Below are 112,611 nucleotides of genomic sequence, written 5' to 3'. Positions count from 1 at the left end.
GCCGCATCGCGGTCTCGAAGGCGGCGTTGGCGAACTCGCATTCGCCGTTGGGCCGCACCACGGCCACCATCGTGGCCAGAGAGTCGAAGGCCGCAAAGGCGGCATACGCAGAGCTGTCGTCGTTCATCGCGTCGGGTGGCCTGCCCCAACACGGGCAGACTCAGGGGAGTTTGCTGAGCTCTCGCTTGAGAGCCTGGATATCGGCTTCCTGGCGCGCGATGCCGGCCTTGAGCTCGGCCACGCGGTCCAGATACTTCTGGTAGTTGCGCTCGTCGCCGCGGCGCTCGGGGTTGCCGCCCGCGTACTCGCGCTGCAGATTGGCCAGGCGCTCCTCGCTGTCGCGCAACTCGGTCTCCAGCACGCGCCGGCGCTCGTTGTCGCGGCCACGCTGCTGGCTGGGGTCGATGCGCGCATCAGGCCCTCCGCGCGAGGCGGCCCCTTCGGCAGGTTGGGCCGACGGTGCCGGCTTGGCCCGCGCCGGCGCCTGCAGCACCGTGATGGGCGTGCCCTCGATGGTGCGACAGCCCTTTTCCTGGGCCTCCTTGGCCGAGAGCGCGTCGGTGTAGAGCACCGGCGGCCCGGGGCAGCGGTACACCACGCCCTGGGCCTGCGCCCCGCCTGCCGCCAACAGGGCGCTGAGCAGCAGGAACTGGGCTTGCTTCTTGGGTCGCTGGATGTGCATCGGCCGAATCGTCGAGAGGAAGGAACCAGGCTCGCATTGTGGCCCATGACGGCGCAGCAACAAAAAAGGACGGCTCGCGCCGTCCCTCTCCTGCCCTGGCAGCCTGCGGCGCGCCGTGTTGCTTCTCAACACGCACGCCGCGCGCTCCCATCACAGCGAGTAGTACATGTCGTACTCGACCGGGTGGGTGGCCATGCGGAAGCGCGTCACTTCCTGCATCTTCAGCTCGATGTAGGCATCGAGGAAGCTGTCGGTGAACACGCCGCCCTTGGTCAGGAAGGCACGGTCCTTGTCCAGATAGTCCAGCGCCTGGTCCAGGCTGTGGCAGACGGTCGGGATCTTCGCGTCTTCTTCCGGCGGCAGGTGGTACAGATCCTTGGTGGCGGCTTCGCCCGGGTGGATCTTGTTCTCCACGCCGTCCAGACCGGCCATCATCAGTGCCGCGAAGCACAGATAGGGGTTGGCCGAAGGATCGGGGAAGCGCGCCTCGATGCGGCGGCCCTTGGGGTTGGCCACATAGGGGATGCGGATCGAGGCCGAGCGGTTCTTGGCCGAGTAGGCCAGCTTCACCGGGGCTTCGAAGCCGGGCACCAGACGCTTGTACGAGTTCGTACCGGGGTTGGTGATGGCGTTCAGCGCGCGTGCATGCTTGATGATGCCGCCGATGTAGTACAGCGCGAAGTCGCTCAGACCGGCATAGCCATCACCGGCGAACAGGTTCTTGCCGTCCTTCCAGATCGACTGGTGCACGTGCATGCCGGAGCCGTTGTCGCCAACGATGGGCTTGGGCATGAAGGTCGCGGTCTTGCCATAGGCATGGGCGACGTTCTGGATCACGTACTTCTGCAGTTGCAGCCAGTCGGCGCGCTTGGTCAGGGTGCTGAACTTGGTGCCGATTTCCATCTGGCCGGCGTTCGCCACTTCGTGGTGATGCACTTCGACCGGGATGCCCAGTTGTTCCAGAATCAGGCACATTTCCGAGCGCATGTCCTGGCCGGCGTCGACCGGGGGCACGGGGAAATAGCCGCCCTTGACGGTGGGACGGTAGCCGCTGTTGCCGTGCTCGTATTCCTTGCCGGTGTTCCAGGCGGCTTCTTCGGATTCGATCTTGAAGAAGCAGCCGGACATGTCATTGCCCCAGCGGATCGAGTCGAAGATGAAGAACTCGGGCTCGGGGCCGAAGTAGGCGGTGTCGCCCAGGCCGGAGGCCTTCAGATAGGCTTCGGCGCGCTTGGCCAGCGAACGCGGATCGCGCTCATAGGCCTTGCCGTCGGCCGGGTCGACCACGTCGCAGGACAGGATCAGGGTCGGCTCTTCGAAGAAGGGGTCGATATTGGCGGTGTCGGGATCCGGCATCAGCAGCATGTCGGAGGCTTCGATGCCCTTCCAGCCAGCGATCGACGAACCGTCAAAGGCATGACCGGAGGAGAACTTGTCCTCGTCGAAATGCGACACGGGCACGGAAACGTGCTGCTCTTTGCCACGGGTATCGGTGAAGCGGAAGTCGACGAACTTGACTTCGTTTTCCTTCACCATCTTCATCACGTCGGCGACGGTCTTGGCCATCAATCACTCCTAGCGGAACGGGGGTAGATCGGATCTGAGAATTCGGCGGGGGTCTGGGTCCATGCGGATGCACGGGGCCCGACTCATGCACCGTTTAAGTAAGCAGGTTGCGTGCCAACTTGAGACCAGCCGGCGCAGCCCGAGCGCCAGCGCGGTGCATGCCCGCTGGCCCGCGGATTATGCGCTTGTGGGGCTTGCGTCACCATGACGCCGCCAGGGCGGCCACCGAACCGCGCACCAATCAAGTGCCGCGGTCGGGCTCTTATCGCACCAACTCGGTGCCAATGCGCGCACCATATTGGGACAGCCCCTGCTTGAGCGCCGCATAGGCCGGCTCCAGACGATCGGCGTCGCCCTTCACGCCCAGCTCGATATGGCGGCCCCATTGCGGATGGTCGACGCTGGGCAGGCTGAAGACCTTGATGCCGGGGAAGTCGGCCTCGATGCGTTCCATCAGCGGCGCCAGCGTGGCCTCCAGTGCCCCCAGCACGATCAGCGACTTCTCGCGCGTACCCAGCGCCCGGTGCAGATCGGCATGGCGCTGGTCCAGCACCCACTCGATCATCGGATGGGCCATCACCGGGAAGCCCGGCACGAAGTAGACCGTGCCGACGAAGAAGCCCGGAATCTGGTTGTAGGGATTGGGGATGATGCCCGCGCCCGCCGGGAACTCGCCCATCTGGAAGCGGCGCTGCGCATCCGGCGAATCGATCGCGATCTCGCTGCCCTGCTCCGCCGCGATCTGCTGCACGCGCTGCCAGATCAGGGCCTTGGCCTGCGGGTGCAGGGTCAGGTCTTGCCCCAGCGCGGCGGCGGCGGCCTGGCGGGTGTGGTCGTCGGGCGTGGCGCCGATGCCGCCGCAGCTGAACACCAGGTCGCCGCTGGCAAAGGCGCGCGCGAGCTCGGCCGTGAGGCGCGCGCGCTCGTCGCCCAGGTACTGGGCCCAGCTGAGCGTGAGGCCGCGGGCGGCCAGCAGCTCGATCACCTTGGCCAGGTGCTTGTCCTGGCGTTTGCCCGAGAGGATCTCGTCGCCAATGATGATGAGGCCGATGTTCATGGCAGCAACGGCGGCGCGGCCGTGGTCTGGGCCTGCTCGGGCAAGGGATCAAGCACCTCCACCACCGGCCCGGCGGCGGCCTGGCGCAGCTCATGCAAGGCGGCCAGCGCGTAATGCGCGAACCACAGCGAGGTGAAGGCGAACACCAGGGTGTAGAGCCACACAGAGATCAGCACCAGAAAGGGCGCGAGCGCAATCGTCAGCACGCCAAAGGCCCAGATGGCGGCGGGCGCGGCGCCCAGATAGCCGGTCACCAGGCCGAGCGCCAGCAGCGGGCCCTTGTGCTCGCTGAGGATCCGGCGCCGCTCGGGCGCCGAGGCATGGTCGGCCAGCACATCGAAGGCAAACACGCGGTAGCCCAGCCAGCCCCAGATCAGCGGCGGGATGAAGAGCACCAGCGGCGGGATGAACCAGAAGGGCATGCTGACGACGATGGCCAGCAGGGCCAGCAGGGTGTGGCCCAGCGACCAGGCCGCGCTCAGCCAGACCGAGCCGCCGCGCTTGAGTTCCAGGCCCGGGAAGCGGCGCGCGGCCACCAGCTGCACCATCGCCGGCGTCATCAGCAGCGCCACCATCAGCAGGCTCAGCACCACCACCACCGGGATGCCAAGGGCCAGCACCACCAGCGGCGCCATCACGCTGCGAAAGCCGCTGGCGCCGACATAGTCCAGCCAGCCCAGCAGGCTGTCGATCAGCTTCCAGGATTCCAGCGTGGCGCGCACGCCGGCCACCGCGGGTTCCCAGAAGAAGTACATGAAGACGCCGGCCAGCACGGCCGATATCAGCAGCGGCAGCAGCGAGAGCGCGATCACGCGCGGATGCAGGCAATAGGCGGCGGCGCGCCAGAAGGCATCGGCGATACGGCCGGTGGCATGGATCATTTTTCGCTCATTCCTCCGCTTTGGAGAGGTCGAGCATATCAACGCCCGACCAATCTCCGCAGACCCAGCCATTGCTGGGCCCAGAAGCCGCGGCCATAGTCGCGCCCGCCCTCGCCTGGGAGCTGGTCGCGCACACCGGTGGCATCGAAACGCAGCTCGAAATTGGCGGTGCCGAACAGCATGTCCCAGACCGGGAACAGCACCGCGAAGTTGTGGCCGCCCAGCGTGCCACGCCCGCCCGACTCATGGCCGATGCCGATCGCGTGGTGCAGCCGGTGAAAGCGCGGGCTCACCAGCACGCGCTCCAGCAGCGGCCCGAACCACAGCCGCACATTGGCGTGCTGCAGGCTTTCCATCAGCTGCGAGAGCGCCACCAGGGCCACGAACTGGCCGGGCTCCACGCCGATGAAGCGCGCCAGCAGCGCGAACACCGCAGCGCGCAGCACATCGTCGAGCAGATGGTTGCGGTTGTCGCTCCACATCGTCATTTGGCGCTGGCTGTGGTGCAGCGCATGCAGGGCCCACCACCAGCCGAACTGGTGCTGGGCACGGTGCAGCCAGTAGTTCACCAGGTCGAACACCAGCAGGTAGAGCAGGAAGCTGGCCCAGGGCAGCTCGGCCAGGCCCAGCAGCGCGTCGAGCTGCCAGGTCGGCAGGCCCAGCAAGCGCATCTGACCCGAGGCGCCGTCCAGCACCAGATCGAGGCTGAAGAACATCGCCAGGCGGAACAGCCCCAGCCGGTGGATCAGGGTGTAAAGCATGTCCACCCGCACCGCGGCGCGGTCGCTGAGCGGCTCCACCGGGCGCCAGCGTTCCAGCGTGCGTATCAGCAGCAGCATTACCGCGATCTGCAGCAGGCCCACCAGCAGCCAGCCGGTTGCGTCGTAGGCGTCCTCGAGCAGATTGCCCAGACCGATGCCGAACACCAGGGGCTGGACCAGGGTCTCGAACAGCTGTTGCCGGGCGAGCTCGAAGCTCTCGCTGAACCAGTCCATCATGGCTTGCGCACCGCGTTCTTGTCCGAGGGCCCGGCACCGACGCCCCGCATCAGCTGCGCATAGCGCGGATGCTCACGCAGCGGTGCAAAACACATGCCCTTCTCCTTCAATCCCTTCAGCAGGGGTTCCAGCACGGCGGGTGCCCAGGCGTCCTGGCGCTGCCAGATGCCCAGGTGGGCCATCAGGATATCGCCCGGCCGGATATCGCGCAGCGCACGCGCCAGCAGCTGCTCGTTGGGGTATTTGTCGCTGGGCAGTTCGTCGCCCAGAAAGCCCGCCGCGCTCCAGCCCACATGGCTGAAGCCGCAGGCCTTGGCCACCGCCAGCAGGGCCGGCGAACTGCGCCCCGCCGGGGCACGGAAGATCGGGCTCATGGCCTGGCCGGTCATCTCGGCAAAGCGCTGCGCGGGCTTCTTCAGGCCCTCGCAATACTGCTCGGCGCTCAGCTCGCGGATGCGCATCGGCTCGATGCCGGCCTGGGTGCGCACCTTGAAGCGGGCCTCGCCGTTGACGGGCGGCAGGTCCTCCAGCCAGGTGTCGTGCTCCCAGGTGTGCGAGCCGAAGTCGTGCCCCTCGGCGGCACGCGCGCGCCACCAGGGCGCCCATTGCTCGTCCAGGGTGTGGCCGTAGTTCAGCGTGGGCTCCCAGGCCAGGAAGAAGGTGGCCTTGGCCTCGTACTTCTTCAGCAGCTCGGCCACCAGCGGCGCCACGCCCATATGGCCGGTGTCGAAGGTCAGGAAGACCGGCTTCTGCCCGGGCTGGCAGGCCTGCGCCCACAGGGCGCCGGGCATCGCACCGAACAGCGCGCTGGTGAGCGCCAGCGCCGCGCGAGCCTGCTTCACTGGCGCGACGCGTGGTCCAGCGTCCACACGCCATGGGGCGACTTGCCCACCACCACCTGCTTGAGGACCTTCTTGCTCTGCAGATCCAGCATCGTCAGCTTGCGCGCCCAGCGCGAGGTGAAGATCAGGGTCTTGCCATCGGGCAGCACTTCCATGTCGTCGGGCCCGCCCGGTGCCGCGAAGGTCTCGGCCACGGTGAAGCTCTGCAGATCGATCTTGCTGATGCTGTTGCCGGCGCGGTTGCTCACCAGCACATGGCGCTTGTCGCCCAGCGAGCGGAAGCTGTGCGCGCCGTCGCCAGTGGGCAGGCGCTTGACCAGCTTGGGTGCGGCGCCCGAGACGTCGTAGACCTCCACCAGCTTGTCGCCGGTCAGCGCCACCAGGATGTGCTTGTCGTCGGCGGTGAGGAAGATGTCGGCCGGCATCTTGCCCACCGGGATCTTCCAGCGTGGCGCCTGGGCGGCCAGGTCCACGCACAGCAGCTCGTCGCTGTCCTGCAGGCTCACGTAGAGCAGCGTGCTCTTGCTGTCGATGTAGAGATGGCTGGGCGTCTTGGGCGCCGGGATGCGCTTGAGCAGCTCCAGCGGCTTGTCCGCCTGCTGCGGCTGCCAGCGGTACAGGGCCACATGGTCGAGGCGGTTGCCGGCCGTCACGAACCACTTCATGTCGGGCGAGAAGCGCAGGTGGTAGGGGTCGGTGATGCCGTTCAGCACGCGCTGCACATTGGCCGTGACCGGGTCGATGAAGGTGAGCGAGTCGCCCAGCGCGTTCGCCACCACCATGGACTTCTCGTCCGGCGTCAGGTAGAGGTGGTGCGGCTCCTTGCCGGTGGGAATGCGCTTCACCTGCTTGAAGCTCACCGGATCGACCACGCTGATGTCGGCGTCCAGCGAATTGAGCACGAAGATGGGGTGGCCGGCATGAGCCGCGCAAGCGCTGACGGCCAGGGCGACAGCGGCGCTGAAACGGGACAACATCGAGTAGGAATCCTTGGAGCGGGACGAGGAACGACAGGCTCCAGTGTAGAGGGCCGGCTCACGCCGGCCCTTGACGCGACGCACTATTCGACTACTCGTCGTCGCCGCCCAGGATCCCGCCCAGCAGGCCGCCGGCGCCGAAGCCGCCCAGCACCGAGCCCTCTTCCTTGGAGCCGCCACGCTGCGGCGCGGCCGCGAAGATGCGCGAGGCCAGGCGCGAGAACGGCAGGCTTTGCAGCCAGACCTCGCCCGGGCCAGTCAGCTTGGCCAGGAACAGGCCCTCGCCGCCGAACAGCGCGGTCTTGATCTTGCCCACGTACTGGATCTCGAAGTCAACGCTGGGCGTGTAGGCCACCACGCAGCCGGTATCCACCAGCAGGGTCTGGCCGGGCTGCAGGGTGCGGCGCACCACCGTGCCGCCGGCGTGCACGAAGGCCAGGCCGTCGCCATCGAGCTTCTGCATGATGAAGCCCTCGCCGCCGAAGAAGCCGGTGCTGAGCTTCTGCTGCACGGCAATGCCCAGCGAGACGCCGCGCGCCGCGCACAGGAAGGCATCCTTCTGGCAGATCAGCGTGCCGCCCAGCTGGCGCAGATCCATGGGCAGGATCTTGCCGGGGTAAGGCGCGGCAAAGGCCACGCGCAGCTTGCCCGCGCCCTGGTTGGTGTAGATGGTGGTGAACAGCGACTCGCCGGTGATGAGGCGCTTGCCGGCGCCCAGCAGCTTGCCCAGGAAACCGCTCTGCTGCGCCGAGCCATCGCCAAAAATCGTGTCCATGCTGATGCCGGCATCCATGAACATCATGCTGCCGGCCTCGCCGATGGCGGCCTCGCCCGGGTCGAGCTCGACCTCGACGAACTGCATTTCGGCGCCCTTGATCTCGTAGTCGACGACGTCCATGGCCATGATCTGTATCCCTCCAGCAAATTGAAACCGGCCGCGATATTAGCCACATTTGCGCCTGCCTATACTGCGACGCATGTCCGAGCCCCTTGAATCCACGCTGAAGCCCGGCGACAGCTATGTGCAGTCCTTCGCGCGCGGGCTCTCGGTGATACGCGCCTTCAGCGCCGAGGCGCCGCGCCAGACCCTCACCGAGGTGGCCAAGCGCTGCGGCCTCACGCGCGCCGGCGCGCGCCGCATCCTGCTGACGCTCGAAACCCTGGGCTATGTGAAGGCCGATGGCCGGCTGTTTGCCCTCACGCCCAAGATCCTGGACCTGGGCTTTGCCTACCTCAGCTCGCAGCCGCTGTGGCAGTTTGCCGAGCCGGTGATGCAGCAGCTCGCCGGCGAGCTCAAGGAGAGCTGCTCGGCCGCGGTGCTGGAGGGTGGCGACATCGTCTACGTGCTGCGCGTGCCGGCGCGCAAGATCATGAGCATCAACCTGGGCGTCGGCAGCCGCCTGCCGGCCTGGTGCACCTCGATGGGTCGGGTGCTGCTGGCCGGCCTGCCGCCGGCCGAGCTGGAGGAGCAGTTGGCGCGCGTGCAGTTCCACTCGCATACCGCGCGCACCGCGCGCAATCTGGACGAGCTGCGCACCCGCATCGCCCAGGTGCGCAGCCAGGGCTGGTGCCTGATCAACCAGGAGCTGGAAGAAGGCCTGGTCTCGCTGGCCGCACCGATCGTGGACCGCAACGGCCAGACCATCGCGGCGCTCAACGTCGGCGCGCAGGTGAATCGCACGCCGCCCGAGGCGCTGCTGGAGCAATGCCTGCCGCGCCTGCTGGAGGCGGCGCAGAGCATCTCCAGGCTGCTGCAGATCAAGTCCTGAGCGGCAAGAAAAAAGGCACCCGAAGGTGCCTCTGTTGCCGCGCGCCAGGCGCTGGCTCACCCCATGTGCAATCCGCCATTGCAGGAGAAATCGGCACCGGTGGTGAAGCCCGAATCCTCGCCCGCCAGCCAGGCCACGATGGCCGCGATTTCCTCGGGGGTGCCGAGGCGCTTGATGGGGATGGTGGCGACGATCTTGTCCAGCACGTCCTGGCGGATTGCCTTGACCATGTCGGTGCCGATATAGCCCGGGCTCACGGTGTTGACCGTCACGCCCTTGCTGGCCACCTCCTGCGCCAGCGCCATCGTGAAGCCGTGCATGCCGGCCTTGGCGGCGGAGTAGTTGGTCTGGCCGAACTGACCCTTCTCGCCGTTCACCGAGGAGATGTTGATGATGCGGCCCCAGCCCCGGTCCAGCATGTCCTCGATCACCTGCTTGGTGACGTTGAACATGGAGTTTAGGTTGGTGTCGATCACCGCGTCCCAGTCGGCGCGGCTCATCTTGCGGAACATGCCGTCGCGCGTGATGCCGGCGTTGTTCACCAGCACGTCGATGGGGCCATGCTCGGCCTTGACCTTGGCAAAGGCGGCCACGGTGGAATCCCAGTCGGCCACATTGCCCACCGAGACGTGGAAGGTGTAGCCCAGCGCGGCCTGCTCGCTGATCCATTTGTCGAAGTCACGGCTGGGGCCACAGCCGGCGATGACCTTGAAGCCTTCCTTGTGCAGGCGCTGGCACATCGCGGTGCCGATGCCACCCATACCGCCGGTCACGTATGCAATCTTCTGGCTCATAGTGTCTCCTTGCCTCCATGGCATTGATCGGGGCCGCACCGGCGCCGCGTCCTACGCGCTGGCCGGTCCCATGCTTTGTTCGGTAGCCAAAGACGCGTTCAAAGCGTCCCGCAAGGCCCGGGTGGGGTCAAGCGGGGTTGGCCCTAGTGGGGTTTGTTGGGTGCGCCGCTCAGCGTTCCACGGTCAGCGCCACACCCATGCCACCGCCGATGCACAGCGAGGCAATGCCCTTCTTGGCGCCGCGGCGCTGCATCTCGTGCAGCAGCGTCACCAGGATGCGCGCGCCCGAGGCACCGATCGGGTGGCCCAGCGCGATGGCGCCGCCGTTGACGTTGACCTTGCTGAGGTCCCAGCCCATTTCCTGGTGCACCGCGCAGGCCTGGGCCGCAAAGGCCTCGTTGATTTCCAGCAGGTCAAGATCCTGCGGCTTCCAGCCGGCGCGCTCCAGCGCCTTGCGCGCCGCGGGCACCGGGCCCATGCCCATGGTGGCCGGGTCCAGGCCGGCGCTGGCATAGGAGGCGATGCGCGCCAGCGGCGTGAGGCCCAGGGCTGCGGCCTTGGCGGCGCTCATCAGTACCAGGCCGGCGGCGCCGTCGTTGAGGCCGGAGGCATTGCCGGCGGTGACGCTGCCGGCCTTGTCGAAGGCGGGGCGCAGGCCGGCCAGGGCCTCGGCATTGCTCTTGCGGTTGATGAACTCGTCGGCGTCGAAGACGATCGCGTCGCCCTTCTTCTGCGCAATGCTCACCGCGGCGATCTCGTCCTTGAAGCGGCCCGCGTCCTGCGCGGCGGCGGCCTTCTGCTGCGAACCCAGGGCCAGCGCGTCCTGTGCCTCGCGGCTGATGCTGTATTGCTTGGCCACGTTCTCGGCCGTGATGCCCATGTGGTACTGGTTGTAGACGTCCCAGAGGCCGTCCACGATCATGGTGTCGACGAGCTTCCAGTCGCCCATGCGCTGGCCATCGCGCGAGCCGGGCAGCACATGGGGCGCCAGGCTCATGTTCTCCTGGCCGCCGGCGATGACGATCTCGGAGTCGCCGTCGCGGATGGCCTGGGCAGCCAGCATCACCGCCTTCAGGCCCGAGCCGCAGACCTTGTTGATGGTCATGGCCGGCACGGTATTGGGTAGGCCCGCCTTGATGACGGTCTGGCGTGCCGGGTTCTGGCCCGAGCCGGCGGTCAGCACTTGGCCGAGGATCAGCTCGCCGATCTGGCCGGCCTCCAGGCCGCTGCGGCGCAGCAGCTCCTTCACCACCACGGCGCCCAGCTCGGGGGCCGGGGTCTTGGCGAGCGTGCCGCCGAACTTGCCGATGGCGGTGCGCGCTGCGGCGACGATGACGATGTCGGTGCTCATGTTTGTCTGCTCCAGTGTGAGATGCGTAAGCAGGCCCTGCTCAGGCCTTTTGTTTGACGTAGCGGCCCGGTGCCGGCTCGATCGCCTTGTAGCTGCGATGGCCCGGCGCCTTGGGCGCGGGCTTCATGGCGCCGGCATGCGAGGCCAGCCAGGCGGACCAATCGGTCCACCAACTGCCGGGATGCTCGACCGCGCTTTCCAGCCACTCATTGGCGCTGGCAGGCAGGGCCGCCGTCTTGCCGATCCAGTGGCTGCGCTTGCCTTTGGCGGGCGGGTTGATGACGCCGGCGATATGGCCCGAGGCGCCCAGCACGAAGCGCTTCTTGCCGCTGAACACCTGGGTGCTGCGGTAGGCGCTGTCCCAGGGCACGATGTGGTCCTCGCGCGAGCCGTAGATATAGACCGGCGCCTTGATCTTGCCGAGGTCGATGGCCTCGCCGCAGACCGTCAGCCGGCCCGGGATCCGCAGTTCGTTCTGCAGATAGGTGTGGCGCAGGTACCAGCAGTACATCGGGCCGGGCAGATTGGTGGAATCGCCGTTCCAGTACAGCAGGTCGAAGGCCGGCGGCGCCTCGCCCTTGAGGTAGTTGCCCACCACATAGTTCCACACCAGATCGTTGGGGCGCAGGAAGCTGAAGGTGGTGGCCAGCTCCTGGCCCTTCAGCAGGCCCGGGCCCTTGGGCGCATCGGGGCCCAGCGTCATTTCGCGCAGCTTCACCGAGGCCTCGTCGACAAACAGGTCGAGGATGCCGTTGCTGGAGAAGTCGATCAGCGTGGTCAGCAGGGTCAGGCTCTCCACCGGCTGCTGGCCGCGCGCCGCCAGCACCGCCAGCGCGGTGGCGAGTATCGTGCCGCCGACGCAGAAGCCCAGCGCATTGATGGTCTTGGCGCCGCTGATGGCCTGCACCACCTCGATCGCCTTGATGGGCGCATGCTCGATGTAGTCGTCCCAGGTCCAGGCCTTGCAGCTCTCGTCCGGGTTGCGCCAGCTCATCACGAAGGTGCGATGGCCCTGCTCCACGGCATAACGGATCAAGGAGTTGTCCGGCTGCAGATCCAGGATGTAGAACTTATTGATGCAGGGCGGCACCAGCAGGAAGGGCCGCTCATGCACTTCCTTGGTGAGCGGCTTGTATTCGATGAGCTGGAAGAACTCGTTCTCGAACACGATGTCGCCGGCGGTGGTGGCCACATTGCGGCCCACCTCGAAGGCGTTCTCGTCGGTCTGCGAGACATGGCCGCGCTGCACATCGGCCCACAGCAGCTGCATGCCCTTGGCAATGCTCTCGCCCTGCGTCTGCAGCGCCAGGCTCTGCGCCTCGGGATTCAGCGCCAGGAAGTTGCTGGGCGCCGAGGCATCGACGAACTGCTGCACCGCGAAGCGGATGCGCGCCCGCGTCTTCGCATCGCCCTCCACCTGCTCGGCCATGCGCTGCAGGGTCTGCGCGTTGAGCAGATAGAGCTGGGCCATGAAGCTGGAGGCCGGGTTGGCGCTCCAGGCCTCGGCGGCGAAGCGTCGATCGCCCAGCTTGGGCTTGGCTGCCGCCTTTTCAGGGGACACGGAGTTGTTCCAAAGCGCCGTTGCCTGCTTCAGATAGTCGGCCTGCAGCTGTGCCAGGCTCTGCATCGGGATCTGCAGGCCGGCCAGGGTCTTCATGGTCTCGCCCAGGCCAGCGGCCATCTCGGCGGCGGCGCCCAGCGACAAGGGATCAGCCTTGCCACCGGCATCTTTGTTGCTCTTCTTCGACGTCATGTGTCTCCTCGGGCTGGTGCTTGCTTGCTGCGATCGCTGGCTCACATCAAGAGCCAGGCAAGAAGCTTGCCACAGATGCTGTTGTACCCTTGGAAACTTACCTTCTTATGACGATTGGTTTTCGATGTACCTGGTTGCAATTGCCTGGATCTACGTGGCGCTGATGATGGCGCTGGCCGAGGCCACCAGCAGCCAGGGCTCGGTGCTGGGAGCGATCGTCACCTTCGCGCTCTACGGCGTGCTGCCGGTGAGCATCGTGCTCTATCTGCTGGGCACGCCGGCGCGACGTGCCGCGCGGCGGCGTGCCGAGGCCGCCGCGGACCCGGCCCCGTCAAATCAGGCTGATGGCAGCGGCCATGCGCCCGGCGAGCCGCTCGTGGCGGAAGGAAAAGAACCTTGAGGGCTCGCTGAGCGTGCACCAGTGCCCGCCGCCGATGTGGCGCAGGCCGGCCGCGCGAAGCCGCGCACGCGCCAGCGCCGGCAGATCGGCCAGCCAGCGCGGCTCGCCCGCGGCATTGGCGCGGTAGACGAAGAAGCGCGCATCCGGCGCCGCCGGATCGCTGCCGAAGGCCTGCAGCACCTCGGCCCCGACCTCGAAACGCTGCGGCCCGATGCAGGGGCCCAGCCAGGCATGCAGCTCATCGGGGGCGCTGCCGCTGGCCTCGCAGAGCGCCGCCACCGTGTGCTCCAGCACCCCGGCCGCCAGCCCGCGCCAGCCCGCATGGGCGCCGCCCACGCCGCCGCGCGCGGCGAACAGCACCGGCAGGCAGTCCGCCACCTGGATGGCGCAACCCAGCCCCAGGCTGGTGCTGATGGCGGCATCGAAGCGCGGGCGCTCACCATCCAGGTGCGTGCCGTCCAGTTTCAGCACATCGGCGCCATGCACCTGGTGCAGAAACACCGCCGGCGCCCCCAGGGCGCGCGCCAGCAGCGCCCGGTTGGCGGCCACCGCGGCGGGCTCGTCCTCGACCGCGCGGCCCAGATTCATGCTGGCGTGCAGGCCTTGGCTGACACCGCCGGCCCTGGTGGTCGCGAAGGCGCGGATGCGAGGCCAGTGGGACGGCAGCTGCCAGTCGGGCAGCAACCAGTCCGGGTGGATCAGCGCCTCACTCGGCATCGGGGCAGGCGGAGGGCTGGGTCTTGATGAAGGCATCGAGCTGCATGCAGGCCTCGAACACCTGCATCAGGCGCGGCACATGGTCGAGCCGGCAGTTGAAGCGCTGGGCGTTGAAGATCTGCGGCACCAGCACGCATTCGGCCAGGCCGGGCGCGTCGCCGAAACAGAAGCGGCCCGCATGGCCCTCCTTGCCGAGGCGCTGCTCCACCACCTCCAGCCCGGTCTCGACCCAATGGCGGTACCAGCGGTCCTTGGCCTCTTCGGCAAGGCCCAGATCGCGCGTCAGGTAGCGCAGCACGCGCAGGTTGTTGAGCGGGTGGATCTCGCAGGCGATGTCCTGCGCCAGGCCGCGAACATAGGCGCGCTCCAGCGCCGTCCTGGGCAGCAGCGGCGGCTCGGGGTGGGTTTCGTCCAGGTACTCGATGATGGCCATCGACTGCGTGATCACCGCCTCGCCATCGCGCAGCAGCGGCACCAGGCGCGAGGCCGACACCGCGGCATAGGACTCGTTGAACTGCTCGTTCTTGGCCAGGTGCACCGGCTTGTAGTCGTACTCCAGGCCCTTCAGGGCCAGCGCGATGCGCACGCGGAAGGACGCGGAGGAGCGGTAGTAATTGAAGAGTTCCATGATGGTCTGAGCCTCGGGTCTTGGAGCAAGATCATGCCATGCAGCCGATACACTGGCCCCATGTTCCTGACTCGCCGATTCAAGCATTGCCCCAGCTGCGGCAGCCCCGTGGAGTACCGCGTGCCGGCCGATGACAACCGCGAGCGCGCCACTTGCACCGCCTGTGCCAGCGTGCACTACGAGAACCCCATCAATGTGGTGGGCACCCTGCCGGTGTGGGGCGATCAGGTGCTGCTGTGCAAGCGCGCCATCGAGCCGCGCTACGGCCTCTGGACCCTGCCGGCGGGCTTTCTGGAACTGGGTGAAACGAGCGCCGAGGGCGCACTGCGCGAGACCGACGAAGAGGCCGGCGCGCAGATCGAGCTGCAGAACCTCTACTGCGTGCTGAACGTCGTCAAGGTCGGGCAGATCCACATGTACTACCGCGCCCGGCTGCTCTCCGACCGCTTCGACCCCGGCCCCGAATCACTCGAGGCCCGGCTGTTCAGCGAGCATGAGATCCCCTGGGACGAACTCGCCTTCCGCACCGTGCGCGAGACCCTGCAACGCTTCTTCGAGGACCGGCGCCTGGGCCGCGAGTACCTGCTGCATTGCGCGGATATCGGCTGAGCGGCTGCTGGCGGCCAGGAGCGGAAGTTCGCCCATCCGATGCAGGAGACAGTTCTAGGCTGACTTGAGTCGTTAGCGGTGAGGACCTGAGCGACAGCTCCCGCCAACACAGGTCACTGAGCGCAGGTTGCCATCGGCTGCGCATAACACTTGCTGCGTGAGCAGCATTAGTCACCGGCCTACCCGCTTACACCGCCGTTACGATTGACGTCGGGACGGGAGAAGAACGTGCGTAAACAGATGAAGTCAGCGCTGGGCACCCCGGGCGACATGCTGCGGATAGGCGCTGGCGTACTCGGCTTGGCCGTGTTGCTCTGCATCGGTGTCGCCGCATGGGACGTCTCCAGCGCTTGGCTCGCCAAGAAGCGCTTTGAAGACGAGCGTGCATCCATCCCCGCTAGCGCCTCCGTCACTGGTTCGCTGCTGGCAAGCGCCGCCAAGGCCTGCATCGTGTTCTCTGTCACCACGCTAGAGCAATGCGCCGCGGTCAAGGGCGAGCTGCCTCAGGAGCTGATCGCGCCCGTGATGGCGAAGACTGCCATCGACAGCCGCACGGAGTACTACGCTAAATGCATGCGGCATCGCGAGCCGCCAGACTGCCAGAACCTGCTGAACCGGGCAGTTCAGATTGCGACGAGGTCATCGGCGGGTCAATAGGCCAGGATTTCGCGCGACCGGGTACCGAAAGGAGATCTATCAGGCCTCAGCTCGCCGAAGGCACGCCGGCGACACACAGGTCACACGGTCTAGGTCATATCACTGCGGCCAGCCAACTGCATCCCCAACGCCGGTCATTCCTGCTGGCCCGGTGATGGTTGAGCAGACGGCCTCTTCTTGGCTGGAACCGTGAAGCTGGCTACTTGCAGCGGATGACAGCACCCGCTGCAACGCTGACAGTCTAAAGGTTAGGTCCGTCTTGGGCTGAACAGCGTCAGTCACGGTTGGCGGCCCGAGCGAACGCTGTGATCGTCAAGTGACATTCGCCAGCGCGAGTCGGATGACGACTGCGCAGCCGAGACTGCGTACTTGATCTGAGTCGACCGCATGCCGGTCTTCAACGACTAGCGGCGCGCGACACGAACTTGCGTTGCCGACAGGTTGGGGGCAGCGACCGACGACCAACATACAAAGCCTGGAGGCAGGTGGTGGCACGAAGCCCATCGGCCTGGACCGAACAGGATGCATTCGGTGAAGCAGTTAGCATGCGGCTCCAAGAATCGTCAGCGAAAGCCAACCAGTGCCGGAAGCTATCTCGCCCTCAACAAGCCCGCGCGTAGCCATCAATGTCCTTACGTTTAGTGATGGAACACAAGTCCACCTGTCGCCGAGAGACGTTGTCATGGTCGTTGGTCCAAACAACGCCGGCAAGAGCGCAACACTGCGTGCAATTCGCGACAAGCTTCAGAACCAGGCTCATCAGAGCCCGGTGCTCAGAAGCGTTGAGATTCAAAAGTTTGGCACCATAAGCGACTTCGCTGAATGGCTGACTGGTTGGGCGGTCGTTCAAAAGGAATCTTCGCCAGAGAATCCCGTTTTCCAGGCACTCGGGATGGGCGTGCATCAAAGCCAACTGCAATCGGACTGGCAGCGAGGTGATAGCGTTCTCCAGACCCTCGCGCGATGGTTCTGCCACCTGCTTTCGGCGGACGAACGCCTGCACATTTGCAATCCACCGAGCAACATTGCGCTGTCTAGGGACAATCCCAGCCACCCTATCCACTTCATGCTGAGGGACGATGGCCTGGAGCTGAAGTTGAGCGCAAAGTTCCGCAAGGCATTTGGAGTTGATCTAGTTGTTCATCGGAACGCCGGCAACCAAGTCCCCCTGCATGTTGGCGATAGGCCCAAGGTGAACGCGAACGAAGACCGCGTGAGCATCGGCTACATCGAGCGCCTTGAGAAGCTACCTACGCTTCATACGCAGGGGGACGGCATGCGCAGCTTCGCAGGGGTATTGCTTGCAACATCCGTCGGGCGGGAAAGCATCTTGCTCATCGATGAGCCCGAGGCCTTCTTGCATCCGCCACAAGCCCGACTGCTTGGAACGACTCTGGTTCAGGATCGCCATCGAGAACGGCAGTTGTTCATCGCGACACACAGCACAGACATACTTCGGGGCGTTCTTGACGCGGAAAGTTCAGATGTTCGAGTGATCAGAATTCGGCGCAATGGTGAAGCAAACTCCGTGCGCCTTCTAGACAACGAAAGAATCAAGCAGCTTTGGAGTGATCCGCTTCTGCGCTATTCCAACATATTGGACGGGCTGTTCCACGAGGCCGTGGTTGTTTGCGAGGCAGACTCGGATTGCCGTTTCTATTCCGCAATCTTGGACGCATCGCATGCCACGTCAGTGGATGAAACCAAGCGGCCCGATCTGATGTTCACGCACTGCGGCGGCAAGGCGCGCCTTCCTGTTGTTATTCGCGCATTGAGGGAAGTGGACGTTCCTGTACGCGCCGTCGCGGACTTCGATGTTCTGTCCGAAGAGGAGCCACTCAAAAGTATCGTCGAGTCTCTGGGGATGTCGTGGGCGGAGATTCAAAGCGACTGGCGCACGGTCAGGTCGGCCATTGACGCCAAGAAGCCTGACCTCAGCACCGCAGAGGTTAAGTCGGCCATCGGCGATGTGCTTGCAGCTGTCAATTCACCAGTCTTCTCGGCAAAAGCCAAGAATGAAATCCAGGGGGTTCTGAAGCGCGCATCAGCCTGGGCCCACGCCAAAGCCGTAGGCAAGACGTTCGTTCCGAGTGGGGATGCATCGAAGGCCTGCGAACGCCTTCTGGCGGCCCTCCGGGCGGGTGGCCTGCACGTCGTCGAAGTTGGTGAACTCGAGGGATTCGTGCGCACAGAGGGGGGCCATGGCCCCAAATGGGTAAACACCGTACTTAGCCGTTCGCTCGCGACCGATCCCGAGCTAGAGGAAGCGAGGCGCTTCGTGCGAGAACTGATGGCCCCTAGGTAGGTCGCCGGCAGCGCGTCGAGAGGCCCCAGCCGGATCGCTTCCTGCGGCGGCTTGGCGACCAGGCAAGCCATGCAAATTCTTTCGCTTGGCTACTTCTGCTTAGTGACGGACGGCGGACGCTAGAGCGCGCCGACGGAACGTCAGCAACCGCTGCGAAGCGGTCGTGGAGCTTGCCAGGCCAACCGACTGCAATGGGTCGATTGCGTACATACAGCGAACCAGGGCGAGCGCCAGTCTGGGGCAAAGGCCGCTCGACCCTGCCGCTCACTCAAGGCATCAGCTCCCTGCGCTCACCCGCGCCTCAGGGCTTGATCAGCTGCCCCGTCGCCCAGGGCCCGGTCACGCCGTCGATCTCGCAGTCCCACAGCGCCTGCACGTCCAGCGCGTCGCGCACGCCCTCGGCATAGACCTTGAGCGTGAGGCTGCGCAGCATGATGACCATGCCGCGCACGAAGGCGGCGCGCGCCGCGTCGCCCGAGACGCCGCTGACCACCGAGCTGTCCAGCTTCACATAGTCGAGCCCGGCCTGGTAGAGCCGCTCCACCTGGGCCAGGCCGGCACCGGCATGCTCCAGGCCCAGCCGCACGCCCAGCGGGCGCAGCTGCCGACCGAGCTCGTGCAGCAGGTCGAAATGCTGCGTCGCGGCCGATTCGGCCAGCTCCAGGCCGAGGCGGCGCGCGGCCTGCGGCGCGTGGAACACCAGCTCGCGCACGCGCGCCACAAAGCCGCCGTCCAGCAGCGAGGCCGGCGCCACGTTGACGCAGCGCCATTGCTCGTCATGGCCGTTCGCCTCCAGCGCCAGCGCAATCGCGCACAGGTCGACCTCGGCGGTGAGTCGATTGCGCACCGCCAGCGGCAGCCAGCGCGCCGCGTTCTCGAACTCGGCCTGCTCGTCCAGGCGCAGCTGCAGCGGGCATTCCAGGTGCACCAGGCGGCGCTCGCGGTCGATCACCGGGAACTCCAGCAAGCGCGCGCGGCGCGCCTGCAGCGCCTCGCTGATCTGCAAACGCCAGGCGCGCTCGCCCTGCAGATAGCGCTCGTGCTCGGGCGTGACAAGGGCCTGCACCACCACGCCGGTGCCGGCCTCGGCGCGCGCCAGCGCCACGTCGGCCTGGGCGAACCAATGGCTGGCGGCGCGCTCGCGCGGCAGCTCGATGGCACCCAGCGCCACCTGGATGCCGGGCCCGAAGGCGGGCAGGCTGGCGCGCAAGGCCTCGGCCAGGGCCTCGGCGGTCTCGGCCGCGACGCGCGGGGCCGGCAGCCAGAGCGCGAAGTCCGCGCCGTTCAGGCGGCCGGCCAGGCAGCCATGCACGCGCTCGGGGTAGACCTGGATCGCGCGCGCCATCGCCAGCAGCACCTGGTCGGTGGCGACATGGCCCAGGCTCTGGTTCAGGCCCGCCAGATCGCGCAGGCGCAGCAGCACCAGGCCGGCATGGCTGGGGCCCTCGTCGCGTGCCAGCGCCGACTCCAGCTCGGCGAGGAAATGCTTGCGGTGGCTCATGCCGGTGAGCGCGTCGCAATGCGCCTGCTGGCGCAGCACCTGGAGCTGCTCGGCCTGGGCCTCGAACATGCTCTTCACGCGCATCACCATGCTGTTCATCGCGCCGGTCAGGCGCTGCAGCTCGGGCACCTTGGATTCGTCGACCGTGCTGAACTCGCCGCGCACCACCGCATTGGCCTGCGCCACCGCGTTGTCCAGCGGCTTGCGGATGCGGCGCAGCACCGCCAGCGCGGCCAGCCCCGCCAGGCTGCCCAGCGCCAGCAGCAGCAGGGCGCTGCGCAGGGTGCTGCTCCACAGCGCGTCATGCGCATAGGCGGACTGGCTCCGCACCTCCACCGAGCCCGCCGCGTTCCAGCCGTTCGACACCTTGGCGACGCCGGCCTGGGTCTGGATCGGCGTCAGGCCGCGGAACCAGCCGGGCGCCTTGGACACCAGCGGCGGCGCATGGCGCTCGAAGGCGACGCTGCCGTCATTGCGCTTCCACACCACGCTCTCGTAGGCGCCGGTGTCGAACTGGGCCGAGATCAGCAGCGACATCAGCTCGGCATCGCCGCCCTGCTGCGACATCGCCAGCGCCAGCGCGGTGGCGTTGTCGCTGTTCTTGAGCTGCAGCTGGGTCTGCATCAGCTGGCGCAGCGAGCCGGTGGACACCGCCACGCTGCCCAGCAGCGACAGCAGCACCACGCTCAGCACCAGGAGCCAGATTTGACGTATCAGCGACATGGGCTGCATTCTCCTTGTTGCATGGTTCGCATCAGAATCCCTCCGCCTTCACCTTGGCCAGCAAGTCGCGCCATTGCGACAGCCGCGCCAGCGGGTTGCCGGCGCTGGCGCTGCCCACGCCCTGCCACAGGCCCTCGCTGTTGAAGCTGAACACCGGCTGCAGATCGACGCGCGCCGAGGCCGGGCGCAGCTCGGGCACCAGGTTGTCCAGGATCAGGGGCTCGGCCTGCGGCTGCGCATAGTAGGCCAACACCATATGCGCCTGGCTGCGCCCGCGGAACTGCGCGCGCACATAGACCATGCGCAGCTTGGCCTCGGGCACGCCGGCGGCCACCAGGCTGAAGTACTTGGCGATCGAGTAGTCCTCGCAATCGCCCTGGCCTTTTTCCAGCGTCTCGAGCGGGCTGGCCCAGTAGTCCGCCTGGCCCCAGACCTCGATATCGTCGCGGAAGGCGATGCGCTGGTTGAAGAACTGGTTCAGCGCCTGCAGGCGCTGCTCCTCGTCCTGCGTGCTGACGCGCTCCACCAGCTGCTGCAAGGCCTTGGCCGCCACCAGGGTGCGCGGGCTGCGGTGCGCGGCGGCGTCCAGAAAGCTCGGCACGTCCCAGGCCCGCCCGCCGCCCGCCCAGCCCAGCAGCAGGGCAAGGCCGATGCCGGCGCGCAGCTGCTGGAAAAAAAGGCGTGGACCGGACATCGGGGCATCGGGGCATTGGCAGGGGCTTGCGGCACTGTACAGGCTGGGTCGGAGCGCGCCGCCGACGCGCCGCGCGCGGCCCCCGGTTTCGGGCAATTTGCCGCAGTCGCCGGCCGGGCCGCGACGCTGGGGCACGCCATAATCCGCCCGACCCTCCAAGACCGCCATGAAATCCCAAGCAGTACGCCAAGAGCTGGATCAGGCCCGCGCCACCGGCCCGCTCAAGCAGATCAAGATCCCGCCCTGCCCCGAGCTGCTGACGCGTCTGCGCGAAGCCATGGCCCAGGCCCAGCCCGATCTCACCGAGGTCGCACGCATCGCCGCCAGCGATGTGGCCATGTCGGCCACCCTGCTGCGCCAGGCCAACAGCCCGCTGCACCTGGCCGACGGCATGCCCTGCGGCACCGTGGGCCAGGCGATGACGCGGCTGGGGCTGGACGAGACCGCGGCGGTGATGACGGGCTTTCTGCTCAAGCACAGCATCCCGGTCAACAGCCCGCAGCTGGCGCGCTTCTGGGAGCGCTCCACCAAGCGGGCGCTGGCGATGGCCTTCATCGCGCGCCAGCTGCCGGGGCTCTCGCCCGACCTGGCCCATACCTACGGCCTGTTCTGCCATGTCGGCATGCCGGTGCTGCTGCAGAGTGTGCGCGGCTATGGTGCCACCATGGTGGAGGCGGCAGCGCGCATCGACCGCCCCTACATCGCCACCGAGAACGCCAACCACCGCACCGACCACGCGGTGGTGGGCGCGCTGGTGGCGCGGGTCTGGAACCTGCCGGCCGCGCTGATGACCGCGATCCGCCTGCACCACGACCTGCGCTCGCTGGGCGACGCCGGCATCGAGCCCGAGATCCATACCCTGGTGGCCGCCGGCCTGATCGCCGAGCACCTGATGCGCCTGCACGAGGTGCTGCCCGAGGATGCCGACTGGGCCGACCACCATGGCGCGGCGATGGCCTGGCTGCACATCGGGCCGGACGACGTCGATCAATGGGACGAGGCGCTCCGGCCCATCCTCGACGAGGCCTGAAGCCCTCGTTCTTGCCCCAGGTCATGGGCGGCGGCGGCGCGGCTCGCTAGCATCGCCGCCAGCATGACGAACACCGCACCGACGATCCTGGCCCGCGCGCGCGCCGAGCAGCGCCACACCCTGACCGAGGCCGAAGGCCTGCAGATCCTGGCCGAGGCCGGCGTGCGCGTGCCGCAGCAGGTGCTGCTGGACGGGCCCGCGGCGCTGCGCGCCGAACACCTGCCGCCCGGCACCAAGGTGGTGGTCAAGGTGGTGGCGCACGACATCCTGCACAAGACCGAGCTGGGCGGCGTGAAGATCGTCGACAACCGCCTGGAGGCCGTGGCCGAGGTGCTGGCCGACATGCATGCGCGGCTGGCCCCGCATTACGCGGTGAGCGGCTACAGCCTCAACGAATGCATCGAGTACGAGCGCGCCTTCGGCCATGAGTTTCTGGTCGGGCTGCGCTGGACCGAGGATTTCGGCGCCACCCTGAGCCTGGCCTGCGGCGGCGTGGCGGCCGAGTACCTGGCCGGCCAGCTCAGGCCGGGCCGCGAGCTGTCGGTGTTCTCGCCCGAGCTGACGGCCGAGTTCGACCTTGCCAGCAATGCGGTGGCGCAATTCGCCACCCAACCCTGGCGCCAGCAGCCCGCCCTGCTGCCCGAGGCCAGGCTGCGTGCGCTGCTGGACAAGCTGCTGACGCTGGCGCGGCAGCGCATGCCGGCCGAGCTGATCGAGATCGAGATCAACCCGCTGGTGATCTCAAGCGCCGGCGAGCTGATCGCGCTGGACAGCGTGGTGCGCCTGCCCGAGCGCCCCTACCTGACCGAGCCGCCGCAGCGCCCGCTGCACAAGCTGGCAAAGCTGCTGGCGCCCGCCAGCATGGCCGTCATGGGCGTGTCCGAGAAAGGCGGCCCGGGCCGCACCATCCTGCAAAACATCCTCGCCCAGGGCTTCGACCCCGCGGCGCTCACCGTCATCAAGCCGGGCCTGGCGACGCTGGACGGTGTGGCCTGCGTGGCCGATGTGAGCGCCCTGCCCGCGCCGGTGGATCTGCTGGTGCTGATCGTGCCCGCCGCCCAGGTGCCCGGGGTGCTGGGCGAGGTGATCACGCAGGGCAAGGCGCAGGCGGTGATCGTGATCCCCGGCGGGCTGGAGGAAAAGGCCGGCACCGAGCAGCTGGTGGCGCGCATGCAGCAAGCGCTGCTGGCGGCGCGCGCCTCCCCCGACCAGGGCCCGCTGATCAACGGCGGCAACTGCCTGGGCGTGCGCTCGCTGCCGGGCCGCTACAACACCCTCTTCATCCCCGGCGAGAAGCTGCCCTTCTCGGCCGGGCCTGAATCGCCGCTGGCCCTCATCAGCCAGAGCGGCGCCTTCGCCATCACCCGGCTCAACCAGTTCCACCATGTCAACCCGCGCTACTGCATCACGCTGGGCAACCAGAGCGATCTGACGGTGGGTGACTACCTCAGCCAACTGCAGCACGACCCGGCGATCGAGGTCTTTGCCGTCTATGTGGAGGGCTTCAAGGAGCTCGACGGGCTGAAGTTCCTGCGCGCCGCCCGCGCCATCACCGCCAGCGGCCGCAAGGTCATCCTCTACCGCGCCGGCCGCACCCAGGAGGGCGCCCAGGCCAGCAGCAGCCATACCGCCTCGATCGCCGGCAATGCGGCGGTGACGCGCGAGCTGGCGCGCGGCTGCGGCGTCATGCTGGCCGAGACCATCACCGATTTCGAGGCGCTGATCGGCCTGCATCTGGCGCTGGGCCGGCGCGCGCTGCGCGGCCGGCGCCTGGCGGCGGTCAGCAATGCCGGCTTTGAATGCGTGTCGATGGCCGACAACCTCGGCCCCTTCCAGCTGGCGCACTTCGGCGCGGCCACCGAGGCGCGCCTGAAGCAGGTGTTCGCCAGCGAGCGCCTCACCGAGCTGGTGGACGTGGGCAACCCGCTGGACCTCACCCCGATGTGCGGCGACGCCGGCTACGAGGCGGTGATCGCCGCCGTGCTGGCCGACCCCGGCGTGGACCTGGCCCTGGTGGGCGTGGTGCCGCTCACGCCCGCGCTCAAGACCCTGGGCGCGGCGGCGCTGGAGCCCGACGCCATCGCGACGCGCTGGATCCGCCTGCTGCAGGGCCAGCCCAAGCCCTGCATCGCGGTGATCGACGGCGGCTCCATCTACGACGAGCTGGCGCGCCTGCTGGAGGCCGGCGGCGTGCCCACCTTCCGGCGTGCCGACCGCGCGCTGCGCGCGCTCCGGCTCAGCGTCTAAGCCCGGGCCATGCCGCTGCGCTGACAATGCGCGGCATGCAGCAGATCAACCCCGGCTATCTCGGCCGCCGCCCGCGCTCGCCGCTCTGGGCGGCGCTGTGGATGACGCCGCCCCTGCTGCTGGCGCTCTGGTGGCTGTTCGGCCCCAGCGGCGTGCCGGTGCGGATCGAGCAGCAGCGCTGGCGCCTGGTGATCGAGATCGAAACCCTGGTGGCCGAAAGCGCCTCCGGCTGGTGCGACGAGATGCCCGCCGGCGCGCGCGAAATCGGCCGGCGCCTGCTGCCCGACCCGAGCGGCCAGCGCAGCGCGCCGGCCGAGCATTGCCGCTACAGCGTGCCGGCATGGCGCGCGCTGCACAGCGCGCAGGCCGAGGGCGATGCGCCCGGCCCGCCGCATTGGCCCGTGCCGGCGCTGAACCGCCTGGCGCCCGAACAGCTGGGCGCGGAACGCGCGGGCAAGCGGCACGAGTTCTTCGAGCTGCTGCTGCGCGCCGCCGATGGCCGCGCCTGGACCTGCCGGCTGGCGCAGCCGCAGTGGCAGACCTACCGCCAGGGCCAGCGCCTGCGCCTGCAGGTGGACCGCTTCGGCACCGCCGATTGCGGCCGCCTGCCATCGCTCACTTGAGCAGCGGCCTGATGCGCTCGTAGCCGGCGCGGCTCACCGGCACCTTGCGGCCGCCGCGCAGCACCGCCAGCAACTGGTCCTTGCCCTGGCGCTCCAGCTGCAGCAGCTGGTCCAGATTGATCAGCCAGGAGCGGTGCACGCGCACGAAGCGTTGGGGGTCCAGGCCGGCCTCGAACTCGGCCAGGGTCTGCGTCTTCAGCAGGCTGCGCTCGGGCGTGTGGATGCACACATAGTCGTCCTGCGCCTCCACGCACAGCACCTGCTCGGGGCTCAGCACATGCAGCTGCTGGCGGTCGCGCACCAGGATGCGCTGCGGATTGCCGGCGGCCACCAGTTGCTGCAGGCCCGGCGTGGCGAGCGGCAGCAGCTTGCGCGCCTGCGCCAGCGCGCGGTCGAAGCGCGCCTGCGAAAAGGGCTTGAGCAGATAGTCCACCGCGTGCAGCTCGAAGGCGCGCAGCGCATGCGCCTCATGCGCGGTGGTGAAGATCACGCCATGCTCGCGGCCGCTTAAGCCCAGCACCTCCAGGCCGCTGAGGCCCGGCATCTGGATGTCCAGGAACAGCAGATCGGGCGTCAGCGCCTCGATGGCGGCCAGCGCCGCCTCGCCATCGGCACATTCGCCGACGATCTCGATCTCGGGGTGGGCCTTCAGGAACTCGCGCAGCAAGCGCCGCGCCAGCGCCTCGTCGTCCACCAGCAGGGCCGTCAGCCTCTTTGCATCCGGGGCACTCATGGCTCGCTTCTCCAGGGCAGGGTGATCTCGGCCACGAACTGCCCGGCCTCGCTGCGCAGGCGCAGATTGGCCCGGCCGGCAAACAGGCTTAGCAGCCGCTGGCGCACATTGTGCAGCCCGGTGCCGGTGCCGAGCTCGTGGGGGTTGGTGGCGGCGGCCAGGGCAAGCGGGTTGGCGAGCGGGTTGGCGAGCTGCAGGTGCAGCCAGTCGCCCTGCCGCAACGCGCGCAGGCTCAGCGTGCCACCCTCGCTGCGCGCGGCGATGCCATGCTTGACGGCGTTCTCCACCAGCGGCTGCAGCAGCATGGGCGGCAGCAGCGCGGCGCCGACCCCGTCGGCCAGCTCGCAGTCGAAGCGCAGGCGCTCTTCACCAAAGCGCACCTGCTCGATCTCCACATAGCCGCGGCAATGCATCAGCTCCTCGTCCAGGGTGATCCAGTCGCGCTGCGTCAGCGCCAGGGTCTGGCGGAAGTACTGGGCCAGCGCCAGCGTCATGCGGCGCGCCGCCGCGGCGTCGAAGCTGGTGAGCGCGCTGATCGAGTTCAGGCAGTTGAAGAGGAAATGCGGATTCACCTGGTTGCGCAGCATCAGCAGCTCGGCCTCCACGGCGCGCGCCTGCGCCTGCTCGGCGCGATGTTCCGCATCGCGCAGGCCGGCCCAGGCCTGCAGGGCATCGGCGGCCAGCAGTGCCAGCAGATAGCCGCCGCTGGCAAGCGCGAACAGGCTCGCCGCCAGCGGCGCGGCCGGCTCCAGCCAGACCCAGGCCAGCAGCAGGCACAAGCCGCCCACCAGCAGCGCGGCCACCGCATAGCGCGCCAGCCCCAGCCAGGCGCGGCCGCGCGCCAGCGGCAGTGCGCGGCTGAGCTCCCAGGCCGAGGGCAGCAGCAGCGCATAGAGCAGCACCAGCGGCATGGCCGCGCCCAGTGCCGCGGCCCAGCCCCAGCCGGCCAGCCAGACCAGCGCGCCCGCCAGCAAACTGCCCAGCAGCGCGCAGGCGGCCAGCAGGCCCAGCAGCGCGGCCGGCCGGAGCAGCAGCAGATAGACCGAGCGCATCGCCGCTCAGTTGCGCAGTTCGATGCCGCCCAGGATCACCTCGCCGTGGATCACCAGGCGCTTGCTGCTCAGGAGCGGCGGCACGGTCTTGTCCTCAATCGCGCCAAGCACCGGATGGCCGTTCACGGTCACGGCCCAATCGTTCGGCACCTTCAGCTCCAGGCCCCCCATCAGCACGAACACATCCAGCCGGGCCGTGCCCTCCACCGAGGCCTGGCGCAGATCCAGCTGCGCACCGCCCAGCACCACGGTGACCTTGCCGCCGCTGAACTGCGGGCTGCTGACGCGCGACTGGTTGCCGCCCAGCACCGCCGTCAGGTCGATGCGGTCGGTGTTCAGCTGCTCGACCGGCTGCCCCTCGGCGGTGCGCCAGCCCGCGCCGATGCGGCCCTTGAACATCACCAGCAGGCCCAGCGCGATCAGCAGCAGCGGCCACCAGTCGCGCCAGCGAAAGTCGAACAGGCCCAGATGGCGCAGCGTCAGCACGCTGCCCACCACGATCAGCGCCGCGCCGAAGCCGCGGCCCGGGCCCTGCGGCGACTGCGTGAACTTGAGCACGCCCAGCGCGATCAGCACCAGCGGCCAGAAGGGCAGGATGCGCCGCACGTCGAAGACGTGGAAGTTGTCCAGCAGGAACAGCAGGCCCAGCAGCGCCAGCACCAGGCCCAGCAGCAGTTGCTGGCGCGGGTCGCGATGGTTGTTGCTCATGGCTGGCCCTCCCCGTCGCGTCGCGCCGCGTCGCCGCGCCCACGCAGCAGGCCAAAGCCGCCCATCAGGATCTTGCCCAGGCCCAGGGCCAGCAGCAGCAGCGGCCAGCTGTTGTGATAGCTCAGGCCCAGGTAACTGGTCTCGCAGGCATAGAGCCAGGCCGACAGCAGCAGCAGGAAACAGGCACTGCCGAGTTGGCGCGCACTGCGCGCCGTCACCAGGCGCAGCAGGCCCAGCACGGTGATCGCCAGCGGCCAATGCGTCCAGAGAAAGTCCAGCACGCCATAGCCCTGCTTTTCAAGCAGTGCGGCGCTGCCGATCACGATCAGCACCAGGCCGGTGAAGAGATGGTCGTGCGGCCGGCGCCGCTCGCAGTCGCGAGATCGATGGGACATGGTGGAAAAGCTCCCTGAGTGAATGGCCGCGACGATAGCGAAGCCGGCGGCGCTTGTCGCGCGGATTTCGGCGAATGAACAGCCGCGCCCGGTGAATGACGCGCCGGGCCGACGCATGGCGAGGGCGGGCCAACTCGCTCTAAGATTCGCCGCCCCCTAACCAGAAAGCCCAAGCCTTGTCCACGACCTCACAGCGCCTCGCTCGCATCCCGCCCGGCTCGGGCGTGCTGTTCTTCGTCCAGATGTTCTCCACGCTGGGCTATGCCGTGCTGTACTCCAGCCTGGTGCTGTATGCCACCGAGCATCTGCGCTTCAGCGCCGAGCATGCCTCGCTGGTGATGGGGGTGTTCGGCGCCTTCAATTACGGCCTGCACCTGTTCGGCGGCTATCTGGGCGGCCGGTTTCTCAGCAACCGCAATCTCTTCGTCGGCGGCATGCTGCTGCAGGTGTTCGGCTGTGCCGCCATCGCCGGCGGCACCGAGGCCTTGCTGTACTGGGGGCTGGCGCTGTTCCTGACCGGCAGCGGCCTCAACGTCACCTGCCTCAACATGATGCTGACGCAGCGCTTCGCGCCCGAGGACGACCGCCGCGAGGGCGCCTTCCTGTGGAACTACGCGGGCATGAACGTGGGCTTCTTCATCGGTTTCACGGTGGCCGGCCATTTCCAGCTGAGCCAGAGCTACAGCAGCCTGTTCTGGTTCGCCACCGTCGGCAACATCCTCGCCATCGTGCTCGCGCTGGCCTTCTGGAAGGTGCTTGCCGATTTGGACACGCCGCTGATGAAGGTCGGCGCGGCGCAGTTCCGCGCCCGCTTTGCCGCCGGCACGGCCATCCTGATCGGCCTGGTGCCCCTGCTGTGGTGGCTGCTGCAGCATCCCGAGGGCACCGAGTCGCTGGTCAAGCTGATCAGCGCCGCGGTAGCCCTGGCCCTGATCGTGCTGACGCTGCGCCACCGCGACGTGCCGGAGCGCAAGCGCATGTGGGCCTATCTGGTGCTGACGCTGGGCTCGCTGATGTTCTGGTCGCTCTACCAGATGGCGCCCAGCGGCCTGCAGCTGTTCGCGGTGGGCAATGTGAAGCTGGAGCTGTGGGGCGTGACGATCGCGCCGCAATGGGTGCAGAACATCAACACCGTGGTGATCGTGCTGGGCGGGCCGCTGCTGTCGGCCTGGTTCGTGCGCCTGCGCGCGCGCGGCTGGCCGCTGGACGTGCCGCAGCAGTTTGCCGCCTCGCTGCTGCTGATGGGCCTGGGTTTTCTGGCCCTGCCGCTGGGCATCCACTTCGCCAACGCGCAGGGCCAGGTGGCCTTCGTCTGGCTGTTCGCCAGCTATGTGCTGCAGTCGCTAGGCGAGCTGCTGATCTCGCCGGTGGGCTACGCCATGATTGGCCGGCTGGCACCGCGCCAGTACCAGGGCGTGATGATGGGCAGCTGGATGCTGGTGACCGGCCTGGCCTCGCTGTTCGCTGCCGACTTCTCCGGCATGGTGGCGCAGCCGGCCGGCAGCACCGCGCTCACGAGCAACCCGGCCTATGCCGCGCTGTTCACCCAGCTGGGGCTGGGCAGCGTGGTGGTGGGCATCGCCCTGATGGCGCTGATCCCCTGGCTGCGCCGCCTCATCACGGACGAGACGCACAATAGCGGCCAGCGCGGCAGCGCGCCCACCTGAGCGCGCCGTCCGGGCACTCACCCGTTTACAGCTCACTTCTCCCCATGCTGCAAAGAAACGAATCCCTCTCCCAAGTCGCCGCCGCCGTCGGCCCCGTGGTGCTGATCGTGATGGACGGCTACGGCCTCTCGAAGACGGACGCCGGCAGCGCCATCGCGGCCGCCAACAAGCCGACCCTGGACAAGCTGTTCGCACAGCACCCGAACATCCGCCTGCGCGCCCATGGCACCGCGGTGGGCATGCCCTCCGATGAGGACATGGGCAACTCCGAGGTCGGCCACAACGCGCTCGGCGCCGGCCAGGTCTATGCCCAGGGCGCCGCCCTGGTGGCCGACTCGATCGCCTCGGGCGAGATCTGGCAGGGCCAGGCCTGGCAGGAGATCGTTGCCGCCGCCAAGGCCGGCAGCGCCGGCAAAGCGGGGCGGCTGCACTGCATCGGCCTGCTGTCCGACGGCAATGTGCACAGCCATATCGACCACCTCAAGGCCCTGGTGCGGCAGGCCAAGGCCGAGGGCCTGCGCTCGGTGCGCGTGCACGCGCTGATCGATGGCCGCGATGTGCCCGAGACCAGCGCGCTGGGCTATGTGCTGCCCTTCGAGGCCTTCCTGGCCGAGCTGAGCGACGCCGATTTCGACGCCCGCATCGCCTCCGGTGGCGGCCGCCAGTGCATCACCATGGACCGCTACGACGCCAACTGGCCCATGGTCGAGCGCGGTTGGAAGACCCATGTGCTCGGCCAGGGCCCGCAGTTCCCCAACGCCGGCGCCGCCATCGAGGGCCTGCGCCAGCAGCACCCCGGCGTGATCGACCAGGACCTGCCCGAGTTCGTGATCGCCGAGCACGGCCAGCCCATCGGCACCATCGAGGACGGCGATGCGGTGGTGCTGTTCAACTTCCGCGGCGACCGGGCGATCGAGATCACCCGCGCCTTCGAGGAAGGTGCAGCCTTCGACAAGTTCGACCGCGTGCGGGCCCCCAAGGTCACCTATGCCGGCATGCTGCAGTACGACGGCGACCTGAAGCTGCCGGCGCGCTTTCTGGTGGCGCCGCCGGCGATCCGCAACACCTCGGGCGAATGGTTCAGCAAGCTCGGCGTGACGCAATTCGCCTGCTCGGAAACGCAGAAGTTCGGCCATGTCACCTACTTCTGGAACGGCAACCGCTCCAGCAAGTTCGAGGGCGAGACCTATCTCGAGGTGCCCAGCGACGTGGTGCCCTTCGAACAGCGCCCCTGGATGAAGTCTGCCGAGATTGCCGACGCGATGATCGCCGCGCTGCAGAGCGGCCAGCACAAGATCCTGCGCTGCAATTTCGCCAACGGCGATATGGTGGGCCACACCGGCAACTTCCACGCGGCCATGATGTCCATCGAGGCGGTGGACCTGGCGCTGGGCCGCCTGCTCAAGGCCGTGGACGCGGCCGGCGGCGTGGCCCTGATCACCGCCGACCATGGCAATGCCGATGAGATGTACGAGTTGGACAAGAAGACCGGCCAGCCCTCACTCAACAAGGACGGCAGCTTCAAGGCCAAGACCGCGCACACGCTCAACCCGGTGCCGCTGATCCTGTATCACAGCATCCCCGGCCTGCACATCAGCCTGAAGCAGACGGCCACGGCCGGCCTGTCCAATGTAGCCGCCACCACGGCCGCGCTGCTGGGCTACGACAAGCACGCGGATTGGGATGAGAGCCTGCTGACCCTGGCTTGATCATTGGCGGACGAACAGCTTGTGAACACTCGAATCGCCGCGGTGCGGCGCTGCGCCAGGATCGACGCAGGCCTGACGCTCACGGTCTTGCTGGCTGCCCTGGCCGGCTGCGCCAGCGCGCCACCGAGCCAACCGGCATCGCCGGTTCCGCGCGCCGCGGCAGTGCTGGCACCAGCCGCCCCTGCTCAGGCAACCTCCGCCAGCCTCACCCCCGAGATGAGCGCCGAGGAACTGCAGGCACGCTGCCTCGCCTGGGCGCAGGCCTTCCGCCCCGAGGCGCGCGCCGCGGGCATCAGCGAGGCGGTGCTCGACGCCGCCTTCGGGCCGCTGCAATGCATGCCAAAGGTGCTGACGCTGGATCGCAGCCAGCCCGAGTTCACGCGGCCGATCTGGGCCTATCTGGACAGCGCCGTGTCCGCCTCGCGGGTCAAGCAGGGGCTCACGCGGCTGGCCGAGCCGGCGGTACGTGCCGCGCTGGAACAGGCCAGCGCTAGCCATGGCATCCCCGTGCCGCTGCTCGCCGCGTTCTGGGGCCTGGAGAGCGATTTCGGTCGCGACCAAGGCAGCGTGCCGGTGATCGATGCGCTGGTCACGCTGGCGGTGGACGGCCGACGCGAAGCGATGGCGCGGCGCGAGCTGCTGGCGGCGCTGCGCATCCTGCAAGCAGGCGACACCGACCGGGCCCGCCTGCTCGGCTCCTGGGCCGGGGCCATGGGCCAGACCCAGTTCATGCCCAGCAGTTTCCTGAGCGATGCGCAGGACGCCGATGGCGACGGCCGGCGCGACATCTGGGCCAGCCTGCCCGATGTGATGGCCTCGACGGCGAACTACCTGCGCCGGCGCGGCTGGCGGGCCGAGGAGCCCTGGGGCCAGGAAGTGCTGCTGCCACCGGGCTTTGACCCGTTGCGCGCCGACGCCACGCTGAAGCAGACCAGTGCTGCCTGGGCCGCCGAGGGCCTGCGGCCTGCTGATCCTCAGGCCGAGAGGCTGGCCCCGATGGGCGATGCCTGGGTGCTGCTGCCGGCGGGCAGCCGTGGGCCGGCCTTTCTGGTCGCACACAACTGGCAGGTGATCCGGCGCTACAACGCCTCGGACAGCTATGCGCTGGCCATCGGCCTGCTGAGCGACCGGCTGGCGGGCCGCAACGAGGGCGTGCGTGCCGCCTGGCCGCGCGAGCTGCTGCCGCTCAGCCGCACGCAGCTGCAGGCCATGCAACGTGCACTGGCCGAGCAGGGTTTCGCCCCGGGCAGCGCGGACGGCGTGTTCGGCCCGGCCACCCGCGCCGCACTGCGGGCCTGGCAGCAACGCGAGGGGCTGCCGGCCGATGGCTATCCGAGCCAGGCGCTGCTAGCACTGCTGCTACCCAAAGAGGAGGCGGGCGCTCCATCGCCTTGAGCGCGGCCCGGCGACGACTCCGCGCCGCACTACCTGCAGCTGGACGACGGCGAGGGCGGCCAGCGCAGCGACTACAGCTAGCAGCGCCATGGCGACTGGGTGCGCAGCGCACTCGATCAACTGAAGCTGCAGGACATCGCCCTGGTCTGCCAGCACGGGCGCGGCTTGATCGGGCTGCGCCTGGTGGGCGAGCAGCCCGAGCGCTTTGCGCGCATGCTGGCCGCCAACACCATGCTGCCCACCGGCGACCATGCGCCGGGCGAGGCCTAGCGGGTCGTCGTACGGTTGATGCCGATGGCTGCATTCGGCACGAAGCAGTCACTGGAATACCGAGGGGGTTATGCCAAGGTGAGGCGGGCGGCAAAGCCCTGGGCGGGTGGCCGCTGCGGCCCGGATGCGCAGGCCCTCGCGCAGCTCGGGCTCCCCTGCGGTGCTCGGCCCTTGCGGCCTGGCGCACAACTCACTTCGCTCACCTGCGGCTCGCTGCGTTCAGACAAAGTGCGCCAATCCAGCGCTTGAGGCGCGCGAGTACGCGCGCGGCCGCAAGGCCCTGTGCTCCTCGGCAGCGCAAGAGGGCCGCCGCAACCACCCGCCCAGGGCTTTGCCAACACCGATGGTTGTGCGCGCCCCTCGTGCCATGCGCGGGATCCGAGCGGCCCAGGCCGGTAGGTGCGAGGCCCCATTGGCGGTGCCGAGTAGCGCAGCCAAACCGGGTTGCGCATCGCTGCGGGCGATGCGTCGAGCGCACCTTGTTTGAGCTGGAGCACAGGCGGGTGCCACTGGCACACGCCGGCCCGAAGGGGTGCGACGGCGAGTTGTGCGCGAGTCCCGGTTTGGCGAGCAGCGAGGGAAGCCTGAACGCAGTGAAGGCCTCCGCCTCTGGAGCCGAGTGCCTGCCGGCCTGGGCCGCGGCGCGTGCAATGAACTTCCGCTTTGTGCCGGCTGCTGCCCCCAGCCATTGATCCAAGAACGAGAAAAGCCCGGAACGTTACCGATCCGGGCTTTCAGAACAACAGAATCCGCCGCGCTTACTTCCGTGCCGGCGGCACGTCCGTGCAGCTGCCATGCGCGATTTCGGCGGCCATGCCGATGCTTTCGCCCAAGGTCGGATGCGGATGGATGGTCTTGCCGATGTCCACCGCGTCGGCGCCCATCTCGATGGCCAGGGCGATCTCGCCGATCATGTCGCCGGCATGGGTGCCGACGATGCCGCCGCCGAGGATCTTGCCGTGGCCATGGGCTTCGGGCGAGTCATCGAACAAGAGCTTGGTATAGCCCTCGTCGCGGCCGTTGGCGATGGCACGGCCCGAGGCCGTCCAGGGGAACAGGCCCTTCTTGACCTTGATGCCCTGCGCCTTGGCCTGGTCCTCGGTGAGGCCCACCCAGGCCACCTCGGGGTCGGTGTAGGCCACACTCGGAATCACGCGGGCGTCGAACTGGCTGCGGGCCAGCTTCTCGTCGCCCAGCAGTTCGCCGGCGATGACTTCGGCCGCCACATGGGCCTCGTGCACCGCCTTGTGCGCCAGCATGGGCTGACCCACCACATCGCCGATGGCGAAGATGTTGGCGACGTTGGTGCGCATCTGCACATCGACGTTGATGAAGCCACGGTCCGTCACCGCCACGCCGGCCTTGTCGGCGGCGATCTTCTTGCCATTGGGCGTGCGGCCCACCGCCTGCAGCACCAGGTCGTAAATGCCTTCGCTCTTGGCGCCGTCCAGCGATTCGAACTGCACCTTGATGCCCTCGGGCGTGGCCTCGGCGCCGACGGTCTTGGTCTTCAACATGATGTTGTCGAAGCGCTTGGCATTCAGCTTCTGCCAGACCTTGACCAGGTCGCGGTCGGCGCCCTGCATCAGGCCGTCCAGCATTTCCACCACGTCCAGGCGCGCACCCAGGGTGCTGTAGACCGTGCCCATCTCCAGGCCGATGATGCCGCCGCCGATGATCAACATCTTCTTGGGCGTGCCCTTGAGGGCCAGCGCGCCGGTCGAGTCGACGATGCGCTCGTCGTCGGGCAGGAAGGGCAGGCGCACCGCCTGCGAGCCGGCGGCGATGATGGCCTTCTTGAAGTGGATGGTCTTGGTGGCGCCGGTCTTCTCCTGCGCGCCTCCGGTGGTCTCTTCCACCTGCACATGGTTGGGGTCCACAAAGGCACCGTAGCCGCGCACGATCGTGACCTTGCGCATCTTGGCCATCGCCGCCAGGCCGCCGGTCAATTTGCCGATGACCTTTTCCTTGTGGCCGCGCAGCTTGTCCACGTTGACCGAGGGCGCACCGAAGTCCACCCCCAGATCGGCCATGTGCGAGACCTCGTCCATCACCGCCGCCACATGCAGCAACGCCTTGGAGGGGATGCAACCCACGTTCAGGCAGACGCCGCCCAGCGTGGCATAACGCTCCACCAGCACGACCTTGAGGCCGAGGTCAGCGGCACGGAAGGCGGCCGAGTAGCCGCCGGGGCCGGCGCCCAGCACCAGCACGTCGCAGTCCAGGTCGGCGCTGCCGGTGTAGGCAGCAGCGACGGGTGCCACCACCGGTGCCGCCACGGGCGCGGCCGTGGGAGCAGCAGCCAACGTCGGTGCTGCCACTGACGCGGCGTCCGACTCAAGCAGCAAGAGCACCGTGCCCTGGTTGACCTTGTCGCCCAGCGAGACCTTGAGCTCCTTCACCACGCCCGCATGCGAGCTGGGGATCTCCATCGAGGCCTTGTCGCTCTCCACCGTGATCAGGCTCTGCTCGGCCTTGATCGCGTCGCCGGGTTTGACCAGCAACTCGATGATGGCCACGTCCTTGAAGTCGCCGATGTCGGGAACTTGAACTTCGATCAATGCCATTTGACGCTCCCGATTACAGAACGATGCGGCGGAAGTCCGCCAGCAGCGATGCGAAGTAGACGTTGAAGCGGGCGGCCGCGGCGCCGTCGATGACGCGGTGGTCCCAGCTCAGCGAGAGCGGCAGCATCAGGCGCGGTTGAAAAGCCTTGCCGTCCCAGACCGGCTCGATCTGGCTCTTGCACACGCCCATGATGGCCACCTCGGGCGCATTGATGATGGGCGTGAAATAGCGCCCGCCGATGCCGCCCAGCGAGGAGATGGTGAAGCAGCCGCCGGCCATGTCGGCCGGGCCGAGCTTGCCGTCGCGCGCCTTCTTGGCGAGTTCGCCCATCTCCTGGCTGATCTCGAAGATGCCCTTCTTGTCGGCGTCCTTGATCACCGGCACCACCAGGCCATTGGGCGTGTCCGCCGCAAAGCCGATGTGGAAATACTTCTTCAGCACCAGCTTCTGGGCATCGCCCTCGCCTTCCAGCGAGGCGTTGAATTCGGGGAACTTCTTCAGCGCCGCCACGGCCGCCTTGATCATGAAGGCCAGCATGGTGACCTTGATGCCCGACTTCTCGTTCTCCTTGTTGGTTTGCACGCGGAAGGCCTCGAGTTCGGTGATGTCGGCATCGTCGTGGTTGGTGACATGCGGGATCACCACCCAGTTGCGATGCAGATTGGCACCCGAGATCTTCTTGATGCGCGAGAGTTCCTTGCGCTCGATGGCGCCGAACTTCTCGAAGTCGACCTTGGGCCAAGGCAGCAGGCCCGGCAACGCAGCACCACCGGAGGCCGCAGCCGCCGCGGGTGCCGCGGCCTTCTGGGCCAGGGTCTGCACCGCACCGGCCATCACCGACTTGACGAAGCCCTGCAGATCGGATTCCTGGATGCGGCCCTTGGGGCCCGTGCCCTTGACCTCGTCCAGCGGCACGCCGAGTTCGCGCGCCTGACGGCGGATGCTGGGGCTGGCATGCGGCAGGCGGCCGGTGGGCGTGCTGGGCTCATGGGCCGGCAGCGCCGCGGTGGGCGCGATGCGCTCCACCGGCGCGGCGGGGGCGGCCGCCACCACGGTGTTGGCGCTCGAAGCGGCCGCGGCCGCCACAGGCGCGGCCGTTGCAGCCACCGCAGCAGCCCCCTGCACTTCCACGATCGCCAGCAGGCTGCCCTTGGCGACCTTGTCGCCCAGCTTGACCTTGAGTTCCTTGACCACGCCGGCATGCGAGGACGGGATCTCCATCGAGGCCTTGTCGCTCTCCACCGTGACGAGGCTCTGCTCGAGCTTGATGGTGTCGCCGGGCTTGACGAAGACCTCGATCACTGCGACCGATTCGAAGTCGCCGATGTCCGGGACGAACACCTCCACCAGCGAACTGGCGGCGGGGGCTGCTGCGGCGACGGCGGGGGCTGCCACCGGCGCGGGCGCCGCCACGGGCGCCGCTGCCAACGCCGGTACCGGCGCATCCGCGCCGGCCGTGCCCTCGGCTTCGAGCAGCAGCACCAGGCTGCCCTCGTTGACCTTGTCGCCCACGGCGACCTTGATCTCCTTCACCACGCCCGCATGCGAGCTGGGGATCTCCATCGAGGCCTTGTCGCTCTCCACGGTGATCAGGCTCTGCTCCAGCTTGATGCTGTCGCCCACCTTCACCAGCAGCTCGATCACGGCCACGTCCTTGACATCACCGATGTCCGGAACCTTGACTTCTACCAATGCCATTTCGTGTCTCCGATCGCCGCCGAATCAGGCGTACAGCGGGTTGATCTTGTTGACGTTGATGCCGTACTTGGCGATCGCCTCGGCCACCTTGGCGGCTGGCAGCTTGCCCTCGTCGGCCAGGCTCTTGAGCGCGGCCACGACGATGTAGTGACGGTTCACCTCGAAGTGCTCACGCAGCTTGGAGCGGAAGTCCGAGCGGCCGAAGCCGTCGGTGCCCAGCACCTTGTAGGAGCGTCCCGCCGGGATGAAGGCGCGGATCTGCTCGGCGTAGTTCTTCATGTAGTCGGTGGAGGCGATCACCGGGCCGCTGGTGCGGCTGAGCTGCTGGGTCACGAAGGGCACGCAGGCCAGCTCGGTGGGGTGCAGCAGGTTCCAGCGCTCGGCGTTCTGGCCGTCGCGCGCCAGCTCGTTGAAGCTCGGGCAGCTCCAGACATTGGCGCTCACGCCCCAGTCCTGCTCCAGCAGGCCCTTGGCGGCCTGGCTCTCGCGCAGGATGGTGCCCGAGCCCAGCAGGTTCACGCTCAGGGGGCCGGGGGCGGCCTCTTCCAGCAGATACATGCCCTTGATGATCTGCTCCTCGGTGCCGGCCTTCAGGCCCGGCATCGGGTAGTTCTCGTTCAAGAGGGTGATGTAGAAGTAGACATTCTCCTGGTCCTGCACCATGCGCTTCAGGCCATGCTGCATGATCACCGCCACCTCGTGCGCGAAGGTGGGGTCGTAGCTGACGCAGTTGGGGATGGTGCCGGCCAGGATGTGGCTGTGGCCGTCCTCATGCTGCAGGCCTTCGCCGTTCAGCGTGGTGCGGCCCGAGGTGCCGCCCAGCAGGAAGCCGCGCGCCTGCATGTCGCCGGCGGCCCAGGCCAGGTCGCCGATGCGCTGGAAGCCGAACATCGAGTAGTAGACGAAGAAGGGGATCATGACCCGGTTGTTCGTCGAGTACGAGGTCGCCGCGGCGATCCAGCTGGCCATGCCGCCGGCCTCGTTGATGCCTTCCTGCAGGATCTGGCCGGCCTTGTCCTCGCGGTAGTACATCACCTGGTCCTTGTCGACCGGGGTGTAGAGCTGGCCCGCAGGGTTGTAGATGCCGATCTGGCGGAACAGGCCTTCCATGCCGAAGGTGCGTGCCTCGTCCACCAGGATGGGCACGGTGCGCGGGCCCAGATCCTTGTCGCGCAGCAGCTGGGTCAGGAAGCGCACATAGGCTTGCGTGGTGGAGATCTCGCGGCCCTCGGCGGTGGGCTCGAGGATGGCCTGGAAGGTGTCAAGACCTGGCACCGCGAGATGCTCGTCCGAACGCGGGCGGCGCTTGGGCAGGTAGCCGCCCAGTTGCTGGCGGCGCTCGTGCAGATAGCGCGCCTCGGGCGTGTGCTCGGCCGGCCTGAAGAAGGGGATCTTGGGCAGGTCGGCGTCGGCGATCGGGATGCCGAAGCGGTCGCGCATCGACTTGATGTCGTCGTCGGTGAGCTTCTTGGTCTGGTGCGCGGTGTTCTTGCCCTCGCCGCTCTTGCCCATGCCATAGCCCTTGACGGTCTTGACCAGCAGCACCGAGGGCTGGCCCACGGTATTGACCGCCTTGTGGTACGCGGCATAGACCTTTTGCGGGTCGTGGCCGCCACGGTTCAGGCGCCAGATGTCGTCGTCGCTCATCTTGGCCACCATCTCCAGCAGCTTGGGGTGCTTGCCGAAGAAGTTCTTGCGCACGAAGGCGCCGTCATTGGCCTTCATGGCCTGGTAGTCGCCGTCCACCGTGTCCATCATGACCTTGCGCAGCAGGCCTTCCTTGTCGCGCGCCAAGAGCGGATCCCAGTAGCCGCCCCAGATCAGCTTGATGACGTTCCAGCCGGCGCCGCGGAACTCGCCCTCCAGCTCCTGGATGATCTTGCCGTTGCCGCGCACCGGGCCGTCCAGGCGCTGCAGATTGCAGTTCACCACGAAGATCAGGTTGTCCAGCTTCTCGCGTGCGGCCAGGCCGATCGCGCCCAGCGATTCCGGCTCGTCCATCTCGCCGTCGCCCAGGAACACCCAGACCTTGCGCTTGGAGGTGTCGGCAATGCCGCGCGCGTGCAGGTACTTGAGGAAGCGCGCCTGGTAGATCGCCATCAAGGGGCCCAGACCCATCGAGACGGTGGGGAACTGCCAGAACTCGGGCATCAGCTTGGGGTGCGGGTAGCTGGAGAGGCCCTTGCCGTCCACCTCCTGGCGGAAGGACAGCAGCTGCTCCTCGCTGATGCGGCCTTCCAGGAAGGCGCGCGCATAGATGCCGGGCGCGCTGTGGCCCTGGATATAGAGCAGGTCGCCGCCATGCGCGCCATCGTCGGCATGCCAGAAATGGTTGAAGCCGCAGCCCAGCATGGTGGCCAGCGAGGCGAAGCTGGAGATGTGGCCGCCCAGGTCGCCACCGTCGTCGGGGTTCAGGCGATTCGCGCGCACCACCATCGCCATCGCGTTCCAGCGCATATAGGCGCGCAGGCGCTCCTCGATGTCGATGTCGCCGGGGAAGCGCTCTTCCTGGTCGGTGGGGATGGTGTTGACGTAGGCCGTGTGGGCCGAGAAGGGCACGTCGATGCCGGCCTGGCGGGCATGGTCGATGAGGGTCTCGAGCAGGAAGTGAGCGCGCTCGCCCCCTTCCTCACCAATCACGGCGGACAGGGCGTCCAGCCATTCCTTGGTTTCGAGAGCGTCGGTGTCATTGGCGGCGGCGCCGAGAAAAGACTGAGGCTGCGCGGACATGTTGTCTCCTAAATCCTGCGTCGAAATTTTCCGGCGCGAGTTTCTCACAAGCTTTCTGAAATTCCAAATCGTGCGAGTCAGTTTCACATAATGAAATCAAAGGGATTGCTCGCTGGGCCGGCGGCGCGCGCCGGGATAATCGGGCCATGCTTTCCCGTTTCGATTTCAAGGGCGCCCTGCGCCGCACGCTCACGCCGCTGCAACGCCTGGCCGCCACCTGGTGGCGGCGCCAGTCGCCCTCGCGCCAGGACCGCTTTGCCACCCTGGGCCCGCTGGTCTCGGTGATGCTGTTCCTGGCGGCCATCATCTTGGCCTTCTGGTACCTGCGCAACGAGGAAATCGAACGCGAGGCCGAGGCCGTCAAGCGCGATACCGAGATCGCCCAGCAGCAGATCCGCGTGCGCCTGAACGAGAACCAGGAAAAACTGGTGGTGATCGCGCGCGACATCGTCACGCGCGCCATCGACCCGCAGGAATTCGGCGTGCAGGCGCGCGCCTTCGCACGCGAACGCCCCGAGGTCACCCATGTGACCTGGCTGACGAACCGGCGCGACCGCCGCGCCAGCGTCAGCGGCGCCGGCTTCCAGGCCGAGAACCTGATGGTGCTGGACGGCGGCGACCCCTCCATGCCCAGCGGCAACCCCGGCACCGCCCCCGAGATCGCCTTCCAGGCCGCCAAGGAACGGCGCCAGGTGGTCTATTCCCAGCCCTTCACCGACAACAACAGCAGCTCGGTGTTCCAGGTGCAGGTGCCGCTGATCGACCGCAACGGCTTTGCCGGCGTGCTGATCGCCGAATACTCGATCGAGGCCCTGCTGCGCTACTACGTGCCCACCGAGGTGGCGGGCCGCCATGCGGTCTCGGTGCTGGACGCGCGCGAGCAGGTGATGGCCTCCACCGTCACCCCCATGCCGGGCCAGCGCATCAAGCGCGCCTCCATCGTCTCCGAGGTGCCGCTGGCGCCGGCGCTCAACGGCCTGGTGCTGCGCGGCCAGGGCTACCGCACCTCGATCGGCCTGATCAGCAACACCTTGTTCTGGATGGTGGTGGCGCTCTCGGTGCTGACGGTGTGGATGCTGCTGGGCACCTGGAAGCACATGCGCCGGCGCATGCAGTTCCAGACCGCGCTGGCCAACGAGACGAATTTCCGCCGCGCCATGGAGAACTCCATGCTCACCGGCATGCGCGCCATGGACATGGACTCGCGCATCTCCTATGTGAACCCGGCCTTCTGCGCCATGACCGGCTTCTCCGAGGCCGAGCTGATCGGCCGCAAGCCGCCCTTCCCCTACTGGCCGCCGGACCGCTTCGAGGAGAACGCGCGCCTCTTGCAGCAGGAGATCCACGGCCGCAGCCCGGCCGGCGGCGCCGAGGTCAAGGTGATGCGCAAGGACGGCACCATCTTCGACGCCCGCATGTATGTCTCGCCCCTGATCGACCCCAAGGGCAAGCAGAGCGGCTGGATGACCTCGATGACCAATATCACCGAGGCCAAGCGCGTGCGCGACCAGCTCAGCGCCTCGCACGAGCGCTTCACCACCGTGCTGGAGGGGCTGGACGCGGCGGTCTCGGTGCTGTCCGTCCAGCAGGGCGAGCTGCTGTTCGCGAACCGCAGCTACCGGCTCTGGTTCGGCGCCGACCCCAAGGGCCATGCCATGCTGGCCGGCAGCCAGCTGAGCCGCAGCAAGGACGATCCCGACGCCGACGACGAGGTGGACGACTATTCCGGCCTGCCGGCCCAGCATCTCACCGAGGTGGGCTCGGACCCGCGCGAGGTCTATATCGAGGGCCTGGAGATGTGGTTCGACGTGCGCGCCCGCTACCTGCAGTGGACCGACGGCCGCCTCGCGCAGATGCTGATCGCCACCGACATCACCGCGCGCCGCCGCGCCGAGGAGCAGGCCGCCCAGCAGGCCGAGAAGGCCCAGGTCACCAGCCGCCTGATGACCATGGGCGAGATGGCCTCCAGCGTGGCGCATGAGCTGAACCAGCCGCTCACCGCCATCACCAACTACTGCAACGGCATGGTCTCGCGCGTGCGCAACGACGCGATCCAGAAGGACGATCTGCTGGCCGCGCTGGAGAAGACCGCCAAGCAGGCGCAGCGCGCCGGCCAGATCATCCACCGCATCCGCAACTTCGTGAAGCGCAGCGAACCGCAGCGCCAGGCCTCCAGCGCGCATGCCATCGTCGAGGACGCGGTGGAGCTGGCCGGCATCGAGCTGCGCCGCCGCAACGTGGCCATCCACACCTATGTGGCGCAGCGCCTGCCCACCCTGATGGTGGACCCGATCCTGATCGAGCAGGTGCTGATGAACCTGCTGAAGAACGCCGCCGAGGCAATCGACAACGCCGCGCTGCCGGTCTCGCGCCGCCATATCGAGCTGCGCGTGGTGCCCAAGCACACGGCCGAGTTGGGCGGCAATATCGAGTTCTCGGTCACCGACATGGGGCCGGGTTTGCCCGATGAGGTGATCGAGCGCATGTACGAGGCCTTTTTCTCCACCAAGTCCGATGGCATGGGCATTGGCTTAGGGTTATGCCGGTCTATCGTGGAGTCCCACCACGGCCGGATCCGTGCCGAGAACCTCTACAATGGCGCCTCCATCGTGGGGTGCAGGTTCGCCTTCACCATCCCCGTCGAACTATCCCGTCCCGAACCCTCGGGACCCGCCCTGAACACTGCTGCGACACCATGAGCCTGATTCCTAAGAAGGGCAACGTCTACGTTGTCGATGATGACGAAGCCGTGCGCGATTCCCTGCAATGGCTGCTGGAGGGCAAGGACTACCGCGTCAAGTGCTTTGACTCCGCCGAGTCGTTCCTGAGCCGTTACGACCCGCGCGAAGTGGCCTGCCTGATTGCCGACATCCGCATGGAAGGCATGAGCGGCCTGGAGCTGCAGGACCGCCTGCTGGAACGCCGCAGCCCGCTGCCGGTGGTCTTCATCACCGGCCATGGCGATGTGCCGATGGCGGTGCAGACCATGAAGAAGGGCGCGATGGACTTCATCGAGAAGCCCTTCAAGGAAGACGAGCTGCTGGCCCTGGTGGAGCGCATGCTCGACCAGGCGCGCGACGCCTTCTCCAGCCACCAGGAAGCCGCCAGCCGCGACGCCCTGCTCTCGCGCCTCACCACCCGTGAAGCGCAGGTGCTGGAGCGCATCGTCGCCGGCCGCCTCAACAAGCAGATCGCCGACGATCTGGGCATCAGCATCAAGACGGTGGAGGCGCATCGCGCCAACATCATGGAGAAGCTGAACGCCAACACCGTGGCCGACCTGCTCAAGATTGCCTTGGGCGCACCCGCCAAGGCCTGACAAGACCTGCCCCCACCCGAGGCCGCTGATTGTTCAGCGGCCTTTTGCATTCCAAGGAGTCCTCACCATGACCGCCCAACTGATCGACGGCAACGCCCTCTCCAAGCAACTCCGCGCCGAGGTGGCGCAGCGCGCCGCGGCGCTGACGGCCAAGGGGCTCAAGCCCGGCCTGGCGGTGGTGCTGGTGGGCGACAACCAGGCCAGCCAGGTCTATGTGCGCAACAAGGTCAAGGCCTGCGAGGACGCCGGCCTGCACTCGGTGCTGGAGAAGTACGAGGCAACGATGAGCGAGGCCGAGCTGCTGGCGCGCGTCGAGGCGCTCAACAATGACCCCAGCATCCACGGCATCCTGGTGCAGCTGCCGCTGCCCAAGCACATCGACGACCACAAGGTCATCGAGGCGATCTCGCCCGAGAAGGACGTGGACGGCTTCCACGTCGCCAGCGCCGGCGCGCTGATGGTGGGCGAGCAAGGCTTCAAGGCCTGCACCCCTTATGGCTGCATGAAGATGCTGGAGAGCATCGGCATGAAGGACCTGCGCGGCAAGCATGCGGTGGTGATCGGCCGCAGCAATATCGTCGGCAAGCCCATGGCGATGATGCTGCTGCAAGCGAACGCCACCGTGACCATCTGCCACAGCGGCACCGCCGACCTGGGCGCGATGACGCGCCAGGCCGACGTGGTCGTGGCCGCGGTGGGCAAGCGCAATGTGCTGACCAAGGACATGGTCAAGCCCGGCGCGGTGGTGATCGACGTGGGCATGAACCGCAACGACGAAGGCAAGCTCTGCGGCGACGTGGACTTCGAGGGTGTGAAGCAGGTGGCCGGCTGGATCACCCCGGTGCCGGGCGGGGTCGGCCCCATGACCATCACCATGCTGCTGGTCAACACGCTAGAGTCGGCCGAACGCTGCGCCGCTGCGAATCGCTGAGCCCATGAGCAACCCTCTTCTCGCCAACACCGCCCTGCCGCCATTCGCGCAGATCCGCCCCGAGCACATCCAGCCGGCCATCTCCGCCTTGCTGGAGCAGGCCCAGCAGGCCCTCGCCACGGCCACCGCCGACGCCACGCCGGCCGACTACGACGCGCTGGAAGCCGTGCTGAGCGTGGCCACCGAGCGGCTCTCGCATGCCTGGGGCGCGGTGGGCCATCTCAACGCCGTGGCCAACACGCCCGAGCTGCGCGAGGCCTACAACGCCATGCTGCCGGCGGTGACCGAGTTCTATACCAGCCTGGGCGCCGACGAAAAGCTCTTTGCCAAGTACAAGGCCATCCACGCCAATGCGGCCGGCTTGAACCCGGCGCGCCAGCGCGCGCTGACGCTGTGGATACGCGACTTCGTGCTGTCCGGCGCCGAGCTGCAGGGCGAGGCCAAGGCGCGCTTTGCCGCCATCCAGGAGCGCAGCGCCGAGCTGGGCCAGCAGTTCTCCGAGCATGTGATGGACGCCACCGATGGCTTCGCCTATTACGCCACGGCCGATGAGCTGGAGGGCGTGCCGGCCGATGTGGTGGCGAACGCGCGCGCCGCGGCCGAAGCCGAGGGCAAGGACGGCCACAAGATCACCCTGCACTTCCCCTGCTATCTGCCGGTGATGCAGTACTGCAGCAACCGGGCGCTGCGCGAGACCGTCTACCGCGCCTATGTCACGCGTGCCAGCGAACTCGGCGCCAAGCCCGAGCTGGACAACAGCGCGCTGATGCGGGAGCTGCTGGCGCTGCGCCAGGAAGAGGCGCAGCTGCTGGGCTACGCGAGCTTTGCCGATGCCTCGCTGGTGGCCAAGATGGCCGACTCGCCCGCCCAGGTGCTGGAGTTTTTGCGCGAGCTGGCCGCCAAGGCCAGGCCGTTTGCGCAGCAGGACCTGGCCGAGCTGCGCCAGTTCGCCATCGACCAGGGATGCACCGACATGCAGGCCTGGGACCATGCCTATTACGGCGAGAAGCTGAAGGAGGCGCGCTACGCCTTCAGCGACCAGGAGGTGCGCCAATACCTCACCGCCCCGCGCGTGCTGCAGGGCCTGTTCGACATCATCGAGCGCGTCTTCAATGTGCGCATCGTCGAGGACAGCGCCGAGGTCTGGCACGAGAGCGTCAAGTTCTACCGCCTGGAACGCGCGCAGCAGACCATCGGCCAGTTCTACCTGGACCTGTACGCGCGCCCGGGCAAGCGCCCCGGCGCCTGGATGGACGAGGTGCGCAGCCGCTGGGCCCGCCCAGATCGGGAGGGTCCAGGCCGGCAACAACTGCCGGTGGCCCAGCTGGTGTGCAACTTCGCATCACCGTCTGGCGACAAACCTGCACTGCTCACGCATGACGATGTGACGACGCTGTTCCACGAGTTCGGCCACGGCCTGCACCACCTGCTCACCCAGGTGAACGAGCTGGGCGTGTCGGGCATCTCGGGCGTGGAATGGGATGCGGTGGAGCTGCCCAGCCAGTTCATGGAGAACTTCTGCTGGGAATGGGAGGTGCTGCAGCAGCTCTCCGCCCATGTGGACAGCGGCGCGCCGCTGCCGCGCGCCCTGTTCGACAAGATGACGGCGGCCAAGAACTTCCAGTCCGGCCTGCAGACCCTGCGCCAGATCGAGTTCTCGCTGTTCGACATGCGCCTGCACGCCGAGCCGGGAAGCGAAGGCCAGATCCAGCTGCTGCTGGACGAGGTGCGCGCCGAGGTGGCGGTGAACCCGCCGCCGGCCTTCAACCGCTTCCAGCACAGCTTCTCGCACATCTTCGCGGGCGGCTACTCGGCGGGTTATTACAGCTACAAATGGGCCGAGGTGCTGAGCGCCGACGCCTGGAGCGCCTTCGAGGTGGAGGGCGTGTTCAACGCCGCCACCGGCGAGCGCTACCTGAAGAACGTGCTGGAGATGGGTGGCGCGCGCAGCGCGATGGAAAACTTCAAGGCCTTCCGCGGCCGCGAGCCGCAGATCGACGCCCTGCTGCGCCACCAGGGCATGGCTTAAGGCTTCTTGTCAAAGTCGCCGGCGGTGCTGATCACGAAGCCCTCGGGCTTCACCAGCCGGCGCCAGGCGGCGTTCACCTGCGCCAGCGTCGCCGCCTGCAGGCGCGCCTCCTCCTCCTGCTCGGCCAGCCAGCTGCGGCCATCCTCGCCCAGCGCGTTCAGCTGGGCGGCCAGCTGGCCCTCGTTGGCGCGCGCCTGCAGCGCGGCCTGCAGCAGCGCCGTCTTGGCGCGTGCCAGCTCGGCGGCGCTGACGCCATCGCGCGTCATGCGCGCCAGCTCCTCGTGCACCAGCGCCAGCACGCGCTCGCGGTTCTGCGGCGCGAAACTGCCGCTGATCACCAGCCCGCCCTCCTGGCCCCAGTAGCTGCTTTCCAGCGCGGCGCCCACGCCATAGCTGAGCCCCTCCTTCTGGCGCACCCGCTCCGACAAGCGACTCTCGATGCCGCCGCCACCGAAGATGTGCACGGCCAGCAGCATGGGCAGGTAGTCGGCATCCTTCTGGTTCAGCGCGAAGCGCTGGTCCATGCGCAGGCTGGCATTCGCCTTGTCGCGCACGCTCACGTCGAAACGCGCCGCAGGAATCGCCACATGGCTGGAGAAATGGCGCACGAAGCGCGGCGCCTGCGGCTTCTTCCAGCCGCCGAAAAGACGCTCCAGCGCCTCGTCCAGGCCCGCGGGCAGCGCGCCCACCACCGCCACCTGGGCCTCGTTGGCCGACCAGAACTCGGTGTGGAAGGCGCGCACCTCGTCCAGCGTGATGGCCTGCAGGCGCGCGAGCCGGTCATCCACGCTGGGCAGGTAGTCGGCGTCGCCGAAGCCCACGCCGCGCGCCTGGTTGTAGTGCAGCCTGGTGGCCTCCTGGCGCTTGGTTTCCAGCTCCTCGCGCGAGCCGCGCAGCGCGGCCAGGCCGGCCTGCCGGATGCGCTCGAAGGCATCCGCGGGCAGGGCCGGATGCTGCAGCACATCAGCGGCCAGCTGCAGCGCCTCCAACAAGGTGTCGCGCTCGGCGCTCAGGTAGAGCGTGGCGCCCTGCGCGCCGCCGACCACGCGCAGGCCCGCCTTCAGGCGCACCAACTCGTCGCGCAGCTTCTGCTTGTCCAGCGTCGCGCTGCCCTCGGTGAGCAGGTCGTCCACCAGATCGCCGCCGCGCAGCGGCTTCATGGCCTGGCGCTCGCCCCAGCGCAGCTGCAGCTGCAGCAGCACGGTATTGCCGCGCGTGCGCTTGTTGAGAACCTGCAGCCGCATGCCGCTGGGCAGCTGGCGGCGCTCGGTGCGTGCCTCCAGCAGCGCCGGCGTGGGGTCGAATCGCTCGCCCTCCTCGAGCTTGGGCGGGCCCTGCAGATGCGCCAGGCGCTCGTCCAGCGCCGGTGCGGCGGGGATCTCGACGCGCTCGACCTGCTTGGCCGGCAGATAGCGCCCCAGCGTGCGGTTGGCCGGGCGCAGATAGGCGCGACGCACCCGCTCCACATCGTCCAGCGTGACGCGCGGCAGGTCCTCCATGAGCTGGAACAGCAGGCGCCAGTCGCCCGCGCCGAGCAGGGACGAGATCTGCTGGATCAGGGCCTCGGGCCGCTTCATCTGCTCGCGGTAGGAGAGCAGCGCCAGCTCGCGCACGCGCTGCAGCTCCGCCTCGTCGAAGGGCTTGCCGGCACGCCCCTCCAACAGCTCCAGCAGGCGCTGCTCCACCTTGGCCGCATCGGCATCCGGCGCCAGCGCCACGAAGGCACGCACCGCGCCGGGCCCCTGCCCGCCCATGCCGCCCAGGCCGGCGGCCAGCGCCAGCTTGCTTTCCACCAGCTCCTTGTAGAGCAGGCCGCTGGGTTGCAGCGACATCAGCATGCCCAGCACCATCAGCGGCGCCGAATCCGCATGCGCCGCGGCCGGCACGTGGTACTGCACCATCAGCATCGGCTGCCCGCCCACGCGGCGCACCACCACGCTGCGCTCGCCATCCTGGGCCGGCTCCACCGTGTAGGGCTCACGCAGCGGCGCGGCCGGGCGCGGCAAGGGCCCGTAGATGCCGGCGATGCGCTGCAGCACCGCCTCCGGCTCGAAGCGCCCGGCCACCAGCAGGGTGGCGTTGTCGGGCCGGTAATAGCGCCGGTAGAAGGCCTGCAGGTTCTCGATCGGCACGTTCTCGATGTCGCTCTTCGGGCCGATGGTCGAGTGGCCATAGGCATGCCAGTCATAGGCCACCGCCTGCACGCGCTGGAACAGCACCTGGTTGGGGTTGTTCTCGCCGCGCTCGAACTCGTTGCGCACCACGCTCATCTCCTTGTCGAGATCGGCCTTGGCGATGAAGGCGTTGAGCATGCGGTCGGCCTCCAACCGCAGCATGAAGTCCAGCGTCGGCTCGCTGGCATTGAAGGACGCGAAGTAGTTGGTGCGGTCGGTGGTGGTGCTGCCGTTGAAGCGCACGCCGCGCGCGGCCAGCTCGCCGGCGATGTCCTGGTGCGCGGGCGTGCCCTTGAACACCATGTGCTCGAGCAGATGCGCCATGCCGTACTCGCCCTGCGATTCATGCCGGCTGCCGACCCGGTAGGTGATGTTGACGGTGGTGGTGCTCTGCGCCTCGTCGGGGAAGAGCAGGATCTGCAGTCCGTTGGGCAGGCGGTATTCCGAAATGCCGCCGAGCTCGCGCACGAACTCGGCGCGTGGTGATGGCAGCGGCGTGGCACTGCGCTTGGCGGGCTGTTTGGCCGTGCTGACGGCTGGCACCGCCGGCTTGGCAGCGGCCCAGGCAGGCGGAACGGGCGCCAGCAAGGCAAGGGCCAGACCGGCGGCCACCCAGGCCGCCGGCCCTGCGAACTTCAATGTCATTGGAAACAATCCTTGTTAATCAGAAACCACCCAGGCGCTGCTGGATCTGCTGCACGCGCTCGGCCGACCAGGCCGCGGCCTCGCTGCACTGGCCCTGGGCATCGCAGCGCGTGCCGTTGCGCGCCGCCTGCAACAGCACCGGCCTGGGCTTGCGCGGCTTGCCGAGCGCCGGCGCCTTGCTGCTGTAGGGGGCGCTGGCGCCGTCATCAATGGCAGGTTCTGGCTCGGCCGCCAGCGGCTCCACCGCCACCGCGCCGCTGCTCACATGCACGGCGGTGGCCAGGTCCCCGGCCACCTCGACGCTGAATTCCGTGCCGCGCACCGCCGTCACCGCGGTGGGCGTGCGCACGCGCCAGCTGCCGCCGGCGGCCGGCTTGACCTGCTGGCCGATCAGGCCCAGCTGCAGCAGCAGGGCGGCCTCGCGCGGCTGGCCCGGCCCCTGCACGAAGCGCTCGATGCGCAGCTGGCTGCGATCCGCCAGCACCAGGGTGGAGCCATCGACGAAACGCAGCCGCACGCGCGCCTGCGGCCCGCTGCGCAGCTCGGCGCCGGGCTCCAGGCGTTCGCCGGCGCGCAGGCTGCGCGTGCCGGCCGCATCCTGCACCTGGACCTCACCCACCAGGGCCGCCACCTCGCACACCGGCTCGGCCAGGGCGGCCCCGCCCAGCAGGCTCAGGATCAACAACAAGCTGCGCATTTTTGCTCCTTGGCTGGACCGATGGCTTCAGTCTAAGCCCGCACAAGCGCGCCGCAGGCCGCAGAATCAGCTAACTGCTCGCGGAGATCCACCGATGCCCAGCTTCCGGAACGCAGCACTGTTGCTGGCCCTCCTGCCACCCGGCGGCTGGGCGCAGGAATCCGTCACCCAGGCCCTGGACGGCTGCATTGCCGAGCAGCAGCGCGCCGCCAGCGTCAAGGGGGCCGCGCTCGGCGCCCTGGGCAAGCTGGGCTCGGCCCTGCTGTCGCGCCGCCAGGAGCCACGTGAAGAACGCCGCAGCGAAGGCCGCCAGTTGACGCTCAGCGTCGGCGGCGGTGCCAGCATGGGCCTGGCCAGCGCCTGGTTCAAGGCCGCCGGCGCCTGCTACGAGCAGCATCCCGACTGGATCCCCGCCTCGCAGCTGCAGCGCGGCGCCGACTATGCGCGCGCCATCGCCGAGACCGGCTACCGGCCCGAGACGGGCCCGCTGCTGCTGCTGCGCGCGCTGGACATGCCGAGCCGCGTGCGCGCCGGCGAGAGCCTGGAAATCCGCAGCGCCTTCGTGCTGCTGACCCCGCAGGGCGACGAGGCCGAGGTGCTGATCGAACGCCGGCTGTTCGCGATCGCCGACGGCAAGGAGCAGGCGCTGGCCTTCACCGGCCATGCGCGCGAGACCCGCGTGCTGGCGCCCGGCGAAAGCCTGGACCTGGCGCGCCTGCCCATCCCCAAGGAGGTGCCGGTGGGCGTGGCCTACCGCTACGAGTTCAGCGTCGCCGCCGCCGGCCTGCCGGCGCGCACGCTGAGCGCCACGGTGCAGGTCGAATAACGATGCGGCGCCGCCAGTTCACCGGCACCACGCTAAGCCTGCTGCTGGGCGGCTGCGCCAGCCCGCAGATGCCTGGCTACCAGAGCGGCTACCAGGGCTATCAGGTGCCGGAGCCGCTCATCGAGCGCATCCGGCTCAAGCTGCGCGAGCATGGCCTGGCCGAGGCCGGCGTGGCGCGCGACAACGTCGGCCGCGTGCAGCTGCTGGGGCGCTACCGCGATGAAGACGAGGTGGAGCGCGCCTTCCTGATCGTGCAATCCATCGTCGGCCTGAAGTCCTGCTCGCCGCGCTATCCGGCCGAGGTGCAGCAGCGGCATTGGGAGCGCGCGGCCGGCGAGGCGATCGCCGAGCATGCGCGCCGGCTGGCGGCGGCGCGGCGCCAGGCCCAGCCGGCCGGCAGCCGCAAGCTGGCCCTGGTGGTGGGCATCAACGAGTTCATGGACAGCGTCCACCTGCGCCCGATCCAGGGCGAGGACGACGCGCGCCTGGTGGCCACCCAGCTGGGGCGCGCCGGCTACGAGGTCAGCGCCCTGCTGGGCGCGCAGGCCAACAAGGCCGCCATCGAGGCCGCGCTGCTGCGCATGGGCGAGCGACTCGGGCCGGCCGACAGCCTGTTCCTCTACATCTCCAGCCATGGCAACCCGCCCCTGCCCTCGCCCAAGGGGCCGGGCCAGCACCGCATGTCGATCGCCGCCTACGATTCCGGCGACGTCGGCGGCACCCCCAGCCGCGATGCCACCGAGTACCTGCTCAGGCTGCAGGCCAGCTCGGTGCACGACCGGCTGGTGCAGCAGCTGGCGCGCCAGCCCAGCCGCGTCACCCGCGTGCTGGTGGACACCTGCTACAGCGGCGACATGCTGACCGACATGGACGCCGACAGCCGCGGCCAGATGCTGCGCGCCAACGGCGGCCGCGTCGATGTGGAGAGCGTCTCGCTTGCGGCCTGGAGCGCCGATGCGCCCGCAGGCGGCTATGCCTTCATCACCGCCACCAGCGAGGGCCAGGAAAGCCTCGGGCCACCGGTGCGGCCGGGGCAATTCAGCAGCCCGCTGGATCCGCAGCGGGCGCTGCGCGGCAGCTTCTTCACCCAGGCCTTCTTCGACTACCTGGCGCATTTCCAGGGCCAGGTCCAGCCCGCCTTCGAGGCCGCCCAGCGCTTCACCGCGGCCCAGGCCCTGGCCGTCAGCGCGGGCCGGCGGCAACAGCAGCCGCGCCTGTTCAGCACCCTGGCCGCGGACGCGAACAACCTCTACCGCTGAAGCGCCGCCACCACCGCTGCCGCCACCGCCGCCTCCACCCAGCGCTCGGCCTCGGCCGCCGGCAGCGCCTTGGCAAACAGCCAGCCCTGCCCCACCTGCACGCCCAGCTGCTGCAGCAGCGCCGCCTGCGCCTCGTCTTCCACACCCTCGGCCAGGGTCTGCTTGCCCAGCGCCAGCGCCAGGCCGACGATGGTGCGCACGATCTCCTGCGCCTCGCGCCCGGCCGCGAGCCGGATCACGAAGCTGCGGTCCACCTTGAGCGTGTCGAAGGGGAAGCGGTGCAGATAGGCCAGCGATGAATAGCCGGTACCGAAGTCGTCGATCGAGAGCTTGAAGCCCAGCCCGGCCAGCTCCTGCAGCAGCTCGGCGCTGCGCTGCGGATGGGCCATCGCCATGCTCTCGGTGACCTCCAGCTTGAGCTGCCGCACCGGCACCTCGCCCAGCGCCGCCAGGGTGGCGCGCGCGTCCGCCATCAGCTCCAGATCGCGCGCCAGCTGCACGCCGGAGAGGTTCACCGCGATCTCGCCGCGGAAGCCCAGCGCATGCCAGCGGCGCAGCTGGGCGGCCGCCTCCAGCAGGGTCCAGCGGCCGATCGCGGCGATCTGGCCGCTCTCCTCGGCCACCGGGATGAAGTCGCCCGGCATCACCAGGCCCTTGCTCGGGTGGCGCCAGCGTATCAAGGCCTCGAAGCCCAGCAGGCTGCGATCGGCCAGGCGCACAAAGGGCTGGTAATGCAGCTGGAACTGGTCGCCCGCGGCCAGCGCCAGGTCGATCTGCTCGCGCATCCAGCGGCGCGACTGCTCGACCAGCTGCTCGGCCGGGTCGAAGCTATGGGCATGCCCCGGCCCGGCCGCCTTGGCATGCGCCAGCGCGCCCTCGGCGGCGGCCAGCAGCTCGTCGGCCTGCTGCGGCCCCTGGCTGGCATGGGCCCAGCCGACGCAGGCGCTCAGGCGCAAGACCTGACCCTCAGCGAGGCGCAGGCCCGGTTCCAGGCAGGCCAGCGCCTGGGCCGGCAGGCGCTCGTTGGGGCCGCAGGCCAGCGCCAGGCCGAACTCGTCGCCGCCCAGGCGCGCCAGCAGGCCCTGCTCGCCGATCAGCGCGCGCAGCCGCGCCGCCGTTTCGCGCAGCGCCGCATCGCCGGCCAGCGTGCCATGCTCCTCGTTGAAGGCGCGGAACTCATCCAGGCCCAGCAGCAGCAGGCCGATGCCGGGCTGCTGCGCCAGCAACTGCTGCAGCTGCTCGCGGAACAGCGCGCGGTTGGCCAGGCCGGTGAGGCGGTCGTGCAGCGCGTCGAAGCTGATCTGCTGCTGCAGGCGGCGCGCCTCGCTGATGTCGGTGAGCGAGCCCGCCATGCGCGCCACCCGGCCCTGCGCCTGGCCGCCCTCCCGGGTGGCGACGCCGCGCGCCAGCAGCCAGCGCTCCAGCCCGCCCTGGCTGAAGTGCAGCACATGGTGGAACTGCAGGCTGCGCCCCTGCAGATGCGCCTGCAGCTCGGCCTCGAACGCGCGCCGCCCGGCCTCGTCCAGCGGCAGGGTCCAGGCGGCCATGGCGTGGCCCGCCTGGGCCTCGTCCAGCCCCATCAGCGCCAGCCAGCGCGCCGAGTAATAGACCCGCTGACTGCGCAGATCCCAGTCCCACAGCCCGTCGTTGGCGCCCTGCGCCGCCAGCGCATAGCGCTGCTCGCTGGCCTGCAGGGCTTGCAGCGCCGCACGCTTGCGCGCCAGCTCGACGCCGGCGCGCAGGCTGATGGCGCCCAGGCAGGCCGCCCCCAGGGCCAGGGCCGGAAAGGCGAGCGAAAAGATGCGCTGCTGCTGCGCGAACTGCGCCTGCGCCAGCGCCAGCAGGGCCAGCGCCAGCAGCAGCAGGGCCGGCAGCGCGCGCCGCGGCGGCCACCAGGCCAGCAGGCCCACCGCCAGGCCCGGCAGGCACAACATCGCGGCCAGCTCGGCCGCGCCGGCCCAGCGCGGGCGCTGCAGCGCGCGGCCGCTGAGCATGTTGTCCACCACGGTGGCGAGGCGCTCCACGCCCGGCAGGCCGGCGTCGAAGGGGCTGGGGAAATGGTCGCCCGCGCCCAGCGCCGACACCCCCAGGATGGCGATGCGGCCGGCCAGGCGCGCCGGCGCCACCCGGCCGTCCATCAGCTCGATGAAGCTGATGCGCTCGAACTGGCCGGCCGGGCCGTAGTAGTTGACCCACAGGCGCGAAAGCTCGTCCAGCGGCACGCGCAGCGGCCCCGCCTCGACGGCCTCGCCAAAGCGCACCCCGGCCGCGCGCCAGTCCAGCCCGCGCGCCTGCACCGCCAGGCGCAGGGCCAGCGAGGGATAGACCTCGCCGCCCAGGCTGAGCGCCGGGAAATCCCAGCGCAGGCTGCCATCGCTGCTGCGGGGCGCGCTCACATGGCCCAGGGCCGCGGCCGCCTCGGCCAGCGCCGGCAGCGGCGCCAGCAGCTGCGCGGGCTGGTAGCCATGCCGGGCCAGGCGCTGCTCGGCCGCGGGTTCGCTGTAATGCATGAAGGCCTGGGCCAGCAGCTTGGGGCTGGGCGCCGCATCGGCGCCCTGGCCGGGCTGGTCCGGCAGGGCGAAGGGAATCAGCACCCGGCCGGCGGCGCGCATCGCCGCCGCCAGCCGCGCGTCGTCGGCCGCGTGCTCGCCCTTGGAGGCCTCCAGCAGCAGGATGTCGAGCGCGATCGCGCGCGCGCCGGCGGCATGCAGGCGCGTCACCGCCGCGGCCAGCGCGGCACGGTCGGGCAGCGCGCCGCCCAGGCGCTGCAGGCTGGCGTCATCGACGCTCACCAGCACGATGGGCTGCGCCGCGTCGGGCGCCAGCGGCCCGCGCCACAGGGTCTGCGCGTCCAGGCTCCACTGGTCCAGGCGCTCCAGCAGGGAGACCTCGGCGCGCTGGCTCCACAGCCAGATGGCGCCGGCACTGGCCAGCAGCCAGATCAGCGCAAAGCCCCCCAGCGTGCGACGCGTCATGGCTTTTCCCCTCACGTTGCAAAGCGGCCCGGCCAGTAGAACGGATGCGCCGCCGCGGCGCCAGCGCGTTGACCCTCGAAGCAACACCTGGCCCCGCCGGCACCCGTCAGCCTATAGCATGCTTGCTCAGGCAAGCTAGTACCCAGTTGACCTCAGCATGCACCAGCCCAAGCCCCCCGCCATCGACGACCCTGGCACGGCCGAGTTCTACTTCGGCCCGCACAGCGAGCGCTTCCTGCGCATCTTTCTGCGCCTGGTGCTGGCCGCGATGATCGCGCTGGGCCTGCACACGCTCTGGGTGCAGCCGGCCGGCAGCCAGTGGCGCGCCTGGGACAACCTGGCGATCGCCCTGCTGGTGGGCGTGACGCTGCGCCTGATCGCGCGGCAGCGCATGCGCGCCGCGGTGATGGCCCTGCTGTGGGGCATCTGGGCGGTGCTGATGACGGGCGCGCTGCTGCACCCGGGTCTCGGCTACAGCGGCCTCTACGCCTGCCCGCTGCTGCTGATGCTGGCCGGCTGGATGCTGGGCAAGCGCCAGGCCTGGGCCATGGCCGCGCTGAGCATCCTGGCCTTCACCATGCTGGCGGCGATGGAGCCGGCCGCCGCCAAGGCCGGGCGCGAAAGCGCCTGGATCGGCGCGGTGAGCCTGAGTGCCGTGGTGGCGCTGGGCGCGGCGATCGCCGCCGGCCTGGCCGACAGCAAGAAGCGCCAGTACCTGCAGGTGCTGGACCTGAGCCGCAATCTCGAGCAGCGCGTGGCCAAGCGCACCCAGCACCTGGAGGAGGCGTTGGACCAGCTGCGCCGCACCCAGGACGAGCTGGTGGAAGCCAAGAAGCTCAGCTCGCTGGGCTCGCTGGTGGCGGGGGTTTCGCATGAGCTGAACACGCCGATCGGCAATGCCATGATCGCGGCCTCGGCGCTGCACGACCGCCTGCAGGCCCTGGCCAAGGCCGCCGCGGGCCGCAGCATGTCGCGCAGCGCGATGAACGAGTTCATCCAGGTGGGCCAGGAGCTGAGCGAGCTGGTGCTGCATTCGACCCGGCGCGCCAGCGAGCTGATCGCCAGCTTCAAGCAGGTGGCGATCGACGGCACCAGCGAGGCGCGCCGCAGCTTCGATCTGGGCGTGGCGCTCGGCGACCTGGTGCGCGCCTTCGGGCCGATGCTGAAGACGCAGGCCTGGCGCATCGAGCTGGACGTGCCCGCCGGCCTGTTGTGCGACAGCTATCCCGGCCCGCTGGAGCAGGTCGTCACCAACCTGATCCAGAACGCCGAGCGCCATGCCTTCGCGGGCCGCGACGGCGGCCTGCTGCGCATCAGCGCCGAGGCCCAGGGCGAGCGCGTCTGCATCAGCGTCAGCGACGATGGCGCGGGCATGAGCGCCGAGACCGCCGCGCGCGTGTTCGAGCCCTTCTTCACGACCCAGTTCGGCAAGGGCGGCTCGGGCCTGGGCCTGTCGATCTGCCGCAACATCGTCACCGGCCTGCTGGGCGGCAGCCTGACGGTGAGCAGCCAGCTCGGCCAGGGCAGCCGCTTTCGCATCGAGATGCCGCGCAAGGCGCCGCTGCGCAGCTAGCTAGGGGTGGCCGGCGCGCCGCTGCAGCGCGCGTGCCGGCAACTGCGCCAGCACCAGCAGCGCGGCCATCAGCCACAGCGGCGCGGCCGCCACCGAGGCCGCCGCCAGCAGGCCGAAGCCCAGCGGCATCGCGATCGTCGCGCCATTCGTGGCCAGCATGCGCAGGCCCAGGGCCTGGCCGTGGCGCTCCGCCGGCGTGACCTGGTGCAGCATGGACAGCACCATGGGCTGCACCGAGCCCAGCGCCAGGCCCAGCACGGCCGAGCCCAGCATCAGGCCGGCGGTGCCGGGCAGCCAGGCATAGGCCGCCAGCGTCAGGCTGGCCAGCAGCATGGCGCTGCGCAGGGCCTTGAGCTCGTCGAGCCGGCCGGCCCAGCGCACGATGGCCAGGCGCACCAGCGTGGCGGCCAGAGCGAACGAGCCCAGCACCAGGCCGATGCTGGAGGCGCTGAGCTGGCGCGCATGGCCCACCACCGGCACCACGAAGCTGTGCGCGTCCCAGCTGGCCGCCAGCACGATGTTGAGCAGCAGCAGCCAGCGCAGCGGGCCGGTCTTCAGCAGCTCCCAGGCCGGGCGGCTGCGCGCCTGCGCGCTCGGCGGCGCCGGCGTATGGCGCGGCACGCGCTGCACCAGGCCCCAGGCCAACAGCGGCAGCAGCACCGCAAAGCCGAAGGCGGCGCGGTAGCCCAGATGGTCGATCAGCAGGCCGGTGCAGATGGGGGCCAGCGCATTCGAGAGCGCCGGGCCCAGCGCCACCCAGCTGAACACGCGCTTGAGCTGGCTCGGGTCCTCGGCCAGCTGGCCGGCCTCGCGCTGGATCGCCACCGCCGCCACCGCGATGGCGCCGCCGCTGGCCAGGCAGCTGAAGGCGATCGCCGGCAGGCTTTGCGAGGCCAGCGCCACCAGGGCGCCAGCGCCGGCCATCAGCGCGCCGATGCCGACCGGGCGATGCAGGCCATGCCGATCGGCCAGGCCCCCGGCCCACATCGAGAGCGGGATGGGCGCGACCGCGAACAGACTCAGGAGCAGCCCCACCATCCACTCGCCATGGCCGGCCTGCAGCACCCACAGGCTGCCCGCCACACGCGTCACCGCCATGCAGGCGTGCACGGCGATGAGGGTGGCGATCAGCCAGGGAAAGGAAGCCTGGCGCCGCGTCACTCCTCGGCGTCCTCGCCGGCATCGGGCAGCCCCAGCTGCAGCAGCTTCTGCGTGGCCTCGTCGGGCAGCGCCTCGACGCTCTTGAGCTTGCGCGTCATCTGGCGCGTGCGGGTCTCGGCCTGCTCGATGGTGTTGCTGGCCTCGTCGAGCTTCTTCTTGGTCTTGGCCAGTACATCGCCGAACTTGCCGAACTCGGTCTTGACCGCGCCCAGCACCTCCCAGACCTCGGCCGAGCGCTTCTCCAGCGCCAGCGTGCGGAAGCCCATCTGCAGGCTGGTGAGCGTCGCCAGCAAGGTGGTGGGCCCGACCAGCATGACCTTGTGCTCGCGCTGCAGCGCTTCCACCAGGCCGGGGCGGCGCAGCGCCTCGGCATAGAGGCCCTCGGTGGGCACGAACAGCATGCCGAAATCGGTGGTGTGGGGCGGCGCGATGTATTTCTCGCGGATGGTCCTGGCCTCCAGGCGCAGGCGCGTCTCGATGGCCTTGCCGGCGGCCTCGACGCCGGCGGCATCGGCGCGGTCCTGCGCCTCCAGCAGGCGCTCGTAGTCCTCGCGCGGGAATTTGGCATCGATGGGCAGCCACAGCGGTGCGCCATCGTCGCGCTGGCCCGGCAGGCGGATCGCGAACTCGACGCGCTCGCTGCTGCCCGGGATGGTGGCCACATTGGCGGCGTACTGCTCGGGCGTGAAGACCTGCTCCAAGAGGCCGGCCAGCTGCACCTCGCCGAAGATGCCGCGCGTCTTCACATTCGTCAGCACGCGGTTCAGCGAACCGACATCGCGCGCCAGGTTCTGCATCTCGCCCAGGCCCTTGTGCACCTGCTCCAGGCGCTCGGCCACCTGCTTGAAGCTCTCGCCCAGGCGCTGCTCCAGCGTGGCGTGCAGCTTCTCGTCCACGGTGGCACGCATCTGCTCGAGCTTCTTCTCGTTGTCCTGCTGGATCGCGGTGAGGCGCTGCTCGACGGCGGTTTGCACCTGCGTCAGGCGCAGCTCGTTGCTCGCGGACATGGTCTTGAGCTGCTCGCGCATCGCGTCGGTCAGGCGCAGCATCGCCTGGTCCTGCGCCTCGCGCGAGGCGAGTGCCTGCGCGGCGAGCGACTGGTTGCTGTTCTGCAGCCCCAGGTTCAGGGTCTGCTGGAACTGCGCCAGGCCCTGCAGCAGCTCCTGGCGCGTGCCGCTGGCGCTGCGGCCCAGCTCGTCGCGCAGCTCGCGCTCCAGGCGCTCGCTGTTCTGTTGCACCGCCGCCACCAGCTGGGCGACACCCTCGCCACGCCGGCCCTGCAGCACCAGCACGATCAAACAGGCCAGCAGCGCCAGGGCCACCAGCAGAAGAATTTCAACAAGCGTCATGCGGGCATTGTCTCAGCCCCGCTCACGGGCCCGGGGCGCCCACCCGTTCGAGGGGGTGGGAAAGCCCCGGGGCACAAACTTGTGGCGCCGCGCTGGCGGGCCGCTAGCCTTGCGGCACTTTATTCAAGACCTGCCGTATGAAAACGATCTACAAGCTCAGCGCCCTGGCGCTGCTGGCCCAGCTCAGCGGCCACGGCCTCGCCAGCCCGGCCGCCACCGGCCTGGACCGCCATGGTTTCGACGCCCAGGTGCGCGCGCAGGACGACCTGTATCGCGCCGTCAACGGGCAATGGATCAAGGCCACCGCCATCCCCGGCGACCGCGCGGTGATCGGCACCTTCACCGACCTGAGCGACCGCGCCGATGCGCGCCTGCGCAGCATCGTCGAGGGCCTGGCCGCCAAACCGCAGCGGCCCGGCAGCAAGGAGGCCCAGATCGGCGCCTTCTACAGCGCCTACCTGGACCTGGACGCGATCGAGCGCGCCGGCCTCGCGCCCATGCAGCCCCTGCTGGCCGAGATCGACGCGATCGACAGCCGCGCCGCGCTGGCGCAATGGCAGGGCCGCATGCAGGGCCGCGTGCTCACGCCGCTGCAGCTGGACGTGCTGCCCGACTTCAAGCAGCCCGGCGTCAACCGCGCCCTGCTGCGCCAGAGCGGCCTGGGCCTGCCCAGCCGCGACTATTACCTGAAGGCCGACGATGCCCGCATGGCCCGGGCGCGCGCCGCCTACATCGCCTATCTGACCCTGCTGGCCGGCCAGCTCGGCGAGCCGGCGCCGGCCGAGGCCGCGCAGCGCGTGATGGCGCTTGAACAGCGCATCGCCGCCCTGCACTGGGACGAGGTGGAGAGCCGCGACTCGGTGAAGATCTACAACCCCCACACGCCCGCCCAGCTGCAGGCGCTGGTGCCCGCCTATGACTGGCAGGGCCTGCTGGCCGCGGCGCAGATGCGCCAGGTGGACAAGCTGGTGGTCTGGCAGCCCAGCGCCGCTGTCGGCATCGCCAAGCTGCTGGCCGAGGAACCGCTGGCCGACTGGAAGCTCTACCAGAAGCTGCACAGCCTGGACGCCCGTGCCGCGGTGCTGCCCAAGACCATCCGCGAGGCGCGCTTTGCCTTCCGCGGCACCGCGCTGACGGGGGCCAGCGAGGAGCGGCCGCGCTGGCAGCAGGGCATCAACGCCGTCAATGAGGCCCTGGGCGAGGCGCTGGGCCAGCTCTATGTGGCCAGGCATTTTCCGGCCGCCCACAAGGCCCGCATGCAGGCCCTGGTGGCCAACCTGATGGCGGCCTTTGGCGAATCCATCGACACCCTGGACTGGATGAGCGCCGAGACCAAGGCGCAGGCCAAGATCAAGCTCTCCAAGTACAGCGTCAAGATCGGCTATCCCGATGCCTGGCGCGACTACGGCGCGCTGCAGGTGCGCGCCGGCGACGCCCTGGGCAACCGCGAGCGCGCCGCGGCCTTTGAGTGGGCGCGCATCGCCGCCAAGCTGGGCCGGCCGGTGGACCGCGGCGAATGGGGCATGTTCCCGCAGCAGGTGAATGCCTACTACGAGCCCACCACCAACGAGATCGTGTTCCCGGCCGCGATCCTGCAGCCGCCCTTCTTCGACATGAAGGCCGACGACGCCGTCAACTACGGCGCCATCGGCGCCATCATCGGCCATGAGATCAGCCATGGCTTCGACGACGACGGCAGCCAGTTCGACGGCGACGGCATGCTGCGCAACTGGTGGACCGAGACCGACCGCAAGGCCTTCGAGGCGGTGGGCGCCAAGCTGGTGAAGCAATACGCCGGCTACGAGGCCATCCCCGGCAAGCAGGTGAACGGCCAGCTCACGCTGGGCGAAAACATCGCCGACCTCTCCGGCCTGCAGGTGGCCTACAAGGCCTACCAGCGTTCGCTGAAGGGCCGGCCCGCGCCGGTGCTGGGCGGGCTGAGCGGCGAGCAGCGTTTCTTCATGGGCTGGTCGCAGGGCTGGCGCGAGAAGATGCGCGAGGAGCGCAGCCTGCAGCTGTTGACCGCCGACCCGCATGCCCCGGCCGAGTTCCGCGCCAATGGCGCGCCGGTGAACATCGACGCCTTCCACCAGGCCTTCGGTACCAAGCCGGGCGACAAGCTCTACAAACCGAGCGCCGAGCGCATCCGCATCTGGTGAGGCCTGGCCTCAGGCGGCGCCTGCCGGCGGCTTGAGACCGCGCCGCCACAGCGCGGCCTGGTTGGCAAAGCTCTCGGCCGAGAGCGGCCGCGCGAACAGAAAGCCCTGGAAGGCCGTGCAGCCCATGGCGCGCAGGCAGTCCAGCTGCGCCTGGGTCTCCACCCCCTCGGCCACCACGTCCAGGCCCAGGTCATGGCCCAGCCGCACGATGGTGGCGGCGATATGGCAGGCATCGGCGTCGTCGGGCAGGTCGCGCACAAAGCTCTGGTCCACCTTGAGCTGGTGCAGCGGCAGGCGCTTGAGCAGGCTCAGCGAGGAGAAGCCGGTGCCGAAATCGTCAAGCGCCAGGCGTATGCCCTGTGCGCGCATGGCCTGCATCTTGGCCAGCAGGTCGTCGAAGTCCTGGGCATAGGCGGATTCGGTGAGCTCGAACTTGATCAGGCCGGCCTCGCGCAGTGCAAGCGGCACGGTCTCGATCAGGCGCTCGGTGGCGGCATCCGACTGCAACTGCACCGAGCTGACATTGATGGCCATGGGCAGGCCGGCCAGCGCCCCGCCCTGCTGCCACTGCAGCAGCAGGCTGCACACCTGCTCCAAGAGACGCTGGCCGGCCGGTTTGATCAGGCCGGTGGCCTCGGCCATGGGGATGAACTCGCCCGGCGGCACCAGGCCGCGCAGCGGATGGCGCCAGCGCATCAGCACCTCGGCCCCCATCAAGCGCCCCTCGGCATCGCACTGGGCCTGAAAGAAGGGTTCGATCTCGCCGGCGGCAATGCCGCGCGCGAAGTCCAGCTCCAGCTCGGTGGCCTGGCGCGCATCGCGCAGCATGGTCACGACGCAGAGATAGAGCATCACGACGGTGAGCAGGGCCACCGCCCAAACCGCCTGCTGGCGCACCGACGCCGGCATCGGCGGCGCGTCGACAAAACGCAGCTCGGCCGACTGCAACAGCACGAACGCGCCCAGCAGCAGGGCGCTGACCAGCAGACGCAGCCAGCCCTCGCCGTACTGCAGAAAGTAGAACACGCAGACGAACAGGGGCAGCAGATAGAGATGGGTGCTGCGCGGCGCGCCCGCGCTGGGCAGGTCCAGCAGCAGGCACATGCCCAGCACCGCCAGCAGGCAGCCGAGGCTGAACAGCAGCACGGCGACGCGGTGCAGATGCAGGCGCAGCAAACCCAGCGTGAGGGCGCCGGCCAGCACCGCGCTGCCCGGCAGCAGGGCCGCCAGGGGCCGGCCCGTCAGGATGAAATAACTCGCCCAGGGGATGGAGCCCAGCACCGCCACCCAGGCCATCACCGTGAGCAGGCGTGCGCGGCGCAGCGCAAATGCCTGCGGCAGGCTGCCCTCGCCCTCATTGAAACGGCGCAGCGCGCCCAACCAGACCTCGCGCCCTGGCATCGTCAATGGCCTCCCCATGAGCCCTGTATGTCGGGCCAGTGGAAGGGGTGGCGCGGCGCTTGTCAAGCGCCCGTTTTCAGGGGCGCGGCCCGAGCGGCAGCTTGAGGGCCGTGGGCGGCACGCCCCCGCCGAAGAACGCGATCAGGTTGTCCACCGCCAGATTGCACATGGCGCGGCGCGTCGGCACCGAGGCGCTGGCAATATGCGGCGTTAGCACCACATTGGCGCACTGCAGCAGGGCCGGGTGCACCGTGGGTTCGCCCTCGAACACATCCAGGCCGGCCGCCGCGATGCGGCCCGCTGCCAGCGCCTCGGCCAGCGCCGCATCGTCGACCACGCCGCCGCGCGCGATATTGGTGAGCGTGGCGGTCGGCTTCATCAGCGCCAGCTCGCGCGCCGCCACCATATGGTGCGAGGCGGGCGTGTAGGGCAGCACAATAACCAGGTGGTCGGCCTGGCGCAGCAGCTCGTCCTTCTCGACCCAGCGCGCCGCAAGGGGCGCCTCTTGCTCGGCCGGCAGGCGGCTGCGGTTGTGATAGATCACCGGCATGCCGAAGCCCAGCGCGCCGCGTCTGGCGATCGCCTGGCCGATACGGCCCATGCCCAGGATGCCCAAGGTGGCGCCATGCACGTCGGAGCCGGCAAACAGGTCCACGCGCCACTGCTTCCAGTCGCCGCGGCGCAGGTAATGCTCGCTCTCGCTGATGCGGCGCGCCGCCGCCATCATGAGGGCGAAGCCGAAATCGGCGGTGGTCTCGGTGAGCACGTCGGGTGCATTGCTGACCAGCACGCCGCGCGCGCTGCAGGCATCCAGGTCCACATTGTTGTAGCCCACCGTCATCAGGCAGACCGCACGCAGGCCCGGGCAGGCATCCAGCAGGGTCGCGTCGATGCCTTCGGTGCCCGAGGCGAACAGGCCCTGCTTGCCCTGCAGGCGCCGTATCAGTTCGGCCTGCGGCAGCGGTTCGTTGGCATCGTGCAGATCGACCTCGCAATGCGCGCGCAGGCGCTCGACGATGTCGGGGAAGATGCGGCGGGCCACCAGGACCTGGGGTTTGTTTGTTGCCATCTCAGCGGAACCAGATGAGGGTCATCACGACGAACAGCGGCAGCAGCACCGCGGCGGCCCAGGCCATGTAGCCGAAGAAGCTGGGCATGCGGATGCCGCGCTCCTCGGCAATCGCCTTGACCATGAAGTTGGGAGCATTGCCGATGTAGCTGTTGGCGCCCATGAACACCGAGCCGGCCGACACCGCCGCCAGGGTGCTGGCCAGCGGGCCCATCAGCACCTGGGGGTCGCCGCCGGCGAGGTTGAAGAACACCAGATAGGTCGGCGCGTTGTCGAGGAAGGACGAGAGCGCACCGCTGAACCAGAAATAGGCCCAGGGCAACGGCTCGCCATGCGCGCCGGTGACGGCACGCGCGATCGGCGCAAACGCCCCCTGCTCGCCCGCCTTCAACATGGCCAGCACCGGGATCATGGTGAGGAAGATGCCGGCAAACAGCTTGGCCACCTCCTGCATGGGCCCCCAGCTGAACTGGTTGCGCTGCCGCAGGCCGCGCGGCGTGATCGCCAGCGACCAGGCCGTCACGCCCAGCAGGCCGAGGTCGCGCACCAAGCCTGGCAGACCCATCTCGACGCCCAGCAGTTGGACGCTGACGCCGGGCGTCCAGATGCCGCTCAGCAGCACCAGGCCCACCACCGCCGCCAGCGGCAGCAGGTTCCAGGCGCCCAGCAGGCCCAGGCGGTCGTCGTCGGGGGTCGGGTCTTGCCTCGTCACCCCTTCCTTGCGGTACCAATAGCTGTCGATGGCATAGAAGATCGCCAGCAGGGCCCCCACCAGGAACAGGGTCTGCGGCGCGATCGCCTTCAAGGTCCAGAAGAAGTCCACGCCCTGCAGAAAGCCCAGGAACAGCGGCGGATCTCCCAGCGGCGTGAGCGAACCACCGGCGTTCGAGACAATGAAGATGAAGAACACCAGCACATGGGCGGCGTGGCGGCGGTTGTCGTTGGCGCGTATCAGCGGCCGCACCATCAGCATCGAGGCGCCGGTGGTGCCCATCACGCTGGCCAGCAGCGCGCCGACCGTCATCAGTCCTGCGTTCAGGCCCGGGCTGCCATGCAGATTGCCGCGCACATAGATGCCGCCCGCGGTGCTGAACAGCGCGGTCAGCAGGATGATGAAGGGCAGGTATTCGGCGAGCAGGGTGTGGGCCAGCACATGGCCGGCGGCGCCCACGCCCTGGCTGGCGGCAAAGGGCAGCACGAAGGCAAGCGCCCAGCCCGCCGCGATCTTGCCGTAGTGGCGATGCCACACCAGCGGCAGCAAGAGCGGCATGAGGGCGATGGACAGCAGCATGCCTGCGAAGGGCAGCCCCCACCAGGCAGCCAGGCTGGCCAGCGTGTCGGGGGTGGCCATCAGTCGGCCAGGAAGCGGGTGAACTCGGCCACCGGCGCGCGCTCGGTCACCAGGCTGTTCTCCACCGCGGCCGGGTCGGCGTGGCCCAGGGCCATGCCGCACACCAGCATCTGCTCGGGCCTGAACTGCAGCTCATCGGCGATCAGGCGGTGGAACTGGGTAAAGGCCGCTTGCGGGCAGGTATGGAGGCCGCGTGCACGCGCGGCGATCATGATGTTCTGCAGAAACATGCCGTAGTCCAGCCAGCTGCCCTGCTGCATGACGCGGTCTATGCTGAAAATCAGGCCCACCGGCGCATCGAAGAACTGGTAGTTGCGGCCATGCTGGTCGTGCATGCGGGCCTTGTCGGTCTTGCCTATGCCCAAGAGGCCGTAGAGGTCCCAGCCCACCTTGCGGCGCCGCTCGATATAGGGTGAGGCCCATTCGCGCGGGTAGTAGGCGTATTCCTCCTGGTGGGTGGAGAGTTCGGCCGGATCGTCGAAGGCGGCCTGGATGCGTGCCGAAAAACGCTGCTTGGCGGCGCCGCTGAGCACATGCACCTGCCAGGGCTGGGTGTTGGTGCCCGAGGGTGCCCGCGCCGCGACACGCAGGATCTCCTCGATCACATCGCGCGGCACCTCGGTGGGCAGGAAGGCGCGCATCGAGTGGCGGCTGGTGATGGCGGCGTCCACCGTGGCAGTCTCGGCGGGGCTGGGTTGCTCGTACAGGTTCACAGCATCAATCCTTCCAGGGCTTGCAGATAGGGGTCGGGCAAGGCCGCGACGGGTCGGCGCGACTCGCGCTCCACATAGACATGCACGAAATGCCCGCGCGCGGCACACAAGGCCTGGCCGGGCGCGAACAGGCCGATCTCGTAGCGCACGCTGGAGCGGCCGCGCTGCGCCACGCGCAGGCCGGCCTCCACCTGCTGCGGAAAGGCCAGCGAGTCGAAGAAGTTGCAATGCGTCTCCACCACCAGGCCGATCACCTCGCCGCCATGGATGTCCAGCGCGCCCTGGGCAATCAGGTACTGGTTCACTGCGGTGTCGAACAGGCTGTAGTAGACGACGTTGTTGAGGTGGCCGTAGATGTCGTTGTCCATCCAGCGCGTGCCCAGGCTGACGAACTGGGCATAGGCGGCACGGTTATCGGGGGCGGGTCGGGCGGTGCTCATGCGGCCATTGTTCCATCGCCACCGGCCCAGCGCTGCCACGCCCGTGACGCCGCGGCCAGGGTATTCACCTGCACAGCCACGGTGCTGGCGAGGTCGTGGCCATAGCCACCGGCCATGGCCAGCGCCACCGGAATGCGGCGCTCGGCCAGGGCCTGCAGGACGAGCTCGTCGCGCGCCAGCAGGCCGGCGGTGCTGAGCTTGAGCCGGCCCAGGCGGTCGCCCTCGTGCGGGTCGGCGCCGGCCAGGTAGAAGGCCAGCCCGACGCTGCCGCAGGCCGCCCAGACGCGCGCCAGCCCGGCCTGCAGCGCCGCCAGGTACTCGGCATCGCGGCAGCCGTCCGGCAGTTCCACGTCCAGATCGCTGGGCTCCTTGCGGAAGGGAAAGTTCTTGGCGCCATGCATGGAGAAGGTGAACACCGTGGGGTCGTCGCGGAAGATCGCCGCCGTGCCATTGCCCTGGTGCACGTCCAGGTCGATCACCAGCACGCGCAGGCCCGGCACGGCCGAGCCATGGGCGCGGTGCCACTCGGTCTGCATCAGGCGCGCCGCCACCGCCACATCGTTGAAGACGCAGTAGCCGCTGCCCTTGTCGGCATGGGCGTGATGGGTGCCGCCGGCCAGATTGGCCGCCACCCCCTCGGCCAGGGCGGCGCGCGCCGCCTCGATGCTGGCGCCCACCGAATGGCGCGAGCGCGCCGCCATCGAGGGCGACCAGGGGAAGCCGATCTCGCGCTGCTCGGCCGCGCTCAAATGCCCCTGCAGAACCTTGTCCACATAGTCGGGGCTGTGCGCCAGCGCCAGCTCTCCCTCGCTGGCGGGAGCGGCGGCGCGCAGCCGTATCGCCCCGGGCGCGCGCTCGATCTGCTCGCGCAGCAGGCGGTATTTGCTCTGCGGAAAGCGGTGCCCGGGCGGCAGGGCCAGGCTGTGGGCATCGGAATGAAAGGCCAGCATGGCCGCCACCTTAGCCGCTTTGTCGCCGCTGCGTCATGTGGAGGTCACGCACATCGGCGATGCTGCGCAGCTGCTTACAAAGTATTTTGCTGCACCGCACAAAAAGTTCTTGCATTCGTCGCCGACATCCCTATACTTCGAGTCATGTTGCAGTGCACCATAAACACTGTGAACGAGGTCCACGAGGAATCCCCGCGGAAATCCGCTCAGTTTTTTAGGAGAACACCATGCTGACTGCTGAACAAATCTTTGCTGCTCACAAGGCCAATGTCGAAACCCTGTTTGGTCTGACCAACAAGGCCTTTGAAGGCGTTGAGAAGCTGGTCGAACTGAACCTGCAAGTGGCCAAGACGGCCCTGGGCGAAGTCGCCGACACCACCCAAGCCGCCCTGTCGGTGAAGGACGCGCAAGAGCTGCTGGCCCTGCAAGCCGCGCTGCTGCAACCGTCCGCCGAGAAGGCCGCTTCCTACAGCCGCCATCTGTACGACATCGCCGCTGCCACCAACGCCGAAGTGGTGAAGGTTGCCGAGGCCCAGCTGGCCGATGCCCAAGCCAAGTTCGCCGCCGTGGTGGAAACCGCGTCCAAGAACGCCCCGGCCGGCACCGAGAACGCCGTGGCCCTGGTGAAGTCGGCCGTGGCCGCTGCCAACAACGCCTTCGAGAACGTGCAAAAGGCTGCCAAGCAAGCCTCCGAAGTGGCCGAAGCCAACTTCAATGCCGTGACCAACACCGCCGTCAAGGCCAGCCAGACCGCCAGCCGCTCGTCCAAGCGCGCTGCCTAAGCTGTAACGATTGTCTCCTCGGTGCCCAAGGAGACCCCGCGCGGGTCTCGCAAGTACCGTTCAAGGCCCGATGCTCGCATCGGGCTTTTTTTCGTCCGGCCGCGCCGACGCTGCTGCTAGCATGCGCGCCAAAAGGCCAGATCGAATGACGCTCAAGTCCCTTGTCAGCGTGCCTCAGGCGCGACCCGGCCATTGCGCCAACTGCGGCAGCGCCCTGCCCGAGCCGCCCACCAAGTTCTGCGGCGCCTGCGGCCAGGAGACGCGCATCAAGCCGCCCAGCCTGCTGGAATTCCTGCAGCAGTTCGGCGGCGCCTACATCTCCACCGAGGGCGCGCTGTGGCGCACGCTGTGGCGCCTGCTGCTCTTGCCGGGCCAGCTGACGCTGGAATACTTCGCCGGCCGGCGCCGCCACTTCGTGCTGCCGATACGCCTGTACCTGACCATCAGCGTGCTGGCCCTGGTGGCAATCCGCTTCAGCGGCGTGCTCGACGTCGATGGCAAGCCCGAGAGTCTGATCAAGTTCGACTCGCCCAAGCCCACCGAGACCTTCTTCGAATGGGGCGCGCACCGCGCCGGGCTGAAGGAGGGCGAGTTCTACTGCGAGCAGATGCCGACCAAGCTGTGCGAACGCGTGCAGCGCCGCATCAAGATGGACCCCGAGGCCACCGCCGGCCTGATGCGCGAGCTGCCCGAGCGCTTTGTCGGCAACCTGGGCTCGGCCATGTTCGTGATGCTGCCCTTCTATGCCTTCTGGCTGAAGCTGGTCTACATCGACAAGCGGCGGCGCTACACCGAGCACCTGGTGTTCGCCCTGCACCTGCATGCCTTCTGGTTCGCGATGGCGCTGCTGCTGGTGAGCGGCGTCAAGCCCCTCGTGATCGGCGCGGCGGTGGCGATCAATGTCTACCCGCTGATCGCCCTGCACCGCGTCTACCGCACGCGCTGGTGGAGCACCTTCATGCGCGCGGGGCTGCTGTTCATGCTGTATGCCAACACGCTGGGCTTCGGCCTGGCGGCGGTCGGCTTGTGGGCCTTCTTCAGCTAGCGTTGCGCTCGATGCGGTCGAGCTGATCGGCCACCAGCTCGAGGCGCAGCAGGGGATTGTCCAGCGCCATCAGGCGCTGCTTGTCGGCCTGCGGCAGCGGCAGCAGCTCGCACCAGCGATTCGCCAGCCAGCCGCAGTCGTTCCAGTGGTAGGGCGGCTGCAGCGGCAGGTCCTCGCTGGCCACCGCCTGCTCGAAACGGCTCAGCAAGACTTGCAGCTGGCGGCTGACGCGCCGCAGATCCTCCGGCACCGCCACCTGCTGGTCTTCCGCCAGCAGGCGCGCCTCGCCCACCCACAGCCCATGCGGCAGCTGTTGGCGGCTGCTCAGCTCGAAGCGCTGGCCGCCGCGGCAGCGGATCTGCAGCAAGCCCGGCTGCGGGCGCTCGCAGCGCTCAATGTGCGCCAGCGTGCCGGCAGCGTGAAAGGCCTCGGCCACGAAGCCGCCGCCAGCGTCGCGCTGGCGCACCTCGCCGCCCGCCGTCAGCGCCACCACGCCAAAGGGCTCGCCGCTCTTGGCGCAGCGCTGGATCAGGTCCAGATAGCGCGGCTCGAAGATGCGCAGCTCCAGCAGGCCGCCGGGAAACAGCACCGAGTCGAGCGGAAAGAGTTCGATGTGGTGCTGCATGATGTGCCCGCCCGCGATCAGCGCGTCTTGGCGGCGATGCGCTGGCGCAGCGTGGCCAGCATCGCCATGGCCGCCTCGCGACCGGCCTGGATGCTGCGCTTGCGCGCCGTGAAGTCGGCGCTGCCCACGCCGTCCAGCCGCGGCCGCATCACCACGTCGGCCTCGCGCAGCTCGAAGTTGTTGATCGAGCGCCCCATGATGGAGAAGGTCTGCAGCAGCATGCGCATGGCGTCGCCCGGCGGCTTGGCCTCGGGCGGCTCGGAGATGTCCACCGCGATGATGAGCTCGGCCCCCATCTGGCGCGCAAAACGCACCGGCACCGGCGCCACCAGGCCGCCGTCCACATACTCGCGCGCGCCGATCTTGACCGGCTGGAACACCGCCGGCACCGAGCTGGAGGCGCGCACCGCCGCGCCGGTGTCGCCGGTCTGGAACAGGATGGGCGAGCCGTCCGACAGATCGGTGGCGACGATGCCCAGCGGCAGCGCCATCTGCTCGATCAGCTTGTTGCCGGTCTGGGCGCGCACATAGCGGGCCAGCGCCTCGCCGCGGATCAGGCCGCGGGTCGGGAAGGCCCAGTCGGTGATGGCGCCCTCGTCCATGCCCTCGGCCAGGGTGGCGAGCTCCTTGCCGTTCTTGCCCGAGGCATAGAGCGCCGCCACCAGGCTGCCGGCCGAGGTGCCGGCCACCAGATCGACCTTGACGCCCTGCTCCTCCAGCACCTGGATCACGCCGATGTGCGCGAAGCCGCGCGCCGCCCCGCCGCCCAGCGCCAGGCCGATGCGCGGCGGCTTGGGCGCGGGCTTGGGCGCCACCGGCGCGGGGATCTCGGGTTCGGGCTGGACGGCCGGCTGGCGCGGCGCGGTGGAACAGGCGCCCAGCGCCAGGCTGAGCAGCAGGAGCGCGCCCAGGCGCGACGGAAGAGACGAGAACATGACGGCATTCTAGGGACGAACCCTGGCATGCCCGGGCGAGCCGCGCCGCCACAATGGCCGCGCATTCAAGCCCCCCGCCATGAACCACTCACGCATCGTCCGATTCAGCGCCCGCCTGCTTGCCGGCCTACTGGCCCTGTTGCTCCTGGTGGGCCTGCTGCTCTGGTGCCTGCTGCGCGCCAGCCTGCCGCAGCTGGACGGCGAGATCCAGCTGCCCGGGCTGAAGGCGCCGCTGGCGATCGGCCGCGACGCGCTCGGCACGGCCGTGCTGCAGGGCAGCGACCGGCAAGACCTGGCACGCGGCCTGGGCTATGTGCATGCGCAGGAGCGCTTCTTCGAGATGGACCTGACGCGCCGCTCGGCCGCCGGCGAGCTGGCCGCCCTGTTCGGCGACAAGGCGCTGGAACGCGACCGCACGCGCCGCCTGCACCGCATGCGCGCACGCCTCGCCGAGCGCTTCGCGCAGCTGGCGCCCGCCGACCGCGCCCTGCTGAGCGCCTACGCCAGCGGCGTCAACGCCGGCCTGCAGGCCCTGCGCCTGCGGCCCTGGCAATACCTGCTGCTGCGCGCCGAGCCGGCGCCCTGGACCGAGGTGGACTCGCTGCTGGTGGTGAGCGAGATGTTCTTCATGCTGCAGGCCAGCAGCTTCGACAACGCCTTCGAGCGCAGCCTGCTGCGCGAGCGCGCCGGCGACGCCCTGTTCGACTGGCTCAACCCGCGCGGCGGCCGCTGGGATGCGGCGCTGGACGGCAGCACGCTGCCCGCACCCCGCATGCCCAGCGCCGAGCAGCTGGACCTGCGCGCCCTGCCCGCCCCCAAGCCGGCGCTGGCCGCCCGGTCCCCCGGGATCAGCGTCATCAGTGAAGAGGCGCCGGTGCTGGGCAGCAACAACTGGGCCGTGAGCGGCGGGCGCAGCAAGCATGGCGGCGCCATCCTGGCCGACGACATGCACCTGGGCCTGGGCGTGCCCAGCATCTGGTACCGCGCCCAGCTGCAGCTGGGCGAAGGTGCCCGCGCGCAGCGCGCCGCCGGCCTGACCCTGCCCGGCATGCCCAGCCTGGTGGTGGGCAGCAACGGCCAGGTGGCCTGGGGCTTCACGAATGCCTATGGCCAATGGTTCGACTGGATCAAGCTGCCCGAGACGCCCGCGCGCGAGCGCCTGCGCAGCGTGCAGGAGCGCATCGAGGTCAAGGGCGGCGCGGCCCAGGCCCTGGTGGTGCAGGAGTTCGACGGCGCGCCCGTGGCGCTGACGCGCGAGGGCCAGCGCTATGCGCTGCGCTGGATCGCCCACCAGGGCGAGGCCTACAACCTCGAGCTGGATCGCCTGGCCGCGGCGCGCGATGTCGACGAGGCCGCCGGCATCGCTCAGCGCGCCGGCATGCCGCACCAGAACATCCTCATCGCCGACAAGTCCGGCCATATCGCCTGGACGATTGCCGGGCGGCTGTGGCGCCAGGCCGGCCTGGCGCAAAGCTATGCACGCTTCCAGTCCACCGAGCCGCCCGAGCCGGCCGCGCATGGCTGGCTGGAACCGCGGGACTACCCGCTGCTGCGCGACCCCGGCGAAGGCCAGCTCTGGACCGCCAACCACCGCCAGCTGGGTGGCGCGGCGGCCGAGCAGATCGGCGATGGCGGCTTTGACCTGGGCGCGCGCGCGCAGCAGATCCGCGACCGGCTGCGCGAGACCGCCAAGCACGACGAGGCCACGCTGGCGGCGATCCATTTCGACAACGAAGCGCGCTTCGTGCAGAGCTGGGCCGCGCGCATCAGCGCCGCGGTGCAGGGCAGCAGCGCGCATGCCGAGGTGGCGCGCCAGCTGCAGCAATGGAATGGCCGTGCCGATGCCGACCAGGTGGGCTACCGGCTGGCGCGCGCGGTGCGCCTGAAGACCCTGGATGCGCTCTGGACCGCCTGGACCCTGCCCTTTCTGGGCGAGGATCAGCAGGACGAGAAGAAGCGCTTCAAATGGCGCTCGCAGTTCGAGTACAGCGCCGTGCAGGCGCTGGAAAGCCGGCCCGCCCATCTGCTGCCGCCGGGCTATTCGAGCTGGCCGGCCTTTGTGCTGGCCCAGGTGGATGCGGCGGTGCTGGAACTCACCCAGGATGGCAAGCAGCCGCTGGCCCAGGCCAGCTGGGGCCAGCACAATGCCAGCCGCATCCAGCATGTGCTGTCGCGCGCGATCCCGCCGCTGGGCCGCTGGCTCGACATGCCCAGCCTGCCCCAGGGCGGCGACTCGAATCTGCCGCATGTGGCGCAGCCGGCCTTTGGCCAGTCGCAGCGCCTGGTGGTGTCACCGGGCCGCGAGGCCCAGGCCACGCTCAGCATGCCGGGCGGCCAGAGCGGGCATCCGCTCTCGCCCTATTACGGCGCGGGCCATGCGGCCTGGGCGGCGGGCCAGGCCGCGCCGCTGCTGGCCGGACCGGCCCAGCATCATCTGAACGCCAGGCCTCAGCCCTGATCAATCGCCCAGCAAGGCCTCGCTCCAGGCATGCACCTGGAGCGTTTGCTCGCCAAGGCCGGCTATGCCCAGGCGGAGCTGGTCGCCCGGCCGCAGAAACACCGGCGTGGGCTTGACGCCCATGCCCACGCCGGGCGGCGTGCCGGTGCTGATCAGGTCGCCCGGATAGAGCGTCATGAAGCGGCTGATATAGCTGAGCAGCTGGGCCACGCCGAACACCATGGTGCGGGTGTTGCCGGTCTGCATGCGCCGGCCGTTCAGATCCAGCCAGAGGGTCAGGTCTTGCGGGTCGGCCACCTCGTCGCTCGTCACCAGCCAGGGGCCCACCGGGCCGAAGGTGTCGCAGCCCTTGCCCTTGTCCCAGGTGCCGCCGCGCTCGAGCTGGTAGGCGCGCTCGGAGAGATCGTTCACCACGCAGTAGCCGGCCACATGGTCCAGCGCCTGGGCCTCGCTGACGTAGCGGGCGCGCCTGCCGATCACCACGCCCAGCTCCACCTCCCAGTCGCTCTTGCTGGAGCCCTGCGGCAGCACCACCGCGTCGCGCGCGCCGATGGCGCAGCTGGGCGGCTTCATGAACAGGATCGGTTCCTCGGGCAGGGGCATGCCGGCCTCGGCGGCGTGGTCGGCATAGTTGAGGCCAACGCAGATGAACTTGCCCATGCCGGACCAGGGCGGCGCGATACGGCCGGGAGCGTCAAGCCGCGGCAGGCTGGCAGGGTCGAGGGCGCGCAGGCGCGTCAGCTCGGCCGGCGCCAGCGTGGCAGCGCTGATGTCGCTGAGCACGCCGCTCAGATCGCGCAGGGCGCCGTCGGCGTCGAGCATGGCGGGGCGTTCCGCCCCCTGGGGGCCTACTCGCAGCAGCTTCATGGCGTGCCTTTGATATTGAAGACCTGGCGCAGATAGGCCAGGAAGGTGGCGTCGTCGCACATGGTCTTGCCGGGGCTGTCGGACAGCTTGGCGACCGGCTGGCCATTGCATTGCGTGAGCTTCATGACGATGTTGATGGGCTCCACCCCCATGTCATTGCTGAAGTTGGTGCCGATGCCGAAGCCCAGCTGGGTGCGGTCGGCAAAGTGGCGGTACAGGGCCAGCGCGGCGGGCACGTCCAGGCCGTCGGAAAACACCAGGCGCTTGGTGTGCGGGTCGATGCGCAGCCGGGCGTAATGCGCCAGCGCCTTCTCGCCCCAGACATAGGGGTCGCCGGAGTCGTGGCGCAGGCCGTCGAAGAGCTTGGCGAAATAGAGATCGAAGTCGGCCAGGAAAGCATCCATGCCCACCACGTCGGTGAGCGCCACGCCCAGGTCGCCGCGGTACTCCTGCACCCAGTCCTCCAGCGCCGCCTTCTGATGGTCGCGCAGGCGCACGCCGGTGGCCTGGTAGCTCTGCAGATACTCATGGGCCATCGTGCCGATGGGCACCAGCTCCAGGTCGCGCGCCAGCAGCACATTGGAGGTGCCCTTGAAATACTGCGGCAGTTCCTGCTTGAGCGTGGCCACCACCTCGCGCTGCCAGGCGCCCGAAAAGCGCCGGCGCACGCCGAAATCGAACACCTCGAAGGGGTGGCGGCGCGGCGCCTCGTCGCCGAAGGCGCGCAGCAGCCCGACCTTGTGGCGCAGGCGCGCCCGGCCCTCGGCCAGCGCGGCCGCCTGGTCAAAGCGGCGCGAGTACAGCTCGTTGACGATGGCCAGCACAAAGATCTCGAAGGCCATTACATGCACTTGCGGCCCGCTGGCGATGATGGAGAGGCCTTCGCCATCGGCGCGCACGCGGATGAAGTCGCGCTGGAAGCGGAAGATGCGCAGGAAGTCGACGAAGTCCGACTTCATGAAGCGCAGCCCGCGCAGATAGGCCAGCTCATCGGCGCGAAAGCTCAGGCCGCACAGCGCATCGAGTTCGCGCTCCAGCTCGGGCAGCAGCTCGGCGAGCGGAAAGGCGGTGGGGTTGCGGCACAGGAACTGGTATTCGGCCGCCGTCTGCGGATGGCGATGCAGCATGGTCTGCCACATCGTGAATTTGTAGAGGTCGGTCTCCAGCAGGCTGGTGATGATGGGGGCGCTCACGCTCACGCTCATGCCAGTTCCGCCCGCATCTCGGCGCAGCTGGCCAGGCGCAGGCCGCGCGCGCGCATGGTGTCGAAGAAGGCCTGCTGCTGCGCCTCGAAGCCGGCCACCGGGCTCATGGCGTCGGTCAACAGCACCAGGCGCGCGAGCCTTCCCGCATGTACATGGCCAGGCAGGTGCTCGACCAGATGCTCCACCGTGGCCTTGACGCAGTGGCTGGAGGCTTCGCCGGCGATCAGCAGCAGCTCGGCGCGGTCCAGCGCCGCCAGCAGGGGCTGGTTGAGCAGGGTGTCGGCATCGGCCGCATCCGGCACTTCGGCCTGCAGGGCGCTGTAATGCTCGGTCCAGGGGTTGCTGCCCTTGAGCAGCTTGCGGCTGGGCCGGCGCTGCTGCACTTCCCAGCTATTGCAGGCGGCGCGCACGGCGGCGTGCAGGCCGTGGCCCCAGCTGCCGATCTCGCAATGTACCGGCCACACCATCAGGGTGTAGCGGCCGGCGGCCTCCAGCGCATCCAGATAGGCCTGCGCGCGCGGCAGCGCCGCGGCCTCGCGCGGCCGGAACTCGCCCGCCCGCAGCTGCGCCGCCGTGATGGCCGTGAAAGGCAAGACCTGGCCCGCGTCGGCCTGCTGCCAGAAGCCGGGGTGGGCGATATCGATGTGGTGGTGCGAATCCAGCGTCAGGGTGATGTCGTCGAGCCGCGCGCCGACGGCATCGATCAGCCCGGCCAGACGCAGCATGTCGGCATGCGCACCCGGCACCGGCAGGGCCGGCGCCAGCGGCTCGGCACGCAGGGGATCGGTGGCACACCAGGCCGGCGGCAGGTCGCAGAAATCGTTCTGCGCGTCGATGATCAGGAGCTGGGTATTCGGCATGGCCCGACTTTAGGACAGCTTGTAGGTCTGCAAATGGATGCTGGTCTCGGTGGCGCCGATGCCCTTGATGAGGCGCACCCGCTCGAGCACCTCGGCCAGTTCGCCCAGCGTCGCGGCGCGCAACTCGGCCAGCAGATCCCAGCGGCCATTGGTATCGAACAGCCCCGAGACGCCCGGTTCGCCCAGCAGGATGCTGATGACCTCGCGCGTGCGGTTGCCCTCCACCGCGATGCTCATCCAGGCGGTGATCTCGTTGGGCGTGACATCGGGCCGCAGGCGGATCGTGTAACCCACGACCACGCCCGAGTCCTCCAGCTTGGCAATGCGGTTGGTGACGGTGCCGCGCGAGACCTTGAGCTTGCTTGCCAAGGTGGCCACGCTGGCGCGTGCATCCTGGCGCAAGAGCGCCATCAATTGTTGGTCGAGGGTGTCCATGGCGTGGTTCCGGGCAGCGTTAGGCGGCGGGCGCATGCCGCCCTTTGTGAGCCAGATTTTGTCATTTTGGCAATTTCTACTAGCGAAACGGCAGATTACTCGCAATTACTAGGCAAGTCTTGCTCTTCTCGCTAGCAAGTGCTTTGACAAGAATCACCCCAACGAAACAACGGAGACTGCCTATGACCACCCTGCTGACCACCAAGGACCTTGCCAAGATCGCCCAGCAGCTCGGTCTGGCCGAGTGTCTCAAGCGCATGGCCGGCTATATCGAGGCCGACTACCTGCGCTGGAGCGAATTCGACAAGACCCCGCGCGTGGCCAGCCATTCGCAGGACGGCGTGATCGAGCTGATGCCGATCGCCGACGCCAGCCTCTACAGCTTCAAGTACGTCAACGGTCACCCCAAGAACACCCGGGAAGGCCTGCCCACCGTGATGGCCCTGGGCCTGCTGGCCGACGTCTATACCGGCCGCCCCGAACTGGTGGCGGAACTGACCCTCACCACCGCCATCCGCACCGCCGCCACCTCGGCGATGGTGGCGCGCCGGCTGGCCCGGCCCGAGAGCCGCAGCATGGCCCTGATCGGCAATGGCGCGCAAAGCGAATTCCAGGCCCTGGCCTTCCATCACCTGCTGGGCATTGACGAGATCCGCCTGTTCGACATCGACCCGGCCGCCACCGCCAAGCTGCAGCGTCACCTCGGCGCCGTGCCGGGCCTGCGCCTGATCGCCTGTGCCAGCACGGCCGAGGCGGTGCGCGGGGCCGACATCGTTACCACCGTCACCGCCGACAAGAACTACGCCACCATCCTCACGCCCGAGATGATCGAGCCCGGCATGCACATCAACGGCGTGGGCGGCGACTGCCCCGGCAAGACCGAGCTGCACCGCGGCGTGCTGGAGATGGGCAAGGTGTTCGTCGAGTACGAGCCGCAATCGCGCATCGAGGGCGATGTGCAGCAGATGGCTGCAGACTTCCCGGTTACCGAGTTCTGGCAGGTGCTGCGCGGCAGCGCCAGCGGCCGCGACCACGCGAGCCAGGTCACGGTGTTCGACTCGGTCGGCTTTGCGCTGGAGGATTTCTCGGCGCTGCGCCTGCTGCGCGATCTGGCGCGTGAGCTGGGTCTGGGCCAGGAGGCCGATCTGATCCCGCAGATGGCCGATCCCAAGGACTTGTTCGGCCAGCTCGAGCTGGGCACGGCCGCAGCCGCGCGCCACGCCGCCTGACCGCTCAGCGCGGGCCTGGCGCCGGCTCGTAGAAGCGCAGGAACATGTCGACGCTGTCGGCCAGCACCTGACGCTGCTGCGCCTTGCTGAGCGGCGGCTGGCCCATCGCCAGCTGCGGCCAGAAGGCAAAGGCCTTCAGCATGCCCTGCAACTGCTGGGCCGCATAGGGCGCATCCACCGGGCGCAGCCGGCCATCGGCCTGGGCCGCCGCGATCCAATGCGCCAGCCCGGCCTCCTTTTCGCCCAGCCGCGCCACCATGGCCTGGGCACGCTCGGGCGTGTGCAGCATCTCGGCCACCGCTACCCGCACCAAGTCCATGAAGCTGGCATCGGTCATGAGCTTGAGCTTCTCGCCCAGGATGTCCAGCAGCTGATCACGCAGCGGTTCGTCCGCCCGGTACAGCTGCGGCCGCAGGGCCTTGCTGTGCTGCCACAGCTGCAGCAGGATCTCGGCGAACAAATCCTCCTTGCTGGGGAAGTGGTTGTAGACCGTGCGCTTGGAGACTTCGGCCGCGGCGGCCACCCGGTCCATGCTGGTGCCGGCAAAGCCATGCTCGCGAAATTCGGCCAGCGCGGCCTGCACGATGGCCTCGCGTTTGCGGTCGGTCAGGCGAGGTGCGGTAGCGGCGCTCATGCGGGGGTGCGAAGTGAACTGATGCACGAAGTTTACACCGATCAGTTTACTTTTCAGAAACCCAACACTACACTGCACAGTGTACTTTTTGGGTGCATCCACGATGAGCAGCACGATCCTTCAGGGCCCCGCAACGGCGGCGCCGAGTCACCATGCCACGACGCCGCCCGGCCAGCGGCGTTTTCGCAATCAGGCGCCCCGCCACGCCCAGGGCTGGCGCAAGACGCTTGCCATCCTGTGGCGCTTTGCCTTCAACAAGCCCGCCAACACGGTACCCCGCCAGGCCATCCCGGTACAGGCGCTGAGCCGCGCGGCACTGCTGGCTGCGCCGGACACCAGCCTCTGGCGCCTCGGTCATTCGACCATGCTGCTGAAGATCGACGGCGGCTTCTGGCTCACCGACCCGGTGTTCTCGCTGCGCGCCTCGCCCTTGCAGTTCCTCGGGCCCAAGCGCTTCCACGCGCCGCCCATCAGCATCGAGGAGCTGCCGCCGATCCGCGGCGTGATCCTCTCGCACGACCACTACGATCACCTGGACAAGGCCGCGGTGCTGGCGCTGGCCGCCAAGACCGAGTGTTTCATCGCGCCGCTGGGCGTGGGCGAGATCCTGCGCGGCTGGGGCCTGCCCGCGGGCAAGTTGCAGGAGCTGGACTGGTGGCACAGCACCCGCGTCGGCGGCCTGCAGCTGCATGCCACGCCGGCGCAGCATTTCTCGGGCCGCGGCCTGCGCGACGGCAACCGCACGCTGTGGTGCTCCTGGGTGCTGGAGCATGCCGACTTCAAGCTCTTCTTCAGCGGCGACAGCGGCTACTTCCCCGGCTTCAAGGCGATCGGCGAGCGCCATGGCCCCTTCGATCTGAGCCTGGTCGAGACCGGCGCCTACAACGAGGACTGGCCCGACATCCACATGCACCCGGAGCAAAGCCTGCAGGCCCATATCGACCTCGGCGCGCGCGTCATGATGCCCATGCACAACGGCACCTTCGATCTCTCCCTGCATGCCTGGGACGAACCCTTCGAGCGCATCAGCGCGCTCGCGCTGGCGCAAGACCTGACCCTGACGACGCCGCAGATGGGCGAGAGGGTCGATATCAAGGCGCCGCCGGCGGTGCAGGCCTGGTGGCGCAGCTAGACGAATGAGAAGCCGGGCGCGTAGCGGTGCCAGCCGTCGAAGTCCGGCTTGCCGAGCGGCACGCCCTGCGCGCGCAGCAGCGCATAGGCCATGCACAGGTGGAAGAAGAAGTTGGGCATGGCGTAGCTGAGCACGAACTCGCGCGCCGGCATGCTCAGGGCAGCCTCGCCGGCCTGCGTCTGCACGGGGTCCTCTTCGCCGAGCACGAGGTCGTCGGGGCCCAGGGTGCCCAGCAGCGCCTGCGCCTGCGCAACACGGCGGCGCAGGGCCGCGAAATCCTGCGCGTCGCCCTCGCCCAGCGCCGGCAGGGCCCGGCCGATCAGCGGCGCCACGCAGCGCAGCGCAAAGCCGGCCGCAATCTGCACCTGCTGGCCCAGATCGAACATGCCGGGGGTCAGGCCTTGCCTGAGCAGGGTCGCATCGTCCAGCTGTCGCGCGCGCGCACAGGCCTCGGCCCGGTCCAGCATCAGCAGCAACTGCCCCAGGTAACGCGTCAGCACGGGCACCGAGGCCTCGAACAGCAGGGTTGAGCTCATCGCGTCAGTGTCTCAGCTTTGCCCCTGACTCGATGGACGCGCCGCGCCTTCACAGCCCCTGGCGGGCCTCCCATAATGGCCCGGCAACCAGGGAGTCCAGGCCATGAAGTCAAACTGCGTGAAGTCCGCGGCTCTGCTGGCCATGCTGGGCATGCTGGCGATGGGCAGGGCGCAGGCCCAGGGCCTGCCCGGCAATGCGCTGGAGCGGCGCTGCTGGCTTGGCTACACGGCCGAGCGCAGTGCCATCGACATGCGCGAGCCCACCGCGGTGCGCTTCGTCAACCTGCGCAACGGCTATGCGCTGCGCTCGCCCTTCATGATCGAGTTCGGCGTGCGCGGCATGGGGGTGGTGCCCGCCGGCAACCCAACCGAGCGCGCCGGCCATCACCATCTGCTGATCGACACGCCGCTGCCGCGCAACCACCAGGAGAAGATCCCCTTCTCCGACAAGCACAAGCATTTCGGCAAGGGCCAGACCGGCACGGTGCTGGACCTGCCGCCCGGCGCCCACACCTTGCGGCTGCTGTTTGCCGACCACGACCACCGGCCCTATTTCGTCTACAGCCCCGAGATCACCGTGCATGTGCTGGGCACGCGCACGGCCGCGCCGATCGCCATCGACCCGGCGCAGTTCGAGAACACCTGCAGCGCCTGGTACCAGGACCAGGTCAGCGCGCCGCGCGGCGGCGCCAAGGAGGTCTATGCCAAGAACCTGCGCGACGGCGAAGCCGTGAGCAGCCCCTTCGTGCTGAGCCTGGGGGCGATCGGCATGGGCATTGCACCCGCCGGCCGCAAGCTGCCCGACACCGGCCACTTCGCGGTGACGGTGCTGCGTGCGGGCGGCACGGCACAGCGCGTGGTGCTGGCCGACGGCCGCACCGAAACCACCCTTGACCTCGCCAGGGGCGACTACGAACTCGAGATCGCCCTGCTGGACGCCGACAACAAGGTCGCGCTCAAGTCAGCGCCGCTGCGCTTGAGCGTGACGCGGCAAGACCGCTGAGCGACCCGGCCGTTCAGGCGCCGCGCAGCTGCGCGCTCAACGCCCGGCCTTCGCTGCGCTTGGCCTTGGTGGCCGCCTTGCGATAGAGCTCCTCGGCCTCCTGGCGCAGGGCAATCGCCTTCTCCAGGGCTTCTTGGTAGCGCTCGATCGTGTAGGTCGACTCCGCGGCGATGTAGACGCTGCGTCGGCGCGGCGCCTCACCGAAACGCGGCAGCAGCACGGTGAAGCTGCAGTCGCGCCGATTCGGCCGACGCTCGCGCACGATGGGGCCCGAAATACCGACCGGCAGTTCGCTGCTCTTGCTGCGGCTGGGCTCGGGTTTGAGGCGGGTGGGCGCAGGCAGCTTGCTCATGCGCTTGGCCAGCTCCTTGGTGGCCTGGGCCAAGGCCTCGGCGGCACTGGCGCCATAGCGGCCATCGGAATACAGCTTGGTGCCGCCGTAGCGCAATTGCCAGCCATGGGTGGCGCGGTGGTCGATGCGTTGAATGCACTGCGGCACCTGGAAACGCTCGCCGTTATAGATCACGACATCTCTGGTTTTCATGAGCATCCTCGTTACTTCTTTGGATGACTCCCCTGCCTGATAGTGTACGCGCAGCGATCGCCAAATAACGCCACCATTGCAGGGTACAGCGGCGCACAGACAACAGACCCGAGGAGGCTGTCGGGCTTTGGGATGGGCTCGCGTTGGGACGCCTTGGGGACGCAGGCAAGGCGCAAAGCGCAGCCGGATTGGACATCCGGCGAGCCTTTGCAACGCCGCATGCGCCCCCAAAGCGCCCCAACCCTCCGGGCCAAAGCGATTTGCCCGCCCATCCGTCGTTGCCGGCGCCTGGTGGGGGCCGATCCCACGGCGGCACCGCCGCCTAGGCTGGCCGGGCAACTCGCTTTGGCGCGAGCCCATCCCAAAGCCCGACAGCCTCCTAGGCGTGGGCGCCGCGGTAGCGACGCCCGGAGGGTCGCTGCGCGCTTTCATCGAGCTGCTGCAGGATGCCGCAGGCCTGGCTGCTGCGCTGCACATCGGCGCAGCGCGCGCGCAAGGATTTCAGTTCGCGCTCGAGTTCGCGCAGCTCGCGCAGGCGCTCGGCCACATGCCGCACATGCGCGTCCAGCAACTCGTTCACCGCCTGGCAGTCCTGCTCGGGCGCATCCTTGACGCGCAGCAGCGTACGCACCTCGTCGAGCGACATGTCGAGATTGCGGCACTGGCGAATGAAGGCCAGGCGCTGCACATCGGCCGTGCCATAGAGGCGGTAGTTGCCCTCGCTGCGCGGTGCGGCCGCCAGCAGACCTTCGCGCTCGTAGAAGCGTATCGTGTCCACGGGCGTCAGCGCGGCGCGCGCCAGCGCGCCGATCTTCATCGGTTTGGGATCGCCGTGCATCGCACCTCGCGTCGCGCCCGAGCTGTCACTTCCGGCTCACTTCTTTTTCTTGCTGCGGTCCGCCACCACGGTGGTGATGCTGGGCATCACCGCGCCGGGCGAGACGGGCTTGGCGGGCGCACTGTCCTTCTTGGGCTTCTTGGCTTCCTTGTTGCTCTTTTGCTGACCTTTGGCCATGGGACCTCCTGTGTGTGGGTATGCACAATGTAGCCCATGGAATACGCCCCGCTCATCAAGGAAATCGGCCGCGGTACGCGTGGCGCCCGCGACCTCGACGCCGAGCAGGCCGAGGTCTTGTTCGGCCGGATACTGGACGGCCGGGTGCCCGAGCTGGAACTCGGCGCCATCCTCATGAGCCTGCGCATCAAGGGCGAAAGCGCCGACGAGCTGCGCGGCTTCGAGCGCGCCATGCAGGCGCGCACCGCCCATCTGGAGGTGCCGGCCGGCCCACGCTGCGCGGTGCTGCCCACCTTCAACGGCGCGCGCAAGCAGGCCAATCTGTTTCCCCTGGTAGCGCTGCTGCTGGCGCGCGCGGGCGTGCCGGTGCTGATCCATGGCCGGCATGACTTCGACAGCCGCGAGAGCCCGTTCGAGCTGCTGGCGGCACTCGGGCTGACGCTGGCGCGGGATGTCCGCGAGGCGAGCGCCCAGTTGCGCGAACGCCGCATCGCCTGCCTGCCGCTGCAGGCCCTCAACCCTGGCCTGGACGCGCTGATGGCGCTGCGCCCGCGCCTGGGCGTGCGCAACAGCGGCCACAGCGTGGCCAAGCTGCTGGACCCGGCGCCCGGCCGCTCGGTGCGGGTGGTGGCCGTGACCCACCCCGAGGTGCTGGACGCGATGGGCCAGGCCCTCGGGCCGCTCACCGCGCCGGCCGGCCGCGCCCTCCTGATGCGTGCCAGCGAGGGCGAGCCCTATGCCCATCTGCGCCGGCGTGCCCAGCTCTATGGCTATTTCGAGGGCGAGCGCCGGGATCTGCACCCGGCCGACAGCACCGACATCGACTGGCCGCTCTCCGAGGCCTGCAGCGCCGCGGCCAACGCCCAGCTGATCCGAGCGATGCTGGCCGGCGAGCAGCCGGTGCCGCCGCGCATCAGCGAGCAGGTGCAAGCCCTGCTGCGCCTATCGCAATAGGCTGCATATGCTTATTCAAGAATAAGCAATCTACCAATTTGTAGTTCGCATATATAAACAGCCTCACTACAGTCCGGCACCTAGGGTTGCCACCAGGCTAGCCCTCTAAGGAGCGGCTTTGGACTGGACAGCAATTGCAAGCGGATTTGGCGTCGGCGCCATCGTCGGTATCACCGGCGTGGGCGGCGGCTCGCTGATGACGCCCCTGCTGCTCTCGGTCTTCAAGCTGAGCCCGGCACTGGCGATCGGCACCGATCTCTGGTTCGCGGCCCTCACCAAGGTGTCCGGCTCGGTCGCCCATGCCCGCCATGGCCATGTGAAGTGGCGCATCACCGGCCTGCTGCTGGCCGGCAGCATCCCGGCCTCCGTCCTCACGGTGGCGCTGATGCATTTAACCGGCATCACCAAGGGCTGGGCCAGCACCCTGACCTTCTCGCTGGGGATTGCGCTCTTCCTGACCGCCCTGGTGGTGGCCTTCAAGAAATCCTGGCAGGCCGTGGGCCTGCGCCTGGAGCACCACATCCCCGACAGCCGCAAGCCGGCCCTGACGGTGGCCTCGGGCGTCTTGCTGGGGGTGCTGGTCTCGCTCTCCTCGATCGGTGCCGGCGCCATCGGTGCGACCCTGATTCTCTTGATCTACCCGCGCCTGGAAGCCCGCTACATCGTCGGCAGCGACATCGCCCATGCCGTGCCCCTGACCCTGGTGGCCGGCATCGGCCACGCCATGCTGGGCAATGTCGACTGGATCCTGCTCGTTTCCCTGGTGATCGGCTCGGTGCCCGGCATCTGGCTGGGCGCCCAACTCACCCGCCGCCTGCCTGACGGCGTGATCCGCGGCCTGCTGTGCGCATCGCTCCTGATGGCCGGCTGGAAAGTGATCCACTGAATTCCTAAGTTCAAGCCATGTACGCCTACACCGATTTCGACCGCCAGTTCGTGCGCGCCCGCGCCGCCCAGTTCCGCGACCAGCTCGAGCGCAACCTCGCCGGCACCCTGGGCGACGACGAGTTCCGCCCGCTGCGCCTGCAGAACGGCTGGTATGTGCAGCGCCACGCCCCCATGCTGCGCGTGGCCGTGCCCTATGGCGTGCTGAGCAGCACCCAGCTGCGCCAGCTGGCCCGCATCGCACGCGACTACGACCGCGGCTACGGCCACTTCACGACGCGCCAGAACCTGCAATACAACTGGATCCCCCTGCCCAAGGCCGCCGATGTGATGGACCTGCTGGCCGACGTGGACATGCACGGCATCCAGACCAGCGGCAACTGCATCCGCAACATCACCAGCGACGGTCTGGCCGGCGTGGCCCCCGATGAGCTGATCGACCCGCGCCCCTATGCCGAGGTGCTGCGCCAGTGGAGCACCCTGCACCCCGAGTTCGCCTTCCTGCCGCGCAAGTTCAAGATCGCGATCTCCGGCGCCGCCGAGGACCGCGCCGCCATCGCCTGGCACGACATCGGCCTGCAGCTGCTGAGGAACGAGGCCGGCGAGATCGGCTTCAAGGTGCTGGTGGGTGGCGGCATGGGCCGCACCCCCATCATCGGCCAGGTCATCAGCGAGTTCCTGCCCTGGCAGCAGATCCTCGTCTACATCGAGGCGATCGTGCGCGTCTACAACCGCTACGGCCGCCGCGACAACGCCTACAAGGCCCGCATCAAGATCCTCGTGAAGGCCGAGGGCCAGGCCTTCTTCGACGACGTGAATGCCGAGTTCGCCAAGATCCTGCAGGACGACCCGGCCGGCCATGAGCACCTGATCCCGCAGGCCGAGCTGGACCGCGTGGCGGCCAGCTTCATCGTGCCGGCCGCCGTGCAGGCCGTGCCCGGCGTGGACATCTTCGCGGGCGTGCAGGCCGGTGCTCAAGGTGTGGCATACCGGCGCTGGCTGGAGCGCAATGTGCATGGCCATCGTCTGAGCGGCTACCGTGCCGTGACGCTCTCGCTCAAGCATGTGGGCATCGCCCCCGGCGACGCCACCGAGCAGCAGATGGACGCCGCCGCCGCCATCGCCGACCAGTTCAGCCAGGGCGAGCTGCGCGTCACGCACGACCAGAACCTGCTGCTGCCCTGGGTACGCGAAAGCGATCTGCCGGCGGTGTTCGAGGCCGCCAAGGCGAACGGCTTTGCCACCCCCAATATCGGCCTGCTGACCGACATGATCGCCTGCCCCGGCGGCGACTTCTGCGCGCTGGCGAATGCCCGCTCGATCCCGGTGGCCGAGGACATCACCCAGCGCTTCCAGGATCTGGACGAGCTCTACGATATCGGCGACATCGACCTGCACATCAGCGGCTGCATCAACAGCTGCGGCCACCACCACAGCGGCCATATCGGCATCCTCGGCGTCGACAAGGACGGCAAGGAGTGGTACCAGGTCTCGCTGGGCGGCTCCGACGGCTCCTCCCTCTCCGGCGCTGCCGTGCCCGGCAAGGTGATCGGCCCCTCCTTCGCCGCCGACGAGGTGGGCGACGTGATCGAAGCCATCGTGCAGACCTACCGCAGCCAGCGCAACAGCGGCGAGCGCTTCATCGACACCGTCAAGCGCGTGGGCCCGCTGCCCTTCAAGGATGCCGCCAACGCCGTGCGCTCCTCCACCGCTGCGCCCGCTGCTGCCGATGCCGCCGCCTGATCAAGAGAAGTCCACCATGAAATTCATCGACACCCACCACGACCAATGGCATCGCTGCGCCGGCGAGGATGGCCCGGTCTCGCACCCCGCCGCCGCCGACCACCTGCTGCTGAGCCTGGAGCAATGGCATGCGGTGCGCGACACCTGGCCCGCCAACCTGGCCGTGGGCGTGCAATTGCCCAACGACGTTGATGTCGAAGACCTGGCCGCCGACCTGCCGCGTCTGGCCCTGGTGGCGCTGAACTTCCCCAAGTGGGTGGATGGCCGCGCCTACACCCAGGCGCGCCTGCTGCGCGTGCGCCTGCGCTTTGCCGGCGAGATCCGCGCCGTAGGCGAGGTGCTGGTGGACATGGTGCCGCTGCTGGCCCGCACCGGCTTCGATGCCGCCCAGCTGCGCCCCGATCAAAGCACTGAGATCGCCCAGCAGCAGCTGGCCTTCTTCCCACGCCATTACCAGGGCGATGTGAACGAGCCCAAGCCCGTGTTTGCCGACAAGGTGGCGTCATGACGGGCGAAGTCAGCAGCCTGCCAGGCGTGTCGGCCTTGCCGGTGGCAGCGTCGTCGTCGGCCATCGGCCTCTATGCGCGCAAGACCGCGGGCTTTGACGAGCGCCTGGCCCATACCAAGCAGCTGCTGCAGCAGGCCTGGGGCCAGCATGGCGCCCGCCTCTTGCAATCCACCAGCCTGGGCGCCGAGGACATGGTGATAACCGCCCTGATCGCCGAGCTGCAACTGCCCATCGCCGTGGCCACGCTGGACACCGGCCGCCTGCACCCCGAGACCCTCGCGCTGTTGCCGCAGATCGAGGCGCGCTACGGCATCAAGGCCGAGGTGTACGCACCCGTGGCCGATGCGGTGGTGCATTTTGTGCGCGCCCGCGGCCTCGACGCGATGTACGAAAGCCTGGCGCTGCGCAAGGAATGCTGCGGCATCCGCAAGCTGGAGCCGCTCTCGCGCATGCTGAACGGCCGCAGCGCCTGGATCACCGGCCTGCGCCGCGAGCAATCGGCCAATCGCGCCGAGGTGCCCGACACCGAGCTGGACGCGCAAGGCCGCGTCAAGGTCAATGCCCTGGCGGACTGGAGCTGGGCCGATGTCTGGTACTTCATCTCCACGTTCGAGGTGCCTTACAACGTGCTGCACGACCAGTTCATGCCCAGCATCGGCTGTGCGCCCTGCACCCGTGCCATCGCGGTGGGCGAGGACTTCCGCGCCGGCCGCTGGTGGTGGGAAGACGAGAACGCCAAGGAATGCGGCCTGCACAAGGCGCATTCAAATGAGGAATTGAAGGAATCGGGAGCCACGGCATGAACGCCCCTGTGAATCTGAACAAACTGCTGCCCACGGTGGACCAGCGCCACCTGGACCATCTGGAAGAAGAAGCCATCTTCATCCTGCGCGAAGTGGCCGCGGCCTTCGAGCGCCCGGCCCTGCTGTTCTCGGGCGGCAAGGATTCCTGCGTGGTGCTGCGCCTGGCCGAGAAGGCCTTCAAGCAGCGCGTGGCCGGCAACGAGTTCAAGGGCAAGCTGCCCTTCCCGCTGGTGCATGTGGACACCGGCCACAACTTCCCCGAGGTGATTGCCTTCCGTGACCAGCGCGCCGCCGAGATGGGCGAGCGCCTGATCGTGGCGCATATGGACGACTCGATCAAACGCGGCACTGTGCGCCTCGCCCATCCGCTGGAGTCGCGCAACGGCCACCAGACGGTGACGCTCTTGGAAGCCATCGAGGAACACCGCTTCGACGTGCTGATCGGCGGCGCCCGCCGCGACGAGGAAAAGGCGCGCGCCAAGGAGCGCATCTTCAGCCACCGCGACAGCTTCGGCCAATGGCAGCCCAAGGAGCAGCGCCCCGAGTTGTGGAACCTGTTCAACACCCGCATCCGCCCGGGCGAGCATTTCCGTGCCTTCCCGATCAGCAACTGGACCGAACTGGACGTGTGGCTCTACCTGGCCCGCGAGAACATTCCGCTGCCCAGCCTCTACTACGCGCATGAGCGTTCCATCATCCGCCGCAAGGGCCTCTTGGTGCCGCTCACCGAGGTGACCCCGCTTGAGCCCGGCGAGCAGGTGGAGAGCGCCACCGTGCGCTTTCGCACCGTGGGCGACATGACCTGCACCTGCCCGGTGGAGAGCGACGCCGCCAACGCCAGCGACATCGTCGCCGAGACCCTCACCGTGACGGTGAGCGAGCGCGGCGCCACCCGCATGGACGACCGAACATCCGACGCTTCGATGGAGCGCCGCAAGAAAGAGGGCTATTTCTGATGAGCGCCGCACTGAACTCCGTCGTCCACGAACAAGACGTGGACACCCAGCACCGCGCGCTGCGCTTCCTCACCGCCGGCAGCGTCGACGACGGCAAGAGCACCCTGATCGGCCGCCTGCTGTTCGACAGCCGCGCCATCCTGGCCGACCAGCTCGATACGCTGGAGAAGCGCGCCGCCGGTGCGCCCATCGACCTCTCCCTACTGACCGACGGCCTGGAGGCCGAGCGCGAGCAGGGCATCACCATCGACGTGGCCTACCGCTACTTCGCCACCAAGACGCGCAAGTTCATCATTGCGGATGCGCCCGGCCATGAGCAGTACACGCGCAATATGGTCACCGCCGCCGCCGGCAGCGATGCCGCCGTGGTGCTGGTGGACATCACCAAGCTCAAGCTCGACGACGCCGAAGTGACGCTGCTGCCGCAGACGCGCCGCCACAGCCTGCTGGCCCATCTGCTGCGCGTGCCCAGCATCGTGTTCGCGATCAACAAGATCGATGCGCTGGACGCACCCGCTGAGGGTTATGCCAAGGTCAGCGCGGCGCTGCGCAAGTTCGCGCAGGCGGCCGGTATCGAAGTGACGGCCATCGTGCCCGTCTCGGCCCTGCGTGGCGACAACGTGACCCAGCCGCTGGACGCCGACTGGTACGACGGCCCCTCGCTGCTGCAGGTGCTGGAAGGCCTGCCCACGGTGCAGGAGAAGGTCGAGGGCCAGCTCTTGATCCCGGTGCAATACGTCGCCACCAATGGCGAGGGCACCGGCCACCAACCGCGCACCCTGTGGGGTCGCATCGCCCACGGCCAGGTGCAGGCGGGCGACGAAGTGCAGATCCTGCCCAGCGGCCAGACCGCAAAAGTGGCCGAGGTGCGCAAGGCCGGCGAGACGGTGGCGCATGGCGTGGCGGGCGAATCTGCCGGCCTGCTGCTGGACCGCCAGCTGGACGTGAGCCGCGGCGACTGGATCGTCACCCCCGGCAGCAGCACGCCCCGGCAGAGCTTCGAGGCCACGTTGGCCTGGCTGGACACCGAACCCGCCGTGGTGGGCCGCAAGTACTGGGTGCGCCATGGCAACCGCTGGGTACAGGCGCGCATCAGCGCGATCGAGCACCGGCTGGACGTCAACAGCCTGGCCGAGGCCGAGGCGCATGAACTGGCCGTCAACGAGATCGGCCATGTGCGCATCGAGCTGCAGGCCGCGCTGCCGGTGGAGCCCTACACGGCCAACCGCGTCGGCGGCGCGCTGATCGTGGTGGACCCCAGCAGCAACCGCACCAGCGGTGCGCTGCTGGTCAGGTAAGCAAGAAGCCATGGGCAAGGTCATCTTCGTCAGCGCCGGCCCCGGGGCCGCCGACCTCATCACCCTGCGCGGCGCGCGTGCGCTGCAGCAGGCCGACGTGGTGCTGTTCGACGCCCTCACCGACCCGGCCTTGCGCGAGTTCGCCCCCCAGGCCCTGTGGCTAGACGTGGGCAAGCGCGGCTTCTGCGACTCCACCGCCCAGACCGCCATCAACGCGGCGCTGGTGAAGCAGGCGCAGGAACACGCCCTGGTGGTACGCCTCAAGGGCGGCGATGCCAGCATCTTCGGCCGGCTGGAAGAAGAGCTGCTGGCGCTGGCCGAAGCGGGCATCGCCAGCGAGGTGGTGCCCGGCGTGACCGCGGCGATTGCCGCCGCCGCCCAGCTGCAGCGCCCGCTGACGCGCCGCGGCCTGGGCCGCAGCGTCAGCCTGACCACCGCGATGACCAAGGATGGCGACCTGCAGGCGCTCAAGAGCGCCGACACCGAGGTCTTCTACATGGCCGGCCGCCAGCTGGCCGCGCTGGGCCGCAAGCTGCTGGAAGCCGGCTGGCCGGCCGACACGCCGGTGGCGGTGGTGTCGCGCGCCGGCTGCGCCGATGCGCTGGCCAGCGACACCCAAGTGTCCGGCCTTGCCGCCGCGGCCATGCTGCACCGCGGCCGGCCCACCGTGGTGACGGTGGGCGCGGGCGCCAAGGCCCTGCCCCAGGCCGCTCCCAAGGAACAAAAGCCCTCGCTTGCGCGCCGTCAACGCCAGCACCAGAGCTTGAACGATTAAAATCCGCGCTTTGCCGTCAATGGGGAGTTCCATTGACGTCCCAGGGCCCTTAAAATATCAGAGCTGCTCCATGACCCACGTCGTCCTCGAATCGTGCATCCGCTGCAAGTACACCGACTGCGTCGATGTCTGCCCGGTCGACTGCTTCCGCGAAGGCCCCAACTTCCTCACCATCGACCCCGATGAGTGCATCGACTGCGCGGTGTGCATCCCCGAGTGCCCGGTGAACGCCATCGTGCCCGAGGAAGATGTGCCGGGCAACCAGCAGCACATGATCAAGATCAATGCCGATCTGGCCAAGAAATGGCCCAGCATCACCAAGCGCAAGGGCTCGCTGCCCGACGCCGACGAGTGGAAAGACCGGACCGACAAGCTGTCCGAGCTGATTCGCTGAACGACTTTCGTCCCCTGCCCCTTTGTCTGGGGCCCTGACCTCCATGGAAAACCAAGTGACACACGCTGCCTCCAATGCCGGCCACGCCGGCGTGATCGAAACCGATGCCGTCATCGTTGGCGCGGGCCCCGTCGGCCTGTTCCAGGTGTTCGAACTCGGCCTGCTGGAGATCAAGGCCCACATCATCGACTCGCTCGCCTACCCGGGCGGCCAGTGCATCGAGCTCTACCCCGACAAGCCCATCTACGACATCCCGGCCGTGCCCGTGTGCACCGGCAAGGAGCTGACCGACAACCTGATGAAGCAGATCGAGCCCTTTGGCGCGACCTTCCATCTGGGCCAGGAAGTCACCACCGTCGAGAAGCAGGACGACGGCCGTTTCTTCGTCGCCACCTCCAAGGGCACGCAGTTCCTCACCAAGACCATCTTCATCGCCGGCGGCGTGGGCTCGTTCCAGCCGCGCACCCTGAAGGTGGAAGGCCTGGACAAGTACGAAGGCAGCCAGGTGCACTACCGCGTGCGCAACCCGGCGCAGTTCGCCGGCAAGAACATCATCGTGATCGGTGGTGGCGACTCGGCACTCGACTGGGCGCTGAACTTCTGCGCCGGCAATGAGGACGGCAGCGCCAACAAGGCCGAGAGCGTGATCCTGGTGCACCGCCGCGACGGCTTCCGTGCCGCGCCGGCCAGCGTGGCCAAGATGAAGGAGCTGTGCGACAACTACGAGATGCAGTTCATCGTCGGCCAGGTCACCGACATCGACGAGGGCGACGAGGTGCTGAAGGGCGTGAAGGTCACCGGCGGTGACGGCGTCACCCGCGTCGTGCCCTGCGACCAGGTGCTGGTGTTCTTCGGCCTCAGCCCCAAGCTGGGCCCGATCGCCGAATGGGGCCTGGCGTTGGAGCGCAAGCAGATCGTCGTCGACACCGAGAAGTTCGAAACCAGCACCCCGGGCATCTTTGCCGTGGGCGACGTGAACACCTATCCGGGCAAGAAGAAGCTGATCCTCTCGGGCTTCCACGAGGCCGCGCTGGCCGCCTTTGCCGCCGCGCCCTACATCTTCCCCGAGAAGCGCATCCACCTGCAGTACACCACCACCAGCCCCAAGCTGCACAAGGTGCTGGGCGTGGAAACGCCGGTGTTCGACTGAGCACCGGCTGTTGCGCCAACACAAGGCCCGCTCAAGCAGCGGGCTTTTTGTTTTCACGGGCCGATAGAATGCGGCTCTTCGCTAGGGGTGCTGGCTCATCAGATGAGCCGGCTGAGATAACACCCTTTGAACCTGACTGAGGTAATCCTCGCGCAGGGAAGCAAGTCAGCAAGAGGGCCTCGCAGCCCCGTCTGTTTTGCCGCCCTGCCATCGAATGAGTAGGACGATGGCACATTCATTTCATTTCTCCCGTATCGCAATCGCCAGCGCCGCCGCGCTGAGCTGTGGGCTGAGCCTGGCCCAATCCTCCACCAGCCTGCCCACCGTCACCGTGAGCGGTCGCAACGCCGACGCGCCGGTTGGCATCGGCGGCTTTGGCGAGACGCCGGTGGCGCGCCTGCCGCTGCAGGCCAGCCTCATCAATGCCGAGCGCCTGGCCGACGCCGGCCTCAGCAGCCTGGCCGGCATCACCAGCCTGGACGCCAGCATCGGCGACGCCTACAACGCGGCCGGCTATGTGTCCTACCTGAAGATTCGCGGCTTCGACCTGGACAACCGCTTCAACTACCGCCGTGACGGCCTGCCCATCAACGCCGAGACCGCGCTGGCGCTCGGCAACAAGGCCGGCATCGAGGTGCTGAAGGGCACCAGCGGCATCCAGTCGGGCACCAGCTCGCCCGGCGGCCTGGTGAACCTGCTGGTGAAGCGCCCCACCGCGAACCTGCTCAACGTCAGCCTCGGCTTCAGCGAGCGAGGCACGACCGAGGCAGCACTGGACTGGAGCCAGCGCTTCGGCAGCGGCGAGGCCTTTGGCCTGCGCGTGAATGCCAGCGCGGCCGAGCTGCGCCCCGAGCTCTACAGCGCCCATGGCCAGCGCCGCCTGCTGGCGGTGGCCGGCGACTGGCGCCTCGGCGCCGACAGCCTGCTGGAAGCCGAATTCGAGCTCAACCGCCAGTCGCAGCCCAGCCAGCCCGGCTTCAGCCTGCTGGGCAACCGTCTGCCCGATGCCAAGACCATCGACCCGCGCACCAACCTCAACAACCTGCCCTGGACGCTGCCGGTGGTATTCGACAACAGCCATGCCTCGCTGCGCTGGCAGCAACGCCTGAACGCCGACTGGCGTGCGCAAGCGCATTGGGGCGCCCAGCGGCTCAAGAGCGACGACCGCCTCGCCTACGCCTATGGCTGCTCGAACGAGAACAACTACGACCGCTATTGCAGCAACGGCGACTTCGACCGCTACGACTTCCGCAGCGAGGGCGAGCGCCGCAACAGCGATGCCCTGGACCTCTCGCTGGCCGGCAAGTTCAGCACCGCCGGCCTGCGGCACGAGCTCAGCACGGGCCTGCTGTTCAGCCGCTATGAGGCACGCTTCAATCGCCAGGCCTACAACTGGTCGGGCGTGGGCAATATCTACCAGGACGTGGTCACGCCGGCCGACCCCAGCCTGACCGACGAGAACACCAACCGCGACGAGCGCAGCACCGAGCTCTATCTGCGCGATGCCGTGCAGCTGGGCGCCGATTGGCAGGCCTGGGCCGGCCTGCGCCATACCCGGCTGCACCGTGAATCGGTGCGCACCGATGGGTCGCGCGCCACCGACTACAAGCAGTCCTTCACCACACCCTGGCTGGGCCTGAGCTACACCCTGGCCGCCGAGCTGATGGCCTATGGCAGCTGGGGCGAAGGCATCGAGTCCGAAGTGGTGCCCAATCGCAGCCGCTATGCCAATGCCGGCCAGGCCCTGCCGGCGCTGCGCAGCCGCCAGTTCGAGCTGGGCCTGAAGGCCGGCTCCAGCACGGTGGACTGGTCGCTCGCCTGGTTCGACATCCGCAAGCCCGAATGGCGCGACATCGGCAGCTGCGACGACACCGCCACCTGCACCCGCCAGGCGGACGGCAGATCCCACCATCGCGGCGTCGAAGCCCAGGCCGACATCAAATGGGCCGGCGGCGGCCTGCTTGCCAGCGCCATGAAGCTCAAGGCGCGCACCGAGGGCAGCTCGATAGCCGGCCTGGATGCGCTCAAGCGCCCCAACGTGGCCGAGACCTCGATCAAGCTCAATGCCCGCCAGCGCCTTGCCGCACTGCCCGGCCTGCAACTGAACGCCGGCCTCGTCTACGAGGGCCCGCGCGCGGCCCTGCCGGACAACAGCATCAGCATTCCCGGCTGGCTGCGCCTGGATGCCGGCCTGCGCTACGAGCAGGCCCTCGGCCAGCGCCAGCTGCTGACCTGGCGCCTGGGCGTGGACAACCTCACCGACAAGCGCGCCTGGCGCGAATCGCCCTACCAGTACGAGCACAGCTACCTCTACCCGCTGGCGCCGCGCACCTGGCGCGCAAGTTTGGAATACAGCTTGTAAGGTTCCAAAAATTCAGTCTATAATGCGAGGCTCTGTTCCTCGATAGCTCAGTTGGTAGAGCGCCGGACTGTTAATCCGTAGGTCCCTGGTTCGAGCCCAGGTCGAGGAGCCACAGAATTTGGAAGCCGCTTCGGTATCCGTAGCGGCTTTCCTTTGAAGTCTTAGTACCGATCAATTCCTCGATAGCTCAGTCGGTAGAGCGCCGGACTGTTAATCCGTAGGTCCCTGGTTCGAGCCCAGGTCGAGGAGCCAGATAGAAAAGCCCCGCAGGTGAAAGCTTGCGGGGCTTTTTCTTTGACCGTGCTCGGACTGGCCAAAGCAACCAATCTCACCAGACCGCCCAGTCACTCACCGAGAATCGCCTGAAATATCAAGGGCCGACTTCGCCGCATACCATCAAGCACATTGCCCTGTCCGCGCGTCGCCTCGCGTAATTCCTTGCGTGCAAGCCGCTTCAATGCCTCGCCCTCTTGCCCTGTGGCGACTTCTGCTCCGAAGCGCCACAGGTTGACGCAGGCGAAGATGATCTGACGAAGCTCCGTCAGATGCTTGGCTTCTCGCAACGTCGACTGATAGAACTCCGGCCGTGCAAGCGGAAAGCGCTCGAAGCTCAATACCGCATTGAACTCTGCGCGCCGCTCGGGATGGTCCAACCACAAGTTGCTGACGAACAGTTGGTCCCAGACACTGTCCTTGCCAACCATGAAGTCATCGCGAATCTGCAGACCCAAGCGATAGGCTTCAAAGGCCCTGACCACCGCATTGCCGTCCCCACAATCGTGCAACGAGGCCTGTATCAGTCCAAGGTTGAAGGCATAGTTTTCTGCTGCTTCATGATCCGACAGGCTGATGGCCCAATACAGTGCGGAGCTGCCGCTCTTCCATGCCTCTCGAAGCTGGCTGTGCGCCGACTCGACACCCCCCCGCTCCAAGTCGGACAGCGCCGCGCGGCGAGCTACAAGTGCCTCGAGGTTGGCCGATTCACCCAGCACACGAGGATCTGGATATGTCAGCAGTTCCGCTGGAACCTCCCCCGGATCACGCGCACCGAAGCCTAGCGGGTCGCTGTCATAGACAATGCGACGCTGCAATTGGCGGCCAAGCGCATACTGACTGGGGTCCGGAAACCCGCGCCGACGAGCACGCCTAGCCACAAGGGCAGCCAACTCCGCTGCCTCGCCGTAGCGCCCACATCGCTTCAGCACGCGCGCCAGCCGCAGTTCCAGCACCCCGCAAATTTCATGTGTCAAGCAACCAAGCTGAAGCGCCGACCGCAGCATCCGCTCGGCGTCGCGGAGACGGCCTTCCGCGCTCAAGCGGTCCGCAGCCATCGCCAAGGCCGCGACACGCAACGCATCGCTGTCCGACTCGCTGATCATCGCCAGACCTGCTTGGGTCTCGGCATGGCAGGGTGCCACGATGGCGGCCTTCGCCAACAAGGCACCGCCACCATCATCCGCTAACGAGGATACATCGTCGCACTGACCAAGCGCCCACTGCTCGCCTGATTGTGGTGACCAGCGCCAGGGCCCTATCGTCTGGTGGCGCGGCGCGCACAAGACTCGAGACCTGAACGCGCCTTCGCCCAGCAGCGCATCCGTCAATATCGCCAGTTGCGCGAACAAGCGCCGAATCCCTGTCCGATCAAGCGGCGTACGCTGCCCGGCCGAACGCAGTGCCGCCTGCAGTTGCGCGGCAGTGATGGCGTCCGGCGCCGCACGCACAAGCTCACTCAACGCCAGGCACTCATAACGGCCGCGGCCATAGACCCATCCGCCGGCCGCCCTGGCGCGGTTCCTCCCCGGATCTAAAACGACCTGAATCATCTGCTCTCCCTGCAAGCATCGCGACAGCAAGCCACTCTGCCCGCCATCCGCTCGCGCGACACAAATGACACTATATGGTTCGCGAAAGCCGTGCAATGCTGGAAAGACCGTAACGGATCTAACACTCAGAAAGGTTGGACACATGCCCTGGTCAATTCGCCCGCTGCGTGCGCTCGCCGGCATGTTTCGCACTGCGCAGGCGAACGCCGCTGTCATTCAGAGCGTCTGCAGGCATTTGAGTAGCGTCACTTGGGGCACTAAGCTCGAGGTCACCCAAGTGCGATGTGCAAGAGCAAGTGCACAGGCGTGCAGATCGGGCACATCCTGTCCGACCTCCCGGCCTTGCCCGGAGAGATGACTGCAGCAGCGGCACGAGCAACGTTCCATGCCACCCGCGGCAAGGCGTCTGTCAACAGACCGCATGCTGGATGGACGACCGACCGTGATTTGACCAATCAGCCAAGGGGCCCAGCACGCTCGTACTGGACTTGTCGGCGCGGCAATGGCGCGGTACCAAGCAAGACCATTGACCGCGCCTGCCCACCTGCAGCGATGGCCTGCGATTCCTTCGAGACGCGCCTACATAGCCTAAGCTCTTTCAAACCAGAACAGGAGTTCGGTCCAATGTGCCGCGCAAGATTCATGATGCTGGGCCTAGCGCTGCTCCAGGCACTGGCTGCACACTGCCAACCAATGCCGCAGTCGACAGAAGCAGCAACTGCGCTGTCGAACATGCGGCTCCTGGTCGGACCGGTTGCAACAGCGTTGCGCTACGAAGAAGACGATGCCGCGGGCCTGGTCACCCAAGGCCCCCTCGATTCGGAGCGCGGAACCATCCACGGGACGCAAGTGCGGCTGCGCTGGACGCGCCTGGCGCGCAAGGACGAGGCTGTTCCCTCCGTGCTGTTTGAACTGGGCCTGCGGCGCGAAAAGGGCAATTCCGCCTACCAGGGGTACTTGCAAGCCGGCGCCTCGTTGCAGCCCTACCGGGCTCGGTCCAGCGAACGCTTCGCGGGCGTTGACGTACGCCTTGGCGTCCCTCTCGCCGCTGATGGTCCTGTGAAACTGGTCCCGTATGCCAGGTATGGCAGTGAGCAATGGGAGCGCGGCCTGACCCAATACAGCGAGCATTTTCACTGGCGCAGCAGCGCGATTGGCGCGCTGATCCAAGCGCATCTGACGCCGCGATTGCAGGTGGAATTCGACTTGGCGCTGGGCCGGATTGCCGATGCCGGCATAGAGGTGCCCAGTCTGAACTTTGCAAGCCATTTGCCGGGCCGCCGCCAGCGTCAGGTCGGCGCATCCTTGCTCCAGGCATTAGGCGCAGGGATCCTGGTCCAGTGCAGCGCGCTGCGCGAAACGCACGCCGCGGGCCAGTCATCCGCCGACTCGGCGGGGATTGTTGAACCGCCGAGCAGAACCCGGCGTACCCGACTGTCTATCGCCTTCGGATACGAATACTAAGAAGGGAGAAAGCATGATGTCTGAGAACCGTCAGCTTGCGCACGCACTTGCAGCATTCGTTTTGGCCGCACTGGCCGCTTGCGGCGGCTCTGGAAGCAGTGGTGCAGATACTGGTGGCGATGCCGGCAACAGCCCTACGCCAGTTCCCCCCGTGCTGGTTGAGGCGCCTGCCCCGCTAACGGCCAAGCTGGTGGAGCTCTCCTCCAGCGAGGCCGGTGTTGCCACGGCCAGTTGGCTGCCAGCCTCGGAGGACGCCGCCACTATGGCGGCGGCGGTATATGAGCTGCATGCCAATCCACAGCAGAACGACTTTGTCCCATCCAGCCAGACCCTGAAGTTCCGCGGAAGCAGCTTGTCAGCCAAGATCACGGGTTTGACCGCTGGTATTTCACATGGCTTCAAGTTGGTCGCCGAAGCCAATGGCAGGCGGGTCGTCGGTGACCTAATGAGCGTTCGCGTCTCCGACACAGCGCCAAATTCGGTCATCGCACCGGTGACGACACTGAGCGCCAATCAGATCCGTTCCGTGGATGCTGCGGGCACCAGCGTAACGCTAGAAGCCGGTGTTGCCGTGCCGGCACCGGGCAGCTACCTGGCATCAGACCGCAATGAGGGCTTCCTGCTGCGCGTGATGAGCGCACAGAAAATTGCAGACGGCTTGATCCAGGTGGCGACCCAGCGTGCCTCGCTGAGCGAGGTGCTGCCTCGGATGAGCCTGTCCTCTGTCGTGGCCATCCCGGGCGTGCCGCAGCCGGCGCAGTTGAACCAGTTGGGGGTTGTCGTGAAGCAAGCGGCGCAGGGCAGTAGTGTGAATTGGCCGCAAACGGGATTCACGCTGTCGAGCGTCGCCCCGAAACAGCCCCAAATGCCATTGTTGAACGTGTCAGCACGGCAGCTTGGCGTAATCGATTCCAGCCAACTCGCCCTGAGCAAGGAGGTCACCGCGATAAAGGGTGACTGGGGCTATATGAGCGCCCCGAAAAGCGTCGCCGTCGCTGCTGGGATCGAGGGCAAGCCGAATTTCCAGGTTCTGCTAGGCGTGACCAATATGCAGATTTCGGCCTGCCGTTTTGACATTATCGGTGATAGCAGCCATAAAGATCTTGCTGGCACGATAGGCGGTGTCGACAACCCGTTGGTCTATTTGAACCCAAAGAATGTCGCGCCGGGAAAATACACCATCGTCTTCATTGCCTATCTTGGCAACAAACAAGATGGCTGCGCAAATACGGACTGGATCGAAGCCCCGCAACTGTCGATCGATATCGTCGTCACCAGTGGCAGCGAGCAGTTCAGTCAGGCCGAGTCGGCTTTTTCGTTTGCGGGCAACGTAAATATTGAAAACACACTCGCATTCCAGTTCGATCCTACCCTGAAACTTGATCTTAATTTGCCGGGCAACGCGAGCGTCGGACTCGATGCCATCGTCAACATCAGCCAAACGCTGCACGTGACCGCATCAGGCGAAGGTAAATTAAATCCGCAGTCTCGGACGCTTATCGGGCCCAGGAATTTCACCAAGATATTCTTGGTGAGCGGCGTGCCCGTTGTGCTCAACGGTACGTTCAGGCTTGATTTTGAGATCAGCGGCACGGCTTCCGGCGTGATTAACGCTACCGAGCAGATAAGCATGGGCTATTCCAAGCTCTCTTATACCCTGACCTATGACGAAAATAATCCACAAAAATGGACGATTTCCTCGCAAAGAGAGCCGACTTTCAAGCTCAGCCTGCAAGGCGAAGGCGATGCGGAAGCCAATTTAGAAATCGCGCTGGTGCCGCAACTGCAAGTCGAGGTGTATGGGCTATCGATGATGGGTGTGGCACTTCGGCCAACGCTGAGTGCCTCCGCGGGCTTGCATGCCACCGCGATGGCAATCCAGGATCCCAAGGGAGTGACTAGCGACGCGGACATGTGGTTGACGAAGGCGGAGTTGCAGGGTGGGCTTGATGCTTACGGCTACGCAGATCTCCGCGCCTGGTCCCATGTCTTCAAAACCTTTCCGGAAGGTGCAGTCGCTGATAAATATGAGACTTACAAGTCGATGTCAATCATTGACCAAACTACCATTCTTCGCCTGCCGGAAATGACGGAGCCGGAAATCCTGTGGGGCGACACGCATCCAAAGGACTCGCGCGCCATCCATATCCGGGCCAAGGTGCAGGACTTTGCTTCGCCCTTTAGTTCTTTGTTTGGGCCACCATCCTTCCTGCCCTTCGCTGCCTGGAAGGCACCCAAGGTGATTGCGGGAAACGACGTGGGCTATCGTTGGATAGATCCGCCGGACGGTGGCAGCGGCGAGCGCAATGCCAATGGCCAACATACGAAGGACTACTGGCTCGTCATTGACAAGCCCGGCGTCTACCGCGCGCGCTTTGCTGCTAACAGCGTCATGGGGAACTGGGCACGCCAGGTGGCGCCCGACGTCACCTTGGACATGAGCGACGCCAACAAGGATGGCGTTCCGGACCGTTGGGCCAGCAAGTACAGCAGCAACAACCTGGCCATCTGGCAGGCGGGCGGCGATCCTGCGACCTGGAAGGGACCGAACCAGGCGCCGGCGGCCAGTTTTACCGCCACCGTGAGTGGCTTGACGGTCAACTTCGATGCCTCGGCATCGCGCGACAGCGACGGCAGTATTGCAAGTTACGAATGGGCTTTTGGCGATGGCGGCAGGGCCAGTGGCAAAACCGTCAGTCGTACCTATGCGAAGGGTGGCACTTATTCAGTCAGGCTGGTCGTCACCGATGACAAAGGTGCTTCCAGTGGCAGCAGCCAAGCGATGGTGGTTGGCGCTGCGGGATCACCTACAGTGTCGGCGCTCAGTCCGGGCATGCTGGTAGCCAATGGTGAGAACCAAACCCTGACCATCAATGGGGCCGGCTTTGTGGCTGGCAGCAAGGTGATGTTCCGATGGGGCGTGGGAAACGGTGCGGGAATATGGACCGAATCCAATGCCGCGCCGACCGTGGATTCTGCGAATCAAATTCGGATACCGATGAATCCCGGCAAAGTCACCGACACCATCTACGTGCAGATCTGCAATGGCGCCAGCTGTTCACGTGATGTCGCGAGTGTTCGGGTCATGGTGATGCCGGTCATGACCTCATTAACACCCGGTTCCATGGTTGCCAATGGCGTGCGCCAGGACTTATTGATCAGTGGGAGCGGATTTACCAGTGGAATCACTGGCGTACAGTTCCGTTATGGGACCGGCAGCGCAGCCGGCGCCTGGGGCGATCCGCGCGACGCGACCGTTAGCATCGTCTCGCCTACGCAGATTCGAGTTGCGATGAATCCTGGGTTTGCGGCCGACAACATTGATGTTCGTGTCTGCAATGCCAGCCTCTGCACCGATAGCGTTTCCAGACTTGCGATGACACAACTGCTGCCTATGCTGTCCTCACTGAGCCCCGACAGCATGGTGGCAAATAACACGCGCCAGACCTTGACCATTTCAGGTAATGGATTTGCGAAAGGTCTTAGTGGGGTGCAGTTCCGCTATGGCAGCGGCAGCGGCGCCGGCAACTGGGGCGATCCACGCGACGCGACCGTTGTCAGCATCTCGTCGAACCAAATTCAGGTTTCAATGAATCCCGGCTTGGTCGCTGACAAAATAGACGTGCGTGTTTGCAACTTCAATCTATGCACTAGCGGCAGCGATTCATTGCGGGTGAGCGCTGTGCCCCCGGCGGTCAACTCGGTGAGTCCCGGCTCGATGAATGCCAACGGTGTTCGGCAGAATCTGGATATTTCCGGCGCTGGCTTTGTCAGCGGGATCAGTTATGTCCAATTCAAATGGGGCGTTGGCAGCGGCGCGAACAGCTGGAATACGTCCGGTAGCGCCGCCGTCGTGGATTCTCCAACGCTGATGCATGTTTCAATTAATCCAGGCAGCGTATCGGACATCATTTATGTTCGAGTGTGCAATGCCACCAATTCATGCTCAAGCGGCTCGACATATGTGCAGGTGACCCATTGAATAACAGGCGCCCACCGCCGTCGTATGAATGGGCGGCGAGTTTGACGAACGGTGCAGGTATATTTTTGGGGTGCTGGGGCGTTTCGAACGCCGGTGGGCACTTCTCGAAACCTTCTCACATCGGTCACTCCAGGTGATCCGACCCCTGTCGTTCAATCGCCCGACCCAGAAGCCCCGAGCCATGGCGCCGCTACCACGCCGGGCAGCCGGCCAGCTTTCACGGCCAGTTCGCGCACGAACTGTTAATCCGTAGGTCCCTGGTTCGAGCCCAGGTCGAGGAGCCAAACAAGAAGCCCCCAGCATCGCAAGACGCTGGGGGCTTTGTCTTTGGGCGCTCACTGCTTGAGCTTGAAGAGCCGGATCGCCGCCTCGAGCTGGCCGGCCTGTTCCTGCAGCGCCTTGGCATCGGCGGCGGCCTGCTCGACCATGCTGGCGTTCTGCTGCGTGGCCGTGTTCATGTCGTCGACGGTGGCATTCACCCGCTCGATGCCCATCATCTGCTGGCCGCTGGCGGCCGCGATCGCCTGCATGATCTCGGTGACATGCTTGATGCTGGCCACGATCTCCGTCATGGTGGCACCGGCCTGCTGCACCAGCTCGCTGCCGGTCTGCACCCGCCCGACCGAGTCGTCGATCAGCGCCTTGATCTCGCGGGCCGCGCCCGATGAGCGCTGCGCCAGGCTGCGCACCTCGGAGGCCACCACCGCGAAGCCGCGGCCATGCTCGCCGGCGCGCGCCGCCTCCACGGCGGCATTCAGCGCCAGGATATTGGTCTGGAAGGCGATGCCATCGATCACGCCAATGATGTCGACGATGCGCTTGGATGAGCTGTCGATCGACTGCATCGTGCTGACCACCTGCGACACCACACCGCCGCCCTTGACCGCCACCTCCGCGGCCGTCTGCGCCAGCTGGTTGGCACGCTGCGCATCTTCGGTATTCCGATGCACCATCGCCGTCAGTTCGTGCATGGACTGGGCGGTGCGGCCCAGGCTGCCCACCTGCTGCTCGGTGCGGGCCGAGAGATCGGCGTTGCGGTCCGAGCTCTGCTGGGCGGCCGCATAGATCTCGTCGGTGGCATGGCGCACGCGCGAGACGATGTCGGTCAGGCTGTCGCTCATGTCCCTCAGCGAGCGCTGCAGATCGCCCACCTCGTTGCTGGAGGTGAGCTGCACCTGCTGGGTCAGGTCGCCGGTGGCGATCTCGCGCGCCGCCGCAATGCCCAGGCTCAGCGGCGTGGTGACGACGCGGCGTATGAAGGGGTAGATCAGCGCCAGCACCGGGATGCTGGTCAGCAGCGCCGCCAGCACCGACATCGCGCGCTGGTGCGCCAGGCCTTCGTTGACCCGGTCGAGCGAGACCTTCATGCTCACCGCGCCCAGCACCGTGCCCTCGGCGGCCTGGTGGCAGACGGTGCAGTCCTTGCCCAGATAGTTCTTGGCCGCCAGCGCGGGCCGCACCGCGCGCAGGTACTCGCCCTTGGCGTCGTTCTCCACCCAGACCTGGGCGCGGCCGGTGCGCAGCACCTCGGCTTCGCGCGCATCGGGCGCCACCGCCTCGTTGCCTGTGCCCGGGCCGAACAGCTTGGTCACGGCCTCGGCGCGCAGCACATGCACATCGCGGATGGTGCCGAGCTGCTTGATCTGGTCCAGCAGCACCTCGCGCTGGGCGATCGTGCCGGTCACCATCATGCCGGTCAGTCCGGCCATGGTGGCGTCGTGCATGCTGAGCGAGAAATCCTGCGCCTGCTCCAGCGCCGCCTGGCGCGAGGTATAGGCCTGCCAGATGATCACGCCGGACCAGACGACGAGCAGGGCCACGGCGATCGTGGCAATGAGTTGGATCCAGATTCTCGGCTTCACCATGGCTAGGTCTGTGTGGGTGGCTGCAGGGGTGAAGGCCATGCTAGCGCCGCGCGGGCACGCCGGCCGGGGCGCACGCGCACAGTTCCAGAGCTAGATCAAGATCAAGTCAATGAGCCCGGCCCGCCATGGGACAATCCGGCGCTTTACGGAGATTGCCGGGCAGACCCTTGCCACGGCAACAGCGCGATGACCAGCCTGCCCAACTGCCCCCAGTGCCACTCGGAACTCACCTACGAGGACGGCACCCAGTTCATCTGCCCGGAATGCGGCCATGAGTGGTCCAAGCAGGCCGCCGAGCCGGCGGCCGACGAGGTGCGCGTGGTGCGCGACGCCAATGGCAGCGAGTTGAAGGACGGCGACACCGTCACCGTCATCAAGGACCTGAAGATCAAGGGCTCGTCGCTGGTGGTGAAGGTCGGCACCAAGGTCAAGAACATCCGCCTCACCGAGGGCGACCACGACATCGACTGCAAGATCGATGGCATCGGTGCGATGGGCCTGAAGTCGGAGTTCGTCAAGAAGGCCTGAGCGCCCTGGCGTGCATCACTGCACGTCGTAGAGGCGGCCGCTGAGGGTCTGCGTGCACAGGCCCGTGTAGGAGTAGCTGCCGCGCACGATGCGGCCGAACACCACGTCGCCGGCATCGGCCGTCACCGAGACCATGGCGCCGCCGCGATATTGGCCACCGCCCAGATCGGTGGCCGGGCCGGCCACCGTGGTGTACTCGCCGGCGTAGTTGGCCAGCGGCGCCACCGCCACCTGCAACATGAAGGGCGTGGCGCCCGTCATGCCGCAGTGCAGGCTGACATGCTCGACGACCAGGCGCTTGCCGGGCGGCACGGTGTAGTTGCCGGTGCCCATGAAGTCGCCGGCCACGGCGCCGGCCTGCAGCGTCGAGTTGCCCTTGAGCCGCCAGGTCTGCCAGGACACATCGCGCACCGGCACGGCCTGCTGCACGGTGTTGACGATCTGTGTCTGCGTGGCCGCACCGGCAAAAGCGCTGGTGCTGCAGAAGACGGCCAGCAGGGCCGCTGCGCTGGAAAGAGCGAGTTTCATGGGGAATCCTTTGATCCGTGGTTGAGTTGACTCGAATGCCTCCTTGGCATCGATGACGTCATCGTCGGATCGCCGGGTTTCATGCGCGTTTCGGCGCGGCGCCCGCGCCGTTTCATTTGTTGGGCCGTTCAGCCCGGCCGCCCCTTGGCCCGGTACATGGCCTGGTCGGCAGCGGCAATCAGCTCGGTGGCGCCCTCGCCATCCTCGGGATAGCGGCTGATGCCGATGCTGGCGCCCGAGGGCAGCTCGGCGCCGCCGTAGTGCACCGGCAGCGACAGCGCCTCGCGCACCTTCTGCGCCACCGTCTCGACGGCGTCGCTGGCCTCGATCTGGTCCAGCAGGATGATGAACTCGTCCCCGCCCATGCGGGCCACCGTATCCACCTCGCGCACCAGTTGGCGCAGCCGCTGCGCCAGCGTGCACAGCACCGCATCGCCGGCGGCATGGCCCAGCCGGTCGTTGATGTGCTTGAAGTTGTTCAGGTCGATGAAGAGCAGCGCCAGCCGGCCCTGATTGCGCTTGGCATGCGCCAGCGCATGGTCGAGCCGGTCCAGGAAGACGCGCCGGTTGTGCAGGCCGGTGAGGCTGTCGTGGCTGGCCAGGCGATCCAGCTCCTGCTGCTTCTGCTCCAGCTTGGCGAACTGGGCGCGGATCTGCTGCTGCATGTCGGCCACGCTGCGTGCCAGCAGGCCGATCTCGTCGCGGCGCGCGGTGGGCAGGCCGCCCTCCTCGCGCTCGCCGGCGGCAAAGCGCCGCACCGCCAGCACGATCTGCCCGAGCGGCCGGCTCAGCGCGCGCGCCAGCATCGCCGCCAGCAGCACCGCCAGCGCGCTGAAGCCGAGCACGATGCGCATGCTGACCTCGCCAAGCCGCGCGCTTTCCAGCAGCACCGCCTCCACCGGCTGGGCCAGGCCGAGCACGAAGTCCTCCTCCTGCCGCAGCTCGGAGGCGGGCTGGCGCACAAACGCGGCCACCACCGCACCCTGCCCCGGCGGCGCCACCGTCGTCACCAGATGATCGCCGCGCCCCGGCGCCCCCGCCACCAGGGCGGCGGTGGCCGGGAAGCTGTCCTGCATGCGCGCGCTCTGGCCGCGATCGAAGGCAAAGGCCTGCCGGCTGTCCGGGTGGATCAGAAAATCGCCCGCGCCATTGCTCAGGTAGAGCTGCAGGCCGGCCGGCAGATCGCCCGCCAGCTGGGCGAACAGGCCGTTCAGGTCGACGTTGATCACCACCAGCCCACGCACCTGGCCCTGGGCATCGCGCACCGGCGCAGCCACCTGCAGCGCCGGCTTGTCGAGGCCGGCATGGGCGCCGATCTCATGATTGATGGCGGCGCTGGAGACGTAGACGGCGCCGGGCGGTAGCCCCAGCGTCTCGTACACATAGGGGTAATGGCCCTTCTCCTGCAGGTCCACGCCGCGCACGCGCACCAGGCCACGCTCGTCGCGGTCCACGCGGATGCGCTCCAGGCCGTGGCCGGCGAGGTCGATCAAGCGCATCTGGAAGTACTCGGGATGGGTGGCCAGCACGCGCTCGAACAGCAGCGCCGCGTTGTCCTCCTCGGCGCTCTGCGCGCCGGGGCTGGCACGCAGCAGCAGGCGCGCCGCCTGCGGGTGCTCGGCCACCATGCGCACATCATTGGCGATGTCGTCCAGCACGATCACCAGCTGGCGCGCCAGCACGCGCGTGGCGGTGAGCAGGCGCTCCTCGGCCCCCGCCACCAGCATGCTGCGGCTGGTGGCATAGCCGTAATAGCCGGTCAGCCCGGCCGCCAGCACGCCCACCAGCGCCACCGCCAGCCCCAGGCGCCAGGCAATGCCCAGTTTCATCGCCTTCATGGCGCCAGCACCTTGGCGGCACGGTCGCCCGAACGGATGCGCTGCCACAGCGCCTCGCGCCGCGCGGCATCCTCCACCGGTTCCAGCCACAGCGGAGCCTGCTCGGGCTGGCGCGGCAGCGCTTCGCTGATGGTGTTGGCCAGGCCCTGGCGCGTCACCAGCAGCTCGCTGGCCTTGGCCGCCAGCAGGGTGTCGATCCAAACATGGGCCAGCTTGCGGTCGCGCGCGCCGCGCGTGATGGCCCAGCAGTCCAGCCAGGCCAGCGCACCCTCGCGCGGCATCACATAGCCGATGTCCATGCCGGCGGCCTTCAGCAACTGCACCTGCTGCATGCCGTAGTTGGCGTGCATCAGGGCCGCGCCATGGCGCTGGAACAGGCGCACCGACTCCTCCGGCTGGCTGTAGAAACCCAGCACATTGCGGCGCAGCTCGATCAGCTTGTCCACCGCGCGCGGCCATTGCGCGCTGGCCAGGCGAAAGGGCGAGCCGCTGCCCAGGGCCTGCGCCGCCAGCGAGAAGTTGTGCGTGCCACCGTCATAGGCCAGCACCTTGCCGCGCAGGCGCGGGTCCCACAGCGCGCTGATCGAGCTGGGCGGCACCGGCAGCTGGCGCTTGTCGTAGATCAGCCCCATCTCTGCATAGGTGTAGGGGATGGCAAAGGTCTGCGCCCGGCCATCGCGGCGATGCACCAGGCCCGGGATGGCGGCGAGATCGCGAAAGCGCGGCAGCTGCTTGCGGGTGTTGGCGATCAGGCCCACGTCGACGGGCTGCACCAGGCCGGCCTGGATATAGCGCTGCAGCTCGGCGGTGTTGACGGCGAACACATCGAAATCGGCGCCGCCGCGGGCGTTGATCCGGTGCCACAGGGCCTCGTCCGAGCCGACGATGGTCAGCTCCACCTTGGCGCCACTGCGCTGCTCGAACTCGCGCAGCACCTCGGCCTCGGCATAGCCGGGCCAGGCCAGCACCCGCAGCGTGCCGGCCGCCCGCGCCGGCGCGAAGAAAACAATCAACGCCATCAGCAGGCCCAGACCCAGCAGCCGGCGCGCCAAGCCCGGGGCCCATCGCCGCGTTGCCGCGTGCTCGCATGCAGCCAAGGTCAACAAGTGTTTGTCCTGCTCTGTCCCAACCGGTTCAGTGTATGCCGGGACGCAGGCACGCCGCAGCGCCAGCTAGGCCCCGAAGAAGCAGACCCGGTTCCCACCGGCGGCCTTGGCCTGGTACATGGCGGCATCGGCTTGCTTGATCAACTCATCCTGCTGGGTTTCGTGATCTCGAAACATGACCACGCCGATGCTGACGCTGCCCACGTGTTCAAGCATCGAGGGCACACCGCCCTCCTCGCGCTGCTCCCTGAGTCGAAACGGCTCCGCCAAGGCGTGCCGGATCTTCTGTGCAATCGCCTCGGCCTGGGCGGTGGACGCGGTGGCCTCCTCGCCCAGTTCGCCGACCATCACGACGAACTCGTCGCCGCCTATGCGCGCCACCGTATCGACCTCGCGCACGCAGGCGAGCAGACGCCGCGCCGCATCGACCAGCAGCAGGTCGCCCACGGCATGCCCATAGCGGTCGTTGAGCGGCTTGAAATGGTCCAGATCCAGGTACATCAGGGCGCCATAGCAGGCGCTGCGTTTGCTTGCCGCCATCGCCTGGCTCAGACGGTCGTGCAGCAGGCGGCGGTTGGGCAACTGGGTCAGGGCATCCCGGAAGGCCATCTGGCGCACCTGCTCCTCCATCTCGCGGCGCTCGGCGACCTCCGCTTCGAGCTGGCGCGTGGAGGCCTGGATATGGTCGGCCATGCCGTTGAAGGCCTGCGCGACGCGCGCGATTTCGCCCGGCCCGGCGCTCGCGGCGCGGGCACCGAAATCACCGTCATGCACCCGCCGTGCCGCCTGCTCCAGCTGCGTGATCGGCCGGATGATGCGATGCGCCAGCCAGGCGGCCAGCACCGCCAGCAGGCCCATCACCGTCAACGCGGCCAACATGCTGAGCATGGCGCGCTGCTTGGCGGCCAGATAGACGGCCGACGCCGGCACACCCACAAAGGCGATCCAGCCGGTGTCGGGCATGGGCACGACCGAGAAGTAGCGCACCACGCCGTCGATGGCCAAGCTCTCGAACTCGCCATCGCGCACCGCCACGATGCGGCGCGCCGCCTCCGCGTTGGGCTTGCTGCCGATCACGCCCTCGGGGTCCAGATTGCGCCAGATCATGGTGCCGTCGGCGGCAAAGAAGCCATAGCGGCTGTCCGGCGGCAGGCCGGCGTCAGGAATATGGGGGTCCAGCACCGACAGATCGAGCGGTAGATAGATCGCACCCACCACCTCCTGCTGCTCGTTGCGTATCGGCGCGCCGATCACCGAGACCCACTTTCCGGTGATGAGCCCCCGATGGGGCAGCCCCACCAGGGCGCGCGGCTCGCGCAAAAAGGCCTGGAACCAGGGGGTCGCGGCAATATTGCGCCCGCGTCCATTGGGCAGCGGCACCGCCGAACAGACCACCTCGCCGTCGAGCCGGGCATAGGCCACATTGGCATAGGCTGGGTTCATGGTGAGAAAGTCCTGCAGCGCGGGATCGCAATGCTCGCCATCCACGAGCTTGACGAGCGGCCGCGCCGCGAGCCGATGCAGACTGTTGTGGGCGCTCGCCACCGTGGCGCCGGTGTTCCGGATCATGGTGTACGCGAGCGTGCGAAGCGACGACTTCGTATGCGCAATCGTCGCCTGCATGTCCAGATAGATGCCCGCCGCCACCAGGGCGCACAGCGGCACCGACATGGCCAGCACCAGCAGCAGGAGCTGCGTTCGGATCGACGTTGACCTCATCGGATCGAATGCCTTTGCACCGGGTGGCAGACGCTGCAGATTATGGGGTGCGGATGGGTGCATCCGTTATGTAGTGCGTTATATTGCGCTCACCATGCCCAAGCATCCCACCGCAACCCTGCTGCTGAGCTTGCTGACCTTGCTGGGTCTCGGCGGGCCCTCCGCCCGCGCCGCCGATCTCACCGTCTCGGCCGCCTCCAGCCTGAGCAATGCCTTCCGCGAACTGGCGCCTGCCTTCGAGGCCAAGCATCCCGGCACCCGGTTGCTGCTGAACTTCGCCGCCTCGGACGCCTTGCTGGCGCAGATCGCCAAGGGCGCGCCGGTGGACGTGTTCGCCGCGGCCGACCAGGAGAGCATGGACCGCGCCGAGGCCCAGGGCCTGCTGGCCAAGGGCAGCCGCCGCAACTTCGCCGCCAACCGCCTGGTGCTGGTGACCCCGGCGCAGGGCGGCCTGGCGCTGGCGGCGCTGGCCGATCTGCGCCAGCCGGCGGTGCGGCGCATCGCGCTGGGCAAACCGGAGGGCGTGCCGGCGGGGCGTTATGCCAGGGCGGCGCTGCAGGCGGCGCAGCTCTGGGAGGCGCTCGAGCCCAAGGCCGTCTATGCGCAGAATGTGCGCCAGGCCCTGGACTATGTGGCGCGCGGCGAGGTCGAGGCCGGCCTGGTCTATGCCAGCGACGCGCTCGCGCAGAAGGACAAGGTCCAGGCCCGCTTCAGCGTCGCCACCGCCACGCCGATCAGCTACCCGGCCGCCATCACCACGGTCGGCGCCGGCAGCGCCAACGCCGAGGCGGCCGGCCAGTTCCTCGCCTACCTGCTCTCGCCCGCCGCCCAGGCGGTGCTGGCGCGGCACGGCTTCCTGACGCCATGAATCCGGAGGCCTGGGTCGCGCTGGCGCTCTCGCTGAAGGTGGCGGCTTGGGCTACGGCCATCAATCTGCTGCTGGGCACGGCGATGGGCTTTGCGCTGGCGCGCTGGCGCTTCCCCGGCCGCGAGCTGCTGGACGCCCTGCTCACCCTGCCGATGGTGCTGCCGCCCACGGTGCTGGGCTACTACCTGCTGGTGCTGCTGGGCAAGCGCGGCTGGCTGGGCGGCTGGCTGCATGAGCAGCTGGGCATCACGCTGATCTTCAGCTGGCAGGGTGCGGTCGTCGCGGCCAGCGTGGTGGCCTTTCCGCTGGTGCTGAAATCGGCGCGCGCCGCCTTCGAGAACGTCGACCCGCAGCTGGAGCGCGCCGCGCGCGTGCTGGGCTTGAGCGAGGCCGCGGTGTTCATGCGCGTGAGCCTGCCGATGGCCTGGCGCGGCATCCTGGCCGGCGTGCTGCTGGCCTTTGCGCGCGCACTCGGGGAGTTCGGCGCCACCCTGATGGTGGCGGGCAGCATCCCGGGGCAGACGCAGACGCTCTCGATCGCGGTCTACGAGGCGGTGCAGGCGGGCCAGGACGCCAGCGCCAACACCCTGGTGCTGATCACCTCGCTGAGCTGCATCGCGGTGCTGCTGAGCGCGCGCTGGCTGGCGCCGCAGCGGAGCGCCGCATGAGTGACGGCGCCAACAACTTCGACGTGCAGATCCAGCGGCACGTGCAGGGCGCGGGGCGCAGCTTCATGCTCGACGTCAGCTTCCAGACCGCTGCCCGGCAAACCGTCATCTACGGCCCCTCCGGCGCCGGCAAGAGCCTCAGCCTGCAGGCCATCGCCGGCCTGCTGCAACCCGACCGCGGTCATATCCGCTTCCAGGGCCAGACCCTGTTCGACAGCCAGGCGGGCATCGCGCTGGCGGCACGCCGGCGCGGCTTTGGCTACCTGTTCCAGGACTATGCCCTGTTCCCGCACCTGAACCTGCGTCAGAACGTCGCCTTCGGCCTGCAGCGCGGCCTGTTCAACCCCGGGGCCCGCCGGACCCATCCGGAGGTGGAGCACTGGCTGCGGCGCTTCGAGCTCAGCGAGCTGGCCGGCCTGCATCCGCACCAGCTCTCGGGCGGGCAGCGCCAACGCACCGCGCTGGCGCGCGCGCTGGTGAGCCGGCCGCGCGCCCTGCTGCTGGACGAGCCCTTCGCCGCCCTGGACCCCGAGTTGCGCGAGCGCATGCGCGAGGAGCTGCAGGGCCTGCTGCAGGAGCTGCAGCTCCCGATGCTGATGATCACCCACGATCCCGAGGACCTGGAGCGCTTTGGACAAGCGCGCCTGGAGCTGCGCCATGGCCGCATCACGCAAACCCGCTAAGCCGGGCAAGCCGGCGCCGCGCGCCGCCGCGCCGCTGCAGTTGCAGGCCGGCCTGCACCTGAGCCAGGCCGGCCAGGCCCTGGCCAGCCCGCGCCAACTGGCCCTGCTGGCCGAGATCGACAAGCTGGGCTCGCTGACCCGAGCCGCCAAGGCCGCCGGCTACAGCTACAAGGGCGCCTGGAACGCGATCGAGCAGATGAACAACCTGGCCGGCGAGCCGCTGCTGGAGCGCCGGCCGGGCGGCAAGGGTGGCGGCTACACCCGCCTGACCGCGCGCGGCGCCCAGCTGCTGCGCAACCTGGGCCTGATCCAGCAGGAGCATGAGCGCTTCGTGGCGCGGCTGAACAGCCAGTCGCAGGGCCTGGCGGAGGACTATGCGCTGGCCGGCAGCATCGCGCTGCGCACCAGCGCGCGCAACCAGTTCGCCGGCACCGTCAGCGCGATCCGCGGCGGCGCGGTGAACGACGAGATCGAGCTCGCCATCATCGGCGGCCAGACCATCGTGGCGACGGTCACGCGCGCCAGCCGCGAGGAGCTGGGCCTGACGCTGGGCAGCAAGGCCTTTGCCCTCATCAAGGCGGCGTCGGTGCTGCTGATGACCGGCCCGGCGGCGGCGCTGCGCCTGTCGGCGCGCAACCAGCTGCAGGGTCAGGTCTTGCGCGTGAACGCGGGCGCGGTCAACTGCGAGGTGCTGCTGGCCCTGCCGGGCGGCGGCACGGTAGCCGCCATCGTCACCCAGACCAGCGCCGAGACCCTGGGGCTGGCGGTGGGCACGCCCGCCACCGCGCTGTTCAAGGCCTCCAGCGTGATCCTGGCGGTGGCGGCCTGAGGCCGGCTCAGGCGGCGCGCTGCGGAATCGCCAGCCCGCGCCGCACCGCCGGGCGATCCAGAAAGGCGCGCAGCGCGCGCAGCACTTGCGGAAAGTCCGCGATGCCCACCAGCTCGCCGGCGCCGTAGAACTCGATCAGGTTGTTGACCCAGGGGAAGATGGCGATGTCGGCGATGCTGTAGGCCTCGCCCATCACCCAGTCGCGCCCCTGCAGGCGTTGCTCCAGCACGCCCAGCAGGCGGCGCGACTCGGCCAGGTAGCGGTCGCGCGGGCGCTTGTCCTCGAAGTCCTTGCCGGCGAACTTGTGGAAGAAGCCCACCTGGCCGAACATCGGCCCGACGCCGGCCATCTGGAACATCAGCCACTGGATGGTCTCGTAGCGCTGCGCCGCGTCGGCGGGCAGCAGCCGGCCGGTCTTCTCGGCCAGGTAGAGCAGGATGGCGCCGGACTCGAACAACGCCAGCGGCCGCCCGCCCGGGCCATCGGGATCGATGATGGCGGGGATCTTGTTGTTGGGATTCAGGCTGAGGAATTCGGGCGTGAGCTGGTCGTTGCTGGCAAAGCTGACCAGATGCGGCTCGTAGGCCAGGCCGGTTTCTTCCAGAAAGATCGAGACCTTCACGCCATTGGGCGTGGGCAGCGAGTAGAGCTGCAGGCGCTCGGGATGGCGGGCGGGCCAGCGGCGCGAAATCGGGTGGTCGCTCAGATTGCTCATCGGGGGTCGGGTGTTGCGTGGGGTTGGCCATCATGCCGAGCCGCCCGAGACCTTGCCGCGGCAAGGTTGCTGGCCGTGATGTAGCACACGCTTTCGCGCGGCACGGGCG

The 112,611-nt window shown here is 68.2% G+C and carries 96 protein-coding genes, 2 tRNA genes and 1 riboswitch (1 of these 99 only partly in view); of the genes, 46 read left to right on the top strand and 52 right to left on the bottom strand.

Annotation, left to right across the window (positions count from 1 at the left end; all coding sequences use genetic code 11):
* The 9 genes from glnL to AC3WQY_RS00450 form a co-directional block, all read right to left on the bottom strand.
* Positions 1-127: the beginning of a nitrogen regulation protein NR(II) gene (glnL, locus tag AC3WQY_RS00490; RefSeq protein ID WP_285233025.1), read on the bottom strand. It extends 965 nt beyond the left edge of the window; the window shows 127 of its 1,092 coding nt (coding positions 1-127); its start codon is at positions 125-127; the stop codon falls past the left edge of the window.
* Between the two features lie 33 nt (positions 128-160).
* Positions 161-682, bottom strand: a complete 522-nt coding sequence (locus AC3WQY_RS00485; RefSeq protein ID WP_492704928.1) for a hypothetical protein — start codon at positions 680-682, stop codon at positions 161-163.
* A gap of 150 nt (positions 683-832) precedes the next feature.
* Positions 833-2,248, bottom strand: a complete 1,416-nt coding sequence (glnA, locus tag AC3WQY_RS00480; RefSeq protein WP_285233027.1) for a type I glutamate--ammonia ligase — start codon at positions 2,246-2,248, stop codon at positions 833-835.
* Positions 2,249-2,510: 262 nt separating this feature from the next.
* The gene (locus AC3WQY_RS00475; RefSeq protein ID WP_285233028.1) at positions 2,511-3,305 is read right to left on the bottom strand and encodes a competence/damage-inducible protein A; all 795 of its coding nucleotides are present in this window, start codon (positions 3,303-3,305) and stop codon (positions 2,511-2,513) included.
* The gene (locus AC3WQY_RS00470) at positions 3,302-4,186 is read right to left on the bottom strand and encodes an EI24 domain-containing protein (protein ID WP_492704925.1); all 885 of its coding nucleotides are present in this window, start codon (positions 4,184-4,186) and stop codon (positions 3,302-3,304) included. Before AC3WQY_RS00470 ends, AC3WQY_RS00475 begins: the two co-directional genes overlap by 4 nt.
* A 38-nt stretch (positions 4,187-4,224) precedes the next feature.
* The gene (locus AC3WQY_RS00465; RefSeq protein WP_492705374.1) at positions 4,225-5,181 is read right to left on the bottom strand and encodes a sterol desaturase family protein; all 957 of its coding nucleotides are present in this window, start codon (positions 5,179-5,181) and stop codon (positions 4,225-4,227) included.
* Positions 5,181-5,975, bottom strand: coding sequence for a polysaccharide deacetylase family protein (locus tag AC3WQY_RS00460; protein WP_492705372.1), 795 nt, complete (start codon positions 5,973-5,975; stop codon positions 5,181-5,183). The genes AC3WQY_RS00465 and AC3WQY_RS00460 overlap by 1 nt, the downstream gene beginning before the upstream one ends.
* Positions 5,976-6,022: 47 nt before the next feature.
* A complete protein-coding gene (locus tag AC3WQY_RS00455; protein WP_285233030.1) occupies positions 6,023-7,003 on the bottom strand; it encodes a YncE family protein in 981 nt (326 codons plus the stop codon).
* 91 nt (positions 7,004-7,094) lie between these two features.
* Complete coding sequence (locus AC3WQY_RS00450) at positions 7,095-7,907, bottom strand: TIGR00266 family protein (RefSeq protein WP_285233031.1); 813 nt, start codon at positions 7,905-7,907, stop codon at positions 7,095-7,097.
* A 73-nt stretch (positions 7,908-7,980) separates the two neighbouring features.
* On the opposite strand from AC3WQY_RS00450, the gene AC3WQY_RS00445 reads away from it, so the two are divergent.
* Positions 7,981-8,772 (top strand): IclR family transcriptional regulator, encoded by a 792-nt coding sequence (locus tag AC3WQY_RS00445; protein WP_285233032.1) that lies wholly within the window; start codon positions 7,981-7,983, stop codon positions 8,770-8,772.
* Positions 8,773-8,828: 56 nt separating this feature from the next.
* Here the strand turns inward: AC3WQY_RS00445 and phbB are convergent, their stop codons facing one another.
* The 3 genes from phbB to phaC form a co-directional block, all read right to left on the bottom strand.
* Entirely contained in the window at positions 8,829-9,566 is a 738-nt protein-coding gene (gene phbB, locus AC3WQY_RS00440) for an acetoacetyl-CoA reductase (RefSeq protein WP_285233033.1), read from the bottom strand.
* 169 nt (positions 9,567-9,735) lie between these two features.
* Positions 9,736-10,917 (bottom strand): acetyl-CoA C-acetyltransferase, encoded by a 1,182-nt coding sequence (locus tag AC3WQY_RS00435; protein ID WP_285233034.1) that lies wholly within the window; start codon positions 10,915-10,917, stop codon positions 9,736-9,738.
* Between the two features lie 40 nt (positions 10,918-10,957).
* Complete coding sequence (phaC, locus tag AC3WQY_RS00430; protein WP_492704921.1) at positions 10,958-12,670, bottom strand: class I poly(R)-hydroxyalkanoic acid synthase; 1,713 nt, start codon at positions 12,668-12,670, stop codon at positions 10,958-10,960.
* Between the two features lie 124 nt (positions 12,671-12,794).
* Here phaC and AC3WQY_RS00425 point away from each other — a divergent pair, with 124 nt between their 5' ends.
* Positions 12,795-13,070 (top strand): hypothetical protein, encoded by a 276-nt coding sequence (locus AC3WQY_RS00425; RefSeq protein WP_492704919.1) that lies wholly within the window; start codon positions 12,795-12,797, stop codon positions 13,068-13,070.
* On the opposite strand, the gene pgeF is transcribed toward AC3WQY_RS00425, so the two are convergent.
* Both pgeF and maiA read right to left on the bottom strand, forming a co-directional pair.
* Positions 13,002-13,787 (bottom strand): peptidoglycan editing factor PgeF, encoded by a 786-nt coding sequence (gene pgeF / locus AC3WQY_RS00420; RefSeq protein ID WP_492704917.1) that lies wholly within the window; start codon positions 13,785-13,787, stop codon positions 13,002-13,004. The two genes, AC3WQY_RS00425 and pgeF, sit on opposite strands and share 69 nt — an antisense overlap.
* Positions 13,777-14,415, bottom strand: coding sequence for a maleylacetoacetate isomerase (gene maiA / locus AC3WQY_RS00415; RefSeq protein WP_492704915.1), 639 nt, complete (start codon positions 14,413-14,415; stop codon positions 13,777-13,779). The genes pgeF and maiA overlap by 11 nt, the downstream gene beginning before the upstream one ends.
* Before the next feature lie 60 nt (positions 14,416-14,475).
* On the opposite strand from maiA, the gene AC3WQY_RS00410 reads away from it, so the two are divergent.
* The 3 genes from AC3WQY_RS00410 to AC3WQY_RS00400 all read left to right on the top strand — a co-directional run bounded on the left by AC3WQY_RS00410 (position 14,476) and on the right by AC3WQY_RS00400 (position 17,986).
* Positions 14,476-15,024, top strand: a complete 549-nt coding sequence (locus AC3WQY_RS00410; RefSeq protein WP_492704913.1) for an NUDIX hydrolase — start codon at positions 14,476-14,478, stop codon at positions 15,022-15,024.
* Between the two features lie 228 nt (positions 15,025-15,252).
* Positions 15,253-15,681, top strand: a complete 429-nt coding sequence (locus AC3WQY_RS00405) for a hypothetical protein (RefSeq protein ID WP_492704911.1) — start codon at positions 15,253-15,255, stop codon at positions 15,679-15,681.
* Between the two features lie 682 nt (positions 15,682-16,363).
* Entirely contained in the window at positions 16,364-17,986 is a 1,623-nt protein-coding gene (locus AC3WQY_RS00400; RefSeq protein WP_492704909.1) for an ATP-dependent nuclease, read from the top strand.
* A 301-nt stretch (positions 17,987-18,287) separates the two neighbouring features.
* On the opposite strand, the gene AC3WQY_RS00395 is transcribed toward AC3WQY_RS00400, so the two are convergent.
* Together AC3WQY_RS00395 and AC3WQY_RS00390 are read right to left on the bottom strand one after the other, a co-directional pair.
* Complete coding sequence (locus tag AC3WQY_RS00395) at positions 18,288-20,210, bottom strand: bifunctional diguanylate cyclase/phosphodiesterase (protein WP_285233042.1); 1,923 nt, start codon at positions 20,208-20,210, stop codon at positions 18,288-18,290.
* Between the two features lie 31 nt (positions 20,211-20,241).
* A complete protein-coding gene (locus AC3WQY_RS00390; RefSeq protein WP_492704906.1) occupies positions 20,242-20,904 on the bottom strand; it encodes a transglutaminase-like cysteine peptidase in 663 nt (220 codons plus the stop codon).
* Positions 20,905-21,070: 166 nt separating this feature from the next.
* Here AC3WQY_RS00390 and AC3WQY_RS00385 point away from each other — a divergent pair, with 166 nt between their 5' ends.
* From AC3WQY_RS00385 to AC3WQY_RS00375, 3 genes are all read left to right on the top strand, one after another.
* Positions 21,071-21,934 carry an HDOD domain-containing protein gene (locus AC3WQY_RS00385; protein WP_285233044.1) on the top strand — a complete coding sequence of 288 codons (864 nt, stop codon included), beginning with the start codon at positions 21,071-21,073 and terminating at the stop codon, positions 21,932-21,934.
* A 63-nt stretch (positions 21,935-21,997) separates the two neighbouring features.
* Positions 21,998-24,181 carry an acetate--CoA ligase family protein gene (locus AC3WQY_RS00380; protein WP_492704904.1) on the top strand — a complete coding sequence of 728 codons (2,184 nt, stop codon included), beginning with the start codon at positions 21,998-22,000 and terminating at the stop codon, positions 24,179-24,181.
* Positions 24,182-24,216: 35 nt separating this feature from the next.
* Positions 24,217-24,804 (top strand): hypothetical protein, encoded by a 588-nt coding sequence (locus AC3WQY_RS00375; protein ID WP_492704902.1) that lies wholly within the window; start codon positions 24,217-24,219, stop codon positions 24,802-24,804.
* On the opposite strand, the gene AC3WQY_RS00370 is transcribed toward AC3WQY_RS00375, so the two are convergent.
* The 4 genes from AC3WQY_RS00370 to AC3WQY_RS00355 are packed head-to-tail and all read right to left on the bottom strand — an operon-like array spanning position 24,797 to position 27,692.
* Positions 24,797-25,537 carry a LytR/AlgR family response regulator transcription factor gene (locus tag AC3WQY_RS00370; RefSeq protein ID WP_492704900.1) on the bottom strand — a complete coding sequence of 247 codons (741 nt, stop codon included), beginning with the start codon at positions 25,535-25,537 and terminating at the stop codon, positions 24,797-24,799. The two genes, AC3WQY_RS00375 and AC3WQY_RS00370, sit on opposite strands and share 8 nt — an antisense overlap.
* Positions 25,534-26,589, bottom strand: coding sequence for a sensor histidine kinase (locus tag AC3WQY_RS00365; protein ID WP_492704898.1), 1,056 nt, complete (start codon positions 26,587-26,589; stop codon positions 25,534-25,536). Before AC3WQY_RS00365 ends, AC3WQY_RS00370 begins: the two co-directional genes overlap by 4 nt.
* Before the next feature lie 6 nt (positions 26,590-26,595).
* Positions 26,596-27,297 carry a LiaI-LiaF-like domain-containing protein gene (locus tag AC3WQY_RS00360; RefSeq protein ID WP_492704896.1) on the bottom strand — a complete coding sequence of 234 codons (702 nt, stop codon included), beginning with the start codon at positions 27,295-27,297 and terminating at the stop codon, positions 26,596-26,598.
* Positions 27,294-27,692, bottom strand: a complete 399-nt coding sequence (locus AC3WQY_RS00355; protein WP_492704894.1) for a LiaI-LiaF-like domain-containing protein — start codon at positions 27,690-27,692, stop codon at positions 27,294-27,296. The genes AC3WQY_RS00360 and AC3WQY_RS00355 overlap by 4 nt, the downstream gene beginning before the upstream one ends.
* A gap of 176 nt (positions 27,693-27,868) precedes the next feature.
* On the opposite strand from AC3WQY_RS00355, the gene AC3WQY_RS00350 reads away from it, so the two are divergent.
* The 4 genes from AC3WQY_RS00350 to AC3WQY_RS00335 all read left to right on the top strand — a co-directional run bounded on the left by AC3WQY_RS00350 (position 27,869) and on the right by AC3WQY_RS00335 (position 32,733).
* Entirely contained in the window at positions 27,869-29,359 is a 1,491-nt protein-coding gene (locus AC3WQY_RS00350; protein WP_492704892.1) for a peptide MFS transporter, read from the top strand.
* A gap of 44 nt (positions 29,360-29,403) precedes the next feature.
* Complete coding sequence (gpmI, locus tag AC3WQY_RS00345) at positions 29,404-31,068, top strand: 2,3-bisphosphoglycerate-independent phosphoglycerate mutase (protein WP_492704890.1); 1,665 nt, start codon at positions 29,404-29,406, stop codon at positions 31,066-31,068.
* A 21-nt stretch (positions 31,069-31,089) separates the two neighbouring features.
* On the top strand, positions 31,090-32,463 hold the full coding sequence (locus tag AC3WQY_RS00340) for a lytic murein transglycosylase (protein WP_492704888.1): 1,374 nt from the start codon (positions 31,090-31,092) through the stop codon (positions 32,461-32,463).
* Between the two features lie 99 nt (positions 32,464-32,562).
* The gene (locus tag AC3WQY_RS00335; RefSeq protein ID WP_492704886.1) at positions 32,563-32,733 is read left to right on the top strand and encodes a hypothetical protein; all 171 of its coding nucleotides are present in this window, start codon (positions 32,563-32,565) and stop codon (positions 32,731-32,733) included.
* Positions 32,734-33,491: 758 nt separating this feature from the next.
* Here the strand turns inward: AC3WQY_RS00335 and lpdA are convergent.
* Genes lpdA through aceE form a run of 3 tightly spaced genes read right to left on the bottom strand, consistent with a single transcriptional unit; the run spans position 33,492 to position 39,729 of the window.
* Positions 33,492-35,300 carry a dihydrolipoyl dehydrogenase gene (lpdA, locus tag AC3WQY_RS00330; protein WP_492704884.1) on the bottom strand — a complete coding sequence of 603 codons (1,809 nt, stop codon included), beginning with the start codon at positions 35,298-35,300 and terminating at the stop codon, positions 33,492-33,494.
* A gap of 13 nt (positions 35,301-35,313) precedes the next feature.
* Positions 35,314-36,999, bottom strand: a complete 1,686-nt coding sequence (gene aceF, locus AC3WQY_RS00325) for a dihydrolipoyllysine-residue acetyltransferase (RefSeq protein ID WP_492704882.1) — start codon at positions 36,997-36,999, stop codon at positions 35,314-35,316.
* Between the two features lie 24 nt (positions 37,000-37,023).
* Positions 37,024-39,729, bottom strand: a complete 2,706-nt coding sequence (gene aceE, locus AC3WQY_RS00320; protein WP_492704880.1) for a pyruvate dehydrogenase (acetyl-transferring), homodimeric type — start codon at positions 39,727-39,729, stop codon at positions 37,024-37,026.
* Positions 39,730-39,875: 146 nt separating this feature from the next.
* On the opposite strand from aceE, the gene AC3WQY_RS00315 reads away from it, so the two are divergent.
* The 4 genes from AC3WQY_RS00315 (at position 39,876) to AC3WQY_RS00300 (ending at position 46,008) form a co-directional block, all read left to right on the top strand.
* Entirely contained in the window at positions 39,876-42,428 is a 2,553-nt protein-coding gene (locus AC3WQY_RS00315) for a PAS domain S-box protein (RefSeq protein ID WP_492704878.1), read from the top strand.
* Complete coding sequence (locus tag AC3WQY_RS00310) at positions 42,425-43,048, top strand: response regulator transcription factor (RefSeq protein WP_285233057.1); 624 nt, start codon at positions 42,425-42,427, stop codon at positions 43,046-43,048. The genes AC3WQY_RS00315 and AC3WQY_RS00310 overlap by 4 nt, the downstream gene beginning before the upstream one ends.
* Before the next feature lie 67 nt (positions 43,049-43,115).
* On the top strand, positions 43,116-43,979 hold the full coding sequence (gene folD, locus AC3WQY_RS00305; protein WP_492704876.1) for a bifunctional methylenetetrahydrofolate dehydrogenase/methenyltetrahydrofolate cyclohydrolase FolD: 864 nt from the start codon (positions 43,116-43,118) through the stop codon (positions 43,977-43,979).
* A gap of 4 nt (positions 43,980-43,983) precedes the next feature.
* A complete protein-coding gene (locus tag AC3WQY_RS00300; protein WP_492704874.1) occupies positions 43,984-46,008 on the top strand; it encodes a M3 family metallopeptidase in 2,025 nt (674 codons plus the stop codon).
* On the opposite strand, the gene AC3WQY_RS00295 is transcribed toward AC3WQY_RS00300, so the two are convergent.
* The gene (locus tag AC3WQY_RS00295) at positions 46,005-48,827 is read right to left on the bottom strand and encodes a M16 family metallopeptidase (RefSeq protein ID WP_492704872.1); all 2,823 of its coding nucleotides are present in this window, start codon (positions 48,825-48,827) and stop codon (positions 46,005-46,007) included. The genes AC3WQY_RS00300 and AC3WQY_RS00295 overlap by 4 nt on opposite strands.
* 19 nt (positions 48,828-48,846) lie before the next feature.
* Complete coding sequence (locus AC3WQY_RS00290; protein WP_492704870.1) at positions 48,847-49,524, bottom strand: FecR family protein; 678 nt, start codon at positions 49,522-49,524, stop codon at positions 48,847-48,849.
* A 94-nt stretch (positions 49,525-49,618) separates the two neighbouring features.
* Between AC3WQY_RS00290 and AC3WQY_RS00285 the strand changes: the two genes are divergently transcribed.
* The gene (locus AC3WQY_RS00285; protein ID WP_492704868.1) at positions 49,619-50,350 is read left to right on the top strand and encodes a hypothetical protein; all 732 of its coding nucleotides are present in this window, start codon (positions 49,619-49,621) and stop codon (positions 50,348-50,350) included.
* Between the two features lie 2 nt (positions 50,351-50,352).
* A complete protein-coding gene (locus AC3WQY_RS00280) occupies positions 50,353-51,609 on the top strand; it encodes a caspase family protein (RefSeq protein ID WP_492704866.1) in 1,257 nt (418 codons plus the stop codon).
* Here AC3WQY_RS00280 and AC3WQY_RS00275 read toward each other — a convergent pair.
* On the bottom strand, positions 51,600-54,584 hold the full coding sequence (locus AC3WQY_RS00275) for an EAL domain-containing protein (RefSeq protein WP_492704864.1): 2,985 nt from the start codon (positions 54,582-54,584) through the stop codon (positions 51,600-51,602). The two genes, AC3WQY_RS00280 and AC3WQY_RS00275, sit on opposite strands and share 10 nt — an antisense overlap.
* Before the next feature lie 157 nt (positions 54,585-54,741).
* Between AC3WQY_RS00275 and AC3WQY_RS00270 the strand changes: the two genes are divergently transcribed.
* The gene (locus tag AC3WQY_RS00270; RefSeq protein WP_492704862.1) at positions 54,742-56,157 is read left to right on the top strand and encodes a sensor histidine kinase; all 1,416 of its coding nucleotides are present in this window, start codon (positions 54,742-54,744) and stop codon (positions 56,155-56,157) included.
* Here the strand turns inward: AC3WQY_RS00270 and AC3WQY_RS00265 are convergent, their stop codons facing one another.
* Entirely contained in the window at positions 56,158-57,318 is a 1,161-nt protein-coding gene (locus AC3WQY_RS00265; protein ID WP_492704860.1) for an MFS transporter, read from the bottom strand.
* Positions 57,315-58,667: a DNA recombination protein RmuC gene (locus AC3WQY_RS00260; protein WP_492704858.1), complete on the bottom strand. Its 1,353-nt coding sequence runs from the start codon at positions 58,665-58,667 to the stop codon at positions 57,315-57,317. The genes AC3WQY_RS00265 and AC3WQY_RS00260 overlap by 4 nt, the downstream gene beginning before the upstream one ends.
* A 137-nt stretch (positions 58,668-58,804) precedes the next feature.
* Between AC3WQY_RS00260 and AC3WQY_RS00255 the strand changes: the two genes are divergently transcribed.
* Positions 58,805-60,826 (top strand): M13 family metallopeptidase, encoded by a 2,022-nt coding sequence (locus tag AC3WQY_RS00255; RefSeq protein ID WP_492704856.1) that lies wholly within the window; start codon positions 58,805-58,807, stop codon positions 60,824-60,826.
* A gap of 9 nt (positions 60,827-60,835) precedes the next feature.
* Here the strand turns inward: AC3WQY_RS00255 and AC3WQY_RS00250 are convergent, their stop codons facing one another.
* From AC3WQY_RS00250 to AC3WQY_RS00225, 6 genes are all read right to left on the bottom strand, one after another.
* A complete protein-coding gene (locus tag AC3WQY_RS00250) occupies positions 60,836-62,227 on the bottom strand; it encodes a putative bifunctional diguanylate cyclase/phosphodiesterase (RefSeq protein WP_492704853.1) in 1,392 nt (463 codons plus the stop codon).
* Between the two features lie 76 nt (positions 62,228-62,303).
* On the bottom strand, positions 62,304-63,296 hold the full coding sequence (locus tag AC3WQY_RS00245; RefSeq protein ID WP_492704851.1) for a 2-hydroxyacid dehydrogenase: 993 nt from the start codon (positions 63,294-63,296) through the stop codon (positions 62,304-62,306).
* Position 63,297: 1 nt separating this feature from the next.
* Positions 63,298-64,647: a sodium:proton antiporter gene (locus tag AC3WQY_RS00240; protein WP_492704849.1), complete on the bottom strand. Its 1,350-nt coding sequence runs from the start codon at positions 64,645-64,647 to the stop codon at positions 63,298-63,300.
* Entirely contained in the window at positions 64,647-65,288 is a 642-nt protein-coding gene (locus AC3WQY_RS00235; RefSeq protein ID WP_492705370.1) for a nitroreductase, read from the bottom strand. Before AC3WQY_RS00235 ends, AC3WQY_RS00240 begins: the two co-directional genes overlap by 1 nt.
* A 68-nt stretch (positions 65,289-65,356) precedes the next feature.
* Complete coding sequence (locus AC3WQY_RS00230) at positions 65,357-65,800, bottom strand: acyl-CoA thioesterase (RefSeq protein WP_492704847.1); 444 nt, start codon at positions 65,798-65,800, stop codon at positions 65,357-65,359.
* The gene (locus tag AC3WQY_RS00225) at positions 65,797-66,750 is read right to left on the bottom strand and encodes a histone deacetylase family protein (RefSeq protein WP_492704845.1); all 954 of its coding nucleotides are present in this window, start codon (positions 66,748-66,750) and stop codon (positions 65,797-65,799) included. Before AC3WQY_RS00225 ends, AC3WQY_RS00230 begins: the two co-directional genes overlap by 4 nt.
* A gap of 227 nt (positions 66,751-66,977) precedes the next feature.
* Here AC3WQY_RS00225 and phaP point away from each other — a divergent pair, with 227 nt between their 5' ends.
* Both phaP and AC3WQY_RS00215 read left to right on the top strand, forming a co-directional pair.
* Positions 66,978-67,532 carry a TIGR01841 family phasin gene (gene phaP, locus AC3WQY_RS00220; RefSeq protein ID WP_285233079.1) on the top strand — a complete coding sequence of 185 codons (555 nt, stop codon included), beginning with the start codon at positions 66,978-66,980 and terminating at the stop codon, positions 67,530-67,532.
* Between the two features lie 145 nt (positions 67,533-67,677).
* Positions 67,678-68,577: a DUF3667 domain-containing protein gene (locus AC3WQY_RS00215; RefSeq protein ID WP_285233080.1), complete on the top strand. Its 900-nt coding sequence runs from the start codon at positions 67,678-67,680 to the stop codon at positions 68,575-68,577.
* Here AC3WQY_RS00215 and AC3WQY_RS00210 read toward each other — a convergent pair.
* Both AC3WQY_RS00210 and AC3WQY_RS00205 read right to left on the bottom strand, forming a co-directional pair.
* Complete coding sequence (locus AC3WQY_RS00210) at positions 68,570-69,202, bottom strand: LON peptidase substrate-binding domain-containing protein (protein ID WP_285233081.1); 633 nt, start codon at positions 69,200-69,202, stop codon at positions 68,570-68,572. The genes AC3WQY_RS00215 and AC3WQY_RS00210 overlap by 8 nt on opposite strands.
* A 17-nt stretch (positions 69,203-69,219) precedes the next feature.
* Positions 69,220-70,137, bottom strand: a complete 918-nt coding sequence (locus AC3WQY_RS00205) for a patatin-like phospholipase family protein (RefSeq protein WP_285233082.1) — start codon at positions 70,135-70,137, stop codon at positions 69,220-69,222.
* A gap of 79 nt (positions 70,138-70,216) precedes the next feature.
* Between AC3WQY_RS00205 and AC3WQY_RS00200 the strand changes: the two genes are divergently transcribed.
* Positions 70,217-72,595: a penicillin acylase family protein gene (locus AC3WQY_RS00200; RefSeq protein ID WP_492704839.1), complete on the top strand. Its 2,379-nt coding sequence runs from the start codon at positions 70,217-70,219 to the stop codon at positions 72,593-72,595.
* Here AC3WQY_RS00200 and AC3WQY_RS00195 read toward each other — a convergent pair whose 3' ends face one another.
* The 4 genes from AC3WQY_RS00195 to AC3WQY_RS00180 are packed head-to-tail and all read right to left on the bottom strand — an operon-like array spanning position 72,596 to position 75,962.
* On the bottom strand, positions 72,596-73,462 hold the full coding sequence (locus AC3WQY_RS00195; RefSeq protein WP_492704836.1) for a fumarylacetoacetate hydrolase family protein: 867 nt from the start codon (positions 73,460-73,462) through the stop codon (positions 72,596-72,598).
* Positions 73,459-74,655 (bottom strand): nicotinate phosphoribosyltransferase, encoded by a 1,197-nt coding sequence (pncB, locus tag AC3WQY_RS00190; protein WP_492704834.1) that lies wholly within the window; start codon positions 74,653-74,655, stop codon positions 73,459-73,461. Before pncB ends, AC3WQY_RS00195 begins: the two co-directional genes overlap by 4 nt.
* 8 nt (positions 74,656-74,663) lie before the next feature.
* On the bottom strand, positions 74,664-75,527 hold the full coding sequence (locus tag AC3WQY_RS00185; protein ID WP_492704832.1) for a cysteine hydrolase family protein: 864 nt from the start codon (positions 75,525-75,527) through the stop codon (positions 74,664-74,666).
* Between the two features lie 9 nt (positions 75,528-75,536).
* On the bottom strand, positions 75,537-75,962 hold the full coding sequence (locus tag AC3WQY_RS00180; protein WP_492704830.1) for an Lrp/AsnC family transcriptional regulator: 426 nt from the start codon (positions 75,960-75,962) through the stop codon (positions 75,537-75,539).
* Between the two features lie 182 nt (positions 75,963-76,144).
* Here AC3WQY_RS00180 and ocd point away from each other — a divergent pair, with 182 nt between their 5' ends.
* Positions 76,145-77,191 carry an ornithine cyclodeaminase gene (gene ocd, locus AC3WQY_RS00175; protein WP_492704828.1) on the top strand — a complete coding sequence of 349 codons (1,047 nt, stop codon included), beginning with the start codon at positions 76,145-76,147 and terminating at the stop codon, positions 77,189-77,191.
* 4 nt (positions 77,192-77,195) lie between these two features.
* Here ocd and AC3WQY_RS00170 read toward each other — a convergent pair whose 3' ends face one another.
* Positions 77,196-77,825, bottom strand: a complete 630-nt coding sequence (locus AC3WQY_RS00170) for a TetR/AcrR family transcriptional regulator (protein ID WP_492704826.1) — start codon at positions 77,823-77,825, stop codon at positions 77,196-77,198.
* A 103-nt stretch (positions 77,826-77,928) separates the two neighbouring features.
* Here AC3WQY_RS00170 and AC3WQY_RS00165 point away from each other — a divergent pair, with 103 nt between their 5' ends.
* Complete coding sequence (locus tag AC3WQY_RS00165; protein ID WP_285233090.1) at positions 77,929-78,957, top strand: MBL fold metallo-hydrolase; 1,029 nt, start codon at positions 77,929-77,931, stop codon at positions 78,955-78,957.
* Here the strand turns inward: AC3WQY_RS00165 and AC3WQY_RS00160 are convergent.
* Entirely contained in the window at positions 78,954-79,493 is a 540-nt protein-coding gene (locus AC3WQY_RS00160) for a DUF1993 family protein (protein ID WP_285233091.1), read from the bottom strand. The two genes, AC3WQY_RS00165 and AC3WQY_RS00160, sit on opposite strands and share 4 nt — an antisense overlap.
* A gap of 103 nt (positions 79,494-79,596) precedes the next feature.
* Here AC3WQY_RS00160 and AC3WQY_RS00155 point away from each other — a divergent pair, with 103 nt between their 5' ends.
* Positions 79,597-80,496 (top strand): DUF4399 domain-containing protein, encoded by a 900-nt coding sequence (locus tag AC3WQY_RS00155; RefSeq protein ID WP_492704823.1) that lies wholly within the window; start codon positions 79,597-79,599, stop codon positions 80,494-80,496.
* A gap of 13 nt (positions 80,497-80,509) precedes the next feature.
* Here AC3WQY_RS00155 and AC3WQY_RS00150 read toward each other — a convergent pair whose 3' ends face one another.
* The 3 genes from AC3WQY_RS00150 to AC3WQY_RS00140 all read right to left on the bottom strand — a co-directional run bounded on the left by AC3WQY_RS00150 (position 80,510) and on the right by AC3WQY_RS00140 (position 82,055).
* Positions 80,510-81,040 (bottom strand): hypothetical protein, encoded by a 531-nt coding sequence (locus tag AC3WQY_RS00150; RefSeq protein ID WP_285233093.1) that lies wholly within the window; start codon positions 81,038-81,040, stop codon positions 80,510-80,512.
* A gap of 379 nt (positions 81,041-81,419) precedes the next feature.
* Positions 81,420-81,878, bottom strand: coding sequence for a Cd(II)/Pb(II)-responsive transcriptional regulator (gene cadR / locus AC3WQY_RS00145; protein ID WP_425334646.1), 459 nt, complete (start codon positions 81,876-81,878; stop codon positions 81,420-81,422).
* Between the two features lie 36 nt (positions 81,879-81,914).
* Entirely contained in the window at positions 81,915-82,055 is a 141-nt protein-coding gene (locus AC3WQY_RS00140) for a hypothetical protein (protein ID WP_285233094.1), read from the bottom strand.
* A gap of 36 nt (positions 82,056-82,091) precedes the next feature.
* Here AC3WQY_RS00140 and ybiB point away from each other — a divergent pair, with 36 nt between their 5' ends.
* From ybiB to AC3WQY_RS00075, 13 genes are all read left to right on the top strand, one after another.
* The gene (gene ybiB, locus AC3WQY_RS00135; RefSeq protein ID WP_492704820.1) at positions 82,092-83,009 is read left to right on the top strand and encodes a DNA-binding protein YbiB; all 918 of its coding nucleotides are present in this window, start codon (positions 82,092-82,094) and stop codon (positions 83,007-83,009) included.
* Positions 83,010-83,127: 118 nt separating this feature from the next.
* Positions 83,128-83,895, top strand: a complete 768-nt coding sequence (locus AC3WQY_RS00130; RefSeq protein WP_492704818.1) for a sulfite exporter TauE/SafE family protein — start codon at positions 83,128-83,130, stop codon at positions 83,893-83,895.
* Between the two features lie 17 nt (positions 83,896-83,912).
* Positions 83,913-85,637, top strand: a complete 1,725-nt coding sequence (locus AC3WQY_RS00125) for a nitrite/sulfite reductase (RefSeq protein ID WP_492704816.1) — start codon at positions 83,913-83,915, stop codon at positions 85,635-85,637.
* A 16-nt stretch (positions 85,638-85,653) separates the two neighbouring features.
* Positions 85,654-86,145 (top strand): DUF934 domain-containing protein, encoded by a 492-nt coding sequence (locus tag AC3WQY_RS00120; protein WP_492704814.1) that lies wholly within the window; start codon positions 85,654-85,656, stop codon positions 86,143-86,145.
* Positions 86,142-86,948: a phosphoadenylyl-sulfate reductase gene (locus tag AC3WQY_RS00115; RefSeq protein ID WP_492704812.1), complete on the top strand. Its 807-nt coding sequence runs from the start codon at positions 86,142-86,144 to the stop codon at positions 86,946-86,948. The genes AC3WQY_RS00120 and AC3WQY_RS00115 overlap by 4 nt, the downstream gene beginning before the upstream one ends.
* Entirely contained in the window at positions 86,945-87,904 is a 960-nt protein-coding gene (gene cysD, locus AC3WQY_RS00110; RefSeq protein WP_492704810.1) for a sulfate adenylyltransferase subunit CysD, read from the top strand. Before AC3WQY_RS00115 ends, cysD begins: the two co-directional genes overlap by 4 nt.
* Complete coding sequence (locus AC3WQY_RS00105) at positions 87,904-89,202, top strand: sulfate adenylyltransferase subunit 1 (protein WP_492704808.1); 1,299 nt, start codon at positions 87,904-87,906, stop codon at positions 89,200-89,202. Before cysD ends, AC3WQY_RS00105 begins: the two co-directional genes overlap by 1 nt.
* A 10-nt stretch (positions 89,203-89,212) precedes the next feature.
* Positions 89,213-89,977, top strand: coding sequence for a uroporphyrinogen-III C-methyltransferase (gene cobA / locus AC3WQY_RS00100; protein ID WP_285233102.1), 765 nt, complete (start codon positions 89,213-89,215; stop codon positions 89,975-89,977).
* Positions 89,978-90,047: 70 nt separating this feature from the next.
* Positions 90,048-90,371 (top strand): ferredoxin FdxA, encoded by a 324-nt coding sequence (gene fdxA / locus AC3WQY_RS00095; protein ID WP_285233103.1) that lies wholly within the window; start codon positions 90,048-90,050, stop codon positions 90,369-90,371.
* Positions 90,372-90,414: 43 nt separating this feature from the next.
* Positions 90,415-91,521, top strand: coding sequence for an NAD(P)/FAD-dependent oxidoreductase (locus AC3WQY_RS00090; RefSeq protein WP_285233104.1), 1,107 nt, complete (start codon positions 90,415-90,417; stop codon positions 91,519-91,521).
* Between the two features lie 73 nt (positions 91,522-91,594).
* Positions 91,595-91,697: riboswitch (TPP riboswitch) on the top strand.
* 50 nt (positions 91,698-91,747) lie between these two features.
* Entirely contained in the window at positions 91,748-93,883 is a 2,136-nt protein-coding gene (locus tag AC3WQY_RS00085; RefSeq protein WP_492704805.1) for a TonB-dependent siderophore receptor, read from the top strand.
* Between the two features lie 36 nt (positions 93,884-93,919).
* A tRNA-Asn gene (locus AC3WQY_RS00080) sits at positions 93,920-93,995 on the top strand.
* A gap of 64 nt (positions 93,996-94,059) precedes the next feature.
* Positions 94,060-94,135: transfer RNA gene (locus tag AC3WQY_RS00075), tRNA-Asn, on the top strand.
* A gap of 92 nt (positions 94,136-94,227) precedes the next feature.
* On the opposite strand, the gene AC3WQY_RS00070 is transcribed toward AC3WQY_RS00075, so the two are convergent.
* Positions 94,228-95,709, bottom strand: coding sequence for a hypothetical protein (locus AC3WQY_RS00070; RefSeq protein ID WP_492704803.1), 1,482 nt, complete (start codon positions 95,707-95,709; stop codon positions 94,228-94,230).
* A 642-nt stretch (positions 95,710-96,351) separates the two neighbouring features.
* On the opposite strand from AC3WQY_RS00070, the gene AC3WQY_RS00065 reads away from it, so the two are divergent.
* Positions 96,352-97,173, top strand: coding sequence for a hypothetical protein (locus AC3WQY_RS00065; RefSeq protein ID WP_492704801.1), 822 nt, complete (start codon positions 96,352-96,354; stop codon positions 97,171-97,173).
* Between the two features lie 13 nt (positions 97,174-97,186).
* Complete coding sequence (locus AC3WQY_RS00060) at positions 97,187-101,155, top strand: PKD domain-containing protein (protein ID WP_492704799.1); 3,969 nt, start codon at positions 97,187-97,189, stop codon at positions 101,153-101,155.
* A 335-nt stretch (positions 101,156-101,490) separates the two neighbouring features.
* On the opposite strand, the gene AC3WQY_RS00055 is transcribed toward AC3WQY_RS00060, so the two are convergent.
* A complete protein-coding gene (locus AC3WQY_RS00055) occupies positions 101,491-103,020 on the bottom strand; it encodes a methyl-accepting chemotaxis protein (protein WP_285233108.1) in 1,530 nt (509 codons plus the stop codon).
* Positions 103,021-103,206: 186 nt separating this feature from the next.
* Here AC3WQY_RS00055 and AC3WQY_RS00050 point away from each other — a divergent pair, with 186 nt between their 5' ends.
* Entirely contained in the window at positions 103,207-103,548 is a 342-nt protein-coding gene (locus tag AC3WQY_RS00050; protein WP_285233109.1) for a zinc ribbon domain-containing protein YjdM, read from the top strand.
* Between the two features lie 15 nt (positions 103,549-103,563).
* On the opposite strand, the gene AC3WQY_RS00045 is transcribed toward AC3WQY_RS00050, so the two are convergent.
* The 4 genes from AC3WQY_RS00045 to AC3WQY_RS00030 all read right to left on the bottom strand — a co-directional run bounded on the left by AC3WQY_RS00045 (position 103,564) and on the right by AC3WQY_RS00030 (position 108,739).
* Positions 103,564-104,076, bottom strand: a complete 513-nt coding sequence (locus tag AC3WQY_RS00045) for a hypothetical protein (protein ID WP_492704796.1) — start codon at positions 104,074-104,076, stop codon at positions 103,564-103,566.
* Positions 104,077-104,204: 128 nt separating this feature from the next.
* Positions 104,205-105,914, bottom strand: coding sequence for a diguanylate cyclase domain-containing protein (locus AC3WQY_RS00040; RefSeq protein WP_492704794.1), 1,710 nt, complete (start codon positions 105,912-105,914; stop codon positions 104,205-104,207).
* Entirely contained in the window at positions 105,911-106,933 is a 1,023-nt protein-coding gene (locus tag AC3WQY_RS00035) for an extracellular solute-binding protein (RefSeq protein ID WP_492704792.1), read from the bottom strand. The genes AC3WQY_RS00040 and AC3WQY_RS00035 overlap by 4 nt, the downstream gene beginning before the upstream one ends.
* A gap of 153 nt (positions 106,934-107,086) precedes the next feature.
* Positions 107,087-108,739: a sensor domain-containing diguanylate cyclase gene (locus AC3WQY_RS00030; RefSeq protein ID WP_492704790.1), complete on the bottom strand. Its 1,653-nt coding sequence runs from the start codon at positions 108,737-108,739 to the stop codon at positions 107,087-107,089.
* Positions 108,740-108,833: 94 nt separating this feature from the next.
* Between AC3WQY_RS00030 and modA the strand changes: the two genes are divergently transcribed.
* From modA to AC3WQY_RS00010, 4 genes are read left to right on the top strand one after another with little or no spacing between them, the layout of a single operon-like run.
* Positions 108,834-109,607 carry a molybdate ABC transporter substrate-binding protein gene (gene modA / locus AC3WQY_RS00025; RefSeq protein ID WP_492704788.1) on the top strand — a complete coding sequence of 258 codons (774 nt, stop codon included), beginning with the start codon at positions 108,834-108,836 and terminating at the stop codon, positions 109,605-109,607.
* Positions 109,604-110,275: a molybdate ABC transporter permease subunit gene (modB, locus tag AC3WQY_RS00020; RefSeq protein ID WP_285233115.1), complete on the top strand. Its 672-nt coding sequence runs from the start codon at positions 109,604-109,606 to the stop codon at positions 110,273-110,275. The genes modA and modB overlap by 4 nt, the downstream gene beginning before the upstream one ends.
* Positions 110,272-110,958, top strand: coding sequence for an ATP-binding cassette domain-containing protein (locus AC3WQY_RS00015; protein WP_492704785.1), 687 nt, complete (start codon positions 110,272-110,274; stop codon positions 110,956-110,958). The genes modB and AC3WQY_RS00015 overlap by 4 nt, the downstream gene beginning before the upstream one ends.
* Entirely contained in the window at positions 110,933-111,787 is an 855-nt protein-coding gene (locus tag AC3WQY_RS00010; protein ID WP_492704783.1) for a TOBE domain-containing protein, read from the top strand. Before AC3WQY_RS00015 ends, AC3WQY_RS00010 begins: the two co-directional genes overlap by 26 nt.
* 7 nt (positions 111,788-111,794) lie before the next feature.
* Here AC3WQY_RS00010 and AC3WQY_RS00005 read toward each other — a convergent pair whose 3' ends face one another.
* Entirely contained in the window at positions 111,795-112,502 is a 708-nt protein-coding gene (locus AC3WQY_RS00005; RefSeq protein WP_285233118.1) for a glutathione S-transferase N-terminal domain-containing protein, read from the bottom strand.
* Positions 112,503-112,611 lie beyond the last annotated feature (109 nt).

Source organism: Roseateles sp. FW301-B2 (genome assembly GCF_058788955.1).
The sequence above is the reverse complement of the archived record's forward strand: the minus strand, read 5'-3'. Positions and strand labels throughout refer to the sequence as shown.

Excerpts from the sequence above, each read along its gene's own strand:
- AC3WQY_RS00150 (WP_285233093.1), bottom strand. The coding sequence starts at position 81,040 with ATGAAAACCAGAGATGTCGTGATCTATAACGGCGAGCGTTTCCAGGTG.
- aceF (WP_492704882.1), bottom strand. The coding sequence starts at position 36,999 with ATGGCATTGGTAGAAGTCAAGGTTCCGGACATCGGTGATGTCAAGGAC.
- phbB (WP_285233033.1), bottom strand. The coding sequence starts at position 9,566 with ATGAGCCAGAAGATTGCATACGTGACCGGCGGTATGGGTGGCATCGGC.
- AC3WQY_RS00395 (WP_285233042.1), bottom strand. The coding sequence starts at position 20,210 with ATGTCGCTGATACGTCAAATCTGGCTCCTGGTGCTGAGCGTGGTGCTG.
- AC3WQY_RS00435 (WP_285233034.1), bottom strand. The coding sequence starts at position 10,917 with ATGAGCACCGACATCGTCATCGTCGCCGCAGCGCGCACCGCCATCGGC.
- AC3WQY_RS00360 (WP_492704896.1), bottom strand. The coding sequence starts at position 27,297 with ATGAGCAACAACCATCGCGACCCGCGCCAGCAACTGCTGCTGGGCCTG.
- maiA (WP_492704915.1), bottom strand. The coding sequence starts at position 14,415 with ATGGAACTCTTCAATTACTACCGCTCCTCCGCGTCCTTCCGCGTGCGC.
- AC3WQY_RS00465 (WP_492705374.1), bottom strand. The coding sequence starts at position 5,181 with ATGGACTGGTTCAGCGAGAGCTTCGAGCTCGCCCGGCAACAGCTGTTC.
- AC3WQY_RS00400 (WP_492704909.1), top strand. The coding sequence starts at position 16,364 with ATGGTCGTTGGTCCAAACAACGCCGGCAAGAGCGCAACACTGCGTGCA.
- AC3WQY_RS00235 (WP_492705370.1), bottom strand. The coding sequence starts at position 65,288 with ATGCGCGCCTTCCTGCCCACCGAGGTGCCGCGCGATGTGATCGAGGAG.
- lpdA (WP_492704884.1), bottom strand. The coding sequence starts at position 35,300 with ATGGCATTGATCGAAGTTCAAGTTCCCGACATCGGCGACTTCAAGGAC.
- glnA (WP_285233027.1), bottom strand. The coding sequence starts at position 2,248 with ATGGCCAAGACCGTCGCCGACGTGATGAAGATGGTGAAGGAAAACGAA.
- AC3WQY_RS00315 (WP_492704878.1), top strand. The coding sequence starts at position 39,876 with ATGCTTTCCCGTTTCGATTTCAAGGGCGCCCTGCGCCGCACGCTCACG.
- AC3WQY_RS00445 (WP_285233032.1), top strand. The coding sequence starts at position 7,981 with ATGTCCGAGCCCCTTGAATCCACGCTGAAGCCCGGCGACAGCTATGTG.
- phaC (WP_492704921.1), bottom strand. The coding sequence starts at position 12,670 with ATGACGTCGAAGAAGAGCAACAAAGATGCCGGTGGCAAGGCTGATCCC.
- AC3WQY_RS00215 (WP_285233080.1), top strand. The coding sequence starts at position 67,678 with ATGACGCTCAAGTCCCTTGTCAGCGTGCCTCAGGCGCGACCCGGCCAT.
- AC3WQY_RS00355 (WP_492704894.1), bottom strand. The coding sequence starts at position 27,692 with ATGTCCCATCGATCTCGCGACTGCGAGCGGCGCCGGCCGCACGACCAT.
- cadR (WP_425334646.1), bottom strand. The coding sequence starts at position 81,878 with ATGCACGGCGATCCCAAACCGATGAAGATCGGCGCGCTGGCGCGCGCC.
- AC3WQY_RS00125 (WP_492704816.1), top strand. The coding sequence starts at position 83,913 with ATGTACGCCTACACCGATTTCGACCGCCAGTTCGTGCGCGCCCGCGCC.
- AC3WQY_RS00255 (WP_492704856.1), top strand. The coding sequence starts at position 58,805 with ATGAAAACGATCTACAAGCTCAGCGCCCTGGCGCTGCTGGCCCAGCTC.
- AC3WQY_RS00060 (WP_492704799.1), top strand. The coding sequence starts at position 97,187 with ATGATGTCTGAGAACCGTCAGCTTGCGCACGCACTTGCAGCATTCGTT.
- AC3WQY_RS00120 (WP_492704814.1), top strand. The coding sequence starts at position 85,654 with ATGAAATTCATCGACACCCACCACGACCAATGGCATCGCTGCGCCGGC.
- fdxA (WP_285233103.1), top strand. The coding sequence starts at position 90,048 with ATGACCCACGTCGTCCTCGAATCGTGCATCCGCTGCAAGTACACCGAC.
- AC3WQY_RS00390 (WP_492704906.1), bottom strand. The coding sequence starts at position 20,904 with ATGTCCGGTCCACGCCTTTTTTTCCAGCAGCTGCGCGCCGGCATCGGC.
- AC3WQY_RS00285 (WP_492704868.1), top strand. The coding sequence starts at position 49,619 with ATGCCCAGCTTCCGGAACGCAGCACTGTTGCTGGCCCTCCTGCCACCC.
- AC3WQY_RS00170 (WP_492704826.1), bottom strand. The coding sequence starts at position 77,825 with ATGAGCGCCGCTACCGCACCTCGCCTGACCGACCGCAAACGCGAGGCC.
- AC3WQY_RS00005 (WP_285233118.1), bottom strand. The coding sequence starts at position 112,502 with ATGAGCAATCTGAGCGACCACCCGATTTCGCGCCGCTGGCCCGCCCGC.
- AC3WQY_RS00230 (WP_492704847.1), bottom strand. The coding sequence starts at position 65,800 with ATGAGCACCGCCCGACCCGCCCCCGATAACCGTGCCGCCTATGCCCAG.
- AC3WQY_RS00385 (WP_285233044.1), top strand. The coding sequence starts at position 21,071 with ATGAAATCCCAAGCAGTACGCCAAGAGCTGGATCAGGCCCGCGCCACC.
- AC3WQY_RS00240 (WP_492704849.1), bottom strand. The coding sequence starts at position 64,647 with ATGGCCACCCCCGACACGCTGGCCAGCCTGGCTGCCTGGTGGGGGCTG.
- AC3WQY_RS00180 (WP_492704830.1), bottom strand. The coding sequence starts at position 75,962 with ATGGACACCCTCGACCAACAATTGATGGCGCTCTTGCGCCAGGATGCA.
- modA (WP_492704788.1), top strand. The coding sequence starts at position 108,834 with ATGCCCAAGCATCCCACCGCAACCCTGCTGCTGAGCTTGCTGACCTTG.
- AC3WQY_RS00410 (WP_492704913.1), top strand. The coding sequence starts at position 14,476 with ATGTTCCTGACTCGCCGATTCAAGCATTGCCCCAGCTGCGGCAGCCCC.
- AC3WQY_RS00200 (WP_492704839.1), top strand. The coding sequence starts at position 70,217 with ATGAACCACTCACGCATCGTCCGATTCAGCGCCCGCCTGCTTGCCGGC.
- AC3WQY_RS00105 (WP_492704808.1), top strand. The coding sequence starts at position 87,904 with ATGAGCGCCGCACTGAACTCCGTCGTCCACGAACAAGACGTGGACACC.
- AC3WQY_RS00160 (WP_285233091.1), bottom strand. The coding sequence starts at position 79,493 with ATGAGCTCAACCCTGCTGTTCGAGGCCTCGGTGCCCGTGCTGACGCGT.
- AC3WQY_RS00040 (WP_492704794.1), bottom strand. The coding sequence starts at position 105,914 with ATGAAGGCGATGAAACTGGGCATTGCCTGGCGCCTGGGGCTGGCGGTG.
- AC3WQY_RS00380 (WP_492704904.1), top strand. The coding sequence starts at position 21,998 with ATGACGAACACCGCACCGACGATCCTGGCCCGCGCGCGCGCCGAGCAG.
- AC3WQY_RS00250 (WP_492704853.1), bottom strand. The coding sequence starts at position 62,227 with ATGCCAGGGCGCGAGGTCTGGTTGGGCGCGCTGCGCCGTTTCAATGAG.
- AC3WQY_RS00260 (WP_492704858.1), bottom strand. The coding sequence starts at position 58,667 with ATGACGCTTGTTGAAATTCTTCTGCTGGTGGCCCTGGCGCTGCTGGCC.
- AC3WQY_RS00270 (WP_492704862.1), top strand. The coding sequence starts at position 54,742 with ATGCACCAGCCCAAGCCCCCCGCCATCGACGACCCTGGCACGGCCGAG.
- AC3WQY_RS00225 (WP_492704845.1), bottom strand. The coding sequence starts at position 66,750 with ATGCTGGCCTTTCATTCCGATGCCCACAGCCTGGCCCTGCCGCCCGGG.
- AC3WQY_RS00140 (WP_285233094.1), bottom strand. The coding sequence starts at position 82,055 with ATGGCCAAAGGTCAGCAAAAGAGCAACAAGGAAGCCAAGAAGCCCAAG.
- AC3WQY_RS00015 (WP_492704785.1), top strand. The coding sequence starts at position 110,272 with ATGAGTGACGGCGCCAACAACTTCGACGTGCAGATCCAGCGGCACGTG.
- AC3WQY_RS00030 (WP_492704790.1), bottom strand. The coding sequence starts at position 108,739 with ATGAGGTCAACGTCGATCCGAACGCAGCTCCTGCTGCTGGTGCTGGCC.
- AC3WQY_RS00090 (WP_285233104.1), top strand. The coding sequence starts at position 90,415 with ATGGAAAACCAAGTGACACACGCTGCCTCCAATGCCGGCCACGCCGGC.
- gpmI (WP_492704890.1), top strand. The coding sequence starts at position 29,404 with ATGCTGCAAAGAAACGAATCCCTCTCCCAAGTCGCCGCCGCCGTCGGC.
- ybiB (WP_492704820.1), top strand. The coding sequence starts at position 82,092 with ATGGAATACGCCCCGCTCATCAAGGAAATCGGCCGCGGTACGCGTGGC.
- AC3WQY_RS00450 (WP_285233031.1), bottom strand. The coding sequence starts at position 7,907 with ATGGCCATGGACGTCGTCGACTACGAGATCAAGGGCGCCGAAATGCAG.
- aceE (WP_492704880.1), bottom strand. The coding sequence starts at position 39,729 with ATGTCCGCGCAGCCTCAGTCTTTTCTCGGCGCCGCCGCCAATGACACC.
- AC3WQY_RS00455 (WP_285233030.1), bottom strand. The coding sequence starts at position 7,003 with ATGTTGTCCCGTTTCAGCGCCGCTGTCGCCCTGGCCGTCAGCGCTTGC.
- AC3WQY_RS00310 (WP_285233057.1), top strand. The coding sequence starts at position 42,425 with ATGAGCCTGATTCCTAAGAAGGGCAACGTCTACGTTGTCGATGATGAC.
- AC3WQY_RS00050 (WP_285233109.1), top strand. The coding sequence starts at position 103,207 with ATGACCAGCCTGCCCAACTGCCCCCAGTGCCACTCGGAACTCACCTAC.
- modB (WP_285233115.1), top strand. The coding sequence starts at position 109,604 with ATGAATCCGGAGGCCTGGGTCGCGCTGGCGCTCTCGCTGAAGGTGGCG.
- AC3WQY_RS00485 (WP_492704928.1), bottom strand. The coding sequence starts at position 682 with ATGCACATCCAGCGACCCAAGAAGCAAGCCCAGTTCCTGCTGCTCAGC.
- AC3WQY_RS00010 (WP_492704783.1), top strand. The coding sequence starts at position 110,933 with ATGGCCGCATCACGCAAACCCGCTAAGCCGGGCAAGCCGGCGCCGCGC.
- AC3WQY_RS00275 (WP_492704864.1), bottom strand. The coding sequence starts at position 54,584 with ATGACGCGTCGCACGCTGGGGGGCTTTGCGCTGATCTGGCTGCTGGCC.
- AC3WQY_RS00470 (WP_492704925.1), bottom strand. The coding sequence starts at position 4,186 with ATGATCCATGCCACCGGCCGTATCGCCGATGCCTTCTGGCGCGCCGCC.
- AC3WQY_RS00295 (WP_492704872.1), bottom strand. The coding sequence starts at position 48,827 with ATGACATTGAAGTTCGCAGGGCCGGCGGCCTGGGTGGCCGCCGGTCTG.
- cobA (WP_285233102.1), top strand. The coding sequence starts at position 89,213 with ATGGGCAAGGTCATCTTCGTCAGCGCCGGCCCCGGGGCCGCCGACCTC.
- AC3WQY_RS00370 (WP_492704900.1), bottom strand. The coding sequence starts at position 25,537 with ATGAGTGCCCCGGATGCAAAGAGGCTGACGGCCCTGCTGGTGGACGAC.
- ocd (WP_492704828.1), top strand. The coding sequence starts at position 76,145 with ATGACCACCCTGCTGACCACCAAGGACCTTGCCAAGATCGCCCAGCAG.
- AC3WQY_RS00085 (WP_492704805.1), top strand. The coding sequence starts at position 91,748 with ATGGCACATTCATTTCATTTCTCCCGTATCGCAATCGCCAGCGCCGCC.
- AC3WQY_RS00460 (WP_492705372.1), bottom strand. The coding sequence starts at position 5,975 with ATGCCCGGCGCCCTGTGGGCGCAGGCCTGCCAGCCCGGGCAGAAGCCG.
- AC3WQY_RS00280 (WP_492704866.1), top strand. The coding sequence starts at position 50,353 with ATGCGGCGCCGCCAGTTCACCGGCACCACGCTAAGCCTGCTGCTGGGC.
- AC3WQY_RS00035 (WP_492704792.1), bottom strand. The coding sequence starts at position 106,933 with ATGGCGTTGATTGTTTTCTTCGCGCCGGCGCGGGCGGCCGGCACGCTG.
- AC3WQY_RS00290 (WP_492704870.1), bottom strand. The coding sequence starts at position 49,524 with ATGCGCAGCTTGTTGTTGATCCTGAGCCTGCTGGGCGGGGCCGCCCTG.
- folD (WP_492704876.1), top strand. The coding sequence starts at position 43,116 with ATGACCGCCCAACTGATCGACGGCAACGCCCTCTCCAAGCAACTCCGC.
- AC3WQY_RS00205 (WP_285233082.1), bottom strand. The coding sequence starts at position 70,137 with ATGTTCTCGTCTCTTCCGTCGCGCCTGGGCGCGCTCCTGCTGCTCAGC.
- AC3WQY_RS00185 (WP_492704832.1), bottom strand. The coding sequence starts at position 75,527 with ATGCCGAATACCCAGCTCCTGATCATCGACGCGCAGAACGATTTCTGC.
- AC3WQY_RS00115 (WP_492704812.1), top strand. The coding sequence starts at position 86,142 with ATGACGGGCGAAGTCAGCAGCCTGCCAGGCGTGTCGGCCTTGCCGGTG.
- phaP (WP_285233079.1), top strand. The coding sequence starts at position 66,978 with ATGCTGACTGCTGAACAAATCTTTGCTGCTCACAAGGCCAATGTCGAA.
- AC3WQY_RS00165 (WP_285233090.1), top strand. The coding sequence starts at position 77,929 with ATGAGCAGCACGATCCTTCAGGGCCCCGCAACGGCGGCGCCGAGTCAC.
- AC3WQY_RS00055 (WP_285233108.1), bottom strand. The coding sequence starts at position 103,020 with ATGGTGAAGCCGAGAATCTGGATCCAACTCATTGCCACGATCGCCGTG.
- AC3WQY_RS00195 (WP_492704836.1), bottom strand. The coding sequence starts at position 73,462 with ATGAAGCTGCTGCGAGTAGGCCCCCAGGGGGCGGAACGCCCCGCCATG.
- AC3WQY_RS00300 (WP_492704874.1), top strand. The coding sequence starts at position 43,984 with ATGAGCAACCCTCTTCTCGCCAACACCGCCCTGCCGCCATTCGCGCAG.
- AC3WQY_RS00155 (WP_492704823.1), top strand. The coding sequence starts at position 79,597 with ATGAAGTCAAACTGCGTGAAGTCCGCGGCTCTGCTGGCCATGCTGGGC.
- AC3WQY_RS00375 (WP_492704902.1), top strand. The coding sequence starts at position 24,217 with ATGCAGCAGATCAACCCCGGCTATCTCGGCCGCCGCCCGCGCTCGCCG.
- AC3WQY_RS00245 (WP_492704851.1), bottom strand. The coding sequence starts at position 63,296 with ATGGCAACAAACAAACCCCAGGTCCTGGTGGCCCGCCGCATCTTCCCC.
- AC3WQY_RS00475 (WP_285233028.1), bottom strand. The coding sequence starts at position 3,305 with ATGAACATCGGCCTCATCATCATTGGCGACGAGATCCTCTCGGGCAAA.
- AC3WQY_RS00365 (WP_492704898.1), bottom strand. The coding sequence starts at position 26,589 with ATGCGCTCGGTCTATCTGCTGCTGCTCCGGCCGGCCGCGCTGCTGGGC.
- AC3WQY_RS00070 (WP_492704803.1), bottom strand. The coding sequence starts at position 95,709 with ATGATTCAGGTCGTTTTAGATCCGGGGAGGAACCGCGCCAGGGCGGCC.
- AC3WQY_RS00065 (WP_492704801.1), top strand. The coding sequence starts at position 96,352 with ATGATGCTGGGCCTAGCGCTGCTCCAGGCACTGGCTGCACACTGCCAA.
- pgeF (WP_492704917.1), bottom strand. The coding sequence starts at position 13,787 with ATGCCGAGTGAGGCGCTGATCCACCCGGACTGGTTGCTGCCCGACTGG.
- AC3WQY_RS00210 (WP_285233081.1), bottom strand. The coding sequence starts at position 69,202 with ATGCAGCACCACATCGAACTCTTTCCGCTCGACTCGGTGCTGTTTCCC.
- cysD (WP_492704810.1), top strand. The coding sequence starts at position 86,945 with ATGAACGCCCCTGTGAATCTGAACAAACTGCTGCCCACGGTGGACCAG.
- AC3WQY_RS00045 (WP_492704796.1), bottom strand. The coding sequence starts at position 104,076 with ATGAAACTCGCTCTTTCCAGCGCAGCGGCCCTGCTGGCCGTCTTCTGC.
- AC3WQY_RS00425 (WP_492704919.1), top strand. The coding sequence starts at position 12,795 with ATGTACCTGGTTGCAATTGCCTGGATCTACGTGGCGCTGATGATGGCG.